The sequence below is a fragment of the Shewanella psychrophila genome (assembly GCF_002005305.1).
GTDB lineage: Bacteria > Pseudomonadota > Gammaproteobacteria > Enterobacterales > Shewanellaceae > Shewanella > Shewanella psychrophila.
Map to the genome: position 1 here is coordinate 1730144 of NZ_CP014782.1, position 115343 is coordinate 1845486.

General features: G+C 44.9%; 93 protein-coding genes (2 of these 93 running past the window's edge). 26 read left to right on the top strand and 67 right to left on the bottom strand.

Translation table 11 applies throughout. The features are described from left to right. Positions 1–685 carry the 3' portion of an ATP-binding protein gene (locus sps_RS07735; protein ID WP_218919639.1) on the top strand. 575 nt of this gene lie to the left of the window's left edge, so 685 of the gene's 1260 nt are visible here — the last part of the coding sequence; the start codon falls outside the window, past its left edge; it ends in the stop codon at positions 683–685. A gap of 179 nt (positions 686–864) precedes the next feature. Here sps_RS07735 and sps_RS07740 read toward each other — a convergent pair whose 3' ends face one another. From sps_RS07740 to htpX, 20 genes are all read right to left on the bottom strand, one after another. Further along, positions 865–1092: a hypothetical protein gene (locus sps_RS07740; protein WP_237158019.1), complete on the bottom strand. Its 228-nt coding sequence runs from the start codon at positions 1090–1092 to the stop codon at positions 865–867. 323 nt (positions 1093–1415) lie between these two features. Next, positions 1416–2264: a CsgG/HfaB family protein gene (locus tag sps_RS07745; RefSeq protein WP_077752012.1), complete on the bottom strand. Its 849-nt coding sequence runs from the start codon at positions 2262–2264 to the stop codon at positions 1416–1418. A 2-nt stretch (positions 2265–2266) separates the two neighbouring features. Further along, on the bottom strand, positions 2267–2677 hold the full coding sequence (locus tag sps_RS07750; protein ID WP_077752013.1) for a curli assembly protein CsgF: 411 nt from the start codon (positions 2675–2677) through the stop codon (positions 2267–2269). A gap of 13 nt (positions 2678–2690) precedes the next feature. Beyond that, positions 2691–3167 carry a curli production assembly/transport protein CsgE gene (locus sps_RS07755; RefSeq protein WP_237158020.1) on the bottom strand — a complete coding sequence of 159 codons (477 nt, stop codon included), beginning with the start codon at positions 3165–3167 and terminating at the stop codon, positions 2691–2693. Beyond that, the gene (locus sps_RS07760) at positions 3164–3796 is read right to left on the bottom strand and encodes a LuxR C-terminal-related transcriptional regulator (RefSeq protein WP_077752014.1); all 633 of its coding nucleotides are present in this window, start codon (positions 3794–3796) and stop codon (positions 3164–3166) included. The genes sps_RS07755 and sps_RS07760 overlap by 4 nt, the downstream gene beginning before the upstream one ends. Before the next feature lie 160 nt (positions 3797–3956). After that, positions 3957–5960: a beta strand repeat-containing protein gene (locus tag sps_RS07765; protein ID WP_077752015.1), complete on the bottom strand. Its 2004-nt coding sequence runs from the start codon at positions 5958–5960 to the stop codon at positions 3957–3959. A gap of 20 nt (positions 5961–5980) precedes the next feature. Continuing rightward, a complete protein-coding gene (locus tag sps_RS07770) occupies positions 5981–6526 on the bottom strand; it encodes a curlin (protein ID WP_237158021.1) in 546 nt (181 codons plus the stop codon). 603 nt (positions 6527–7129) lie between these two features. Continuing rightward, entirely contained in the window at positions 7130–8857 is a 1728-nt protein-coding gene (locus sps_RS07775) for a beta strand repeat-containing protein (RefSeq protein ID WP_077752016.1), read from the bottom strand. Between the two features lie 461 nt (positions 8858–9318). Continuing rightward, positions 9319–10215, bottom strand: coding sequence for a tetratricopeptide repeat protein (locus sps_RS07780; RefSeq protein ID WP_237158022.1), 897 nt, complete (start codon positions 10213–10215; stop codon positions 9319–9321). A 50-nt stretch (positions 10216–10265) separates the two neighbouring features. Next, on the bottom strand, positions 10266–10478 hold the full coding sequence (locus tag sps_RS28770; protein ID WP_237158023.1) for a hypothetical protein: 213 nt from the start codon (positions 10476–10478) through the stop codon (positions 10266–10268). 203 nt (positions 10479–10681) lie between these two features. Then, positions 10682–12619 carry a bifunctional protein-serine/threonine kinase/phosphatase gene (locus sps_RS07785; RefSeq protein WP_237158024.1) on the bottom strand — a complete coding sequence of 646 codons (1938 nt, stop codon included), beginning with the start codon at positions 12617–12619 and terminating at the stop codon, positions 10682–10684. Between the two features lie 13 nt (positions 12620–12632). Continuing rightward, the gene (locus sps_RS07790) at positions 12633–14102 is read right to left on the bottom strand and encodes a NarK family nitrate/nitrite MFS transporter (protein WP_418346722.1); all 1470 of its coding nucleotides are present in this window, start codon (positions 14100–14102) and stop codon (positions 12633–12635) included. A gap of 13 nt (positions 14103–14115) precedes the next feature. Continuing rightward, on the bottom strand, positions 14116–14463 hold the full coding sequence (gene nirD, locus sps_RS07795; RefSeq protein ID WP_077752018.1) for a nitrite reductase small subunit NirD: 348 nt from the start codon (positions 14461–14463) through the stop codon (positions 14116–14118). A gap of 27 nt (positions 14464–14490) precedes the next feature. Continuing rightward, positions 14491–17130, bottom strand: coding sequence for a nitrite reductase large subunit NirB (nirB, locus tag sps_RS07800; protein ID WP_077752019.1), 2640 nt, complete (start codon positions 17128–17130; stop codon positions 14491–14493). A 266-nt stretch (positions 17131–17396) separates the two neighbouring features. Next, on the bottom strand, positions 17397–17936 hold the full coding sequence (locus sps_RS07805; protein ID WP_077752020.1) for an ANTAR domain-containing response regulator: 540 nt from the start codon (positions 17934–17936) through the stop codon (positions 17397–17399). Then, positions 17933–19135 carry a glycosyl transferase gene (locus tag sps_RS07810; RefSeq protein WP_237158025.1) on the bottom strand — a complete coding sequence of 401 codons (1203 nt, stop codon included), beginning with the start codon at positions 19133–19135 and terminating at the stop codon, positions 17933–17935. Before sps_RS07810 ends, sps_RS07805 begins: the two co-directional genes overlap by 4 nt. 27 nt (positions 19136–19162) lie before the next feature. After that, positions 19163–20029, bottom strand: a complete 867-nt coding sequence (gene cobA / locus sps_RS07815; RefSeq protein ID WP_077752021.1) for a uroporphyrinogen-III C-methyltransferase — start codon at positions 20027–20029, stop codon at positions 19163–19165. Positions 20030–20786: 757 nt separating this feature from the next. Beyond that, positions 20787–21659, bottom strand: a complete 873-nt coding sequence (locus tag sps_RS07820; protein WP_077752022.1) for an MYG1 family protein — start codon at positions 21657–21659, stop codon at positions 20787–20789. A 210-nt stretch (positions 21660–21869) separates the two neighbouring features. Continuing rightward, positions 21870–22214 (bottom strand): tetraheme c-type cytochrome CctA, encoded by a 345-nt coding sequence (gene cctA, locus sps_RS07825; RefSeq protein ID WP_077755593.1) that lies wholly within the window; start codon positions 22212–22214, stop codon positions 21870–21872. A gap of 650 nt (positions 22215–22864) precedes the next feature. Continuing rightward, positions 22865–23725, bottom strand: coding sequence for a protease HtpX (htpX, locus tag sps_RS07830; RefSeq protein WP_077752023.1), 861 nt, complete (start codon positions 23723–23725; stop codon positions 22865–22867). 441 nt (positions 23726–24166) lie between these two features. Between htpX and sps_RS07835 the strand changes: the two genes are divergently transcribed. After that, positions 24167–25222: a tripartite tricarboxylate transporter substrate-binding protein gene (locus tag sps_RS07835; RefSeq protein WP_077752024.1), complete on the top strand. Its 1056-nt coding sequence runs from the start codon at positions 24167–24169 to the stop codon at positions 25220–25222. Positions 25223–25658: 436 nt separating this feature from the next. Further along, positions 25659–27797, top strand: a complete 2139-nt coding sequence (locus sps_RS07840; protein ID WP_077752025.1) for a M3 family metallopeptidase — start codon at positions 25659–25661, stop codon at positions 27795–27797. A gap of 120 nt (positions 27798–27917) precedes the next feature. On the opposite strand, the gene bioD is transcribed toward sps_RS07840, so the two are convergent. From bioD to bioB, 4 genes are all read right to left on the bottom strand, one after another. Continuing rightward, the gene (gene bioD / locus sps_RS07845) at positions 27918–28613 is read right to left on the bottom strand and encodes a dethiobiotin synthase (protein WP_077752026.1); all 696 of its coding nucleotides are present in this window, start codon (positions 28611–28613) and stop codon (positions 27918–27920) included. 253 nt (positions 28614–28866) lie between these two features. Continuing rightward, positions 28867–29655, bottom strand: coding sequence for a methyltransferase domain-containing protein (locus sps_RS07850; RefSeq protein ID WP_077752027.1), 789 nt, complete (start codon positions 29653–29655; stop codon positions 28867–28869). A 108-nt stretch (positions 29656–29763) separates the two neighbouring features. Further along, a complete protein-coding gene (locus sps_RS07855; protein ID WP_077752028.1) occupies positions 29764–30930 on the bottom strand; it encodes an aminotransferase class I/II-fold pyridoxal phosphate-dependent enzyme in 1167 nt (388 codons plus the stop codon). A 44-nt stretch (positions 30931–30974) separates the two neighbouring features. Next, positions 30975–32039: a biotin synthase BioB gene (gene bioB, locus sps_RS07860; protein ID WP_077752029.1), complete on the bottom strand. Its 1065-nt coding sequence runs from the start codon at positions 32037–32039 to the stop codon at positions 30975–30977. A gap of 110 nt (positions 32040–32149) precedes the next feature. Here bioB and bioA point away from each other — a divergent pair, with 110 nt between their 5' ends. Continuing rightward, complete coding sequence (gene bioA / locus sps_RS07865; RefSeq protein WP_077752030.1) at positions 32150–33562, top strand: adenosylmethionine--8-amino-7-oxononanoate transaminase; 1413 nt, start codon at positions 32150–32152, stop codon at positions 33560–33562. A 309-nt stretch (positions 33563–33871) separates the two neighbouring features. On the opposite strand, the gene sps_RS07870 is transcribed toward bioA, so the two are convergent. The 6 genes from sps_RS07870 to sps_RS07895 all read right to left on the bottom strand — a co-directional run bounded on the left by sps_RS07870 (position 33872) and on the right by sps_RS07895 (position 43887). Then, on the bottom strand, positions 33872–36199 hold the full coding sequence (locus tag sps_RS07870) for a M4 family metallopeptidase (RefSeq protein WP_077755594.1): 2328 nt from the start codon (positions 36197–36199) through the stop codon (positions 33872–33874). Positions 36200–36707: 508 nt separating this feature from the next. Then, positions 36708–38174: an aerolysin family beta-barrel pore-forming toxin gene (locus tag sps_RS07875; protein WP_077752031.1), complete on the bottom strand. Its 1467-nt coding sequence runs from the start codon at positions 38172–38174 to the stop codon at positions 36708–36710. A gap of 482 nt (positions 38175–38656) precedes the next feature. Continuing rightward, positions 38657–38857, bottom strand: a complete 201-nt coding sequence (locus sps_RS07880; RefSeq protein ID WP_149027239.1) for a hypothetical protein — start codon at positions 38855–38857, stop codon at positions 38657–38659. A gap of 152 nt (positions 38858–39009) precedes the next feature. After that, positions 39010–39486, bottom strand: coding sequence for a hypothetical protein (locus sps_RS07885; protein ID WP_237158026.1), 477 nt, complete (start codon positions 39484–39486; stop codon positions 39010–39012). A gap of 66 nt (positions 39487–39552) precedes the next feature. Then, positions 39553–41625: a DmsC/YnfH family molybdoenzyme membrane anchor subunit gene (locus tag sps_RS07890; protein ID WP_149027240.1), complete on the bottom strand. Its 2073-nt coding sequence runs from the start codon at positions 41623–41625 to the stop codon at positions 39553–39555. Between the two features lie 57 nt (positions 41626–41682). Then, entirely contained in the window at positions 41683–43887 is a 2205-nt protein-coding gene (locus sps_RS07895) for a molybdopterin oxidoreductase family protein (protein WP_077752034.1), read from the bottom strand. 275 nt (positions 43888–44162) lie between these two features. Between sps_RS07895 and eco the strand changes: the two genes are divergently transcribed. From eco to sps_RS07930, 7 genes are all read left to right on the top strand, one after another. Then, positions 44163–44768 carry a serine protease inhibitor ecotin gene (gene eco / locus sps_RS07900; protein ID WP_077752035.1) on the top strand — a complete coding sequence of 202 codons (606 nt, stop codon included), beginning with the start codon at positions 44163–44165 and terminating at the stop codon, positions 44766–44768. Positions 44769–45046: 278 nt separating this feature from the next. Next, on the top strand, positions 45047–46030 hold the full coding sequence (locus sps_RS07905; protein WP_237158027.1) for a DMT family transporter: 984 nt from the start codon (positions 45047–45049) through the stop codon (positions 46028–46030). Between the two features lie 361 nt (positions 46031–46391). Further along, positions 46392–46808, top strand: a complete 417-nt coding sequence (locus tag sps_RS07910; RefSeq protein ID WP_077752036.1) for a hypothetical protein — start codon at positions 46392–46394, stop codon at positions 46806–46808. A gap of 56 nt (positions 46809–46864) precedes the next feature. Continuing rightward, positions 46865–47071 carry a hypothetical protein gene (locus sps_RS07915; RefSeq protein ID WP_077752037.1) on the top strand — a complete coding sequence of 69 codons (207 nt, stop codon included), beginning with the start codon at positions 46865–46867 and terminating at the stop codon, positions 47069–47071. Between the two features lie 9 nt (positions 47072–47080). Continuing rightward, entirely contained in the window at positions 47081–47581 is a 501-nt protein-coding gene (sodN, locus tag sps_RS07920; RefSeq protein WP_077752038.1) for a superoxide dismutase, Ni, read from the top strand. Positions 47582–47611: 30 nt separating this feature from the next. Further along, positions 47612–47905: a S24/S26 family peptidase gene (locus tag sps_RS07925; RefSeq protein WP_077752039.1), complete on the top strand. Its 294-nt coding sequence runs from the start codon at positions 47612–47614 to the stop codon at positions 47903–47905. A 103-nt stretch (positions 47906–48008) separates the two neighbouring features. Continuing rightward, complete coding sequence (locus sps_RS07930; RefSeq protein WP_077752040.1) at positions 48009–48224, top strand: hypothetical protein; 216 nt, start codon at positions 48009–48011, stop codon at positions 48222–48224. A 40-nt stretch (positions 48225–48264) separates the two neighbouring features. Here the strand turns inward: sps_RS07930 and sps_RS07935 are convergent, their stop codons facing one another. Together sps_RS07935 and cobB are read right to left on the bottom strand one after the other, a co-directional pair. Continuing rightward, positions 48265–48690 carry an AAA family ATPase gene (locus sps_RS07935; RefSeq protein WP_237158098.1) on the bottom strand — a complete coding sequence of 142 codons (426 nt, stop codon included), beginning with the start codon at positions 48688–48690 and terminating at the stop codon, positions 48265–48267. A 107-nt stretch (positions 48691–48797) separates the two neighbouring features. Further along, positions 48798–49607, bottom strand: a complete 810-nt coding sequence (gene cobB, locus sps_RS07940) for a Sir2 family NAD+-dependent deacetylase (RefSeq protein WP_077752042.1) — start codon at positions 49605–49607, stop codon at positions 48798–48800. 213 nt (positions 49608–49820) lie between these two features. On the opposite strand from cobB, the gene fur reads away from it, so the two are divergent. Next, the gene (fur, locus tag sps_RS07945) at positions 49821–50252 is read left to right on the top strand and encodes a ferric iron uptake transcriptional regulator (RefSeq protein ID WP_077752043.1); all 432 of its coding nucleotides are present in this window, start codon (positions 49821–49823) and stop codon (positions 50250–50252) included. 55 nt (positions 50253–50307) lie between these two features. Here fur and sps_RS07950 read toward each other — a convergent pair whose 3' ends face one another. Continuing rightward, positions 50308–50808: a GNAT family N-acetyltransferase gene (locus sps_RS07950; RefSeq protein ID WP_077752044.1), complete on the bottom strand. Its 501-nt coding sequence runs from the start codon at positions 50806–50808 to the stop codon at positions 50308–50310. 168 nt (positions 50809–50976) lie between these two features. Between sps_RS07950 and sps_RS07955 the strand changes: the two genes are divergently transcribed. Further along, the gene (locus sps_RS07955) at positions 50977–52620 is read left to right on the top strand and encodes an FMN-binding glutamate synthase family protein (RefSeq protein WP_077752045.1); all 1644 of its coding nucleotides are present in this window, start codon (positions 50977–50979) and stop codon (positions 52618–52620) included. Between the two features lie 31 nt (positions 52621–52651). Here the strand turns inward: sps_RS07955 and sps_RS07960 are convergent, their stop codons facing one another. The 9 genes from sps_RS07960 to sdhC all read right to left on the bottom strand — a co-directional run bounded on the left by sps_RS07960 (position 52652) and on the right by sdhC (position 63316). Continuing rightward, positions 52652–53581, bottom strand: a complete 930-nt coding sequence (locus tag sps_RS07960; protein ID WP_077752046.1) for an AEC family transporter — start codon at positions 53579–53581, stop codon at positions 52652–52654. A gap of 81 nt (positions 53582–53662) precedes the next feature. After that, positions 53663–54535, bottom strand: coding sequence for a succinate--CoA ligase subunit alpha (gene sucD / locus sps_RS07965; RefSeq protein WP_077752047.1), 873 nt, complete (start codon positions 54533–54535; stop codon positions 53663–53665). Beyond that, positions 54535–55701, bottom strand: coding sequence for an ADP-forming succinate--CoA ligase subunit beta (gene sucC / locus sps_RS07970; protein ID WP_077752048.1), 1167 nt, complete (start codon positions 55699–55701; stop codon positions 54535–54537). Before sucC ends, sucD begins: the two co-directional genes overlap by 1 nt. A gap of 110 nt (positions 55702–55811) precedes the next feature. Next, positions 55812–57002 (bottom strand): 2-oxoglutarate dehydrogenase complex dihydrolipoyllysine-residue succinyltransferase, encoded by a 1191-nt coding sequence (odhB, locus tag sps_RS07975; RefSeq protein WP_077752049.1) that lies wholly within the window; start codon positions 57000–57002, stop codon positions 55812–55814. Positions 57003–57034: 32 nt separating this feature from the next. Continuing rightward, the gene (gene sucA / locus sps_RS07980; RefSeq protein WP_077752050.1) at positions 57035–59857 is read right to left on the bottom strand and encodes a 2-oxoglutarate dehydrogenase E1 component; all 2823 of its coding nucleotides are present in this window, start codon (positions 59855–59857) and stop codon (positions 57035–57037) included. Between the two features lie 235 nt (positions 59858–60092). After that, positions 60093–60800 (bottom strand): succinate dehydrogenase iron-sulfur subunit, encoded by a 708-nt coding sequence (locus tag sps_RS07985; RefSeq protein ID WP_077752051.1) that lies wholly within the window; start codon positions 60798–60800, stop codon positions 60093–60095. 12 nt (positions 60801–60812) lie between these two features. Next, a complete protein-coding gene (gene sdhA / locus sps_RS07990) occupies positions 60813–62579 on the bottom strand; it encodes a succinate dehydrogenase flavoprotein subunit (RefSeq protein WP_077752052.1) in 1767 nt (588 codons plus the stop codon). Continuing rightward, positions 62580–62927 (bottom strand): succinate dehydrogenase, hydrophobic membrane anchor protein, encoded by a 348-nt coding sequence (gene sdhD / locus sps_RS07995; protein ID WP_077752053.1) that lies wholly within the window; start codon positions 62925–62927, stop codon positions 62580–62582. It lies immediately after the preceding gene. Beyond that, positions 62921–63316 (bottom strand): succinate dehydrogenase cytochrome b556 subunit, encoded by a 396-nt coding sequence (gene sdhC, locus sps_RS08000; protein ID WP_149027242.1) that lies wholly within the window; start codon positions 63314–63316, stop codon positions 62921–62923. Before sdhC ends, sdhD begins: the two co-directional genes overlap by 7 nt. Positions 63317–63727: 411 nt before the next feature. Here sdhC and sps_RS08005 point away from each other — a divergent pair, with 411 nt between their 5' ends. After that, positions 63728–65020, top strand: a complete 1293-nt coding sequence (locus sps_RS08005) for a citrate synthase (protein WP_077752055.1) — start codon at positions 63728–63730, stop codon at positions 65018–65020. A gap of 142 nt (positions 65021–65162) precedes the next feature. Here the strand turns inward: sps_RS08005 and sps_RS08010 are convergent, their stop codons facing one another. Then, complete coding sequence (locus tag sps_RS08010; RefSeq protein WP_077752056.1) at positions 65163–65639, bottom strand: GNAT family N-acetyltransferase; 477 nt, start codon at positions 65637–65639, stop codon at positions 65163–65165. Between the two features lie 91 nt (positions 65640–65730). Then, entirely contained in the window at positions 65731–66063 is a 333-nt protein-coding gene (locus sps_RS08015; RefSeq protein ID WP_237158029.1) for a hypothetical protein, read from the bottom strand. Between the two features lie 437 nt (positions 66064–66500). Between sps_RS08015 and sps_RS08020 the strand changes: the two genes are divergently transcribed. The 4 genes from sps_RS08020 to sps_RS08035 all read left to right on the top strand — a co-directional run bounded on the left by sps_RS08020 (position 66501) and on the right by sps_RS08035 (position 74967). Next, complete coding sequence (locus tag sps_RS08020) at positions 66501–67628, top strand: efflux RND transporter periplasmic adaptor subunit (RefSeq protein WP_237158030.1); 1128 nt, start codon at positions 66501–66503, stop codon at positions 67626–67628. A gap of 13 nt (positions 67629–67641) precedes the next feature. Continuing rightward, the gene (locus tag sps_RS08025) at positions 67642–70911 is read left to right on the top strand and encodes an efflux RND transporter permease subunit (RefSeq protein WP_077752057.1); all 3270 of its coding nucleotides are present in this window, start codon (positions 67642–67644) and stop codon (positions 70909–70911) included. Beyond that, positions 70908–73964 carry an efflux RND transporter permease subunit gene (locus sps_RS08030; RefSeq protein WP_077752058.1) on the top strand — a complete coding sequence of 1019 codons (3057 nt, stop codon included), beginning with the start codon at positions 70908–70910 and terminating at the stop codon, positions 73962–73964. The genes sps_RS08025 and sps_RS08030 overlap by 4 nt, the downstream gene beginning before the upstream one ends. A 133-nt stretch (positions 73965–74097) precedes the next feature. Further along, positions 74098–74967 (top strand): MBL fold metallo-hydrolase, encoded by an 870-nt coding sequence (locus sps_RS08035; RefSeq protein WP_077752059.1) that lies wholly within the window; start codon positions 74098–74100, stop codon positions 74965–74967. Positions 74968–75044: 77 nt separating this feature from the next. Here sps_RS08035 and sps_RS08040 read toward each other — a convergent pair whose 3' ends face one another. From sps_RS08040 to sps_RS08065, 6 genes are all read right to left on the bottom strand, one after another. After that, positions 75045–76652, bottom strand: coding sequence for a M28 family metallopeptidase (locus tag sps_RS08040; RefSeq protein ID WP_077752060.1), 1608 nt, complete (start codon positions 76650–76652; stop codon positions 75045–75047). A 193-nt stretch (positions 76653–76845) separates the two neighbouring features. Further along, positions 76846–77694, bottom strand: a complete 849-nt coding sequence (locus tag sps_RS08045) for a BUD32 family EKC/KEOPS complex subunit (RefSeq protein WP_335695442.1) — start codon at positions 77692–77694, stop codon at positions 76846–76848. A gap of 51 nt (positions 77695–77745) precedes the next feature. Further along, a complete protein-coding gene (locus tag sps_RS08050; protein WP_077752061.1) occupies positions 77746–77925 on the bottom strand; it encodes a Trm112 family protein in 180 nt (59 codons plus the stop codon). Then, the gene (gene lpxK, locus sps_RS08055) at positions 77915–78937 is read right to left on the bottom strand and encodes a tetraacyldisaccharide 4'-kinase (RefSeq protein ID WP_077752062.1); all 1023 of its coding nucleotides are present in this window, start codon (positions 78935–78937) and stop codon (positions 77915–77917) included. Before lpxK ends, sps_RS08050 begins: the two co-directional genes overlap by 11 nt. A 3-nt stretch (positions 78938–78940) precedes the next feature. Continuing rightward, on the bottom strand, positions 78941–80761 hold the full coding sequence (msbA, locus tag sps_RS08060) for a lipid A export permease/ATP-binding protein MsbA (RefSeq protein ID WP_077752063.1): 1821 nt from the start codon (positions 80759–80761) through the stop codon (positions 78941–78943). A 33-nt stretch (positions 80762–80794) separates the two neighbouring features. Beyond that, positions 80795–83098, bottom strand: a complete 2304-nt coding sequence (locus sps_RS08065) for a DNA internalization-related competence protein ComEC/Rec2 (protein WP_077755600.1) — start codon at positions 83096–83098, stop codon at positions 80795–80797. 31 nt (positions 83099–83129) lie between these two features. Here sps_RS08065 and sps_RS08070 point away from each other — a divergent pair, with 31 nt between their 5' ends. Continuing rightward, the gene (locus sps_RS08070; protein WP_077752064.1) at positions 83130–83636 is read left to right on the top strand and encodes a DUF2062 domain-containing protein; all 507 of its coding nucleotides are present in this window, start codon (positions 83130–83132) and stop codon (positions 83634–83636) included. Between the two features lie 44 nt (positions 83637–83680). Here the strand turns inward: sps_RS08070 and sps_RS08075 are convergent, their stop codons facing one another. From sps_RS08075 to sps_RS08090, 4 genes are all read right to left on the bottom strand, one after another. Then, entirely contained in the window at positions 83681–84193 is a 513-nt protein-coding gene (locus sps_RS08075; protein ID WP_237158031.1) for a YdcF family protein, read from the bottom strand. A 26-nt stretch (positions 84194–84219) separates the two neighbouring features. Further along, entirely contained in the window at positions 84220–85479 is a 1260-nt protein-coding gene (gene lolE / locus sps_RS08080) for a lipoprotein-releasing ABC transporter permease subunit LolE (protein ID WP_077752065.1), read from the bottom strand. A gap of 76 nt (positions 85480–85555) precedes the next feature. Then, a complete protein-coding gene (lolD, locus tag sps_RS08085) occupies positions 85556–86266 on the bottom strand; it encodes a lipoprotein-releasing ABC transporter ATP-binding protein LolD (RefSeq protein WP_077752066.1) in 711 nt (236 codons plus the stop codon). A 99-nt stretch (positions 86267–86365) separates the two neighbouring features. Further along, the gene (locus sps_RS08090) at positions 86366–87598 is read right to left on the bottom strand and encodes a lipoprotein-releasing ABC transporter permease subunit (RefSeq protein WP_077752067.1); all 1233 of its coding nucleotides are present in this window, start codon (positions 87596–87598) and stop codon (positions 86366–86368) included. A gap of 97 nt (positions 87599–87695) precedes the next feature. Here sps_RS08090 and sps_RS08095 point away from each other — a divergent pair, with 97 nt between their 5' ends. The 3 genes from sps_RS08095 (at position 87696) to sps_RS08105 (ending at position 92778) form a co-directional block, all read left to right on the top strand. Then, a complete protein-coding gene (locus sps_RS08095) occupies positions 87696–88289 on the top strand; it encodes a hypothetical protein (protein ID WP_077752068.1) in 594 nt (197 codons plus the stop codon). A 75-nt stretch (positions 88290–88364) separates the two neighbouring features. After that, a complete protein-coding gene (gene mfd, locus sps_RS08100; RefSeq protein ID WP_077752069.1) occupies positions 88365–91838 on the top strand; it encodes a transcription-repair coupling factor in 3474 nt (1157 codons plus the stop codon). 1 nt (position 91839) lies between these two features. Continuing rightward, complete coding sequence (locus tag sps_RS08105) at positions 91840–92778, top strand: peptidoglycan binding protein CsiV (protein WP_169915712.1); 939 nt, start codon at positions 91840–91842, stop codon at positions 92776–92778. Positions 92779–92866: 88 nt separating this feature from the next. Here sps_RS08105 and sps_RS08110 read toward each other — a convergent pair whose 3' ends face one another. The 3 genes from sps_RS08110 to nagZ form a co-directional block, all read right to left on the bottom strand. Beyond that, the gene (locus sps_RS08110; RefSeq protein ID WP_077752071.1) at positions 92867–93142 is read right to left on the bottom strand and encodes an acylphosphatase; all 276 of its coding nucleotides are present in this window, start codon (positions 93140–93142) and stop codon (positions 92867–92869) included. 414 nt (positions 93143–93556) lie between these two features. Next, complete coding sequence (gene ycfP / locus sps_RS08115) at positions 93557–94096, bottom strand: alpha/beta hydrolase YcfP (RefSeq protein ID WP_077752072.1); 540 nt, start codon at positions 94094–94096, stop codon at positions 93557–93559. A 95-nt stretch (positions 94097–94191) separates the two neighbouring features. After that, positions 94192–95202: a beta-N-acetylhexosaminidase gene (gene nagZ / locus sps_RS08120; protein ID WP_077752073.1), complete on the bottom strand. Its 1011-nt coding sequence runs from the start codon at positions 95200–95202 to the stop codon at positions 94192–94194. A 351-nt stretch (positions 95203–95553) separates the two neighbouring features. Here nagZ and sps_RS08125 point away from each other — a divergent pair, with 351 nt between their 5' ends. Beyond that, positions 95554–96930, top strand: a complete 1377-nt coding sequence (locus tag sps_RS08125) for an L-serine ammonia-lyase (protein WP_077752074.1) — start codon at positions 95554–95556, stop codon at positions 96928–96930. Between the two features lie 123 nt (positions 96931–97053). On the opposite strand, the gene cysB is transcribed toward sps_RS08125, so the two are convergent. Continuing rightward, on the bottom strand, positions 97054–98028 hold the full coding sequence (cysB, locus tag sps_RS08130; RefSeq protein WP_077752075.1) for an HTH-type transcriptional regulator CysB: 975 nt from the start codon (positions 98026–98028) through the stop codon (positions 97054–97056). Positions 98029–98255: 227 nt separating this feature from the next. Between cysB and sps_RS08135 the strand changes: the two genes are divergently transcribed. After that, on the top strand, positions 98256–99032 hold the full coding sequence (locus sps_RS08135; RefSeq protein ID WP_077752076.1) for a hypothetical protein: 777 nt from the start codon (positions 98256–98258) through the stop codon (positions 99030–99032). A 295-nt stretch (positions 99033–99327) separates the two neighbouring features. Here sps_RS08135 and topA read toward each other — a convergent pair whose 3' ends face one another. Beyond that, positions 99328–102039 carry a type I DNA topoisomerase gene (topA, locus tag sps_RS08140; RefSeq protein ID WP_149027243.1) on the bottom strand — a complete coding sequence of 904 codons (2712 nt, stop codon included), beginning with the start codon at positions 102037–102039 and terminating at the stop codon, positions 99328–99330. 432 nt (positions 102040–102471) lie between these two features. On the opposite strand from topA, the gene astB reads away from it, so the two are divergent. Then, the gene (gene astB / locus sps_RS08145) at positions 102472–103809 is read left to right on the top strand and encodes an N-succinylarginine dihydrolase (RefSeq protein WP_077752078.1); all 1338 of its coding nucleotides are present in this window, start codon (positions 102472–102474) and stop codon (positions 103807–103809) included. Positions 103810–103904: 95 nt separating this feature from the next. Here astB and sps_RS08150 read toward each other — a convergent pair whose 3' ends face one another. Further along, positions 103905–106325 (bottom strand): Ig-like domain-containing protein, encoded by a 2421-nt coding sequence (locus sps_RS08150; RefSeq protein WP_077752079.1) that lies wholly within the window; start codon positions 106323–106325, stop codon positions 103905–103907. 216 nt (positions 106326–106541) lie between these two features. Here sps_RS08150 and sps_RS08155 point away from each other — a divergent pair, with 216 nt between their 5' ends. Further along, the gene (locus tag sps_RS08155) at positions 106542–107858 is read left to right on the top strand and encodes a dicarboxylate/amino acid:cation symporter (protein ID WP_077752080.1); all 1317 of its coding nucleotides are present in this window, start codon (positions 106542–106544) and stop codon (positions 107856–107858) included. A 175-nt stretch (positions 107859–108033) separates the two neighbouring features. On the opposite strand, the gene sps_RS08160 is transcribed toward sps_RS08155, so the two are convergent. The 7 genes from sps_RS08160 to sps_RS08190 form a co-directional block, all read right to left on the bottom strand. Beyond that, positions 108034–109338, bottom strand: coding sequence for an inosine/guanosine kinase (locus tag sps_RS08160; protein ID WP_077752081.1), 1305 nt, complete (start codon positions 109336–109338; stop codon positions 108034–108036). 223 nt (positions 109339–109561) lie between these two features. After that, complete coding sequence (gene hemH / locus sps_RS08165) at positions 109562–110557, bottom strand: ferrochelatase (protein ID WP_077752082.1); 996 nt, start codon at positions 110555–110557, stop codon at positions 109562–109564. 127 nt (positions 110558–110684) lie between these two features. Beyond that, on the bottom strand, positions 110685–111329 hold the full coding sequence (gene adk, locus sps_RS08170) for an adenylate kinase (protein WP_077752083.1): 645 nt from the start codon (positions 111327–111329) through the stop codon (positions 110685–110687). 195 nt (positions 111330–111524) lie between these two features. Beyond that, positions 111525–112370, bottom strand: a complete 846-nt coding sequence (locus sps_RS08175; RefSeq protein WP_077752084.1) for a co-chaperone YbbN — start codon at positions 112368–112370, stop codon at positions 111525–111527. Between the two features lie 159 nt (positions 112371–112529). Further along, entirely contained in the window at positions 112530–114446 is a 1917-nt protein-coding gene (htpG, locus tag sps_RS08180; RefSeq protein ID WP_077752085.1) for a molecular chaperone HtpG, read from the bottom strand. A gap of 219 nt (positions 114447–114665) precedes the next feature. Then, on the bottom strand, positions 114666–115265 hold the full coding sequence (gene recR / locus sps_RS08185) for a recombination mediator RecR (RefSeq protein ID WP_077752086.1): 600 nt from the start codon (positions 115263–115265) through the stop codon (positions 114666–114668). Between the two features lie 17 nt (positions 115266–115282). Beyond that, positions 115283–115343: the end of a YbaB/EbfC family nucleoid-associated protein gene (locus sps_RS08190; RefSeq protein ID WP_012143188.1), read on the bottom strand. The gene runs 269 nt beyond the window's last position; only the last 61 of its 330 coding nucleotides appear in the window; the start codon falls outside the window, past its right edge; its stop codon occupies positions 115283–115285.

The following is a 115343-nucleotide window of genomic DNA, read 5'->3' on the forward strand; positions in this document are numbered from 1 at the left end:
GGCTCCAGTCGTTTCCGATTTAAATGCCCTTTTGTTTCATTATCAAGAATTACTTCATAGAGCGAGGAATCACGCAGGTAACCTCTCTCATGCTATTAAGACACCACTCTCTATTCTGAGAAATCAAGTATCCTTACTGTCAAATACTGACTATAAAATCCTGATCCAATCCATTAATCAGGTGCAGCGCCAAATAGATCACCATATGAGTAAAACTCGTGTAGCGGGTTCTATTCACATACTCAGCGTTAAAACAAAGCCCTGCGAGAGGGTGGACGCAATTTCTATGGCATTTGATAAAGTATATTCCTCAAGAAACGTGTTACTGATAAACGAGCTAGCACAAGAGTTAGAAGTCTTAATAGAGCAGGCCGACCTAGATGATATGTTGGGCAACTTGATCGAAAATGCCTATAAATGGTCCAACTCCTTAATTCGCGTCCATGCAAAAGCTCATGAGGAACATATAACCATATTTGTCGACGACGATGGGCCCGGAATTGCCAACGAGCAACTCGACAACATAACCAAACGCGGATACCGCCTTGACGAAGAGGTGATGGGTTCGGGCTTAGGCCTTAATATCGCATCTGAAATAGCCCACAGTTACAGGGGATCACTATCGTTTAAAAAAAGTAGCATGGGCGGTTTGAGCGCAGCCCTTACGCTCATCATCACGACTTAATTTATGGGGATGTCAGGCTATAGCTAACAAAGAGATTCCTAGGCTTATTTTAATGTAACTCAAATATAAACCCAACGACCATGATGAACGATGCTTACAACACAATCAGATCGTTCGCAAAACAACCAATGACGTACGAAAAGTCTCTGACCATTATTCCGGAGCCTGTAGCAAAAACCTTAAGTCTTAACTAAATACACAACACCATATTTTTCATAGACATTTTTAACTTCGTTCCCCTCACCTAATACGATAACTTGCTGGCCTTTCTGCGTTACAGCCTTACCTGCAGTATCTAATACAATGGCGATACCCAGTGCAGTCAACATGGGAGAGCTATAAGCATTGTAATGATGGTGATGCCTTGAAACCACCACAATCGGTGCCCTATACCGACTTTCTGACACTTAACCCCACCAGCTCGCTCACAACCTAGAGTTGTAGACTGAGCCGTTGTGGAAGCAAGTACAAGAAAAGTGAATGCGGTAACAGTAGCTAATGTATTAATCTTGAACATAATGACCTCTTAATCGGATATATACTGTTCAAGGTATCCAACATACCAGAACAGCAAACACAAGAGAGTACACATGGTGACTAGTCACCATGTAAAACAACATTGAAGAGTAGTAGTCTTCATTCCCAATCTACTAATAGTTGATGATATCGCGCCAATAAAAAAGCGCCCGTAGGCGCTTTTATGACAAAACAAATAAACACAAAGTAAAGTTTAACCCTGTTTAATACGCTCACTCACTCTGGCTTCTGAGTGGGCTTCTAACCAATACTTTTGTAACACTGTATTCTTCAAGCCTATGTCAGGGCTGCCTAAGTTCCAGGCGCGCTTCCAGATCCCATCGGCTATCATATGCACGACAGCACTCTCAATTGCTTGTGCCACACAGAGACTCACAGGCTCATTTGAGGTATAACCAAGTTCAGACTCAAGCAAGTCTTGAGCGTCGATAAACTTAAATACCCCGGCAGAGATCTCTTTAGAAAGAATAGACTTAGTTGTGGTAACACTGCTAAGTAAACGACCCGTTCTAATGTCTACGGCTCTTAAGTTAACTGTTACCGTATCGACCCTAAACTTAGTATTAACGCCTATACCCAGATACCTTGCCCCTGCACCGCCGGTTTTGATGTTGGTGTCATAGGCGACAATACCGCCTTCCATCAAAATCTGGGCTGAGCTTAATTGGGGAAGTTGACTCGCTTCGCCTTTAAGGCCTGCTCTAACAATTTTTCTCTCTGTCAGAAGGTTCTGCAACCCTTCCCGTTCTACAGGAACAAACCAACTTGAATCATTCAGTGCCTGAGCAAGAAATGCCGTGCCGCTTTGAGGCACGGCCGTCGAAAAGTTACTCGATGGTATGGGCTTATATTGCCCCGTTTGATCACGAAAATCATAAACGGCGGCTACCATACTCCCCTGTGGATGTGGTAAACCGATAAGGTCATAGTAGGTGTCACTCTTTGGCATCAGACTCGTTGATGATTCTATACCTTCAAATTCACCCGTGGTCGAGCATGCAGTCAACAGCAATAAGGCTGCACTGATTATTAACTTCTTCATGCTTAGCCCCCCGTGCCCGTATCAACTAATCCACCGACCTCAATCACAGTTGTTTCACCTGTGACTATGTCAGTAATATGTACAAGCAAGGTGCCGTCTTCATTAACGACATTGATCTCAAAATCCGTTGTTTTTAGGTAGCCTTCGCCACCATTAGCCGCATCGTTAAACAGTTGACTCATCAAGCGAGACTCTAACGAGCTGGCCATTCTTTCTAGTGCCGTAGGAGGCGTATAACCTGAACTAGTCTTATGGTCATTTTGCGCCGAGGCATTAGCTAAGAGGTATGAACCATTTAGGTAACTGCCACCAAAGTTGGGGTTTACAGGCGTATAGATCAATTGGGTTGCGCTGACGGAAAATTCCATCAAGCTGATCACTATGCCACTTCCAAGTAATCTGAATTTATTCATTTGCGGTCCCTGTCTAAAATTCATCTGGAGCAAGGTCTGGGTCTAAAAATTGTGCCCAACTTGCCTGTTTCTTATTTTGCCTCAAAGTTTGATTAACCCTGGAAGCCGCAGCAGCAGCCTGCTCATCGATATTTCGACTCGCTGGTGATACCACAGTGATATATATTGGTTTTCTATTATGTAAAATGGTGACTTTACTGCCGCTACGAGCCGTTGCACGCTCGACAATACTCAAGCCTGAATGCGATGAAATCCCACCTATGTCCCTGTACGCCGAAACAAACTCACGGTAAAAACGGTGGCCAACACGGGTCATTGCCCTGTTTAAGATCAAACCATCGACAAGATCTGTCTCTTGTTTTGGCTTTGCATCACTGATGTTTTGAGATTCGAGAGCTTGTTTCGATTTAACTTCTGCTTTACGTAATTCATCCGCCGAAATGAAAAAGACCATATTGTACAAAATTAAAAAGCAAACGATTTGCTTCACAGATGAACCTCGTGAAGGTGAGTTTGTGCCCATGCTATTGCTTGACCACGGCTCGACACGCCTATTTTTCTAAACGCTCGATAGAGGTGAGTTTTGATGGTGCTTTCACTAACAAACAACTGACTCGCGATGTCTACATTAGTGCTACCACTGAGCAGTGCCTGGAGCACTTCCCGCTCCCGAATAGTCAGGTTATCACTGCCCTCTAGGTTAGATTGTTCATCTCCACTACTATGGATTAATTTAGCAGGGATAACAGACTTGCCACGCAAAATATTGGCTAAGCCCTGCCCTACGTCTTCTAATGAGGCATCACAATAGAAAATACCGGCTGTAACAGTAGGATGAATAAGAAACCGAGCATCTATTTGTCTAGGATAATGTAGGAATACAACCCTCGAGGCGTATTCTTTCTCGACGTGTCGCTGAATTTGATAGGCGTTTTGTACATCAACAGTGGCTAAATCAATAACAACCAGTGAAACCCCACCCTTCTTGATCTCGGGCTCCACTTTCTCTGGCGTCACTTTAACCAGCTTAACCAAGAATTCTTGTGGCCAGCGTGTATCCAAAAGATCGGCAAGTAACTGAGAACGTGAAACAACAATCCAATTTATGACTTTAAACATACAGCTGACTCCATGTCGTAATATTCACTGTGTCAGGGGTTTGACAATAACAATTAAGCTACACTAGTGCGACAGATGTATCTATCGATTTTATCTATCTATTAACTTTTTTATATGTAAGCAAAAAGGATGCTTAACACCCTTTTTGCTTTATATACTCTTACTCAGGCACACTGCCTTGCATAATAGTCACTTGATTGTTAGAGCCAAAACTCATCACATTTGCCGTGTTGTATGCATCATATTGACTCACACTGGCAAGGTTTCCGGCACCGCCTTCAACATAAACATCAGTAACATGATTATTACCATATTGAATCACACCGATATCATTACCAGCCCCAGTGAAAGACTCAACAGTCGCGCTGTTAAACTCACCTGTCTGAGCGATATCAATTTGTGAACCACTATCGGCAGCGTCTGCATACGCTAAGTTTTCAGTACCCGTTTGAGCAATATGGATAATGTTGTCATTACCATAAGTTCCCGCACCTAAGTCATCACCATACCAATTACTCGCAGTATCACTGTTGGTTACGCGGTTACCTGTACCTGACTGTACGATAGTAATTTCACTCCCGTTACCACCTTCAGTTGCTGCACCAGCATAGTTATCATTACCAATTTGCGTCACATTGATAGTGTTACCAAAACTAAAGTCCGCTTGGTCGATAAGAACCGTGTTTGAATTACCTGTTTGTGCCACGACTGCTGTATCATTAGTACCTGCTTGATTGATAGTGGCAGTGTTACCAGACCCTTCAAGGCTTCCCGCTTGAGTCAGGGTTAACAAGTTGCTCGCGCCACTTTGATTAACATTGGCAATATTAGATAAGTCATTCTGCGTCACATTAGCCGTTTGCTCATCACCTGTTTGAGTGATAGTTGCATCGTTAAGTGAACCCGTTTGCAACACAGTTGCTGAGCTTCCAAAGCTATTCTGCTCAACAGATACTAGGTTTTCGGCTCCAGTTTGATCTATATCGGCTGTATTCCCTTCATCAAGCTGATCGACTAGCGCAATGTTACCCTCTGCGGTTTGATCTATATTGGCAATATTCAAATCACCAACTTGGTTAAGCACTGCGCTGTTACCAGCAGCAGACTGAACTACGTAAGCCTGGTTAGCTTCACCATCTGAATAGACAACAGCTTCATTGTCTTTTGCTGATTGTGTCACTTCGGCGATGTTAAGGTCACCTAGCTGGGTCACATCGGCTGAGTTACGCTTTGCTGATTGCGTAACCCTAGCGTCATTACCGTTACCAGTTTGCCCAACCATAGCGGCATTACGCTTAGCCGTCTGAGTAATTGCGCCCTTGTTTGAATTGCCTGTTTGATCCAGTGAAGCTAAGTTTCTCGCTGCAGTTTGGCTCACTCGTGCATCGTTATTGTTGCCAATTTGACTAACACTGGCACTGTTTTTCTGTGCAAATTGCTCTACGTAACCTGTGTTTTCATTACCAGATTGAACCAGGTCTGCACGGGTAGAATCCATTCCGCCATCATGGTCAAAATTACCAGTATTTTGAAGGATATCACCATTGTTACCGGCACCCGTTTGAGTTAATTCGGCTACGGCTGCATCTGAAACATCTTGAGAAATGAATGCATTATTATCGGCACCCGTGTTCTGCACGATTGTGGCATTAGCAAAATCAGACCAACGGTTGTTGATTTCAGCCGTGTCGCCATTACCATTTTGAGTAATTGCAGAAATTGCGCCATCGGCATTATTCTGAGTAACATTAGCGGTATTATCATTGCCATTTTGAGCAACTGAAGCTAATGCTGACTGCTCATTATTAAGCTTCTGCATGATAGTGGCCGTATTCTCATTTCCGATAGAATCGACAGTGGCTAACGCAGAAGACGTCGCATCTTGCTGATCAACTGTTGCCGTGTTGCCATCACCTTTTTGGTTAATGCGGGCTTCTGTTTCAGTTGTTCTCGCTTGAGTTGCGGTTGCTGTATTATTTGAACCTTCCTGGTTAACTAATACTTTGTTGTATGAACTCGCATTAGTTTGAGTCACTGTAGCCGTATTTTGTACACCACCAACTTGAGTGACTTCAGCTAAGTTATGAGTGCTATCCTCGGCATAAACACTAGTAGATGCTAAGAGTGCAGCTGATACAACAAGTGCAATTTTGGTCTGATTCATCGGTATTGTTTTCCCTTTCCCTAGTTAGATGCATGACCCTGAGTGATGACAGCAGTTTGTGAACTGCCCCACTGAGCCACACTGACTACATGCCCGGAACCGTTTTGCTGGATCCAGACTGAGTTTTCATATCCTGTTTGATGTATATAGGCCTGATTACCATAACCATTCTGAGTAACATCTATCTCTAGAGCCGTACCGAGTTGATTGGCTATAACCAGATTGCCATAACCCGTTTGCAGTATGCTCGCTTCGATATCTGAACCAGATTGCAATAGTAGAATTTCATTGCTGACGCCTTGTTGGCTGGCGATAAGTGAAGTGTTGTAACCAGTTTGTGCCAGATATAGCTCATTGCTCATACCTTGCTGGCTTATATCCGCAGAATGACTATCGCCTACCTGACTTACTGAAGCTAGGTTTCCTGCTCCAGAGAGTTCATCGAAGCTACTGATATCTTCATTTGCGTAGGCTAGAGGAGATAAAAGTATACCGATTATCACTAAGAGCCTCCCCCAGTGATTGAACAAGCTCTTTTCCCTTTTATCCATGTTTATAGGCAACATCTTGCATCCTGCTTTAGCCAGTCAAAATATTGACGTTAGTATGTCGTTAACAAGGGGGAACATCATCACCCAAAAGTATGAAGCCAGATGACACAAACATCGTATTTTCATAAGCTAAGTAGTATTTTATTACTACAACTTAAGTCTTAAAAAATACAAATTTTCGAACCTATTTTTATGTAACATCATGCAAAACAAGCCGTTACACATCCGTCACAGAAGTTGCCATACTTGCGGGGGGATTCTACACATTTGCAAACTAAAATCAGTTCGACCTGACAGGCGCAGAGCACTTTAACGAGGGCAATAAAAATTCTAGTATCAGAGAAAGAAATTAAGTGGCTTGCTATAAAATTGCACAAATAAAAAAGGGGCCTAAGCCCTAATGCCGATCACTTAGTCACTATTTTGCATACATAATCACCTTTTATTCACTTTCTGAATTAACGGAATTTGTGTAGCAATCATTGACTAACAGCAGAACGAGTAAGGGCTACAGCCAGATTTAGATTAAATCCCCTGTAGCCCTTATTTTATCAATATTTTTTCTTAACTTACCGGCATTAGGCCTAAGCCCCTTTTTTATTACTTAGCCCAAGGAATTTACATCGTACCTTGAGTTACAATCACCATGTTACTTGAACCAACACTTGTTACTGTAGCAGTATTGTAAGCATCTGTTTGAGTCACATTGACATGGTTATTACTACCACCATCAACATAAACATCAGTGATATGATTATTACCTACTTGAGATACGAATATCTCATTGTCAGTGCCCCACCATGATTCAACTGCAGCATCGTTAAACTCACCATTTTGATCTATATCTACGATTGAGCTGTCATTTGAAGAATCTGCGTAAGCTGTGTTATCTGTGCCATTCTGAGCAATATTTAAAATATTATCTGAACCATAAGTTGCAGAACCAATACCAGTTCCATGGTTGTTACTAGCATTTGGGTTTTCAGTAACACTGTTTCTATCACCTGTTTGAGTAATAGTCGTTACACTATTTCCCCCACCGAAACTTGCCGCACCAACATAGTTTTCTAGACCTGATTGGCTAACTGAAATAGTGTTATCATGGCTACCTGAACCTTGAGCAACCACGACTTGGTTTGAATTCCCTGTCTGAGAGAGGGATGCGATATCATTTGTTCCACTTTGTGAAACACTTGCAGTATTACCAAGACCTAAAGCGCTGCCACTTTGAGTTAAGACTAAAGCGTTATTCAAACCTGACTGAATCACATCAGCTGTGTTTGAAAAATCATTCTGTGTAATTATCGCTGAATGGTCAGCACCTGTTTGAGTTACCGTTGCGCCGTTACTTTCACCAGTTTGAGTGACCTGAGCAAAACTACCTGAACTTGTTTGAGCGATAGTCGCACCGTTGCTTGGACCAGATTGGTCGACATCAACTTCATTACTATCACCAACTTGGTCAACATCAGCATTGTTATCTGTTGCAGTTTGATCAACATTTGCAATGTTTGAGTCACCGTCTTGGAACACATCAGCCCCATTAGATTCAGCACTCTGAGTTACATTAGCAGTGTTTAAATTTCCTTGTTGCAATACTACAGCACTGTTGTGCATAGCAGTTTGGCTAACCACACTGTTATTACCATCACCAGTTTGAGTAAGAAATGCTGCTGTATCATCACTCCCAAGACCGTGACCATAGTTTTGGGTATCTTGGCTTATTGAACCAGTGTTGCTCGCACCAGTTTGAGTCAAACTAGCAGTAGCAGCATCTGAGCTTTCTTGACTAATCGTCGCGCTATTACCTGTTCCCAGATTTTGTTCAATAGTAGCCAACGCATTATCAGACCAGTGGTTATCTATAACAGCCACATCACCGTTACCATTTTGAGTAATTGTGGATTCAGCACCATCAGCGTTATTTTGTGTGACGGTTGCAGTATTATCATCACCTCTTTGAGTCACTGTTGCTGTTGCAGAAAAAGCATTATTCAACTTTTGTGTCACATAAGCTTTGTTATCTGAGCCTATTGTGTCAACGGTCGCTACAGAAGTTTGAGTAGCATCAGATTGCTCAACTATAGCTAAGTTTCTCTCACCGTCCTGGTCAATATCTGCGGTAGTTTCAGAAGTTCGAGCCTGAGTTGCGCTAGCAACGTTACTCGTCCCTTTTTGGTCTATGGTCACATCGTTATTTACACTTTCATCAATCTGAGTGACTGTGGCAGTGTTACTTGTACCATCTTGATCTACTGTAGCTCTATTTTGAGTACTCGCAGCATTTACACCAAATGATGCAAATAGTGCAGCCGAAACTAATAGCGCAATTTTAGAATGTTTCATTTCCCTGTTTTCCCTTTTCTATAGCTAAGTTAAAGGCTGACAAAGCGTTATCACCAATTAGCGAACTCACAAGGTCATACCGAGTTGTGTATTTAGATTAATGAGACTTTTTAAATCCACATATCTCTAAACACGTCCTGCAGAAATCAATCATAAGCTCAATAATGAAATAGGAAGCCTAATTCCCTTAGGCAGTAAAACGGACTGCATTAAATTGTTATCGAGTTTAATTGCTGGGTATTATGCGGAGTAATTAGGAGGACAACATCCATCACGAGTATTAACAATTCGTAACCAAAGGGATCGAATTCTAGGCATTAACCTAGACTTTATAGCTAGACTGAATACGACTTTAGATGTGGATGTGTAAGGTTTCAGCTGCCGAATGAGATGTTATTAGGGGGGCAGTTTTAACGGATTAAACAATACATTATTCCTTTTAAGAAACTGTTTAATATGAATTACATCTGATTTAACCAATTAAGCTTAGCCTTATACTGCCTCTGACTTTTAGGCATTTCAGCATATTCCAAGGCCAATTTAATGGAGTTTTTTGCTGAGTTGTTTCTACCCAAGGCGTATTGCGCCCTAGCGAGATCAAAATATGCTGCATGATAATAGGGGGGATTTTTTAAGAACTTGCTCAGATAAATTTCGGCACTCTTAAAATCACCTTCCAGTATCGCGTCTTGACCTATCAAGTACCAATCATAGGGCGAATTGTCTTCCAGTCCTAAAAGCCGCAGCTTTATCCTGTCAGCCTGCTCATACTTACCTTGTTTTGAAAATAAATAATGATAATTGCTCAGAAGAGTTATTTTAGAGTCTGATACTTCAAGACCATAACGATAAAGAGTTTCCGCGGTACTCTCGTCACCTTTACGCCTATGAACGATTGCCATCATGCTGATCAAGGGAGCGTACTCTTTATCGTATCGGATGCCAGATGTTAACAAGCTATAGGCATAATCAAGATCACCATTGAGCAAAGCGTCCGCAGCCAGATTGCGATACAGCATAGCCACAAACTGATTTTCATCTATTATCTTACTCGTTCGATCATAGCGTCCGGGAAAATAGTCAAGAATCAGATAACTCCTACCCGAAAGGAAAAAACCTTTACTCGGTTGATCATTATCCTCTTCATAAAGAAAAGTTCGCACATGATCTGAAGTAACAGCAAAATTAGCAGTCACCTCTAATAACATAGGTTCTGTATGCATGACTTGAAATACCGCTTTAACACCTAGATGCTTAGCGACTGCGTAGGTTAACAGGGCTAATGACATACAGTTCCCTCCCTGTTTTTCCATGGCTAAACTGGCGGAATAATTTTCTCCCTCATAGTTAAAATTCACCAATTTCTTTGATAAATACTCAGACACTTGCTTATTTTTCGGCAGTTCAGCTATCCCTCACGGCTCACAAACTTCTGGATGTCTTGGTTCTGTGCAGGCCTTAATGAAATCAAACTCTCTAAAGAAGGAACCTGAGCAATTTTGTCCGAAAAAAGTTGTTGGTTTGTTTGTGGGAAATCAGGTTTAACAGGATGATTTGGATCAGAATAACTGGAGCAGGCCGACGTGAGCAATAAGACTACTGCGGATAAAATCCATCTCATGTTACAACTCCTAGAGTGCTGAGGCTCATATCAATCTGAGGCACCTAACTATGGCTAAGTCTCCTGTAAGCCACAACTTCATTACCTGTGATTATTCACCTCAAGTAGGTAAATTAAGCTATAGCAATAAGGTATTTATATCAAGGTTAAACAATTAAACGTGAAGCAAATTCAAAAAAGGAACTTGCTAAAGAAGGAGTTACTTAGCTTAGCAGTAACAGCAAAGTACTCAAGCCAAATAATACCGAGACACCTTGCCAGAATCTCACCGGGTCCCTCTCTAGCAGTGAGCGCCCTACTTCCGGTTTGTCCCAATTCGCCAAAGGTTGATTGAGTTCATATAGTAGCTCACTGGTATCGACCTGACGACTCGCGGGATCAAAACTTAAGGCTTTCTTTAATGGGGGGTCCATCCATAGGGGGATCAGTGGATTGAGCTCATAGCTCGGGATGTAAGCCAGTTTGAGGTAATCCAGTTTGGTGCGACACTGTGCCAACTTGCCTTTAAAGGGTAATTGACCTGTGAGCATCTCGAAGGTGATAACCGCCATGGAAAACAAGTCGGCTTTGTTGGTTACCCGGTAACCTAAGACACTCTCGGGAGCGGAATAGTCAGCGGTACCTAAGATACTATCTCGTTGAAGCGGCGTGGCAATCTCGGCTATTCCCTTAATATGACAGGAGCCAAAATCGATGAGTTTAATCTGGCCCTCATAAGTCAGCAAAATATTATCGGGTTTAAGATCTTGGTGTATAGTCTCCTTGCGGTGAAACGCCCTCACCCCGGATTCGATCTGTTTTAGCAGCGGCAAGACCTCCTGCACCGACGCCTTAGGGTTACGAGTGATCCAGGTACTCAATGACAGTCCGTTAAGGTGCTCAGTGACGTAGTAAAGTGCACTTTTCGCTCGGTCTCGGTCTAATAACCTCACCACATTCGGACTGTTTATCCTGTGTCCAATCCAGCTCTCGAGCATGAAACGTTCGATATAGGCTGCATCATCGAGATAATTAACCGAGGGCGTCTTGATGCAACGTTTATTGCCATCTGCATCCGATGCCAGATATACCTGACTTCGCTGACTCTGGTGTAAAATCTCTTCTATCAGATAGCCGTCTAGCCTCATTCCTTCAGACAGTGGCGGAGGAAAAGGCAACTTAGATAGCCTCTGATAGAGATCGTCGATATTTAATTTAGGTAATGTGTCTATGGATAGCAGCTGACAACTGACGTTATCCAGACTGCCAGCATCAATTGCCTGAGCACATAAGAGGCGACAAAACTCATCATGATCGATTGAGACGTCTGACTCTTGCTTAAAGCTTGGATTAAGTTCTGGTTTAGAATCTGCTTTAGACTCTGGTTTATAACTTGAAGTAGACATAAACTCAGACAATTTAACAGTCAGGTCTTGATCGCTGATAACATCATGGACTCCGTCTGTCGTCAACAGATAGAGATCGCCTCGCTTTAACTCGATCTTGCGATAATCCACATCCAGTTTCACATCTAAACCTAATGCCCTAGCTAGATAGCGCTTGTCTCTGCCAAGTACAGTCACATGATCTCGACTCAGACGCTCAAGCTTACCGGCGCTAAACCGATAGGCTCTGGAGTCACCGACATGAAGCAGGTGAGCACTGCAGGATTTAAAGATGAGGGCAGTGAAGGTGCATACGTAACCCCGCTGGGCCTCTCGATAATCCTGACCCAGACCATAGAGCCAACGATTCAGCGCGGTGAGTACTTGAGAGCTGGATTTCTCCACGCTCCAGGTATCCGGCGTCGAATAGTAATCTGCAATAAAATTGCTGATGCTTATTCCGCTAGCTTTCTCAGCCTCTTCTGCGGCGCTGACGCCATCACAAATGACTGACACGGCGCCCTTAGTTGTCAACATCAGACCATCGGGGATCCGTATACCAATGGCATCTTCATAGGTAGATTTAGCCCCTTGAGCAGAGAACTGGCCCGCCCCAATCTCAAGCTCCCCACTCAAAGGAAGCTCCTCATTTAGAGGCTGTTCTACAGCTAAACCTACACCTAAAGTAAGCTCCTCACCTACAACGATCTCAGGTGTAGATGTTAAATCATCTTTCACCAGACTCTTATTCAATGACGCTGCGCCCGATACTGACATCTTTTTTACCTGGTTAATTAACACTGATTAAGGTCACTTCACCGTCCTCGTTCACCTCGGCAATATGCCCTTTAGGTTCAGTGAGAAATAGCAGACTCACAAGACCTAACACAGCACTGGCAGCGATAACATAGAAGAAAAATTGCGTAGATACCATAGAGTAAACGGTTAGAAAAAATACGGCCCCTACATTTCCATAGGCTCCGGTCATACCGGCAATCTGGCCTGTTAAACGTCGCTTAATCAAGGGAACGGCAGCAAAAACCGCCCCTTCACCACCTTGGACAAAGAAAGAACAAGTCATCACCATAATCACAGCTAAAGGTAATGCCCAATCAGAGGTTATTTGTGCCATACCAAGGTAACCCAGTGCTAAGCCTGTAGTCAAAATCATCAGGGTCGGCTTACGACCGAATCGGTCACTTATCCAGCCACCGCCGGGCCTCGAAACTAGATTCATAAAGGCATAGCTAGACGCCAACATGCCCGCCTGAGCCAATCCTAGCTCGAAGGTTTCTGCAAAATACAGCGGCAACATAGAAACCACGGCGAGCTCGGAACCAAATGTAGAGAAATACAGTACATTTAATACCGCAACCTGCTTAAAGGGATAACGCTCAAACTCGGGCACAGGCCCCGAGAAGATATGCTTGTTCACCTGATAGGTTTGATACAAGTCGACCATTAACACACATACCAAGATGGCATAAATACCATAGACTTCCATTTGCGTGAACATGCTGACACCGGATGGTGATAATTTCCAGCCGAGTAATGCTAAGGTGGCATACATGGGCAACTTCATCAGGATAAGCAAGGCTAAATCTCCTTTGCTTGTCACTTCCAGGGCACCCGCTTTCTTGGGCTTAAAGTAAGTCGATCCCTTAGGCGTATCAGACACATTGAAGTAGTAGATAAAGGCGAACACAAAGCTCATCACCCCCGTTAACCCAATGGCGTATCTCCAGCCATTATCTCCACCAAAAGCGATGGCAATAACTGGTAAAGTAAACGCGGCGGCAGCCGAGCCAAAATTGCCCCAACCACCATAGATGCCTTCAGCCGTACCGAGCTCTTTCGCCGGAAACCATTCGCTCACCATCCGAATACCAATAACAAAGCCTGCGCCGATAAAGCCAAGTAGAAAACGCGCCAGGGCTAACTGCTCGAATGTTTCCCCGAGTGCGAACATAAAACAGGGAAAACTACACAAGATCAGCAATGCCGAATAGGTCAATCTAGGGCCAAATTTATCCGTCACCATGCCTATAATGATCCTCGCTGGAATGGTCAGCGCCACATTGAGGATCAGCAGTGTCTTAATCTGTTCATTGGTCAACCCCAGACTTTGGGCTATCACCCCCATCAGGGGCGCGGCATTAAACCAGACCATAAAGCTGACGAAAAAAGCCATCCAGCTGAGGTGCATGATTTTCATTTTTCCTGAGAAGGAAAAAATATTAAATTTATCAGAACTCATCATTACCGCCTTATTACTATGAATTATTATCAGCACTGTCATAGGCGCTTTTCACGAGTACTTTCCCGTTTTCGCACTTGATCTGGTAAACCTCAACACTTAACGACTCATCTTCGATACAGGAGCCATCGCGCAAACTGTAATGTTGTTTATGCAGAGGCGATGCGACAAAAATACCCCCTTCGAGATCACAGATAAGCCCTCTGGACAGCACACTCACGCCAGTGGCCGGATCGATATTATCCAGAGCAAATAATCCTCCCTCACCTAAGTTAAAAATGGCAATGGCTTTGTTCTCAAACCAAGCGGCGACTCCACCAAAGCCAGGCAGTGCTGTTTCTTCACAAATATTGACCCAATTCATACTTTTCACTCCTTTAAGCCAATGGCCTTACTTATCTAGTTCAACTATTTCTTCAACATCAGATACGTCACTTGTTATTGCCTCTACAGGCAGATTCGTGATGGCAATGTTGCCAATAGCACCCGCGGGGAATTTTTGACCTCGGCTATAACGGTACTGCTCGACATCGACATCAGGCATTTTTTCAGGGTTAACGAACTCGCTGAAACGAGATAGAAATTCCGGACTCTCGAGGCTGGTGCGCCACTCACACTGATAAGTCGAGATCACTTTTTCCATCTGAGACTCCAGTTCATTGGCCACTCCCAGACAATCATCGATGACCACAGATTTAAGGTAATCCAAACCGCCTTCTAAGGACTCGAGCCACACTGAAGTACGCTGTAAACGGGCTGCGGTCTTAGCGTAGAAAATCAAGATTCGATCGATATAAGTCACTAAATCAGTCGTAGATAGGTCGGTTGCAAACAGATCGCCATGACGAGGACGCATGCCGCCGTTGCCACCCACAAACAAGTTCCACCCCTTATCGCTGGCTATCACACCGATATCTTTACTCTGGGCCTCGGCGCATTCTCGAGTACAACCCGAAACAGCAAACTTAATCTTGTGCGGAGCACGAAGTCCCTTATAGCGATTCTCCAAATCTATCGCTAACCCGATTGAATCTTGTACGCCATAGCGGCACCAAGTGCTGCCGACACAGGACTTAACCGTTCTTAAGGACTTACCATAGGCATGGCCTGTCTCGAACCCCTGTTCAATTAACTCTTGCCAGATCATCGGCAGTTCAGAGAGCTGAGCCCCAAAGAGATCGATACGCTGACCACCGGTGATCTTGGTGTAGAGATCATGACGCTTAGCAATCTCGCCCAAGGCGATTAACTTATCCGGGGTAATTTCACCGCCGGCGATACGAGGTACCACAGAGTAAGAGCCATCTTTCTGAAGGTTCCCTAAGTATGCATCGTTGGTATCTTGCAGGTTGGCATGTTGGATATTGAGTACATACTCATTATCCAAGGTGGCAAATATTGAAGCGGCGACAGGTTTACAGATATCACAACCAAGGCCTACCGATGCGGCTTCTCCCTTGCCATGGGTGTTAATCAGGGTAGTAAAATCACCAATTTCTTCAACCTGGCAGAGATGAAACAATTCCTGCCTGTCGTATTCAAAATGACAGCAGATCCCCTTCTGAGTCTCTAATCCTTGCTCTTCCATGGTCTGAGTGATCACACTCTGGACCAAGGCACTACAACCACCACAGCCTGACGCCGCTTTAGTACAGCCTTTAATTTCGGCCAGACTATGGGAGCCGGCCTGAACGCTCGCGACTATGTCAGCTTTAGTCACCTGGTGACAGGAACAGATAATCGCGTCATCTTTCATCTCGAAGCCAGCGCCCTCCTCCTGCTGCAGTAAGTCGATAGCTGGGCCTTCAAGTTCATCACCAGACAGGTATTGATTAAGCAGCAAGCTGTAATCACTGGCATCCCCCACAAGGACGGCACCTTTCAGGTAACGACCTGATTCATCTAACCATAGCTTCTTATAGGTACCGGCTTGATTATCGGTCAGCTCGACAAATTGCGCCTTGTCAAAGCCACGACTCTCACCGATTGAAGCGACGTCCACCCCAAGCAACTTAAGCTTAGTGCTCATATCGGCACCTTCGAACTTAACCAGACTCGAAGATGTGCCAGTTTTGTTAGCACTGGCTTTAAGATGGGAGACCGCCGCCCGCGCCATCTGATAACCCGGCGCGACAAGCCCGAATATTCTCTGCTGCCATAGGGCACACTCACCTATGGCATAAACATCATCAGCCGATGTTAAACAGTGATCATTTATGACAATACCACCACGGTCACCCACTTCTATACCACTTTGTCTGGCTAGGCTATCCTGGGGACGAATACCGGCTGAGAAAACAATCATGTCGGTTTCTAGATAAGTATCATCATTGAAATTCATGCGGTGAAGCGCCGATTCACCCGCGACAATAGCCGAAGTCGCCTTGCTGGTATGCACAGACACGCCTAGTTGTTCAATCTTGTCACAAAGAAGCTCACCCGCCTTATCATTGAGCTGTACGGGCATAAGCTGAGATGCAAACTCAACAACATGAGTCTCTAAGCCTAAGGTTAATAAGGCATTGGCTGCTTCTAATCCCAATAAGCCACCACCTATCACCACCCCGGATGTGGATTTCTCAGCCGCTTGCTGTATCTGCTGCAGATCTTCAATGGTGCGATACACCATACACTGGGGCCTGTCTTTACCCTCAATAGGTGGAACGAAGGGGTAAGACCCCGTGGCCAACATGAGTTTGTCATAAAACCAAAAATCACCATCTTGGGTATGCAGGCATTTGTTCTCGGTATCGAGCCCGGTCACCTCTTTACCTAAGTGCAACGTCACTCCCTGTTTGGCATAGGTATCGATATTTGCCAGCATTAAGCTATCGGCGTTGCCCGTCTCAAAATATTTAGACAGCTGTACTCTGTCATAGGCTGCCAGCTGTTCACTGCCAAATACCTCTATTTGAAAGTGTTCATTGAGCCCTTGATCGCAAAGCTGCTCTATAAAATGATGGCCAACCATGCCGTTACCCACTACGAGTAACCTAGGCTTACGCTCCAAATCTGTTTTTGCACAACCCATAACACACTCCCCATCTCTTTTTGAACCAGCGGATCTAACAAAAAGGCGCCATGCTCTCAAATGAGAACATGGCGCCATTGCCGATAAGATCCGAATTTTCATTTTACTTATTGTCTTATAGCTTATTAGTGCAGTGATTATGCCAATAAACAGCCACATTCAATCTGTTGATTTTTATAGGATTTTTAAAAGTTATTGGTAATAATGGAAATGAATGAGCGCACAACCAAGGCGCTTCTGCACCATTTTGGGCGGAATTGAAATGCTTAACTTACCGGCAATTGATGAACTAACTGCTCAACGGAAATCCCACTGTCCATCGCCTGTTTTTGCAGGAGTTTATGAGCTTGAGACTCACTCAAGCCATTTTGCTGCAGTCTCGACTTCACCTTGGCCAACAACTTTTGCGCCTCTAATGATGACTCTAATTGCACAAGCTTCTGCCGTTGCTCATTAGCCAGGCTGAACCTTAGTCTTGCCAGTTCTATGATCTGATCTAGTCTGCCGGATTCAAACTCACCTGGGACAAATGTCACCCTGCCACATTCGAGTATTCTCGTCAGATCTTGTTTCTGCCAGTACTTGGCATTGACTATTACAGGAATAGGCGCGAATTTCATAATACGTAACAATAACTGAAGATCGACGTCAATTATCTCTGTGCAAACATAAACGAGAAGGTCTTGTTCATCGCAAAGAGCTACTCGTTCTATATCCTGTAACTTAGTTAAGCTAGTAACTTGCCAGTGAGTATCATTGATATGAAACTCATCAGCTTGATCTGTAAAACAGGTATAAATAGTCATCTCATTCTCCAGGCCTGATCGGCTGAATATTCAGCTGCAGATACATTTCCATACTTACCTTGTAGTAGATAAACTGCCGATAATGTACTAATCACACTCGCCTCGGCAACCTGTCTGAGCTTAGCTAATGTTAGGACCGAAGCCGATAACTTTGAATGAATTCCACTTTGATGATCACTCGTCTCGCCTTGGTCCCAAATCTGACTCAGTACCAAGCAAGCTTGCGGCGACGACAGTGCAAGCTCTGATGACAAGGTATTCATGCCAACAAAAGCCTCGAGTCGGGTAGGAAGATGAATCACTTGGCTGTTAGCCCGTGATGTGATGGTTAGCTCGGTGGAGATCCTAGGATTAATTTCAGTCTCTCCCTGAACCCCTTTAAAAATACCGACCTTCCCCATAAGTGCGAAAGCCTGCTCGGCATGATTTACCTCTGTGCTATCGGTCTTAGTATCAAAGCCGCTATCAGGCTTATCATGGGAAGAGCCATGAAAAGAATTATCCAAGTGGCGAGTATCTAAATACGTCTGAGCCATCAACTTGGCAACCTTAATGTGCATCTTATCCAGCCCAGGATGAAAATAACTGCGCAGGCTAACAGGCGCATTTGCAGGATTAGTGCAGCGAATGGCTACCTGAAACAAACTTCGTAAACCTAACTCTTGATGTAATTCACGAAATTGCGCTACTAAGGGCGATAAACTATCGGCATCAACATAACAGATCCCCACGGCATCCAATGCCAACTGAGCCTCTTCAGGGTTGCTCGCTTTGGGAATATTTAGTCCCTCAACATGATCGGCAATGTGGTTTCTATGACTGAGTGATCTCGGATCTCCATGGAGCAATACCCGCTCACCTTGGCTAGCAAGCACCTTGGCGGCCAGTAATAGCCAAGGTAATAATTCTCTTTTTCCTGCATAACAAGGCCAATCTATACTCACATCCAGATTTGACCATTGTTCACTGATTGTTGACTTGAGTCCTAAGGCCGCGCCCGCAACTTCCTCACAGGTTTCTCCCCTGACTCGCATCAACATTAATGCCGCAGCGAGCTGAGTCTTAGTGCCCACACCTTGAGAGAAACCACGAATGAGAAAGTGAGATTCCGTTAAGGTTAAAGAGCGAGACCCCCTCTCTCCACGCCCTAATGCTTTTACTAATGCTTGATATTCTTTGCTCATAGAGTTCGCAGCCATTTATTGTTATACCTATTCAACCCGCTCTTAAGCTGACTCAAATAAAACTTTGTCAGTAAAAATATCATTTTTGTGTGGTTCAAACTGACAGAGCAGCTCTGCTAACTCTTGCCCGACATTGACGACTTCACCGACAATCATCAAGGTAGGCCCCGACACCTCAAGCTGCTTGGCCACTTCGGTCATAGTTCCTAACTCGGCAAAAGTAAGTTTTTGCTCACAGCGAGCCCCGCTGCTGATAAACACCATAGGCAATTCAATATTGGCACCTGCACTTAATAAACTATGAGCAATTTGAGAAGCCTGCTCTTTGCCCATATAAAACACTAACGTAGATTTAATCGATATTAGTGCTTGCCAATGAACACCGTTTTTAGATGCCCCTTCCACCACAGTACCTGTCACCATAGTTACCGACCTAGCTACGCCTCTATGAGTTAAAGGAATACCTGCACTGGCTGCGCAGCCAAGCGCAGCTGTCACTCCGGGAACAAAATGACTGGCAATACCATTTTTTGCGAGAAAAAGTGCCTCTTCACAACCACGGCCAAATACATTGGGGTCACCGCCTTTTAATCGTACGACCTTGAGTCCACGCTTCGCACAAATCACCAACAATTGATTGATATCATCTTGCTTGGCACTTGGCATACCACACCGCTTGCCGGCAAAGTGCATCTCACACTCCTTCGATGCCAGTTCAAGAATGTCTTCACTGACCAAGCTGTCATAAATGATTGCATCAGCAGCAGAGATAAGACGAGCGGCTTTAAGCGTTAGTAGCTCAGCATCACCGCAACCAGACCCAACAATCGCCACTCTGTGCGAGGGTGAGATATCCCCGAGGTTTACATTGTTGCTATGTTTCAATTCAATAATATCGGCACTTTCCATCTCATCTCACCCACTTATGTTCGCGATAAATATAAGATTGCAACCAACACGCCAACATTCAACTTATTGATAATTAATAATAAAAATATTTTCAGGTATTACTTTTTGATAAAATGAGCAAAGAAAGTGCAATCAATAGGTAGAAAGAATAAGAAATTGCACCAATATGGGGCTCACTGATCACACGCAGGGTGAGTAAAGGAAAGGGGGGACTGAAACTGATTGGCACAACTATACCATTCCATATAAATATCTGGTCAGTTCAGAGACTCTCAGTTTTTTCAATTCAAGGCGCATTGACGAGAAAATGGTTACTCCCTTTTAAGTCAATGCAACACAGTAGTAACGCTGAGAGTCTCACGCAGTACGGGTTTCAAAGCCCTTTATGCTACGTTGAATGTTCTCGATATAGAATAACTATTAGCTTCAAACATCCGCCTTGCCTACAGCGCTTTGAACTCCCGCTGAATGATCAGATTCTTACTCGGAATGGTATTAATCCTCAATGGCTTGCTATAGAGTAAAGACAAAAGTAGCCGAGAGTATTGCGTTGTTTATACTGATGATAGAGGTGTGTTGAGAGGCTAAAACACTTTATTTAGTGTCTTATTTAGTGTCTTATTTAGTGTCTTATTTAGTGTCTTATTTAGTGTCTTATTTAGTGTCTTATTTAGTGTCTTAAAGGTTAGCCCCTAGCTTTATAAAGGCTAACCTCAAAATTTTTCTTACTTTAGTAGCTGCAAACAGTCAGGTTTATTTACTGCTCAGCGAGTGCAATGCTTGCCATCTTCATGGTACTTGTAAACGATTCTGCACCGGCAATGAACAAACCGTTATGGCAAAACATTGCATCATCTAGACCAGTTACTTCTTGAAGCGCTGTACCGTTTAATCCTGCCCAAGACTTGGGTAGTGACTTTCTATCTTCAAATGACCCAAGCTCTTCAGGTACGGTTTGAATTCTCCACTGACCAGACTGAGATGGATAAACAACATATAAAGCCGTTTCAGATAAGGCGTGGACAGTTCTTTTCCAAGGTGTATATTTTTCCAATACAATCACTCTTGGATCTTCAGCATCATCAATCGCTTTAGCCACAATCATTTTTGCGCTAATACCACCGTTAGCCGAAGCAATAAAACGTGCTAAAACCCGTGATGCAAAGTCTACCGCTTCGTTAAAACTAGCATCAAAGTCGCCCTCTTCTTGCCAAGTTGGGTTAAACATGGAAATGGTGTGACTCAGGCTAATACCTGTAGCAACACCTGTAACATGGCCACAATCAATAGCATCGATGGTCGATACTAAGCCAGCATCTACTGATGCCGCTAACTCTTGATCACCTAGGCAAATTTCTAAGCCAAATTTTTTCCAGATTAAGCCAAAAGATGAATACGGGATACCATCCTCACGCTCACCTGCTCCACCGCGTTGATGATGATCAAAGCGGCCTGCATCCGGATCATACTCTCCACCAACATCAAGCACGACATCTGCTTTAGCAATAATGTCAGCATTACGTGTTCGTACGAGATTAAAAGCCGGGAAAACACATTTAAGTGCTGCGATACTGAAAACATCATCGGCATGAAAATTACCGTCGTGGGTGACTATCGTTATATCATTCATCAGTTTTATCATTTTAGGAAGAAATTAAGAAGCTGCAGGTAAAAATTTTACCACAGATTATAGAATGGACTCTATATTACCAGTCGATAATAACTGATTATCGTTATCCAGCACGGCACAGTTGGTATAACGAAGTCTTAAGAATTATCCAAACGTAAAAATGGGAGCCTAGGCTCCCATTGCTTCAATGTCTGTCAACGAATAAACCTGTTATAGAACAGACTCTGGTGTGCGTCCGTCATCATGACAGCTATCACATGTTGGCTTGTCACCGACATTCATATCATGGGGAGCATGACAATCGGCACACATTAGATTACCTTCATGTGGTTGGTGTACAGCATCCATCTCATCTAGCGTACCGTGACAGCTTTGGCACTGTTCAAACTCATATGCGCCATCTGCAGAAGGCTCACCATCTGCGTGACACGCTTCACAGCCATCCATCTCTACATGCATTTCTGCAAGTTCTTGTGGCTCAGCTATAGCAATAGGTGATAAAGCTAACGCTGCCAAAGCTGCACCGAATAATGCACTTAGTATTTTTTTGCTCACAATCATATCCTCTTATAATGACAGCATAGTGAAGTTTTATTAGTTAACCCCATCTTGCTCTCAATAGTCTTAGCACGACATTGCATAAAGTAGCTAAGGAACTGCAAATACGCAACTTGTCTTGAAGTGAGAATATCGTCAAACCAAACTTGAAACTGTGCGCTTAATCAAATTATGCTGTTACTTATGTACTGAATTCAGTCATATAGTGAGGCTTATCACATATTTCTTATGTAAAAAGACATATGTCCAGTGATTTTATTAAAGTTAAAATTCAGTAAAAAGACTTAATAACTATGCAGAAAAACCTCATAAAACCACAGTAATGATATTCATTATTATTTAGGCGTTTCTATGCATAAGCGACTTAATGCTTGAAGTGCAGTTCCAATATTCCGATGACATAAGTGTAGTTAACATCTCGGTAAGAGTGAAAGCGACATAGAAAGTAAAAATGACAAGGAATGTAGAGAGCCGCAACATCAAGCACCCATGGCTTTCTTTATAGACCAACGCATAACTCTTTAGTTATCAGAAGTCCTGACACAAAGCCAATTTTTTGCCATCCCTAGAAAATTGGCATAAACGTTCCAGACGTAGAAACGGGAGCCTAGGCTCCCGTTTTGTTCATCATGATGACTAACTCGTGATTAGCTAGCACGTAGTGCTGCGATACGCTTCTCTAGTGGTGGATGGCTCATCATCAGTTCTGACATAGACTTCTTACCGTTAATGCCTAATGCTGACATCTGCGCAGGCATAGCACCTGTCGCGGGTCCCTGGCGTAGGCGCTCAAGGGCGGCAATCATCTTCTCTTTACCTGCTAGTTTAGCTGCACCTTCGTCAGCCTTAAACTCACGAATACGCGAGAAGTAAGCCACGATCATAGAGGCAAGAATACCGAAAAGCATGTCGAGGACGAATACTACGCCCATATAGGCGAACATACCCAAGCCTTCACCCTCTTCATCATTGCTAGCAACGAAGTTATTGATGATACCGGCAACGACACGGGCAGCAAAGATAACAAAGGTGTTAACCACACCTTGAATCAGTGTCAATGTCACCATGTCGCCGTTGGCCACATGACTCACTTCGTGGGCCAATACACCTTCAATTTCATCTTGGCTCATGCCATAAAGCAGACCACTACTCACTGCAACAAGGGCATTATCTTTACTTGGCCCTGTCGCAAAAGCGTTAAGTTCTTCTGACTGATAGATAGCCACTTCCGGCATCTTTATACCAGCTTGCTCAGCTTGGCGAGCCACAGTCTCGACTAACCAACGCTCCGTGTTGTCACGAGGTGTGGTGATGACTTCACAGCCCATGGTCTTTTTAGCCATCCACTTAGAGATGGCTAAACTAAGAAATGCACCGCCAAAACCGAAAATAGCGGCAAAAACGAGTAAGCCGCCCATGGTAGATGTATTAACACCCAGTAGTGACATCACAATTGAGGCTACGAGTAAGATTGCCATATTGGTCGCAATCAATAAAAAAATACGCATAAAATAAGCTCCTGTTGGGTACTTGAGTACCTGATGTTGCGTTCTAAAGACATAATATGTCCGAATGGCGAGAATTCAAGGGGAGAAAAGTAAAAAATTGTACATCTAAGCAGATTCAACTCAATTCGGACTCACTTTAAACTCGCAAAATACTAAGATCTATTGACCTTCCATAGTAAAGAAGATGCAGTCTAGGAGGCTTACATTAAGCAAAGCTTAAAACTCGGCGGCTAGCTTAAATGCGGCTGACAATAAGCATTAAACTTGGTTAATTAGATACACAGACTCCAATGAAGCACTCAAAAATGGTGGCGATAAAGACCGAATAACGAATAGCAAACTACACTTTCTTATAAGCCAATTTTGCCGTATCAACAAATAAGTGGACTCAAATTGCCAACTATTTATCCATTAAGCGACTTACATCTTAGATATCACTCTTTGAAAGTATGCTCACAAGGGCATCCAGGGATAAGCAGCTTTTACATCCTCAATACCTTTATTAGCCAATATTTATTAGTCATCACAGTTATCAGCCTCTTACTGACCGGCTCTCATTTAAGCTATGCCAATACAGATGTTCAATCGGAGGCCAAACAAACCAATATCCAGTACATACATTTTCTCATCCCAGGTAGCCAAGGTGGAGGCTGGGATACGACGGCCAGAGAAACCGGAAAGGCACTGCTGTCTACAGGGCTTGTCGAACGTGTGTACTTCGAAAATTTTATCGGTGCAGGAGGTGGACGCGCATTGATAGACCTTGTCAATCATCCCAAAAAACATGCGAATACCCTGATGGTTCAATCCACTCCGCTGCTATTACGTCATCTAACCGGAGTGATTGATTTGGGTTATAGAGATATTATCCCCATTAGCATACTCATTGCCGAATACCAGGCCTTGGTTGTTCCAATTGATTCTCAATTAAATTCAGTCGATGACCTCATCCGAGCCATCACTATTTCTCCCGTACGTAACCCCATCTTAGGCGGTTCATCACTAGGCAGCTTAGATCACGTAACATTTGCTCTCATTGCGCAAGCCGGAAACTTACCCATAGCTAAACTTCGCTACGTTCCCACAGATGGTGGCGGAGATGCCATGTTGCAATTAAGCCGTGGTGTAGGAGTAGCACTGGTCAGTGGTATTGGAGAGGTTATGGAGGCCTATCGTAACAAAGAAATAAAAATATTGGGTGTTACCAGTGAGCATAGACTCACTAACTTCCCCAATGTACCGACCTTCAAAGAGCAAGGTTTCGACGTCAAATTCGCTAACTGGCGAGGCTTCTTTGCCTCATCAACAATCTCAGCTGATAGAGTATATTACTTCAGAAACTTACTCTATGAACTCAATCAAACGACACTCTGGACGAAAACCCGCGATGACCAAGCTTGGCAGGAGCTGTTCTTACAGGGTGATAAAATGCGTTTATTTCTATTCGAGCAAGAAAAGATGTTGAATCAGGCTCTGACGAATCTGGGAATTGAGTAATACCCAGCTCGTAAATTGCACAGACCAAGATAAGTTACCTTAACTCCCATCGAAGATGAATAAAAATTAACCTCAGCAGAGAAATGCCATAAGCCCCTTAACAGGCGATCATAATCTTTACAACTGAAACAATAACCCAGGCTAAGAGAAAGTGTTAAGGGTCTGATGTATTCAAGTGTTAGCGCGCTCACCAATCACAACCCTCACAAAAAACAACCAAGATAAAACACAATAAAAACAATAAACCTACACAATGTAAACCCAGTCAATCAAGATTTATCAAACATAAATGACAGCAAGTTAAGCCAGGATAAAGTTTAACATTGTGCAGCAGAGTTCAACCTTGTTAGTGTGTTGAAGCAACAAAAGTTAAGACCTGAACTTACCAATCAAATAAAAAAAACTGGTCAACCAACAATATAAGAAGAGATTTCACATGCGCAGAAATTTAATAACAATCGCAATAGGTATGGTATTTGTGTTGGGTGGATGTTCCGCTCAATCTGGCGATACGCCGCAAACTCAAATAAAGGCAGATATGACCACTCAACAAAATGCCGACAACGTGCTACTGCATCCCAGTCCATTGCAGGATCAGGCACCACAATTCGATAAAATAACCACCGCTGATTATCTACCTGCATTTCGTTTGGGAATGGCTCAAGATGATAAAGATATCACTAAGATCATCAATAACCCGGCCCCGGCTAGCTTCGATAATACCGTCGCGGCGATGGAAACTTCCGGCACACTGCTAAACCGCGTATCTCGCATGTTTTTCAACCTTTCAGGCCTAATATCCGATGATGAGATGATACAGATCCAGAACACAGTACTGCCTGAACTAACGGCCCATCAGGATAATATCTATCTCAATCGAGACCTATTTGCCCGTATCGAAATAATTTACCAAGATAAAGACACACTAAAAGGTGAGCAGAAGCGCCTTACCGAACTCTATTACAACAATTTCCTGCGTGCAGGAGCCAAGCTCTCTGTGGGAGATCAAGCTAAGATACGAGACATCAATACATCTCTGGCCAAAACCGGCGCCGACTTCTCGCAAAATGTTTTAAAGTCGTTTAAAAATGATGTGATTCTCGTCACCGATAAGAACCAACTTAGCGGTTTATCCGCCGATGAAATTGCCTCACTCGCCGCAGCCGCTAAATCCACTGGCAGAGAGGGTTATATGATAACCCTGGTTAATACCACCAGACAGCCCATACTTGCCAATTTGAACAACCGCGAGCTTCGCCAGAGGATATGGGAGGCATCCGCAAACCGAGCCATGGATACTAATGGTCCCTTAGCCGTAAAGCTTGCAACGCTGCGGGCTGAGAAAGCTGCACTGCTTGGTTATCCGACATGGGCTGCTTATACCGTTGCCGATCAGATGGCCAAGACCCCCGATGCAGTGTTCGATATTCTCGATGATCTTGTGCCTAAGGCCGTCGCCAAGGCTGAAATTGAAGCTAATGACATACGTAATGAAATGGCCAGAGAGGGGGTCAGTTTTGAGCTGCAACCTTGGGACTGGGCTTTTTATGCCGAAAAGGTCCGTCAGCAGAAGTACAGCCTTGATGAAAGCCAGATTAAGCCTTACTTCGAGTTTAACCGGGTATTGAAAGATGGGCTATTCTACGCCATGAATCGACTCTACGGCATAGACATCAAGCCCCGTACAGACCTTCCCGTGTGGCAGGAAGACGTAATGGCATTCGAAGTGTTTAACAAAGACGGTAGCTCTATCGGCCTCTTCTATCTCGACCCCTATGCGCGTCCAGGTAAGAATGGCGGCGCCTGGATGGATGAATTTGTCACACAATCTGGACTATTAGGTACTCATCCTGTGGTGTACAACGCACTGAATATCCCTAAACCCGCAGCAGGTAAACCAACTCTGATGACCTTCGATGAGGTCACCACCATGTTCCATGAGTTTGGTCACGCTGTTCATGGCCTATTCTCCGAAGTGAAGTACCCCAGTATCGCAGGAACCGCTACGGCTCGAGACTTCGTCGAGTTCCCCTCTCAGTTTAACGAAGACTGGGACATCAACCCTGAGGTGATCGCCCACTATGCCAAGCACTATCAGACCGGTGAGCCCATCCCAGCCAAGCTGTTAAACAAGATCCTTAAGTCCCACAAGTTTAATCAGGGCCATGACACCACAGAATATCTTGCCGCCGCTATCTTAGATATGGAGTGGCACTCAATAGCACCCGGCACGCGTATCGATAATGTTGAAGAATTTGAACATAAAGTATTAGCCAAACACGGTATAGACTACGCGCCAGTGCCCCCCAGATACAAGACCAGCTATTTCAGCCACAGTTTCGGCGGCGGATATTCGGCTGGTTACTATGCCTACCTGTGGACGGAAGTGTTGGCTGCCGACGCCTTCTCCTACATGGATACAACGGGCGGCTTGACTCTAGAAAATGGTAACAAATACCGCGAAGCCATCTTATCCAAGGGAAATAGCCAAGATTTGATGGGAGATTATATGCATTTCAGGGGGAATAAACCGACCACTGACGCCCTACTCAAGCGCAGGGGGTTGAAGGACTAACAGACCAGCCAGTGTGAATTATTAGCCCTGATGAAATTCAGGGCTAATATAAGGGGTATTAGATTAAGACAAAACCTAAGCAGAACTAGCAATCAGGAGCTTCTATGGAACCAAAACCTTCTATGCAAGCAAAGCTGTCAGGCTCAGGTGTTCAGCAGCAGCTTTAGCTGAAACCTCACTAAGATAAGGCACCATGCCTAAACAAGGAGAAGGCATGAGCTGATGCAAACTGGCAAGGTTTTCATCCAGGCAGCTGGTCTGAGGCTCCACGATATTAGCGACCCAACCCGCAACGGTTAGCCCATCGGCTATGATGGCTTCATGTGTCAGTACTGCGTGATTTAAACAGCCTAGCTTCACTCCCACCACTAAAATCACCGGCATATTTATGTCCTGTACAACTTCAGAAAGAAATTGTCCCTCCCCCAGAGGCAGACGCCAGCCTCCCGCACCTTCGATGAGGCAAACATCAGTCTCATTGAGTTCAGCAGCAACTAAGCTTTGCTGTATTTTAGCCTGTATTGTACCGGGACTAATGTCGACTCCAGCCTGTGACGCTGCAATATGCGGCGCAATCGCAGGTAAAAACGAGAGGGGATTAACCAATTCATATTCCAACGCGATACTGGACTGCTCAATAAGCGCCAATGCATCACAATTTCTCAATCCAAGCTCAGTCTGCTCACAACCCGAGGCTACAGGCTTAAGCCCTAAGGTGCGGCCATAAGCTTGGCTTTGTCCCATTTTATACAAGAGCGCCGATGTGACTAAGGTTTTACCGCTATCTGTGTCTGTACCTGTGACGAAATAATTCATGGGTTAACCTTATACCAGTTGCAATAATTATCTGACCATTCAGCGGGAGTTCAAAGCGCTGTAGGCAAGGCTGGGGGTTGAAGCTAATAGTTATTCTATATCTAGAGCCACAAACGCAGCATAAAGTGCTTTGAAGCCCGCACGATGTGAGCGACTCAGGATTTCCACTTCTGCTTTGTATTGATTTAAAAGGGAGTAACCATTTCCTCATCAATGCGTCTTGAATTGAAAGCCCTGTGGCACTCTGAATTGATTACATACTTATTTCAATTGGTATTCGTTTCTTAGCTGAAATAGTAGCAATTTGATAAGTCAGCGGAAGCCCTTGGGGAGTTCGGCTTAGTTCTGCTATTGCCAATAACTTTTTCCAATCGCCTCTGCCGCGGATCCCATGGCTTGGCTTGTTATTAGCATTGGCATGAATAGAGGCTCCAACACCTTTAATGGAATAGAGTAACGACTTCAGATCGGCAAAATAAACGCTAATAGCCGTCGTCTCAAACGACATAATTTGCCACAGTTCCCGATCAAAATGACTCAGGATCTCCTCCATCGACCTGAATGCATTCACCCTAAAACCTAACTCTGAAAGCTCAAGTAAGCTGTCTTGGGTAACAATCGCCAAATGATACTCGCCCCCGGATTTGAGTACCCGAGCCGTCTCGTTTAAGCTACTGGAAAGATCGCCGCACCACTGTAAAGCTAGATTAGAATAGGCACTGTCTATGGTGTTATCAGGCAGAGGAATTAATTCGGCATTGGCGCAGACCGTTTGATAGTTGGGAAAATCTAGCTTCACCTGCTCGAGCATGCCTTGAGCGATATCTAATGCTATCACCTGCTTGACTGATTCAAACTGACTGAAATCAGTCCCAGGGCCTGCACCTATGTCTAACAAGACCCTGCCAGGGTCCATTGACTCGAAAAGCTGTATGCAGGAGAGTTTCTGAACTCTATCGTGTTCGTGGTAATGCTTGGCCGCTGCCGAAAATCGTTGAGCAACAGTTTGATCATTAACGCTTTGTGCTACCCTTTTGTTCACTACTTCGGGCTCCTTCATATTACGACTGATGTTCACTACTTATTTCAATTACAGGTGTTAACTACTGGCATCTGACATCATATTTAATATGAGCATAGATGTTTAATATTAAGCTAACGTTGTGCTCAATCCATCCACTAATCTGTCGATATCATCACGCGTATGCATAGCCGTGATAGTCATTCGCAGTCGCGCAGAGCCTTTAGGCACAGTAGGAGGCCGAATGGCCCCGACCCAAAGCCCTAGCTCCTTGAGCCTATCGGCAACAAGTAGTGTGGTGTCAATATCACCTAGCACTAGAGGCTGAATTGCCGTGGAGGAATCGGATAATTTAATGCCAGCATGCTCACATTGCTGCCTAAAATAACTGATGTTATCGATGAGTCTATGAACCAGAGAAAGATCCGTATCAATTAAATCTACCGCCGCTAAAGCAACACAAGCATTCACCGGTGAGATGGCGGTCGAGTAGATATACTCTCTGGCATTGGAGACCAGAAAATCGACCACCTGTTGACTGGCTAAGATAGCCGCGCCTTGACAGCCTAAAGCCTTACCAAAGGTCACCACCTGTATATCGGCAATCTTAGCATCGACTAATGGCGGCGTTTGTACCCCAAAACCATGGGCATCATCGACAATCATACTGACATTATTCTGCTTACAGAGCCTAGACAATGATAAGAGCGGTGCTATATCACCGTCCATGCTAAAAATACTTTCGGTGATCAAGGCCGTGGGGACTTGTTTGTTCATTATGCGCTGGGCGCTCGCGACATCATTGTGCAAGAATCGCTTCAACTGAACCTGGCAGTCTCTTAAACCATCGATGACAGAAGCATGCATCAGCTTATCTGCCATCACAGTATCGCTTGAGTCGAACAGGGTCTTCATCAATGCCATATTAGCACTGAAACCCGAGCAAAATAACAAGGCCGCCTCGTGCCCAGTGATCTTGCAGAGCCTCTGCTCCAATGCTAAATGAGCCTGGCTGTAACCCGTCACTAAAGGTGAAGATCCACTGCCGACACCGTATTGTTTACTGGCATGACACATGGCATCGATTAGCGCTTTCGAGCGAGATAAACCAAGATAGTCGTTACTGCTAAAATTCAGGTAATGCTTACCCTTTAGCCTGAAGGATAATTGGTCTGGCAGTTCAATATTTGGCTCATCAGGTAAGCTTGCAGAGATAGCATGCCTGCGCCGCAGCAAGCCTTGGCGTTCAAGTTGGGCCTGAGTCTTTTCAATCTTATCAAGCAGAGCAGTGCTCATAGCACTTGCTCACACGACAGTCGATTCAGAGCATTCATCTTAATTTATAACGCTGCTGCATCATAGAAGGCAGAACTCTGTTTGTCTCTGATCGCGTTCGCCTTAGCGGTTGCCTTGGCAAACACGGCTTTATCGTCTTCTACCGTGGCGTACTTGCCTTGCTCTGGATGTAAACCTAGACGCTTAAACAGTGTCATATCTTCATTTTCTTCTGGGTTATTGGTGGTTAATAGCTTGCAACCATAGAAGATAGAGTTAGCCCCTGCGAAGAAACACATAGCCTGCATCTCATCAGACATCTTCTCACGACCCGCCGACAGACGAACTCTTGAATAAGGCATTAAGATCCGCGCCACGGCAATGGTGCGAACAAATACTAAGGGGTCTAAGTCGTCAATATTCTCAAACGGTGTACCGGCAACTTTAACCAGCATATTAATCGGTACGGAATCAGGATGCTGCTCCATGTTCGCTAGCTGTTGCAACAAACCACTACGATCGCTCGCCTGTTCGCCCATGCCGACGATACCGCCGGAACAAACCTTCATCCCAGCAGCGCGGACATTAGACAAGGTATCAAGTCTGTCTTGATAAGTACGGGTAGTAATAATGTCGCCATAATACTCGGGAGAGGTATCCAGATTATGGTTATAATAGTCAAGTCCAGCCTCGGCAAGCTCGCCGGCTTGTTCAGGAGAAAGCATGCCTAAGGTCATACAGGTCTCCATACCCATGCCTTTTACTTCGCTAACCATGTCTTTCAGGTAAGGCATGTCTCTTGGGTGTGGATTACGCCATGCCGCGCCCATACAAAAACGAGAAGCCCCAGCCGCCTTGGCGCTACGAGCCTCGGTCAATACCTTATCAATCTCGATTAAGCGCTCTTTCTCCAGACCCGTATCGTAACGGGCACTCTGGGGGCAATATTTGCAATCTTCTGGACAAGCACCTGTTTTAATCGACAATAATCGGCTGATCTGCACCTCATTTGGATCGTAGACCTGACGATGTAATGAATGCGCCTTAAACAGTAGGTCATTCATAGGCAAAGCAAAAAGAGCTTCAATTTCATCACGTTGCCAATCATAGCGCAGCTGTATATCCGACATTTAACTTACCCTTTTTACTCAATATAATTTGTTTTTATCTTGCCTAGGATACCTGCAGGTCGTAATCTGTCAACGCCAACCAGTCAAACAGGTTTACTAACGGTCAATATATGAACAAAAATAATTCTGATATCAATCCTAGTATCTCAGCAGCTATTCTTCCTACACCTGAGTTTTGTACATCTAAGCATTCGACATCGAACATAGATCTGGAATTTGATAAGCAGCACATCTGGCATCCCTATACTTCGATGAACAACGCCCTCCCCGCTTTCGGTGTAGTATCGGCAAAAGAGTGCGAGCTGACCTTAGATGATGGCCGTCAGCTTATCGATGGCACCAGCTCATGGTGGGCCTGCGTCCATGGTTACAGTCACCCCGTCATCATTGATGCAATGCAGGCACAGCTTAATAAACTGAGCCATGTGATGTTTGGTGGGATCACCCACCAGCCAGCGATAGAGCTGTCAAAAAAGTTAGTCGAGATGACCAGTGATAACCTGACTAAGGTGTTTTTGGCAGACTCGGGCTCTATTGCTGTCGAAGTGGCGCTTAAGATGGCGCTGCAATATTGGCAAGGACGAAATCAGCCACAGAAACAGCGTATTTTGACGGTAAAATGTGGTTATCACGGTGATACCTTTGCCGCCATGAGCATATGTGATCCTGAAGGTGGCATGCATACTATGTTCGGTGACTCTGTCACCCAGCATGAGTTTGTCAGTGCCCCAGAAGCTAGTTTTGGCGCCAGCTTTAATCCCGGCGAGCTCGACGAGATGCGATCAAAACTTGAAGCACAGCACCATGAAATTGCCGCTGTGATTATTGAGCCAATTCTACAGGGAGCCGGTGGTATGCGCTTCTATCACCCGGATTACCTAGCAGGCTTGCGTCAGCTTTGTGATGAATTTAAGGTGCTACTGATCCTTGATGAAATCGCCACAGGCTTTGGCCGCACAGGAAAAATGTTCGCCTATGAACACGCCAGAATAAATGGACAAGCCATCGAGGCCGATATCCTCTGTTTAGGTAAAGCCTTAACCGGCGGTTATATCTCTCTTGCTGTAACTATGTGCAGTGATGAAGTCGCAAAAGGGATCAGTGACTCCCCGGCGGGTGTGTTTATGCATGGCCCCACCTTTATGGGAAATCCATTAGCCTGCTCTGCTGCTTGTGCAAGTTTAGATCTATTAGCAACCAATGAATGGCAAGGTCAAATTAGTCGCATAGAGGCTCAGCTAAAATCTCAACTTGAAGAAGCGAAAAACTACCCGGAAGTGAAAGATGTACGGGTACTCGGTGGCATCGGCGTGATTGAGATGAACGCGACAGTCAATACCGCCGAGCTTCAGCAAAATTTTGTCGATTTAGGCGTCTGGATTAGGCCGTTTTCTAATCTGATTTATATCATGCCGCCCTATGTGATCACACCAGAGCAGCTGACTAAGCTAACCTCGGCGATGAAACAAGTCGCCAGCACAATTTTACCCTACAAGCATGAAGGTTTTATCAGTAATGGCTAACGTTATCTTCTACTCGATGATAATTCAGTAAGCGTTAAGCATTAAAAAAACCACCCTGAATAAGGGTAATGCCGATCACTTAGTCACTATTTTGCATACATAATCACTTTTTATTCACTTTCTGAATTAACGGAATTTGTGTAGCAATCATTGACTAACAGCAGAACGAGTAAGGGCTACAGCCAGATTTAGATTAAATCCCCTGTAGCCCTTATTTTATCAATATTTTTTCTTAACTTACCGGCATTACCCTGAATAAGGGTGGTTTTTTGTTAATACCTATCGGTATCGATGACGTTAGTGGTTAATTTAAAAATTCACGACTTTATCATTTGAACATTCTGTATCAGATAGGCAGACCTTATAAGTAAAGCTGCTACCCGCTTCGCCGTGGAACCTATCGGTATAGTGGGTATTTGTCGATGTACCTACCGCAGTTCCATCACGATAGACGGTGTAACTTTGAGCAAAGTCACCACTCCAATCCAGCGTCACACGAATTGTGCCTCGATTAGATATCTTGGCTCGGGTCACGGTCAAATCGATGGCAGCATCAGACACTTCAACTTCATAGGTCTGAGTCACGATTGTAGAGGCTCCGTCATCGTCGGTGACGGTTAGGCTAACATCGTAGCTCCCCGAATCAGTATAACTGTGAGTCGCATATTCTCCATTGGCCGATGTACCATCGCCGAAGTTCCAGCTCCAATCCGAAATATCACCATCACTGTCGGTACTGGTACTGGTAAATGTGGCATTCCCCCTATCAAAACTTGCCTCGAATGCGGCAACGGGCGCCTCATTGGGCAAATCAACGCCTTGGTAACTGCCTGTCAGGCTTACGCCATCAAATGCTTCCCAAGCATGTAACATCACCCAATATGTCCCTTCTTGGGCTGAATCGATTGAACATGTCTCTTCATTTCCTGACTCATAAGGGCGACAGTCATAATTATCAGATGATGGCACTTCACCAAATTTCACATAGAGATCAGCATCACCTGTTCCACCTGTGATAGCAAAGCTTAAATCTGTCGGCTGTGCACCGACTTCTAAGGTGTAATACGCTTTATTTCCTGTATTTCCTGAGACTTGTACCCCTGTACCGTTAATCAATATTTCCGGAGTGGGTTCTGGCTCAGGATCTGGCTCCACACACGCTTCAACCCCCACAGCAGTAAACGCAGCAAGTACATCGGATTCACTGTAACCAAGATCAACAGCAGCACTCTTCACCCCACATGCCCCATCCCAGAATTTACTGTTAGCGGTCCAGTAAACTTGGTTGGCTCTAACCATCACATCGAATGCCTTTCGAGTGTCCCAACCTGTGGTATTTGCTAAGGTGTAGAAGGCTTTATTAAATACTCCAGAGCTATGGTGCACATCGATACCATCATAATAATCCGCCGCATTACCGATTGAATTACCATCTTGGGTAGGATCGGCCATATATCTTAACGCCCCTTCCCCTTTGAAAATTCCAGCGCCCACTAACCAGTCATTACTTCCAAGCATATAAAATTCTGCGGCTTCACCGGCCATATCTGAAAAGGCTTCATTCATGCCGCCAGAGCGATTAGCATATACAAGTCCAGAGTTTTGCTCGGTGAACCCATGGCTCACTTCATGAGCTGACACATCCAGGCTGACTAAAGGATAAAAGAAGTCTTTACCATCACCAAATGTCATGGCTGAACCATCCCAGAACGCATTCTCGTATTCAGTACCGTAATGCACGCGCATGGTTAATTTGAAGCTCAATGGCGCAGTGTTATACCAGTCGCTAAACATGTTATAGATGACGTTACCGAAAAAATGTGCATCGTTGAGCGGAGAGAAGGCACCGTTAATTTCCTTCACGGTATTGCGAGGACAAAGGTAGCTAAATGGCGTATTACCGCTGCTGCCATGATTAAGGTTAACAGTTGCTACGTTAGCCGAGTCCATGGTGCAGTTATCACCGGATTCAATCACATCTAAGAAGCCAAAATCAGTACCGTATTCGTATTGGCCAACTTTGTCGTTACCGCCGGGTCCGGTACCCAACTGTGTATGATTAAGGCCCTCCCAACGCTCGATAACGGCACCAGTTTTGGCATCCACAATAGTGAAAGGACGGCTGGGATTCGTACCATAAACCACATAGGAGGTGATATAGACCAGCCTCGGCTCACCCGATTTATCATGATAGATCCACATGTCAGATTTAGGGTTGTTCGCATCAGACCTTATGCTTTTATTCGACTTCTGCTTCATCGAAATATCAAGTGCCTGCTCTGACGTTATTGTCGCTTTAACAAAACTTTCTGGTTTAGCTATATTTGCCAGAATCGAACCTTGTACCTGAGAATAAAGCCCCATATTAGATTTTGAGGCACTGACAGAATAACCAAATACTGGTATACCATAAAAATATTGCTGTAAACGTTGTTTAGTTCCTGACTTTCCCAGAGATATTTCCTTAGAGACTCTAAATTCACTGCCTTTCTCTGCAGAGATAACATTCTGAATATTATTACTGGCCGTGGTATTTATCAGGTTAGACACGTCAACTTTATTGGCTGCATATGCTGAACTAGCCATGGACGCCGATACAGCGAGACAAACCAAAGACATTTTATTATTTAGCATTATTTTTTGACCCATTGATTTATTAAAAAGATAGAATTTCTGCAAATACAGATATCCAAGTCATTTTCAACTCGATGATATTCATGTCGGTAAGTTTTTTGATTAAAAACCCATATAAACCTATACAAAACATAGATCTTTATATAATCAAAAACCAGAAACCACATAAAACCAACAAATCGTTAACCATCATGCTATAGAGCTAAAAATACGTGCACAATCGGAAGAAAGAACTATCTTTGAGTAAATTTATGGCGCAAAAAATTGACAAGCGATAGAGAAATTGACGCTATAAGTGAGAATGGTTCATAATTTAAGTAGCTTAGTTAATATGACTCATTTATTTAAGCTATAAAAATAATAAGATTTAATCCATTAATTCATTATAGACTTTTACATAAATCATATTTTAAGAGGGAATAACTCAGATAGACCAATTATTTAATTTACCCCAAACCATAAGGAATGGGGTAATAACTGTTTAATTACCAGCTTAAATTATTTAGCTCTGTTAGGGTTGAACTACAGGATTCACAGTCAATTCAACATTTTCGAAACCGAGTAAATCCATTTCATCTGCACTGAAGTTGATATCTTTAAGCTCTACCCCTTGTCCGCCGCTTCTCGAGCTATCAAGCTGACGAGTTTTAGGGTAACCAATCTCGATATCACCAGCGAATTGGTTTTCAGCATAAAAATCGCCCGTAACTGAAGACTTTATTGGCCTTAGGACTCGCCCCAGCGTATTTTTCATGGTAGATAAACCATATTCATCGATTGTCCATGACCAATCCCACCACTTGATCTCACCTGGGATATAACGCTTATCCCATTGGTAACTGATACTGCTAGCATTATCTTTCCACCGCCCAATGGTGAAAGTATGAGACTTGGTCGGACGATTTTCCGGATGAGTATGCCAAGCATTGCCTCCCCAACGTAAAAAACCATTTAAGGTCAAATCATAACTGATATCGGCATCGAACTGATAAGGGTATGAAATACTTGATTTATAAATGGCTATCCTGATTGGAGTTGTCGAGTTGGCCGGTACCATAGGTCTAGCTTCAACCGACACACCGTTATTCTCAGATCCGCCAGTTTGAGAAGACCAAGACTGATTTGCCGCTATCTCAATTGAGATTTCAGTTTCTCCTACCAAAGGCCACTTAAACTTATTTTTTGTAGTGACTTTTTCACTTAAGCCATAAGTATCTGTTTTCGACCAGTTGCTGGCCGTGTCGTACCTTAATGTCACTACCACCTGTTGAGGCGTATCTTCATGATTCACAGCATTGGCAGTAATCGTTTTAATCAGTTGCTTACCTGATTCGGTAATTTCTCCATGAGAAAAACCAGTATGGTCCAGGGTGTACGCAAAGTTACTGACCCTAATGGATGTCTTTTCTCCACACCTGTAGCCGCTACAAGAACCTTGGTTATTACCTTGAATACGCCAACTATCTCCCTCGCGGACAATATCCATATCTTCACCAACATAGTTGCTATGGTTACCACCGACCCAGGCATAGCCTAGGAAGTGAGCTAAATAACTAGCAGGCTGAACAAAATAATTTTGATCATGAACGAGTCGCCATTGCACATCCACTTCATCACCAGAGGGAATAGCACGCGTAGATAAAACTGGGATCGCATCAATATCACTGTTTTTAGGGTAGCACCATGTATTATTTGCTGTGCCTGGCTTTATCTCACCGTAATATCCGGGCCCCATGATTACCCATTTATCGGCGAGACCGGATATTTGCCATTTTCCCATTTTTGCAACAATTGCAGACTTAGCCGATTGGGCCTCATCACGTGTCACGGTGCGATAACCTTCTCCGCAGATCTCTGACCCAAGGTTAAATAGTTTCAATTGATCCGGATAGATAGGTTCTGGTGTATTAGCAGAAACCAGGAATGGCAAACATGCCATAGACAGAAATAATGTACTAATTGAACTTGATATTTTCATGTCGAACTCCTTTTCTAGATTCAATGCATTAAAAATTTATTTAGGAATGTACAATTATATTTCAATAAATAGATATTAGCTTTCGCTTATCCAAACTGTAAAAAAAACATTCCTCTGTCAAATAAAAACACCAAGGCGATACAAATTGAATCACACATTAATAATAAGATCCGCATTTGTTAAATTGGCAAGAATTAACAATTAAAAAATTATTTAAGAATAATAATGAAAAAGACATGAAAACAATTAACCATTATTTTCAACACCTTGTAAATGTTAACTAATTACAATCTGTAATTTATAGGTTAATTCATTTTAATTTAAACGGGAGTTAATCGATGGGGAGAGTCATGATGAAAGCATATACAAACGAGTTTTGTAACAAACAAGGCATTAATGAATTGGATATTATATTGAATATTTATAGATAGTCATTCACTGAATCCAAGGGCTTAATGACTATAAACGTAGAATAAATCACCCTACCCGTTGACCATCTGCATCGCCAAGCGCTTATCTTGCCTTATAGCTTCTTTACGCTCCGCCCTTCTTTTTGTTGTAAATGCCGTAAGCGGATCCTTATAATACTTAATTTCGAGGCCACTAAAGGTCGGAACCTCAACAGCATAGAGTCCCTGGGAAAAACTCACGCCTTCGGGTAACACTTTCATATTCATTTCCACTAAGTCCCCTCAATGTACAGCTGTCTGAGTTGACCCACACAGGTATTTAGCTGAGAGAATATACTAAATAAATACAAAGATAAACACCTGTCTAGTCATCAGGTCACCCATCCTAGTGGTCAAACACCTATAAATGATATCAATTCAATCGCTTAATTAATACCAACCTTAGGCTGCTCTATCCTTGGTTTCCATTCCCACCACTGCATCTGCTCGGCCTCTTGTTTGTCTATCTGTTTATCCGGTTTTTGCTGAGCAGCTTCCTCTTTGTCAGAGGTTTGCTTATAGGATCGGGTCTGATAAATATCCCAGGTGATCAGATAATTAGGATCGGTCACTGTCACCCCCTCAACACTGGTGTGGAACCTTCCTTTAGGCGCAGTAAACCAACATGACAGATCTGTGGGGATAAGGAACTGCTTACTTCCCGACTCTGAGCCCTCTTTTGCAAATAGCTCGATACCTATGCCTTTTTCTTCATCACTGGAACTGACTTTTCCCGCCAACAGAGACTGCTTGAGCATCTCTCCTTCGGCGTTAAAGTAGGTCAGTCCAATCAAGCAGGTCTTCTCTATGGTCGTTTCCAATGTCAGCATACTCACCTCGTTTATTTTTCTTATTCTTATCATGTTGGTATCTATTATTCTGGCTCTTTTACTGCGCAGCTCCCAACACTTGTTATCTGGCTTAATGGGTCAACGGCACGGCACCACACCACAAGCCGGATTATCCGCTAAACCTATATCTCTGGCATGTTGCTCGAAGCCCTTATTTTTCCAGAAGAAGGCACCGGGCATAGTGGTGGGGATCACTAAGTTATAAAACAGGGCCCGACCGATGACGGCGCTAATGCAGTTAATCAAGGCGATAATTGACCAAGCAAGGAATGCCCACAGGCTAACGCCTACAGACTCTGAAGTCGCTCCTTGAGTATTGAGTAAGCCTGATTCTCCCAAGCCCAGTAAGCTAAGGCCGGCAAAAATATTGAAGGCAAGCAGCAGGTTGCGCAGCTTATAGGTCTTACCAAAAGTGGTGCACTGAATGTAATGTGCCGCTCCGCCCTCATTTTCACTGGCATTGAGATCACGATTGTGACCTATCAGACCCATGGTTTCGAGCGCCACACCAAATAACCATACTCCTCCCAGTAGCTGTAAAGCAGGTAATAGTGGCAGAGACAACACGGCCAGAGTGCTCAAAATCATCACGCCACTCACCATAGATCCCAAGGACAAGCTGTTACCTAGGAAGCTGGTCACCGTTTGCCAATGATTCCAAAATGGTCGTGCCTTAATCTGATAACACTGGTTCATGTAATACAGACCCGCAACACCAGAAATGCTGGCAAAAATGCCCGCCCCCAGAGTCAAGTTAGCCAAAGAAAAGGAACCGATAAACTTGGACAGACTGAGCCCGCCCCCAGAGATCAGTTGCTCATTAAACCAGGTATTCGTGGCTAGCAAGCACACGGCCATCAGACCGAGTCCAGCGCTGAACATGGCCAAGCCTAATCCTTCACGGCTCATGGGTGAATAACGCAGGTTATTAAAGCCGCGATAGAAACGAAAAGGTTTACCTAGGTGAGTCACACTCATAAATAGGCCAAAAGAGGTCATCGAAAGCGATGTGACCACCAGCAGCAACATCATATCTGAGGCCGCAAATAGCTCAAACAGCTCAACCCCACCCAAGGCCGCAAAAAAGGGGACGATGAACGTGCCCAGAGCAGCCTGAGCAAACAAGGTGAACAGCACCAAAGGATTCTCCCGACTGTTAAGCTTAGCCAGATTCCAGTGCTGCTGTTTACCCACTTTCTGATCTATCACAGGCTTATATTGGCCGTCTTCGCCCTTGTGGTATTTTACCGGCATAGAGTCGGTACGTGTCATCTCTTCCGGCATCGTCTTGGTCTGTTGAAAGCGTATGTTGGGCCGAGTAATATCCGGTGACGGAAATCCAGGAATGCTGGTTTTACATTGCTGACGATTCTCCGGGGTATTTTCTATCACACCAAAGTCCAGCGCATTACCCACGCAAGCCGAGACACAAGCGGGTTTTAGCCCCACTTCCAATCGATCGACACACATATTGCACTTAGAAACCCGACCTTTCACCGGATCTAATTGAGGTGCATTATAGGGACAGACCCAAGTGCAGTAACCACAACCAAAACAGGTTTCAGGATCTTGCAGTACAGCGCCATATTCCGCATGTTTAGTATAAGCTCGGGTCGGACAGCCTTTTAGACAGACAGGATCGTCACAGTGGTTACAGGCCATAGAGATATTCATCCGCTTATAATCCGGATATGAGCCGCCCTCCACATAGCCGACCGAGCGAAATGCCAGATGAGCCGGCGTCTCATTTTTCTCGGCGCAGGCCGATTCACAGGCATGACAACCGATACAGTTATCGGCGGTAAAGAAGAAACCATGCTGCTTATTACGATCCGGGTTAGTCCCCACCTCTGGATTGTCATTGATGAACATCGACCGCCCCACAGGTTTATCGGTCAACTCCACTAAGTCGATGCGTTTACCGTAGCGATTTTCAATCTCACTTTCTGTTTTAGGTAGATAAGCGTAGGCCTGCTCTTGGGTGCGCACTTCCCAATGATTTGATCGCCCGAGCTGCTCTTCGCCTCTCTTGGGCAACGCATTCTTTTTTGTCATCTTTATGCCTGAGTCGGTCTCCGGGGTAAATTGTCCCACTGCCGCTTTACCACTCTCGCTGTGCAATTTTGTGCCTTCAGTTATCTGTGATGTCATTATCTCGTCCCCAGCCTTGAGTCTAAGGCTTCAAATTCGCAAAATTATTTCCTAGCGCTAAAATGCACGACGCTCGACATTGATCCGAGCAGCCTCATCTTGATCGATCGGCTCAATCCTCGTGCTGCACTGCTTGAATGCCGGCTGGCGTGAATAGGGATCGAGTAAACCTAAAGTAAGACGGTTGACACAATCGTGGTAATGAAACGGAATAAACACCATGTTACGTGGCACGCGCTGGGTTAACTGCACCATGACAACGGCATCGCCGCGACGACTGGTGAGACGCACATAGGTTTGATGTTCAACCCCAAGCTCTTTGGCCGCATCCGGGTTCATCTCCATATACGCCGTTGGACTGAACTTGTTACAGTTACCTATCTTGCCCGTACGGGTACGGGTGTGAAAATGCTCTACCACCCTGCCACTGTTGAGCCAGAAGGGATACTCGTCACAGGGCTGCTCATTATTGTTATAGAAATTTATAGGCAGCAGGTTTGCTTTACCTGACGGAGTTGGAAACAGGCCATCGCTGTAGAGTCTGGCTGTGCCTTTGAGGCTTTCATCTTTTTCTCTAAATGGCCATTGAATGCCTCTGCCCGCCTCGATTTTTTGATAGCTCATGCCCGAGATATCTAAGTTACGCGGACCACCGTGGGACAGCTTACCCTTGGACAGGTACTTCATCTCCTCAAACGCCCCTTCCGGCGTCTCGGGAAAATGGATCATCTGACCGTTATCGAAACGCCTGGCCAGCTGATTAAAAATCCAAAAATCCGGCTTAGAGTTCTTAAAAGGCGGCAACACATTGCTGATCAGGTTGACCCTGCGCTCTGTGTTGGTATGGGTACCTTCTTTCTCAGCCCATACAGATGCGGGCAGATACACATGGGAATATTGATTTGTTTCCACATCGCTGTAAACATCTTGTATAACCAGAAAGTCTAGTTTTTCCAATGCCTTGCGAATGCGGGCAGTGTTGGGCATTGAGGTCATGGGATTCGTCGCGACGATCCACAAACCTTTAATTTCTCCCGTCTCTATGGCAGGAAAGATATCGGTTTCGGCCAGGCCACGGTTCTTGGGAAAGAACTCCGGGTCTATGCCCCAGAAATCAGCGATCTCGTTTCTGTCGGCCTCATTTTCCAGATAGCGATATCCAGGTAAGCCAGAGCAAGATGACCACTCACGGGTGCCCATGGCATTACACTGACCGGTTATCGATAAACTGGTCCCCCCTGGCTTACCGATATTGCCGGTTATCATATTAAGGTTATTGATATTAGCGACACCATCTGAGCCGTGGGTGGACTGATTGATCCCCATGGTCCAGATACTCATGGCCGCCGGCGCCCTCGCATAAATTCTTGCCACATTACGTATAGTATCTTCGTCTATGCCGCAGATGTGTTGCGCCTGCTTAGGATCATAGTCCTGCACGAGTGCCTTAACCGCCTCGAAGCCTTGGGTGTGCGAGTCGATATAGGCCTGATCTTGCAGCCCTTCATTGATGATCACATGCAGCATGGCGTTAATCAGCACACAATCTGTACCTGGAGTGATAGGCAAATGAATATCGGCAAATTGCGCTAGCATAGTGACTCGAGGATCCACGACAATCAGCGGGAAGTGACGCTTCTCCAGCGCCTCTTTCAGACGCCAGTAGATGATGGGGTGCTGCTCGGGAAGGTTAGAGCCAAAAGCCATCAGGCAATGGGTGTGCTCGAAATCATCGTAACAACCCGGCGGACCGTCGGCGCCGAAGGAGCGCTTATAGCCGCTAACCGCGGACGCCATACATAAGGTAGTGTTGCCATCATAGTTATTGGTGCCAATCACGCCTCGGGCAAGCTTGCCTAAGGTATAAAACTCTTCGGTCAACAGCTGACCGGAGGAAACAATGGCGAAGGAATCTCTGCCATACTTGGCTTGAATGGCCTTTATCTTATCAGCAGTCGTGTCCAGTGCATGATCCCAAGAGGTAGGTTCGAAGGCTTCGAAGTGCTTGTCTCTTATGAGGGGCTCGGTCCCCCTACCCGGACTCTCAAACAGCTCGTGTTCTAAGATCCCCTTGATACAAAGTTTGCCGCGATTAACGTCCGCCCCCGCATGGCCTCGTGTAGTAACAATCTTGTTCTGCTCATTTAAGCCAATCTCGATGGAGCAGCCCGTAGAGCAATAATTACAGGTGGTATATTTCCACTGTGCAACTTTCTTACTCGGGATCACAATTGGCTTTCTGTTTTTACGACCAAACAGCATAAAACACGCCCCCACATTGAATAAATTCTATTTTATTTTTACTTTATCTCAGCAATGATCATAACAATGCAGCCGTCATGCCAAAATATTAAGACAATAAAATCAATGAAATAGTGTTAGGTAAGTATCGATTAATGACCATTTTCGGTGCTTTTGCTTTAAAGTGGTGCACGTCTGGTTTTAAAATAAATTAAAATAGTTAACCCCTTTTCATTTTCCAGTCGTTTATAAGGGTAACTAAAACGGAAACACCCATTTTTTTCTTTGGAGATTTTATGAATTCATCGACACTTAACGCCGCTAAGAAAGCATTGACCATCACATTTTCAGCAGGAAGCATCTTAGCCGTGTCACTATTATCTTTTAATGCATCGGCCACCAGTCCAGCTCATCCAACTGATCTTAACCAGAGTAGCCACAACCAAAATATCATCACCTCTCAGGCCTTCTCTTCAGCGGATTATCAAGTCCAGGACGCCACTAAAATGTTCCCTGCACCAGAAGCTGGCATGGTTCAACACATACTCACTCTGCCTAAGCTCGATGATGAGTCGAACTACATGGTCGAAATACAGATAGGCCAAACTAAGATGGTTGACTGTAATGGCGGAAGCCTGTCAGGTGAATTGCAACAACACTCGGTTCAAGGTTGGGGGTATAACTATTATCAAGTTGATTCAATCACTCAGGGACCAACCACTATGATGGCCTGTTTCAAGAAAGCCGAGAAGAAGGCGTTTGTGCCAATCAGAGCAGATCTGAAAATCAAGTATGATAGCCGTCTAGATAAGGTGTTTTACCTACCCGAAGGCAGCGAATTGAGATACCGAGTCTGGGCTGTTGAGAGTCCATTCAACACCTCAAAGCTATTGAGTGAATAACTAGCGAGCAATATTGGTTACACATTTCACTAGATGCATTAGTGACTAATTCCCCATACATAAATGTCAGCTAGCACAGCTGGCATTTTCCCTTCACTTACTCCTTGCAAACTTTTATCTGGGACAACAGCAATTTTTCTCTAACAGTCCCGGTCTGATGACTTGCTAATGTATTCTCGATTATCTAATTTATACCGAGTGGTATTAGCTAACAACATAGGGCATAAGCCTTATGATTTAGTTAACACTCATTCGAATCTACAAGGATCCAGTTACTCTTGAGCAAACTCAGTATCAGCCTCTACACCACATTAGCCCTGATCGCGTTCGCGGGTAATTCTGTCCTATGCCGTATGGCATTAGGCGATAACACCATAGATGCGGCGAGCTTCACTTCAATCCGGCTGCTGTCCGGAATTCTAGTTTTAGTCATCATCTTAGCGTTCACCCATGCAGACTTAAGATCTCACTTACGTCTCCCTAAGGGAGATACCCCCAACCAAGATGTACAAGATCACCAACTAGGGAGATTTTCAGCCAAGGCTTTGAATCAATCAAAGGCTACAGGCAGCTGGCGAGCCGCTATATTGCTATTCATCTACGCGATAACCTTTTCCTACGCCTATATATCACTATCCACAGGCATTGGTGCCCTCATCTTATTTGCCTCGGTGCAACTCACTATGGTGATAGCCAGTCTACTCAGTGGTAAAAAACTCCACTATACAGAATGGCTCGGGCTGATGATGGCTTTTGGAGGATTCATTTATTTGGTAATGCCGACACTAGCGACACCTTCTCTGTCAGGCTTTATTCTGATGACAATCTCAGGCATAGCATGGGCAGGTTACACCCTCATGGGGCGGGGCTCTGTAAACGCACTTGGGGATACCAGCTATAATTTTCTGCGTACCTTACCTTTCATTATTCTGTTAGTCCTGTTCACCTTCCAAGACGCTCAACTATCAAATACTGGCCTGATATTAGCCATAGTCTCCGGTGGACTCGCCTCAGGAATTGGCTACACCATCTGGTATATTGCCCTTACGGGTCTGAGCTCAATACAGGCGGCAGTTGTACAACTGGTGGTACCTGTTATTGCGGCCATCGGCGGCATCATGTTTGCGGATGAATCAATATCGATGCGCCTTATCCTTGCATCTGCAATGATCTTAGGCGGAATTTTATTCCTGATAGTCGGTAAATATGTTCTTGAAACCTGCAGTTCACACCATACTAAAGATATCGAGAATAATGATTAGATTCGGTGAAATGAATAAAAATATTAGTCAAAAATTCGATACAGATCCCGATGACATAGCTCAAGCATTGCCTCTCACTTTCTCTTAGATACCACTCAATTAATCATCTTCCTCTACTCGGCGCCTGAACTGAGACTAAATTAACGAGGCTAACGTTAACGAGACTAATCAAACATCCCTATAGCCGCTAAGTTCGATATCAAGAAACTGTGCCCTTCCCTCAGGATGACTTCTTCGCTATGCAACAAATGTAAATATTAGCTTTATCTTTGCATCGCCCTTTACAAATACCTTCCCACAAGCATAATGATATTGATTCTTATTTGCATTTGAATCTTGTCGATATAGAAGGAGCGAGGGGATGGATACGTGGCGACAGTTGATTTTCGAGGCAAACCGGGCTTTTCAAGCGGGTGATTGGCAAGATGCCGAACATCAATACTTGGTAGCCGTTGCGAGGATTAATCACCTCTATAGCCACCTCTATAGCCAGTATGCCAACGATGAGCAAATCATGATGGCCTGGTTAGCCAGTTATCACAACCTGTCTGAACTATATGGCAGACAGGGAAAAGCCGACGCTCAACTCACCCATATCATGGTCCCTTATCACCAATTAAGAAATCGACTTATCACTCAAGCAGATAATGAGCCCATCTATGCCGCAATCCTTCATGGATTGCAGCTTAGCTGCAAAGAGCTATACCTATTCCAAAAGGGTCAATTACAGGGATCAAAATGTGTCGATATGAACGCGTTGGCCCCGGTCATTCACTAGTTGTGGCCATACATCAAACCACTAAATATCCTGCTAACATTTAAGGTCAGATATCCATGAAGCAAAGATTATCAGCAGCACTCACATTCGTATCCACTTTACTTATCGCCCCTGCGGCCTTAGCACATCCAGGGCATGATCATGCTCATTGGTCATCATCGATGGTTCATTTGTTATGGATTTTACCTGCCGTGGCAGCTCTGGGACTCGCCATCAGCATGTACCGCCGAAAGAAAACCGCGACTCAATCGAACAACAAATAAGGGGCGAACATGTTTTATAACGTATTGAATAAACTCGACAGTAAAGTCCCTTTTAAACGTGCCTCGGCTCACTGTGATATACCGTGCAAAATTTACGACCCCATCACGGCCCAATTGGCGGTATTGACCATGATCCGTATGGTCGATTTGCTCGAAGAACTCAATATTAAGCCGTCTCTGACGCCCAATGAACAGGCACAATTCGGCCGCTTAGTGGCCGAAAAGGAAGTCCATGGCCATAAGGTAAAAGATGAGATCACTGTGATCTGGGGCGACTACATCAAACAACCTCAGTTGGATCAATTTCCAGAGCTCCATGAATTAAGTCACAGCATCATGTTGGCGGCATCGAAAGCCAAGCAACATATCGATCGTGAAGCGACTCTGCTACTACTGGAAAAGGTCAATCGATTCGCTGAGATCTTCTGGGAAACCAAAGGGATAAAGACTTATCAAGCCACCTGCCCTTATCCACCAGCAGAGACCTTGATTTACCCGCAATTGAAATAGCAAAAACCATACTTAGCTTAAGGAGCACTCATGTTTGGGATAAATTTATACCGCGTAGCCGGAGTCAGTATGCAGCCGCGTATTCCTGCAGGCAGTTTTGTTCTCTGCATGAGCGCTTTTAAACGACCATCATTAAAACTTGGCGGGATATACCTTTTCAAACACCCCAGATTAGGAGAATTAATCAAGACCTTAGTCAAGATTGACAGTGCTGGTAATCTCTGGTTTAAAGGCGAAAATGATACCAGCATATCCAGCCAAGACATGGGGCCTGTTAGGAGTAGTAGAATCATAGGTAAGGTCACACTCATCATATCGGCCTGACTTACTCACTAGCTAACTCCCTAACTATTATCTGTTAGCAATTTCCCAACCTATGATACTTGCATCAATTGTAACCTCCAATGCACTTTGTTAGGGTTAGGTCATGACAGCATTTCATATCACCAGAATACACACATCAAGAGGCATATTCAGGCTCAGCGGCGAGTTGACTGATACACTAGAAATATCTGTCATCGAATTTATGGGAACAGATGGCTGGGTGCCATTAAACTTAAGCGATGTAAACTCCCATCAATTAATAGCCAGTCTGAAGCAGGAGATTTTAACCCATTTGAATTCCCAGCATAAAGGCAAATAGAACTCACATAATCACGAACTGAAAGTAGAGATAAAAACAATTAGAAGGCTTCGAACTGCTTAGCCATCCTTTGTATCTGAGCTAACGGTACGTTATGGCTATTTCGCTCTGCACACAGTGCTTGGTGTGCACTCTCTTTAGGCTCACCAATTAAGACGATTCTCACTTGATAGCCCAAGGCTTTCGCCGCGGTTTCATAAGCCATAAACTCCCAATGAGCAAGGTTTGTATTATCACAGATAACGATTGGCTCAAAGGTCGATAAGGCCTGTATAAATCCCGTTAGATTACGTTGGTGATATTCTGACAGCTTCTTACTGTCGAAACGATATCGCTTCCCGTCATAGAAGAAGCTATCCGTTGAAAAGACCCCTTTATTTCGCGTATTAATCGCAATGTCAATGCCTTTTGTCCTTAAAAATTCATCGATCCAATAGGATTTTCCGCTCCCGGGCAAACCACGCATTATAATCGCTAGTTTATTGCAATCTATCTGCTGTGGCTCTTTTTCTTCTTCTCTTGCCAGAGTATGACTCAGGACTTGTTTCATTTTCTGCTACCTCAATCCATAGCTCAGCCAATATTATCTTTAATAACATTTCCCGATAAGATTTGATCGACTAAACGAGGCACAATGTCGCTCGCTTTACCTTGTAGATGATACTGGAACTGACTATGGCGATCCGCTTCAACCAAATTAACTTCAACGGTTTGAGCCCCGTGATGATTGGCGGTATCGACAAAACCAGCAGCAGGATACACAGTGCCTGATGTGCCTATAGCAATAAACAGATCACAAGTGTCTAAAGCATGTTGAATACGATCTAAGCCAATGGGCATTTCACCGAACCAGACCACATGGGGCCTAAGTCTTTGGGCCGGAATACAGCAAGTACAAGTATGCTCGGGGCCAAAAGGATCTTTGAGTAAGAAGGTTTGGCGAGAACGTGGACAACGCCCTTTCGATAACTCTCCATGCATATGCAATAAACGATGAGATCCCGCTCGCTCGTGCAAATCATCGATATTTTGAGTGACTATCAATAACTCACCATCAAATTCTCTCTCGAGGCGCACTAGGGCATTATGTCCTTGGTTTGGTTCCACATCTCCGCCATGCAGCTGGCTCCAACGGGTATTATAGAAGCGATCGACAAGCTCAGGATCTCGCGCATACCCCTCCGGCGTCGCAACATCTTCAATCTTATGTTCTTCCCATAGGCCATCTTGATCTCTGAATGTTCTTAGGCCTGATTCTGCTGAAATTCCAGCGCCGGTTAAAATCACTATCTGGCGATACATCTTCATTCCTTCCATATTGTTTTTCTTCTTATTAAATATAACCCGACAAGCCTGACGTAAATATCTAGCACAAGATATTATGCATTAGTATAAATGCATTAATAACAATACAAAATGTAAGCTTAAATCGCATGCTTTATCTCTGATTTAAAGAGATTTATTGTATTTGCTTTGATAAAGATAAGATAAAGACCTTCAGAGGTTTAAGTTTTTAATTTTACCTCTATAATAGATATTAATATCCACTATTGAACCGATAGTTAAACTGATGGTTCTGCAATCAAGAGATTAGTAATGACAGATGGAAATCAGGCGCTAAAAAAAGCGGGTTTGAAAGTTACCTTACCACGAGTCAAGATTCTAGAACTGATGCAAGGACCCGAAAACCAACACATCAGTGCTGAGGATCTGTACAAAAGATTACTCGGATTAGGGGAAGAGATCGGTCTTGCAACCGTGTACCGCGTGCTCAACCAATTCGATGATGCAGGTATTGTTACCCGTCATCACTTCGAGAGCGGCAAGGCAGTATTCGAATTGGCAACTAAGCATCACCACGATCACTTAGTTTGCTTATCTTGCAACAAGGTCATTGAATTTTCAGATGACCTGATCGAAACTCGTCAAGATGAAATAGCCATGAAGCACAACATAAAACTCACTAACCACAGTCTATACCTCTACGGTGTCTGTACTAATGATGAGTGTGAGCACAACGACGCTTAATCCCCATAAGAGTCCTCTTAAAATGACCAGCCTCGAGCTGGTTTTTTTGTGCCAATTAAAGGTGTTTATGAAACACATTCACCTTATGCCCCATAAAACTATCTCTATTTCTATGTTCCATACCTAGCTTTTTAGCCAGATTTTCTGAGCCTTTATTGCCTAATAGAATGAGGGCAATCGCTTCATCGACCCCAAAACTGGTAAACAAGTCCAATGCAGACTTTCCCGCTTCAGAACCATATCCTTTCCCCCAATATTCAGGGAGATACCGATAGCCGAGCTCAACTTCGTCAAACTCGGCTATATACTTAGGTCCACAAAACCCAATCACTTTTTTATCGGCTTTATGCTCTACAGCCCAACGGCCATAGCCAAACTCTTCATAGTTGGCAACTATAACGTCTGCAAAGATCTCCTCGGCTTGCTTAATTGAGCTCATCGGCTCTCCAGGAATGTAAGTCAAGATCTCAGGAATGCTGTTAAGCAAGAATATGCTGTGAATATCCCTCGCTTGAAATTGTCGTAAAATCAACCTATCCGTTTCAGCAATGATCATATAATCCCTTAATTAAAGCCCAATGTCCGAAGCTTATGAATAAAACTCAATTTGATTGAGTAAATCCAAATGATTAACCAATTTATATACCTAGGCATTTTTTATCAATATAATCCCACTATAAAGCGTATATTTTGATCTGCTCGGTAAGATTAACAAGGAAGCGATATGACAATTATGCAACTGGTATACTGGCTCATTGCCAGTATAGGTAACCTGTTAGCCCTCTATTTTTTAAGTACAAGCACCAGCGCCCTCTCAGTATTACTATTAGTATTCACAGTCTGCTACACAGCAATAGGCTTCTATGATCTCAAATTTAGTACTCACAATTTAAACCGACTCTATCCTGTGGTAGCCTATATTCGCTATTTTCTCGAATCCTATCGAGTCGAGATTCAACAATATTTCATCGCTAATGACACAGAAGAGCGCCCCTTCAATCGAGAACAGAGGTCCTTGGTTTACCAGAGAGCTAAAAATATCCGTGACACTATCGCCTTCGGTACCCAAAGAGATCTGCTGGAAGAGAATTATCTTAGTCTGTGGCATTCACTCTCCCCCAAGAAAATAAGTGATGATGTTAAACGTATCAGGTTCGGCGGACCAGACTGCACTCAGCCCTATGACGCTTCTTACTTAAACATATCGGCCATGAGTTTTGGTTCACTGAGCTCCAATGCTATCGAAGCCATGAATCTTGGTGCCAAACAAGCTGGTTGCTTTCATAACACAGGAGAAGGTGGCGCAAGCCCCTACCATCTTAAACATGGCGGAGATATCGTTTGGCAGATAGGCTCAGGGCTATTTGGTTGCCGTGATGATGATGGCAATTTTAACCCAGCTTCCTTCGAGACCATGGCTAAGCGACCACAGATAAAGATGATCGAAATAAAGCTCAGCCAAGGTGCAAAACCTGGTCATGGTGGCGTACTGCCAAAGGCTAAGATCACCCGAGAGATTGCCGAAATTCGTCAAATTCCCATGGATAGAGACTGCGTTTCCCCGGCGGTTAATCCAGAATGTACCACCCCAATAGCCTTATTAAACTTCGTGCAAAAATTAAGAACACTCAGTGGCGGTAAACCTGTGGGTTTTAAACTTTGCATCGGTAACCCCGCCGAATTCCTCGGGATCTGTAAGGCCATGCTGGAAACGGGTATCACCCCAGACTTCATCACTGTAGATGGTGCCGAAGGGGGCACGGGGGCCGCACCAGTAGAGTTTACTAACCGACTCGGCATGGTGTGCCTCGAGGCCGTCTATTTTGTACACAATGCCTTAACCGGTGTAGGGTTAAGAGATAAAATTCGCATTATAGGCTCAGGGAAAACCGCATCTAGCTTCGACCTGCTTACTAAAATAGCCCTAGGTGCCGATACGGTTAACGCTGCACGCACCATGATGCTGGCTATTGGATGCATTCAGTCTCGCCACTGTAACACCAACCTCTGTCCTACCGGCATTGCCACCCAAGATCCAGCCAGAGCTAAAGCAATCAAGGTGCAGCAGAAGAGTTTGAGGATTAAAAATTTCCATCACAATACCCTTAAGAGCTTCTATGAGCTCGTCGGTAGCATAGGCTTAGATGATCCCGCTAAACTACTACCCCAGATGATAAAACGCCGTTCACCCTACGGCTTATTGATGTCTATGGGTAGCCTAATTAAACCCATAGCTCCGAATGCACTAATTGAAAACGCTGCACTGGATGATGCCTGGCAGATTTGGTGGGATACCAGCCGAGCTGACCAGTTTTATACCGAGGATCTATTCTTCCTCCAGCCTCCTGAGTTCAGACATCAGGCATAAACACTCATAACCAGAGTCTAGACAATCAAAACTAGGCCTCTAACAAGATCCACAGCCAAAAACCAAAACTAAGTACAGATAGCACAGTCGATAATACGACTGTGCTTGCTAGTATCGACTGCTGTACCTTTAGCTGAGTAGCAATCAAATAAGCATTCACACCCAGCGGCGAGGCGCTAAGTAGCACCACTAAGGACAAACTCTCCCCCACCATGCCTAAGCCATAATGACCGAAACAATAAACCAGAGCCGGTAATAGCAACAATTTAATCCCACACGCTAAGACCGAAAACTTCCACTCCTGACTGATGCTATAAAAGCTCAGGTTGGCTCCAAGTACAAATAAAGCACAGGCCAATGCTGGTTGTCCCAGTAGGCTAAGTCCGGACATCAACACATCGGGCAGCTTGATTCCTGAGGCATTAATCATTATCCCCAGAGAGATGCTCATCACCACAGGATTAAATAAAATTGAGCGAGTAAACCTAGGCCATGAAAAACCTTGCCCAGCCCCTCTGGAGGAGAGTAAGAAGGTCATTGCAAACAAGAGCGCACTATGAAAAGTGATAATGACAAATACATTACCCATCATGGACTCGCCCAGCGCCGCAATGATAATGGGAAGTCCCACCAAAATTGTGTTGGAATAGCTACAGCCTAAAGCGTAGACAGCACTTTCGGCCTGATTTTTACCACCTCGACTAATGAGTCGACTTGCCATAAAACCTAGCCCATACACAGCAAGCACAGGCAGATAAAATGCCATCAATTCGGTAATATTCAGACTCTGCTCTAAGGGGGCTTTATACATATTCAGGAACAAAAAGGTGGGAATACTTATGTTGAAGGCAAACTTACCTATGCCCGCTATATGCTCACGGCTCAAGTATTTTATATGAGTCAGCAAGTAGCCCAGACCCACCATGAAAATTAACGGAAAAATAACGGAAACGATAAACATGATAAACTCGTAGACTCTGGTAACTTAAAAAACAGCAATAAAAAAGGCGCCAGAGGCGCCTTTTAAAACCAGAATGGCTAATTACCAACCAGTTCTAGTACGCAATGCTTTACCGATATCGGCAAGTGAACGAACTGTCGTTACGCCTGCAGCTTCAAGAGCGGCAAACTTATCTTCAGCAGTACCTTTACCACCAGCGATGATAGCACCAGCATGACCCATACGCTTACCTTCAGGTGCAGTAACACCGGCAATGTATGAAACAACTGGTTTAGTCACGTTAGCTTTAATGTAGTCAGCCGCTTCTTCTTCAGCAGTACCACCGATCTCACCAATCATTACAATTGCTTCAGTCTGTGGATCGTTTTGGAACATTTCCAATACGTCGATGAAGTTAGTACCAGGAATTGGATCGCCACCGATACCCACACAAGTAGACTGACCAAAACCTTCATCAGTTGTTTGCTTAACTGCTTCGTACGTCAAGGTACCAGAGCGAGAAACAATACCGACTTTACCCGGCTTGTGGATGTGACCAGGCATGATACCAATCTTACACTCACCAGGAGTGATAACACCTGGACAGTTAGGACCAATCATACGAACGCCAGTCTCTTCAAGCTTAACTTTAACCTGAAGCATATCCAAAGTTGGGATGCCTTCGGTAATACAAACAATAAGCTCAATGCCACCGTCGATAGCTTCAAGGATCGCATCTTTACAGAAAGGTGCTGGCACATAGATAACAGATGCAGTTGCACCCGTTTCAGCCACTGCGTCTTTAACTGTGTTAAAAACAGGAAGACCTAAATGAACCTTGCCGCCTTTCCCTGGAGAAACACCACCAACCATCTGAGTACCGTAATCGATAGCTTGCTCAGAGTGGAATGTGCCTTGACCGCCGGTAAAGCCCTGACAGATAACTTTAGTATCTTTATTGATTAAGACAGACATTATTTGCTCTCCGCAGCTTTAACAACTTGCTCAGCCGCGTCAGTTAGACTTGTAGCAGCGATGATATCGAGATCTGAACCAGCCAGTACTTCACGGCCAAGTTCTGCGTTGGTGCCTTCTAGACGCACAACAACAGGAACCGTAACTCCAACCTCTTTAACTGCACCGATAATACCTTCAGCGATCATGTCACAACGTACGATACCGCCAAAGATGTTAACCAATACTGCTTTAACATTGTCATCTGACAAGATGATCTTAAATGCTTCAGCTACACGCTCTTTAGTTGCTCCGCCGCCAACATCTAGGAAGTTAGCAGGCTTGCCACCGTGCAAGTTAACGATATCCATCGTACCCATTGCAAGACCAGCACCATTAACCATACAGCCGACGTTTCCGTCTAGTGCAACATAGTTAAGCTCGAATTTAGCAGCATGTGCTTCACGAGCATCATCCTGTGATGGATCGTGCATCTCTTTGATCTTTGGCTGGCGATATAGTGCGTTACCATCGATACCAATCTTGCCATCAAGACAATGGATATTACCTTCGTCAGTGATCACAAGTGGGTTGATTTCAAGTAGCGCGAAATCATGATCTTCAAACATTTTCGCTAAGCCCATGAAGACTTTAGTGAACTGCTTCATTTGAGTTGGGTTTAGACCCAACTTGAAGCCAAGATCACGTGCCTGATATGGCTGAGGACCCGCTAGCGGATCGATAATCGCCTTGTGGATCAACTCTGGCGTTTCTTCAGCCACAGTCTCAATTTCAACACCGCCTTCAGTTGACGCCATAAACACAACACGACGAGTCGCACGGTCTACAACAGCACCAAGATAAAGCTCTTCAGCGATATCAGTACATGTTTCAACTAAAATTTTAGCAACTGGCTGACCGTCTTCATCTGTCTGATAAGTGACTAGGTTTTTACCTAACCAGTTTTCAGCAAACGCGCGGATCTCGTCTTTAGAGCTAGTAACTTTAACGCCACCAGCTTTACCACGTCCACCTGCATGTACTTGACACTTAACTACCCAAGTGTCACCGCCAATACTTCCAGCAGCTTCAACGGCTTCTTGTGGTGTATCACAAGCAAAACCTTCTGACACTGGCAAACCATATTCGGCAAATAAAGCTTTCGCCTGATACTCATGCAAATTCATGATGATCTATCCATATACTTCTTATCAAATCCAACTGACTCATCAAGGAGTCAGTAGCGAGGGTATAGACCAACCACTTCAAAAGAAGCGGCTGGTGATGTCACTACTAATTATAAATCAAGCAGTAGACGAGTTGGGTCTTCGAGGAAGTCCTTAATGGCAACCAGGAAGCCAACAGACTCACGACCATCGACTATGCGATGATCATAAGATAATGCTAGGTACATCATGGGCAGGATTTCAACCTGACCATTAACTGCCATAGGACGATCTTTGATGGCATGCATACCTAAGATCGCGCTTTGTGGCAGATTCAAAATGGGGGTAGACATCAATGAGCCAAATACACCACCGTTGGTCACCGTGAAGTTACCACCAGTCATATCTGCAACCGTTAACTTGCCATCACGACCTTTAATAGCTAATTCACGAACATTACGTTCAATGTCAGCAAGGCTCATGGTATCGGTATCACGCAGTATAGGCGTAACCAGACCACGTGGTGTAGAAACCGCAATGCTGATATCGAAATAGTTGTGATAAACGATGTCATCGCCATCGATTGAGGCATTCACTTCTGGGAAACGCTTAAGTGCTTCGGTCACAGCCTTGATATAGAAAGACATGAAGCCCAGACGGACACCATGACGCTTCTCAAAGATATCCTGATACTGCTTACGGATATCCTTGATAGGCTGCATATTAACTTCGTTGAACGTCGTCAGCATGGCTGTAGAATTTTTAGCTTCCAGAAGACGTTTAGCAATCGTCTTACGTAGGCGTGACATAGGCACACGCTTCTCACTACGCTCTGCCAGAGGCGCAACAACAGCTGGCGCACTTGCAGCTTGAGCAGGTGCAGCCTTTGCTTTCTTCACGAAGGCTTCAACATCTTCCTTAGTGATACGTCCACCAACGCCAGTACCCTTAAGCTTGCTAGCATCAAGATTATGCTCTGCAATCAAACGGCGAACCGAGGGGCTAAGGGCGTCATTTGACTCATCTGTCGCTTCAGGAGTCGCAGCTTCGGCTTCGGCCTTAGTCACTTCCTGACCGGCTACCACGCCAGCTATAAACTTGGCGATAACGGCTTCACCAAGAACGGTATCACCCTCTTCGGCCAAAAACTCGGCAATTGAACCATCTTCTGGTGCAACCACTTCGAGTACAACTTTATCAGTCTCGATATCAACGAGATTCTGATCGCGAGTGACTTGTTCGCCAGCTTTCACATGCCAAGTGGCAATGGTCGCATCGGCAACAGATTCTGGCAGTACGGGTACCTTAATTTCGATACTCATTATGAGCTATCCTTTTTATAAATTGTCTGTTACTACAGTTTTAAAGCTGTCTTGATCAAAGTGTCTTGCTGCTGAGCATGCAACGCAGGATAACCACATGCAGGTGCAGCAGATGCTTCACGACCGGCATAAGTTAACTCAGCACTGGCTGGGATTGCACCCCAGAAATGATGCTGACTACAGTACCAGGCGCCCTGGTTTTGTGGCTCTTCCTGACACCAGACAAAATCTTTGACGTGCTGGTATTGGGCTAATATCTCTAACATTTCTTCACGTGGGAACGGATAAATTTGCTCCACACGGATAAGGGCGACATTAGTGATATTCTCTTTACGACGTCTCTCTAACAGTTCGAAATACACCTTACCGCTACAGAAGACCACGCGATCCACCTTGCTGCTATCCAGACTATCCATCTCAGAGATAACATTCTGGAACGTCCCCTGTGCAAGCTCTTCCATGGTAGAAACAGCTAAAGGATGACGCAGCAAAGATTTAGGCGACATCACGATCAGAGGGCGACGCATTGGGCGCACAACCTGACGTCTGAGCATGTGGTAAACCTGGGCGGGTGTCGATGGTACGCAGACCTGCATGTTGTGGTTCGCACATAGCTGCAGGAAACGCTCCAGACGAGCACTCGAATGCTCAGGTCCTTGTCCTTCATAGCCATGGGGCAGCAACATAGTCAGACCACACAAACGGCCCCACTTTTGCTCACCAGACGAGAGGAACTGATCGATAACTACCTGGGCACAGTTGGCGAAATCACCGAACTGAGCTTCCCATAGGGTCAGTCCACCCGGCTCAGCCGTGGCGTAACCGTATTCAAACGCCAGTACTGAAGCTTCTGATAAGACAGAATCAGTCAGGTCAATCGGGCCTTGCTCATCGGCAATGTTGCGTAGCGGCATATAAGCCGATGCATCATTTTGATTGTGCAAAACCGCATGGCGGTGAAAGAAGGTTCCACGACCTGAATCCTGACCTGTGATACGGATACGTTTCTTGTCTTCAAGAATCGACGCATAAGCCAATGTCTCAGCGAAGCCCCAATCGAGTAACTTCTCACCTTTTGCCATCAGGCCACGATCTTTATAAATCTTAGCGACGCGAGATTGCAATTTGTGAGATTCAGGCACATAACTGATCTTATCCGCAAGGTTCTGAATACGCTCCATCGACATCTGAGCCGGATAGTCTTCATCCCACTCTCTGTTGATGTAAGGTGACCAGTCAACAGAATGCAGCGTCATAGGACGCCACTCATCGACAACACAATCACCGTGGTCTAAGGCATCGCGATAGTCATTGATCATCGCAGTGACTTCATCGGCGGCCAAGGTATTCTCGCCAATCAGCTTATCGGCATAGATCTTACGCGGCGTAGGGTGCTTCTTGATCTTGGCATACATCAGCGGCTGAGTCGCACTCGGCTCGTCGGCTTCGTTATGACCATGACGGCGATAACAAACCAGATCGATAACCACATCACGCTTAAATTCGTTACGATAGTCGACGGCCAGCTGAGAGATGAAGGCTACAGCCTCCGGATCATCGGCATTAACGTGGAAAATTGGCGCCTGCACCATCTTAGCGATATCGGTACAATACTCAGTTGAACGAACGTCATCCTGATTCGACGTGGTGAAACCTACCTGGTTATTAACCACAATACGTATACTGCCACCGACCTTGAAGCCGCGAGTCTGAGACATGTTAAATGTCTCTTGGACTATGCCCTGACCCGTGATAGCCGAGTCACCATGAATGGTGATAGGCAAGACTTCGAGGCCATCTTCACAACCGCGACGATCCAGACGTGCACGCACCGAGCCCATAACGACCGGGTTAACGATCTCCAAATGCGATGGGTTAAAGGCGAGGGCTAAGTGAACGTTGCCACCAGGCGTCTTAAAATCGGAAGAAAAACCTTGATGATACTTAACATCACCCGAACCGTTGAGTGCATCGCTATGTTTACCAGCGAATTCGTCAAACAACTCTGCAGGTTTCTTACCTAAGATATTAACCAGTAAGTTCAGACGACCGCGGTGAGCCATGCCCACAACAACCTCTTTGGTGCCGGCTTCGCCCGCACGATAGATGATCTCGCGCATCATAGGAACAAGCGCATCGCCACCTTCGAGTGAGAAACGTTTCGCGCCTGGGAATTTGGCCCCTAAGTATTTTTCCATACCTTCTGCGGCGTTCAAGCCATGAAGAATACGGGTCTTAGCGGTTTTATCGTAATTAGCTCTACCTAAAGAAGGTTCTAACCTTTGCTGGATCCAGCGCTTCTCGTCAGTATCTATCATGTGCATGTATTCGGCACCGATAGAGCCACAATATGTGGCCTTCAATGCATTTACAAGATCAACGAGCTTCATGGTTTCGCCACCATGAGCAAATGAGCCTGTATTGAATTCACGCTGCATGTCTTCGCTTGTTAAGCCATGAAAGGCCGGGTCCAATTCAGAAACCTGATCACGCTTCCACAGTTCCAGAGGGTCAAGATTAGCATTCTGGTGGCCACGGAATCGATGAGCATTGATCATCTGCAGGACTTTAACTTGTTTAGCGTCGACTTCAGGATCTGTCACGCGGGCCGAACCCTTATGACTTCCTTCGAGCGCTAAACTACGAAAATAATCGCGTACTTTAGAGTGGGCTGCTTCGGGGACATCTACTGATGCACCGTTCGCATGAGGGAGGTTATCAAACACCACTTGCCAGTCTTCGGAAACAGACTGAGGGTCTTCTTGATAGGCTTCATACATCTCTTCTACATAGGTCGAATTTGCACCGTTGAGGTGTGATGATTCGAGCCAGGCTTTCATGATGCCTTGGTGCATTTCTATTCCTTTCAAACTTTATACACGTGTTTAGCCGAAGTTTTGTAAATGCACCCTTCGTCGTAAATACAAGCGTAGACTGACGAGAGGTACACAGTTTTTGCCGCCCCTAGATTTCTGGTGCTCCAGATTTCACGGCATATTGTAGTTCCATTACACAAAAGAGCCACTTCTCCACAGAGAAGTGACTCAATTCGAGCTATATAATTATTACTTTCAGCTCATTGTCTTGCATTTACACTGCTCTCTTCAACAACATGGACTTAATGTGTCCAATTGCCTTAGTCGGATTAAGTCCCTTAGGACAAACATCCACACAGTTCATGATGCCATGACAGCGGAATACGCTGTATGCATCATCAAGTTCCGATAAACGCTCTTCGGTTGCTGTGTCACGGCTATCGATTAGGAAGCGATAGGCATGTAACAAGCCACTTGGACCGATGAACTTATCAGGGTTCCACCAGAAAGATGGACAAGCGGTTGAGCAACAGGCACACATGATACACTCATATAAGCCATCTAAATGTTCACGTTCCTCAGGTGATTGCAGATGTTCACGCGCAGGCGTTTTCTCATCATTAATCAGATAAGGTTTGATCTTCTCATACTGAATGTAGAACTGAGACAGATCGACAATAATGTCACGAACAACTGGCATTCCTGGTAAAGGTCTTATCTCGATCTTCTTGCCATTGAAGGTAGATACTGGCGTGATACAAGCCAGACCATTCTTACCATTCATGTTCAGGCCATCTGAGCCACAAACACCTTCACGACATGAACGACGGAACGCCAAGGTTGGATCTTGCTCTTTCAGAAGTATGAGTGCATCCAGGACCATCATATCGGTACCCTCTGCTACTTCTAATGTGTAATCCTTCATGTACGGCTTAGCGTCTACATCGGGATTATAGCGATAAACTGCGATATTCAAATTCATCTCTGTATCTCCTTAGTAAGTACGCTTGATCGGTGGGAAGGCTGCACGAAGCTTAGGCTCCATGTTAACCGCTCGACGATCCATCTGCTCTGTAACCGGGTCAAATAGGCTGTGACACAACCAGTTCTCATCATCACGGTCGAGGAAATCTTCACGTGAGTGAGCACCACGGCTTTCAGTACGGAAATTGGCAGCATAAGCCGTCGCAATCGCTGTCGCCATCAAGTTATCCAGCTCTAAACATTCAATACGCTGTGTATTGAACTCTTTCGAGTTATCAGAAAGCTTAGCATTAGCTAGGCGTTCACGGATCTGTTTCAGCTCCGTCAGACCTTCAGCCATAGAGTCACCACTGCGGAATACAGAAAAGTTCAGCTGCATACAAAGCTGTAGGTCTTTACGTATTTGTACAGGATCTTCACCGTCTGTGTTACTTTCCCAACGATTCAGACGCGCTAGAGACGCATCGATGTCAGTGTCTGTCGCATCTTTAGGTGTCGGAGTATCATCTAGCGCTTTACCCAGATGTTGTCCTGCTGCACGACCAAATACCACAAGATCCAGCAGTGAGTTACCGCCCAAGCGGTTAGCGCCGTGTACTGATACACAGGCAATCTCACCGACAGCAAATAAACCCACGACATCAGTTTCGGTGCCATCTTCATTCTTACGAAGTACCTGACCACTCACTTTAGCAGGAAGACCACCCATCATGTAATGACACGTTGGTAGTACAGGAATAGGTCCATCGGCGGGATCGATATGAGCGAATGTACGAGACAATTCACATACGCCAGGTAAACGCGCTTCCAATGTTTCTTTGCCTAAATGATCCAGCTTGAGTAGCAAGTGCGGACCTAAAGGACCATCTAAACCACGGCCTTCACGAATTTCGGTCATCATAGAGCGTGCAACCACGTCTCGAGAAGCCAAGTCTTTCGCATTAGGTGCATAACGTTCCATGAAACGTTCGCCATCTTTGTTCAGCAGATATCCGCCTTCACCACGACAACCTTCTGTAACCAGAACACCGGCTCCCGCGATTCCCGTAGGATGGAACTGCCACATCTCCATGTCTTGCATCTGTACGCCTGCGCGCATTGCCATACCAACACCATCGCCGGTATTAATATGTGCGTTGGTAGTAGATGCATAGATGCGACCCGCACCACCAGTAGCAAGAACGGTCGCTTTAGCCTTGAAATAGACGATTTCACCGCTTTCAATATCGATAGCAGTACAACCAACAATCACGCCGTCTTCGTTCTTCACTAAATCGAGTGCATACCACTCAGAGAAGACTTCAGTCTTATGCTTAACGTTTTGTTGATAAAGACAATGCAACAGTGCATGACCTGTACGGTCAGCCGCTGCTGCGGTACGAGCCGCTTGCTCGCCACCAAAGTTTCTAGACTGACCACCGAACGGACGCTGGTATATCTTACCGTTCTCGAAACGAGAGAAAGGCAGACCCATGTGCTCCAGCTCAATAACCGCCTCGGGACCTGTTTTACACATGAATTCGATCGCTTCTTGGTCACCGATAAAATCGGAACCTTTAACCGTATCGTACATGTGCTGTTCCCAATGATCTTCATGGGCATTGCCTAAGGCTACTGTGATGCCGCCTTGAGCCGAAACCGTATGAGAACGTGTCGGGAACACTTTAGATAAAAGCGCACAGCTCTTACCTTCTTTTGAAATCTGTAATGCTGCTCGCATGCCTGCGCCACCGGCACCGATCACGACCACATCAAATTCGCGTACTGGAATACTCACTTAAACACCCCACACAATCAAAATGCCTGCTGCCAAATAAGACAAGGCTGCTACGACAACAACGAACTGCAGTAGACCACGAAGCATTAATGGCTTAACGTAATCTGTTAGCACCTGCCAGATACCGATCCAGGCATGAACCAGAATCGCGACCAGGGCGAGCAGTGTGAATACTTTCATCGGCAGAGCGCTGAACAAGCCATGCCATGCGTCGTAAGTTAGTGGAGAGCTAAGGGCAATAAATCCAACCACAAAAATAGTGTATAGGGCTAAAATAATTGCGCTTGCGCGTATTAGAATAAAGTCATGAACACCACTGCGTCCAAGACTCGCTGCATTAGTTACCATACCCAAACCCCTACTATGATTGAAAACGCAATTGACAATGCAAATGCGGCTTTTGCCGAAGCGATGCCAGCGGGTAACTCTTCCCAACGACCGGTATCCATTATCAGGTGGCGTATGCCAACGATAAGGTGATAACCCAGTGCGGTAAGAATTCCCCAAATGACAAACTTAACCAGCAAGTTATCAAAAAGAGATTGTACGCCGGCGAAGCTCTCTGGTGATGCTAATGATTCGTTCAGCAACCAGATAAGAATGCCAACAGCAAATAGCATGATGACACCGGATACACGGTGGAGGATAGACGCGATCGCTGTTGCAGGAAAGCGTATGGTCTGCAGATCTAGATGGACAGGTCTTTGCTTTTTCACGTTCTGCTCACTCTGCTCAATTGAGCTATATTTTTGTTATACGATCCGCTTTTGTTCAAACATCAAACAGTGAATTGACTCACATTAAGATGTCATTACAAAAGAAAAGTTTAAACAGACGTTTAACGCTTTAGATACAGGTTACTAAGTTACTAATAAAGTGAGCTCTAAATGCCAATGTCTGCAGCTCTTCTGAGCCGAAGCAAGTATACGCGCGGCAAATGTCAAATACAAACATCACATTATGCAAATTTTGTTTTTTTGGTAAAAAAATCTGCCAAGTTCCTGTTCTCCTATGGGGTTTGGGCAAAATAAGACCATGGCCTAAGAAATTTAAACGCTTATTTAAATTGAAATGTGATCTAGATTCACTGTAAAGTATTGGCGTTTGATAAGCCGCACTCACATAAGAATGAAGTAAGGAGAACGGGTATGGCTGAAAATATAGCCAAGTTGGAATTGCCAGGAAATGACTCAATCGATCTGCCAATAAAAAAAGGAACGGCAGGCTTCGATGTCATCGACATCAGCAAATTAGGTAGTAAAGGTCACTTTACCTTCGATCCAGGGTTTCTCGCGACAGCCTCCTGCGAATCTGCGATTACCTATATCGACGGCGCACAAGGGATACTGCTTCACCGCGGATACCCTATTGGTGAACTTGCCGTAGATTCAGATTATCTAGATCTGTGTTATTTGCTCCTGTACGGAGAGCTTCCAACCAAAATTCAGTACGAACAGTTCGTTCATACAGTTAAGAACCACACCATGGTTAATGAGCAGCTAGTCGCCTTCTTTAGAGGCTTTAGACGTGATGCTCACCCAATGGCAATGCTATGTGGTGTTACTGGTGCACTTTCTGCATTTTACCAAGATTCACTGGATGTTAACGATGAGCGTCACCGCGAAATCGCCGCCTTCCGTCTAGTGTCTAAGATGCCAACGATTGCCGCCATGTGTTACAAGTACTCTATTGGCCAGCCATTCGTGTATCCACGTAATGACTTGAGCTATGCGGGTAACTTCCTCAGCATGATGTTTGCTGTGCCATGTGAAGAATACAAGGTTAACCCGATTGTTGAACGAGCCATGGATCGCATCTTTATTCTACACGCGGATCATGAGCAAAACGCCTCGACATCTACAGTACGTCTGGCCGGTTCTTCTGGTGCTAACCCATTTGCATGTATTGCAGCGGGTATTGCATCACTTTGGGGACCTGCTCACGGCGGCGCTAACGAAGCGTGTCTGAACATGCTCGAAGAGATTGGAACAGTGGATCGTATCCCTGAGTTCATCGCTCGTGCTAAAGACAAGGAAGATCCTTTCCGTCTGATGGGCTTTGGACATCGCGTCTATAAGAACTTCGATCCTCGCGCTAAAGTCATGCGTGAAACCTGTCATGAAGTCCTTCAAGAACTTAAAGTTAACGACCCACTGCTCGATGTTGCTATGGAACTCGAACGTATTGCCCTTGAAGATGATTATTTCGTCTCTAAGAAGCTATATCCAAACGTCGATTTCTACTCAGGCATCATCATGAAGGCTATCGGTATTCCAACTAGCATGTTCACTGTACTGTTCGCCTTAGCGCGTACAGTTGGTTGGATTGCTCACTGGAAAGAGATGTTGGATCAACCTGGTCATAAGATCAGCCGTCCACGTCAATTGTATACTGGCGCCCCTGAGCGTACATTTGTCTCACAGGACAAGCGTGAATCTTAAAGCTGCTATGACCTAGAACGTAAAACCTAGGAAACAGGAATCACAGAAAGGCACTCATCGAGTGCCTTTTTTATTGCGATTTTTACGATGGAATTCTTCTTAGGAACTAATACCTAAACACTAATACCTAAACACTATGAACTCAAGCCCGCTTCTCCATCACAAAGTTTGTTAGCACTTGTCCCCGAACTTCTACTTCCTGAGAGTTAACCAGAATAAAACCAAAATGCTCGAAGAAAGGTCTTGCAGTGATACTTACGTGGGAATAGCAACGACATATGCCTTTAGATGCAGCCTCATTGAGCAGAGTATTCATCAGAGCTTTTCCTATCCCCTGTCCTTGGTGATCCACATGACAGAAAAAATGGTCGATATAGCCATCAGCTTGAAGATCGGCAAAACCTAGCTGCTTGCCTTCCGATTCGGCAATGAAAGGATTCATGGCTTGGATACGCTTAGGCCAAGTATCAGGCAAAGATCGTGTCGGTGCCCAGGCAGATACCTGGAGCAGGCTATAGTCTCTGATATTGACTCTGCGAATGGTGTCGTATTTTATCTGCCACAGGGCAATTGGATCATCTAATTGTTCAGTTTGCTTAAACCTGCGTATCTGTATCATGCCAATCCTTTGCACTTAGTTATTTAAATCCAGCGTTAAGCCTGATAGCGCTAAATCATAACTGGACTGACTCAGATTAGAAGCATTTATATTAATCAGCTAACCATTTATCGACTGCTTCACGCTTACGTTGCTTAATATCACGGCGCATTTCTTCGGCAATTTCATCGCGGGGATCCAGCTTATCTTTTGCTCTGCGTAGCTTCCTTGAAGTATTGTGCTCCATTTTATCCAATTTTTTGTCGACATAACTGCCATCGGCGATGTCACGGGCATTGTCTGTGGCTCTGCTGACCTTATTCTTAGTCTTGTTGTATTCATGCTTGTACTTATATTTATTGTCTTTAATGTCACGATTCATGCGTACTGCATCTTTCAATATGTTCTGTGCATGGAGATTTGGTGAGAATAAAAATACTGACATTAAGGCCATAGGAACTATATTTTTAATAAGAGTGGATTTCATAAAACTAAGTGTCATAAGAGTGTCTTCCATAAGAGTTATCTCAGAATTATCTCTCTCTATACCCTGTAAATGAACGTGACTTGATGCATTTAGGTTATTAACAAAACGAATAAATCTAATAACAGCATTCAGGTGAGTAATGAAGGGAATACGCAGGCATAACCAAACCCCGATACATCTTGTATCAAATGACGTTTGAATTGTTACAAAATTAATCGTTAAATTCCCCTTAGTCAAAAGCATCAATTTTTAAACCTTTTCGCTACATTATGTTTAACAAGTTTAACCTGTTAGATGTAATAAACATTAAGCCTCTGTATTTAAATGAATTTAAATGTTGGCATGGCTTGTGCTTAGTTAGTGACAATTGGAACAAATAACTTAGGTATTTTTACATGGACTCTTTAAATACACTCGCTAACACCCAAGTAACTCATTCACAAAAAACCGGCATACTGACTCGCCCACTCAATGGTTTCAAATTTGCTCTCCCTCTCCTTCTGGTATCAGTGCTCTCAGCTTGTAGCGGTGAAGAGCCTCCTAAAGAAGAAGAGAAGTATGCTGTACCTGTTGAAACAACCACTGTCATTCAGGGGGATGTCTCCTCTTTCTACAGCACAACTGCCACACTGGAAGCCCCAGAAGAAGCCAATGTGGTCACTCGTATCGCAGGCTTAATTGAGGCCATCGAGGTGGAAGAAGGTGACAGAGTCACTAAGGGTCAATTGCTCGCTGTGATTGATGCTAAGAGACAGAGATACGATCTCGCCCGCTCACAGGCCGAAGTTGAAATAATCGAGCAGGAACTCAACCGTCTGAAGAAGATGGGCAACAGAGAGTTTATCAGTGCAGATTCCATGGCTAAGCTCGAATACAACCTTCAGGCCGCTATCGCTAAGCGAGATCTGGCTGGACTACAGGTCGAAGAGAGCATGGTTCGCTCCCCCATCGACGGGGTTATCGCCACTCGATTTGTTAAAAAAGGCAATATGGCAAAAGAATTTGATGAACTATTTTATATCGTTAATCAAGACGAGCTTCACGGTATCGTCCATCTTCCTGAGCAGCAACTTCAGAGCTTACGTCTGGGCCAAGACGCACAAGTGTTCGCCAATAAGCATTCACAAGATACGGTTCACGCAAAAGTATTACGTATCAGCCCAATCGTCGATGCCCAGAGTGGCACTTTCAAAGTCACCTTATCTGTACCAAATGACAATGCCAAGCTAAAAGCTGGCATGTTTACTCGCGTCGAGCTGAGATATGACACTCACAATAATGTCATCACAGTGCCATATAACGCTGTAGTCAACCAAGATAATCAATTTGCTCTCTATGTCATCGACGGGACTAATGTTAATCGCCGTGAAGTCTCTCTGGGTTATCGTGAGGCCGATACTGTTGAAATTATCGCAGGCATTGAACCTGGTGAACAGATAGTGATCCGTGGCCAGCAAAATCTGAAAGATCAATCACTTGTAGAAGTGATAAGTGCATTAGATCTAGCCTCAGTCGAGAAGTAAAGGAAGCCGAACTATGTCTATAATAACAACATCGGTAAGACGCCCAGTCACAGTATGGATGTTCATGCTAGCGGTGATCCTCTTTGGTATGGTGGGTTTCTCACGCTTAGCAGTCAAACTCCTGCCTGACTTAAGTTACCCTACAATTACTATACGAACTCTGTATATGGGTGCTGCACCAGTCGAAGTCGAGCAGCTAGTCTCTAAACCCATAGAAGAAGCGGCAGGTATAGTAAAAGGCTTAAGAAAAATCAGTTCCATATCACGCTCGGGTATGTCTGATGTAGTGCTGGAGTTCGAATGGGGCACAGACATGGATATGGCCAGCCTGGATGTTCGGGAGAAACTGGACACCATTTTATTGCCTCTCGATGTTAAGAAGCCGCTACTGCTTAGGTTTAATCCAAACCTTGACCCTATCGTCCGCCTCGCCTTATCGGTTCCCGATGCTAGCGATAATGAACTCAAGCAGATGCGCACTTACGCCGAAGAGGAACTAAAACGCCAACTCGAAACCTTGACAGGTGTAGCTGCCGTCCGACTTTCTGGCGGACTGCAGCAAGAAGTGCACATTTTGCTTAATCAAGAGAAGCTGACTCAGCTCAATCTAAACGCAGATAAAATACGTAACCGTATCGCCGAAGAAAATATCAACCTGTCTGCGGGTAAAGTGATCCAGGGAGATAAAGAGTATTTAGTGCGCACCCTTAACCAGTTCAACTCTCTGAAAGAGCTAGGTCAGATCATCGTGTATCGCGAAGATCAGACATTAGTCAGACTATTCGAGGTTGCCGAAATTGTCGATGCTCATAAGGAGCGTAACGATATCACCCGGATTGGCGATCAAGAATCTATTGAACTGGCAATCTACAAGGAAGGAGACGCTAATACCGTAGCGGTAGCCAGAAAAGTTAACGCGGCGCTCAAACAGTTAAATGCCAATCAAGTAAAATCTGAGTTAACGGTAATCTACGATCAGTCGGAATTTATCGAAAGTGCCGTGAGTGAGGTCACATCGTCAGCACTGATAGGTAGCTTGCTCTCCATGTTAATCATCTATCTATTTTTAAAAGATATTATTCCCACTCTGATCATCTCTATCTCGATTCCGTTTTCGGTCATCGCTACATTTAACATGATGTATTTCGCCGATATCAGCTTAAACATCATGTCACTGGGTGGTATAGCACTGGCTGTGGGATTACTGGTCGACAATGCTATTGTGGTCCTTGAAAACATAGATCGCTGTCGCTCGCAGGGCATGAGTAAGCTCGAAGCCGCTGTGACCGGTACTAAAGAGGTATCCGGGGCGATATTTGCTTCGACGCTGACCACTCTAGCGGTGTTTGTCCCCCTCGTCTTCGTCGATGGTGTCGCTGGCGCCTTGTTCTCTGATCAAGCTCTGACAGTCACTTTCGCACTGCTAGCTTCACTTCTGGTGGCCCTGACCACTATTCCTATGTTGGCGTCCCGCGAAGGCATTAAGTCTCTACCTCCCCTACTCGCTAAGGAAAAGAAGTCAAAACCAGAGACTAAGGTAGGAAAATTAAAACATTACAGTGCCACGGTTTTCTCTTTCCCCTTTATCGTCTTATTTAGTTACTTACCCAGTGCTCTGCTGACCTTAGCGCTTATGTTTGGTCGTCTGCTGTCTTGGTTCACTGGACTGTTTATGCGGCCACTGAGTCAAGGCTTCAACTGGTGTTACCATCAACTTGAAGGTATCTATCATCACCTGCTCGCCTTGGCGCTCAAATTTAGAGTCATGACTCTGACGATCGCTATCCTGATCACCTTAGGCGCAGCATCATTAGTGCCAAAGTTGGGTATGGAGCTTATCCCCCCAATGAACCAAGGTGAATTCTATGTCGAAATCCTCCTGCCACCAGGCACCGAAGTATCAGAAACCGACAAGGTATTGCGTCGACTCGCCCTTTCGATAAAAGGCAGAGAAGATGTAAAACATGCCTATAGCCAAGCAGGAAGTGGTGGGTTGATGACATCGGATACTTCCCGTGGCGGTGAAAACTGGGGACGTTTGCAAGTTGTGCTCGCCGATCCTGAGGCCTTCGATGCCGTTGCATCGGTGCTCCGTACCACAGCCATGCGTATTCCTGAGCTAGAGGCTAAAATTCAACATCCGGAGCTCTTTAGTTTTAAGACTCCACTGGAAATAGAGCTCATTGGTTATGATCTGACCCAATTAAAGCAAACTGCTAATAACTTAGTCGACGCATTATCGGACTCAGACCGCTTTGCAGACCTCAACTCAAGCTTGAGAGATGGTCAACCTGAAATAAGTATTCGCTTCGACCATCAACGCCTAGCGGCGCTAGGCATGGACGCGCCTACCGTGGCAAATCGTATCGCGCAGAGAGTTGGAGGTACGGTGGCAAGTCAATACACGGTGAGAGATCGTAAAGTAGATATTCTGGTCAGAAGTGAGATTGATGAACGCGATCAGATCAGCGACATAGATTCGATGATCATCAACCCAGATAGCAGTCATCCTATCGCCCTCGGTGCGGTTGCCGATGTGACACTCAAACTAGGTCCCTCGGCCATTAATCGTATCAGCCAGCAAAGAGTTGCCATTGTCTCGGCGAACTTAGCCTATGGCGATCTTAACGAAGCCGTATTAGAAGCCAGAAGTATCTTAGCTAAGCAGACGCTGCCAACCTCGATTCAAGCTAGGTTTGGTGGTCAGAATGAGGAGATGGAACACTCATTCCAGTCGCTACAGATAGCCTTAGTGTTAGCCGTATTCTTAGTCTATCTGGTCATGGCCAGCCAGTTTGAATCACTGCTACACCCTCTGCTTATTCTGATTGCCGTACCTATGGCAGTCGGCGGCAGTATATTGGGCCTCTTTATCACTGGTACTCACTTGAGTGTGGTGGTCTTTATCGGGCTCATCATGCTGGCCGGTATAGTGGTCAACAATGCCATCGTACTTGTGGATCGCATCAACCAGCTTCGACAGGAAGGCAAAGAAAAGATGCTGGCCATTTCTGAAGCGGCTAAGTCTCGTTTACGCCCCATTATCATGACAACCATGACGACAGCATTAGGCTTGTCTCCCATGGCCTTCGGTCTGGGCGATGGCTCAGAAGTCCGTGCACCTATGGCGATCACGGTAATATTCGGTCTGATTTTATCCACCTTGCTGACCTTAGTGGTGATACCTGTACTGTACGCCCTGTTCGATCGTAAAGAATATGCTTCAGAAGAAACCAAGAATACTCAAGAGCAACATCTTGCGAATGAAGGAGGTCAGGTATGAATCTCACCCGACTAGCCATATCAAGGCCGGTAACCACCAGCATGTTCTTTGTCGCCATTCTCTTGTTTGGTTTGGCTTCGAGTCGCTTGTTGCCTCTGGAGATGTTTCCTGGCATAGATATGCCCCAAGTGAATATAGAGGTCCCCTATAAAGGCTCGACTCCAGCAGAAGTTGAGCGCGATATCACCAGTATTTTGGAGGAATCATTAGCCACCATGGGCGGAATAGAAGAGTTGAGATCCAGCTCTTCACAAAATGGTGCCGAGATTGAACTCAGAATGAAGTGGGGAGAAAACGTCGCCACTAAAAGCTTAGAGGCCAGAGAAAAAATCGATGCCGTGAGACACTTGCTTCCAAAAGATGTTGAACGTGTATTTATCAGGCAGTTCTCTACCGCCGACATGCCAGTACTAAACTTAAGAATATCCAGTGACCGCGAGCTATCCGGAGCATTTGACCTGCTAGATAAGCAGCTTAAACGTCCGTTGGAGCGTGTCGAAGGTGTTTCTCAGGTGACGCTATACGGCGTCGAGCAAAAGCAAATTGAGATCAGGATAAATGCCGATAAGCTATCGGCCAGTGGTGTCTCTATCCCCTATCTCAATCAGCGACTACAACAGGAAAACTTCATCGTCAGCGCAGGGATCTTGAAAACCAACTCGCGCGTCTATCAGGTCTCGCCTAAGGGTGAATTTAGAAATCTGGATGAGATCAACGCCGTGGTGCTTAAACCAGGTATCACTCTTGGGGATATCGCCACTGTCAGCTTCTCTCTTCCCGAGCGTTTAGACGGCCGACACTTAGATAAAAACTACGCGGTGGGCTTGGACGTATTTAAAGAGTCGGGTGCCAACCTGGTTGATGTCTCGACGAGAGTGATGAAGGTCATCGAAGCCGCTAAGCAAGATGAGCAGTTTGATGGCATCAAGCTATTCGTCATGGAAGATCAAGCCTATGGGGTCACTTCTTCACTGAACGATCTCTTGACCGCTGGCCTAATAGGTGGCCTACTCTCTTTTGCCGTCTTGTATCTGTTTCTAAGAAACCTGAAGATGACTTTAGTGGTGGTAACTTCGGTACCCATCTCTATCTGTATGACACTGGCCGCTATGTACTTGTTAGGTTATAGCCTCAACATACTTTCCATGATGGGCTTATTACTCGCCGTCGGCATGTTGATCGATAATGCTGTGGTGGTCACCGAGAGTGTGCTGCAAGAAAAACAAGCCAGTGGCTCAAACACCAGTCAAGCATCTGACTCAGCAGTACTTAGCGGTGTAAACAAGGTCTCACTGGCGGTTCTCGCCGGTACACTCACCACTGCCATCGTATTTTTGCCCAACATTTTCGGAGTAAAAGTCGAATTAACCATTTTCCTAGAGCATGTGGCTATCGCTATCTGCATCTCTCTAGCAGCATCACTACTTGTGGCTAAAACATTATTGCCGCTGATGCTCAGTAAAATGAATATCGAAGTCGAAACTAAGGAAGAAGAGAGCAAACTACAGACCTTTTATCACAAGAGCCTAAACAGGATTCTAGCCAGACCACGTACCTCGGGAATGACATCACTCATCATTTTAGCATCGACGGCTCTGCCATTAAGTATGGTAAATCAAGATCAATCTGATGGTGAGGGAAACAATAAACTCTATATTAATTATCAAGTTGAAGGACGCCATAATCTCGATGTCACCGAGGCGATGATCACTAAAATGGAAACCTATCTCTATGCCAATAAAGATGAATTCCATATCGACTCTGTCTACAGCTACTACGCTCCCGACCGCGGCCAATCCACTTTGATCCTTAAAAAAAATACTGAAGTCGACATGAAGGCGCTAAAGAAGAAAATACGTGAAGGCTTTCCTAAGTTTTCCATCGCCAAGCCTCAATTTGGCTGGGGGGGCGGTAACAATGGCTTAAGAGTCACCCTAACCGGGCGATCCACTACTGATCTAATCGAGATAAGTAACAGAGTGATCCCGCTTCTGTCTAAGATTGAAGGTTTAACGGATGTAAGATCTGAACTCAGCGGAGCCCAACAAGAAGTGGTGATCCAAATTGACAGACAAATGGCCGCCAGATTGGATCTTAAGCTCAACGAAATCGCTTCCAGTATCTCTATGGCCTTAAGAGGCAGTCAACTCCGCTCTTTTCGTCATGATCCCAATGGCGAATTACGCATCGAAATGTCCTTCGAGCAAGAATGGCGCTTGTCACTGGAGAGATTAAAGCAGCTGCCAGTGATCAGAATCGATAACCGTGTGTATACCTTAGATAGCTTAGCGAGTATCACCATCTCGCCGAGATTCGATACCATTCGTCACTACGACAGACAGACGGCCTTGTCTATCGGCGCAAACCTAGATGATCTCACCACAGAGGAAGCACAGGAAAAGATCACTCAAGTGATGGAGACTGTGAGTTTTCCTGCGGGATATGGTTATTCACTCAGAGGAGGTTTCGAGAAACAAGATGAAGATCAGGCGGTGATGGCGACTAACATGTTGCTGGCCTTAGCCATGATCTACATAGTGATGGCGGCTCTATTCGAATCTTTACTGCTACCGACTGCCATCATCACCTCCATCCTATTTTCTATCACAGGTGTCTTTTGGGGCTTGCTATTTACCGGCACCCCCATGGGAGTCATGGTCATGATAGGCATATTGATCTTAATGGGCATCGTGGTGAACAACGGCATCGTCCTTGTCGATCAGATAAACCAAAAAGAGCCCGCACTGGACAAGTTATCGGGAGCAATAAGTCAGGTGTGTATTTCTCGTCTTCGCCCTGTGCTTATGACTGTCGGCACCACAGTACTCGGTCTATTGCCTTTGGCACTGGGTGATACTCAGCTCGGTGGAGGGGGGCCATCATACTCACCCATGGCCATTGCTATCATTGGTGGCTTAACATTTTCTACCGTGACGAGTCTTTATCTGGTACCACTTTGTTACCAGGCTCTATATAGAATGCGTTATAACGCCGCGGTACGTCTAGGTCGCGCCAATAACCTATCAAGAAGGCTGATACCTTGGGCATATTGACCGAACCAGTTAGAAAATGAGTTTGCGAGTTAATAGAATGAGTGGCTGCAATTGCAGCCCCTCTCTTTTACAGGTATGTTATCAGTAGCAACAAAGACTTAACTTACAAGAAGAATAATAACAGGGGTAACAGATGATGCGATCAAGCAATCTACTCAAGGGCTGTGTACTCATATTGGGTCTCTTGCTGTCTCAATTATCCTTCGCTGATAGATTCAGTGATGTGGAAATTAACAAGCTTAAGTTATCTGAAACCAGCTATATGTTAACTGGCTCTGGTGGCAACATTGGGGTTTCTGCCGGTAAAGACGGGATATTAATCATAGATAATCAATTTGCTCCCTTGTCCGGTAAAATTATAGCCACCCTGTCAGGCATTCAACCTGGCCAGCCTAAATACGTGGTTAATACTCACTATCATGGCGATCACACTGGTGGCAACAATCTGTTCGGCATGAACAGCGTTATCTTCGCCCATCACAACGTGTTGAAACGCCTTGCTGGAGACACCAGCTACAAGGCAGCAGGGTTGCCTTCAGTCACCTATCATAAGGGCACCAGTATCCACTTTAATGGTGACACACTACATTTGCTCCATATGGGACCCGGCCACACAGATGGGGATAGCGTGGTTTTATGGGAAGATAAGAGCGTCATCCATATGGGGGATCTCTTCTTCAAAAACAGATTCCCATACATAGATCTAAAAGCCGGGGGCTCAGTGAAAGGCTATCGTGACAATGTGGCCGCGATGATCCGCAAGATTAACAAGGACACTAAGGTCATTCCGGGCCACGGCGAACTGGCCAGCAGAAACGATTTAATTCGTTTCAAACATATGCTAGATAAATCGATTAATTGGATGGAGAGCAAACTCTCATCGGGGATGAGTCTGGAACAAATAAAGCTTGAAGGCATACCAAAAGGAAAAATTGACTGGAGCTGGTCTTTCATTACCGAAGAAAAGTGGATCAACACCTTATACCAAGGGCTGAAACAATAATTGAGCTGTTAAGTTACCCCATCAAGAAACACCAACTTCGGTGTTTCTTGATGGGGTAAAACCTCAGGCTAACGGCCTTAATGACCATCCTCTGAACGTCTGGCTTTAAAATCAGAATCTTCGAGCCACCTTGGCCAATCTTCATTATTCGCGAGACGCGATAAAATATCACCAATTAGCTGTAAATCTTGTCTTACGCCCCCAAGAGACCAGGTACTATCGTAGTCATCTTGGCCTTTATGGTATTTGTGAGCGATATAATCAGGATCTGTATCGCCTAAGCTCATAAACAACAAGCCAGGAACACCTTGCTGAGCTAAGGCAAAGTGATCAGAGCGGTACATCAAGCCATTTTGCGGGCGAGGATCGGCTTTAACATGGCGCTTCAACCCAGTACTGGCATCTTTAAGGTAGCTTTCTAATTCAGATACACCTTGGCCATAACCTAAGATGTAATCCACGCCATCGTTGACGTTCATGCCATCGATATTGAGAAAAGCAACGATATCTTTAGTGGGTACGGGTGGATTAAGGGCGAAGTGTTGGGCACCGATAAGTCCGGTTTCTTCGGCGGTAAAGCTGGTAAATAATATATCTCGTTTAAAGGGAGCTTTGTCTGCTTTCGCTTTAAAGGCCTTAGCTAAGGCAAGTACTCCTGCAACGCCGGAAGCATTATCGACTGCGCCATTAAATATCTGTTTCTTTCCTGCTGCATCGAGTTTAGTCCCCAGATGATCCCAGTGGGCATGCATAACAAGCGTCTCATCACTCTTATTACTCTTATTACTGCCGGACAGTTTAGCGACGACATTGTAAGACTCTGCCTTTACTATGCTATTTTTCAATACCAAATTTGCCTTCATCTTTAGATCGATGGCCTTGAAATCAGACTTACTGGCCGCGAGTTTCAAATCTTCATAATTAAGATCTGCCTTAGCAAAAATGTCTTTGGCAACATCATGCTGTACCCAGCCCATGACCCCGACTTGCCCTAGGTTATTGTTATCGTCAATCAAGGTAAATTTACTGCCGGTATTCGAGTTCTGTACCACTCCCCAGCCATAACCTGCTGGATCCGTTTCGTGAACGATGAACACGCTAGCGGCGCCTTGTCTGGCAGCCTCTTCATACTTATATGTCCAGCGGCCGTAATAGGTCATAGCATTGCCTTTAAACAGGTCAACATTCTGAGTCGCAAAACCTGGGTCATTGACTAAGACGATGACTGTTTTCCCCTTCACATCTACGCCCTGATAATCATTCCAACCAAACTCTGGCGCATTAATTCCATAGCCAACAAACACCAATTCGCTGTCCTTGAGTTCAACTTGGTCAATGATCCTCTGGGTTCTGGCAGTAAACTGATCGCCATTGCTAAAGCTCATGCCATCGATGGTAAGTTTCATACTCTGATCTGCGCTTATTTCTGCCAGCGGAACAGCTTGTAAATAGCTGCCTTTATAGCCCGGATCGAGTCCTATTTTTTTAAAAGAGTTAACCAGATAATCTAAGGTTAAGGCCTCTCCTTCAGACAAGGGCGCCCTTCCACCAAATTTATCGCTGGCTAACACCCGAACATCTTCTCGATACTGTTCGGCATCGAACGAAAATTCATCTTGCTGTGATATGGCCGGAAACGCTAACAAAGACGAACAACATATAACCCCTAGTATGTATTTTTTCACCGCTAATCCCTTTATATTTTTATTTATCGGAAAGCGAGTTTAGAATATCGCCCCAGCAAGGACAATGGCTCAGAGGACAAATGATTAATTTAAGGAAGGTTATTGATGCCGCGATCGGGGAATTCGACATAATGAGTGGAGTGAGATGGGGTTAATGATGACATCTCCCCCCTAAATTTAATCTATGAAGATTTTATGCCTGCCTGAAGTGCCATAACAACCAAAAAATGGGCCGCAGATCTTTGCCGCCAATATTTTTAAATAGACTCAACCCCGGATAAATCCATTGCCAGGGAGTGAGCCACTGTTTTGCATTTAGCCAGATAGCTTCGCCCCCAGCATCACGGTAGGCTTGGATAGCCGGGGTTATCATCTCATGATCCGGCCCCATATACCGATACAGACTATGAATATACACGAGTAAATCACGTCTCTGCTGATAGGCAATATCTTTACTGTTCTGACTGGCTTCAAAATCAATAAAATGTACCAGACCTTCACTCCAGCTGATATCTCTCAAGGCTGGTCGACCGTGAGCGAGTCCTAACTTATGTAGGTTAGCCAAAGCTGTCGCGCTATCATTTAAGATCTGCTGTTTTTCATCCTGACTCAATGTCTTATCGCTTAGCCAAGAACTGATAGTTGGCCCGACATCGGCAATAACAAAATAATCTGCTGAGGAACACATAAGCTGAGGAACTTGTGCACCTTTACCGGCGAGCATGGCTAACGTTTCAACTTCAACCTGTAATGCCTTAGCCGGACTCTGTTTGAGAAATCGCATCGCACCAGTCAGCTTCTCCGCTTGTTTTAGCCAGTAAAACTGACCTTGATGCTCAAACTTGAGAACTCTAGTCCCTTGGTTATCATCCAATAATTCCCCAACGACAGCTTCAAAAGTTTGTTTAGGCACGCGGTAGCTCCATAAAAGTGACAGATGATTATGGAGATAAGGCTTAATTAAAGCAATCTGAATTAGTGAAATGGCGTGTGACAGCTCAAGCAAACAACACATCAATAGCAGGGGGATAGGGGACGCCATAAAAAACGCTCCATATAAGAGCGTTAATACTAAATAGACGATGACTTAAGCTTAAGCCTCATCCTGCCAAGGCTCAGCCTTGTTTTCAAGCAGTACAGGGATGCCATCGTTAATGGCATAGGCCAGACGGTCAGCCTTACAGATCAACTGTTGCTTGGTTTTATCGTAATCCAACTTTCCTTTACAGACCGGACAAGCAACAATCTCTAATAATTTTCTATCAAACGCCATCTGATTTTCCTTGTTTCTTTTTCATGGAACCATGGATCTTGTCCATAATATCCGATTCAAATCTTGTGGGTAGCTTGGCATCAACCGCAAGATACCACCAGTTATCTTTTGCAAAATCGCGACACTTAACTGCATCTTTTTCTGTCATCAATATAGGGTGTTCGCCCGCCACTTGGATCAGTGCATCTAAGGTAAACTTCTGATGATCATCAAATCCATGTGTCTTGAGGACAGTATGCCCTTGCTCAGCTAAGGTTTTGAAGAAACGTTGAGGGTTGCCAATTCCAGCAATGGCCACAACGGGAGTCTTCTCAAATATATGCTTGGAAGATGGCGATACTGGAAATATGCCTTGAGGCTGGAGCTCCATCTTAAACTCATTCCTCAGCGCCTGACCGTTAACTAAAATAAAATCAACAGACTGAGCCCGCCAGCTCCCCTCTCTTAGAGGGCCCGAAGGTAATAGCATGCCGTTACCTAATCTGCGTTCACCATCGAGAATAAGTAATTCTATGTCACGCCTGAGTCGATAGTGTTGCAGACCATCATCGCTGATGATCACATTGACATCCGTATCGGCAAGTAACTTTTCAGCCGCCTTCACTCTATCAGTCCCTATCACCATAGGTACGCTAGTTCTGGCGACTATCATGGCAGGTTCATCCCCCACCTCCGATGCAAGCATCTGCGGTTCGACTCTCTTTACACCTTCAAATTTAACCCCGTAGCCACGACTGATCACGCCAGGTTTAAATCCATTTTTTCTAAGTAGGTCTATGAGGTAAATAACTGTAGGCGTTTTTCCGCTCCCTCCCACGGTGATATTACCGACTATGATCACAGGCACAGGAAGGTCATGACTCTGTTTCAGACCCATCTTAAACAGCCATCGCCTGATACTACTCATCAGTAAAAAGAGTAAGGCCAATGGCAATAAAAGATACTTAAGCAGCCTAAAGACCGGATGGGCATCCTTGCTCGGATACCAAAGTTTATTGACGAACGCTTGCATGGCTTAACTGCTAAACTGCATTTTATACAAGTTAGCGTATACGCCATCCTGAGCGAGCAAAGATTGATGATCGCCACGCTCAACTACCTCACCGTGATCTATCACCAAAATGTGATCCGCAGATTCAATAGTCGACAGTCTATGAGCAATGACTATCGAAGTTCGGTTATGACGCAAGTTATCCAGTCCAAGTTGAATGGCTTTCTCTGACTCGGTATCTAGCGCCGAGGTTGCCTCATCGAGTATGAGTACAGGTGAATTACGCAAGATAGCCCGAGCAATGGCGATTCTTTGTCTCTGACCACCAGAGAGTAAGACACCATTCTCCCCCACTTGCGTATCGAGCCCTTCAGGCAGTAACTCGATAAACTCCATGGCATGTGCCAGCGTTGCCGCCTCTATAATCTGCTCTTGAGTCACTTCCCCCGGGTAGGCGTAAGCGATGTTATTACCTATGGTATCGTTAAACAGTGTGACTTGCTGCGAAACCAGTGCAACTTGACTGCGAAGATTCTTGAGAGCAAATTCATCTATGTTGACCCCATCGAGCTTAATACTTCCCTCTTCGAGACCAGTATAGAAACGGGTCACTAGACTCGCTATCGTCGACTTACCCGAACCAGACCGTCCGACTAAGGCTATGGTCTGGCCCTGTTTGACTGAAAAGTCGACTTTACTCAGCGCAAGCTTCTCTTGATTTGGGTAGCGAAAGCTCACCTGATTAAAACTAAGCTCACCTTTTACGCGATCGACTTTATAGGTGCCAGCATCGACTTCGGGTTTAGTATCTAAGAGTTCAAACACTGTTGTACAAGCGGCAATACCTCGCTGAAATTCAGCATTGACACGAGTCAGACTCTTAATTGGCTGTAGCATGGCGAGCATGGCACCGAGAATCGTGGCGAATGTTCCCGCCGTTAGCTCCTCTTGCATCCCCTCGAAACTCGCAGCATACAGAACGAAAGCGAGAGCGAAAGAACCTATCACCATAACCAGAGGTTGGCTAATGGATTGCGTCAGAGCCAGTTTCATATTTTGGTATCGATTTTGCTCATTAACCAAAGCGAAACGCTCAGATTCGGCTTCCTGTCCGCCAAATGCCAACACATTTTTATGGCCTTTAATCATTTGCTCAGTCGCCGCGGTCACCCCCCCCATCGCGGCTTGTATTCGTTTAGAGACCTTGCGAAAACGTTTACTAACGATAGAGATGATTAAACCTATGATAGGGCCGATGACCAAAATACAAAGGGATAGCTTCCATGAATAGAAGAACATGATAGCAAGCATGCCAACCACAGTAATGCTGTCTCTGACTATGGTGATCAGCGCGCTACCTGTAGCACGCGCTATCTGCTCGGTATCATAGGTGACTCGGGAAATGAGATTACCTGAGTTCTCTCTGTCTATATAACTCACTGGAAGGGTGAGGTAATGCTCGAACACTTCTTGACGCATGTCCAAAATAAGGCGTGCACTCATGAAAGAGATACAGTAAGTAGACAGGAAATTAGCCAATCCACGCAGGCTAAAAAGAACAACAACCACAATGGGAGCCATCAGCAATACATCACTGGATGCGCCAAAACCTTCACTTGTGCCAAGATCAATACTGGCGACACCCGGTGATGAAGTGGCTTGACTTACCTGACCGCCGAAGCCGCCATCGATAAAGGGTTTAATCACGGCGATGAAGGTGGCATCGACTGCGGCATACATGAATAAGCCAAGGACTGCGAAGCCAAACACGACTTTCAATGGTTTTATATAACCCATTAGGCGCTTAAATACAGTCCAGACTTCTTGATTTGAAGAGTGTGTCATTAACGAGTCTATTCATAATTCAAAAAAGGCATTCTACTCTGTATTGTTATTCTCACCAAACCTAAACAAGCTGTTGTACCAAAAAGGCGCCAGATCGCCGCGGTAAGTACTGACACGTCGTTCATCATGGCGAAAAAGCACACTGATCTGGCCTTCACTCCCAGTCACCAACACCTGTGCCCCCTTCGACAAGTAGCGCTCGACAACCTCTTTCTTAGGAAAACCATAACGATTATTGAATCCAGCAGGGATCAGGACCAGCTTTGGAGAGACACTATTAATAAAAGCAGAAGTGGAAGAGGTCCGGCTACCATGATGAGGAACCACTAACACTTCACTAGACAAGGTTTTCTGGCTGTCCAAAAGTAAAACCTCTCCCTCTTTCTCAACATCACCGGATAACATCAACTGATGTTTAACATCACTCACCCTCAACACACAAGAGCCATTATTTCCATCTTTGGGGATCTCTGGTGCCAATATTTCTAGCTTAAGTCCCTGCCAGAGAATAGATTTAGGTCTGCAATCAAGCTGCGAATACTCAGAGATATCAGTGATCACTCGAGCATCGGGAAAGCTATTCACTAAAAGCTTAGCGCCGCCCGCATGATCGTTGTCACTGTGACTTATCACCAGATAATCGACAGTATCTAGGCCTCTGTATCTTAGAAATGGGAGAATAACCCTCTCGGCATAACTGAAGTTAATACCATAGGCAGCACCTGTGTCATATATTAAAACCTTACCAGACTTCTCTATCACAGCGCTGAGCCCCTGCCCCACATCCAATAGATGTAATCGCCACTCGCTTCGGGCTGGAGTGTCTAGCCCAAACAAGACGCTCAGCAGCAGTGGCATGCATAAGATTATTGAGATAAATCGCCATCTATTCTGTGAAACCCGAAATAATAGGAACAGCCCCAATATAAAAAAAATGAGGCAAGCTATGGTCTGACCCGAAATGCTCACCCATGCACCTGGTAAAGACTCAATCATGCTAAACCCCTGGCTCATGGGCACTAAACTCAGGTCTACTAAAGTAAAAACCTGAGTCAATTCCACGGAAAAAATGTGTCCACCAGCCCATATTAAGAAGCATAAGAATGAAAGTGGAATAACCACCAGACTAAACCAAGGGACCATAATAAGGTTAAAGATCAGTCCATAAGCTGAAATCCCCCCAAAGAGTAATGCCTGTATCAGGCCTAATCCCAGGCTTAAACGCCACTGTACAGACCAGAACATGGCGAGCTTATTTTTCATATTCAGTCGAAATCCGTTTTCGGCTTCATGGCTCGATGACTCCCTTGTCCATTTAGATAGCGTAAAGAAAATGATCCCAAGAGCTGAAAACGACAGCCAAAATCCGGCACTCATGCAACTCAAAGGGTCCAGAAGCAGAATAAGAAAAAGAGCATAAAGCAGACGTTCCCAAGGAGAGGAGAAACGTTTCATCAGCCCCATAGTAAGCAAGAGGAGCAACATGATGAGGGCACGTTGTGTCGGCAGGGAAAATCCTGCAAGGTAAGCGTAAGAAATAGCGGCGACTGCTGATAACAGCCCCGCTATCAAAATGTTTTTCCGACTTTGGCTAGGCTTAAAACGTGTCAGTGAGAATAGCGTTAGAAAAAATACCCAAGTGGTGACCACTGAAAGGTGTAAGCCAGAGATGGCAATCAGATGCCCTGAGCCTGAGACTCTTAATGATCGCCACCTTTCACTATCAATCAAGCTCTTATCCCCGAGCAAGAGCGCTAACATGAGATCACCATGAGTAAAAAGTGATAATTCAGGTTTTAACCTATTAATAATCCTGCTTCGAAGGGACACCGCCCCTTCTAACTTAGTGCCTGACTTCACGTTCCCTTTCATCACTATATGCCGACTCAGGAAACTTCGTTGCTGATTGTAACCCCCTTGGTTTAGTACACTGGTGATGGGCTTTGGCTTTACCACCCACTCCCATTGCTCTCCAATCGCCAATTTTGGGGCTTGCTTCCAACTCAGTCTTAGCACTTTTGATAAAAAAAACTCACTTTTTAAATTCGATTGGCGAATATCCATACTAAGCCAGTCGCCGTTTGAACCAACTAGTGATATGATTTCGCCCCTCACGATGATGTTTTGTACTGTGTTCGGTGGTTCATCAACCAATAAGAGTTGAACAAAAAGTGAAATCCACCCGACGGCGAGTAGTACTCCGGCAATGACAGGAGTTCGTTTCAGCAGCATGATACCGGCGACGACTGAGCCTATGTATACTGGAGTTGACGGTAACACCGGCCACAAGAGACTGGATAAAATGCTAATGCTAAAGCCAAACATAAATCGATTCATACTGAATAAGTTAAGACAGTAATTGCAATCTATGCCAAAAAAATTCATCGAAAAGTTTATGCCTAAACCCGAGACTCTGCGGAATCACAAACACTTGCAGATGTTCGGAAAGCTGTTACATAAAGAGAATCTGTGGGCACTCAATCGTCGCTCGGCCCCGGCAGCCTTTGCCATCGGTCTCTTTGTTGCCTGGATCCCCATGCCATTTCAAATGGTACTGGCTGCGGCTCTCGCCATTGTTTTCAATTGTAACTTACCCATAGCTGTCGCACTGGTGTGGATAACCAATCCGGTTACTATGCCCTTCATGTTCTATGCAGCCTACATGTTAGGAGCCAAGATACTCAGTCATCCGCCCCAAGAATTTGCATTTGAAGCAACCTGGCGATGGGTAGAAGCCTCTGTATTTACCATAGGCCCGCCCTTCATATTAGGTTGCTTGGTATTAGGAACCGTGTTTGCCTTAATTGGCTATTTCCTGATCAAGACACTATGGAGATATTCCATCTTGCTCAAGTGGAAGAGCAGAAACAGTTAAGCAGTTTGAAGTGAAGATTAAAATGGTGAGAGACGGCCCAGTCATCAAGCCTTTAGATCTAGAGTAGAATTCATCCAAGCGTTCAAATTGACAATTTCTCTGCCCATAACACTCGCTTCATGGGCAGCTAACTTCACCATTTCAGCTTCACTGCACCAAGTTTTGGCTCCTACATATTGAAAATACACAGATTTTATCACACCATCGAAGATAAACTTGGATCTGTTCAAGTGAAAATCTGAGGTCACCAGAACTGCCGACGATATCTTATATTTATCCAATATAGCCTTTGACAGGCTCGCATCTTCGAAAGTGAAACGGCTCTCCACCAGGGCTAAGAATCGGTCATCAGGCACGCCTAAACTCATCAAGTAACGTTTACAATAGAGGGCATGTGGATGCTCAGTGCGATTGAAGTGATCACCATAGCCTCCGGTACAGATAAAATTCAATGACCTGTCATCATTGAACCGAGTAAAAGCGGCATCGCATCGGGAAAGAGCGAAATGAGAAAGGTTTCCCTCATCATCATTGGGTGCGCCCAAAATGATAATCACAGTGGGCGGCTTATTAACCAACAAACTCAACGACCTGCTAGCGCCATTGCTGGCTGAGTTTTACTGGCCTTCCAGGCTGGATAGATTGTCGCTAAGAGCGACATAGTAAAGGCGAGTACTAGCACAGTAAACACATCTGATAAGTTCAGCTGCGAAGGCAGGAAATCGATAAAATAGACATCAGCCGACAGTAATTTTATTCCTAGAATATTTTCTATGCCTTTGGCTATACGACTTAAATTTTCTGCCATGATAATCCCAAACACACCGCCCAATATGCAACCTAAGACGCCGTTAAGGGCCCCCTGAACGATAAAAATCATCATGATAGAGGCCCGCTTCATGCCCATGGTCAATAATATTGCTATTTCGGACTGCTTGTCGCGTACCGCCATCACCAGAGTCGACACTATGTTGAAACAGGCCACCGCAATAACCAGGGCAAGTACCAAATACATAACGACTCTGACTAACTGAATATCCTGATAGAGGTTACCTTGTGTCCGTGTCCAATCACTGAGGTAGAGGTATTGGTCTTGGCTATAGCCAAGCTCTCTGATCAACCTGGGCGCTTCAAATACCTGATCAACCTTAATTCTGACCCCAGATACCCCTTGCCCCATGCCCAGGATAGAAGACGCATATTTCATAGGAATATAGGCAGTAGTCAGATCCAGCTCACCTCCGAGTTCAAACACCCCCGCCACCACGAAGCGATGGCTCTTAGCCGAAGTAATCCTTTTACTATCTCGACTCTGATGGGAGACATCTGGCATATAGAGACTCAGAGAGTCTCCGACACTCAGATCTAGGCTATCGGCCAGCCCCTTGCCAAGCACGATATTATTTTCATCGCCTCTGGCTAATTTCGACCAGGTCTTCTTAGACATAAAGTCAGAAATAACAGATACCTTCTGCTCTTGTTCTGTGTCTATGCCTAAGACACTCAAACCTTGGAATCCACCAGGTTTCTGCACCAAGCCCTGCAGTCGTATGAAAGGCGCCGAAGCCAATATGCCCGGGATCTTCTCGGCGTCATCGGCAATTTTCTGCCAATGACGAATGGGTTCGTTCACCCCAGTAAGCTCGCCATGGGCCACCACGCCGAGTAATCGGTTCTCTAATTCTCGCTCAAAACCATTCATTGCCGACAACACCACGATTAGCACGGCGACACCTAAGGCTATCCCCGCGGTGGACGCAAAGGAGATAAAGCTGATGAAACTATTGGATTGACGAGCGAGATAGAAACGCCATCCCACCCAAATTGACAATAAACGACTCATGAAGCCTCACTTGTGAAGTGATCAGATTGACGAGCTAGATAGAAGCCCCTTCCCACACACAACGACAATAAACAACTCATGAAGCCTCACTTCCGAGGTTATCTATGTCTAAAGCGCCCAAGTAACCATCTTTCATGTGTAACTGTCTGTCCATTCTGGATGCTAACTTACTATCATGGGTCACGACGACAAATGCCGTACCTAACTGAGTTGCCAATTCCTGGATCAACTCATAAACCGCCTCGCCGCTGGCGGCATCCAGATTACCCGTAGGCTCGTCGGCTAACACAAGTTTAGGCTTATTGATCAATGCTCTGGCAATGGCAGTACGCTGACGTTCACCACCAGACATCTCCGATGGAGTGTGGTCTAGCCTATGAGCTAAGCCCACTCGCTCGAGGAGCACCTTAGCATCTTGGTGCGCCTGTTCTCGTTTTACCCCATGAATGAGTGCTGGCATGGCAACGTTCTCCAATGCGGTAAATTCCGGTAACAGGTGGTGAAACTGATAAATGAAACCTAGATCTTGATTGCGTATATCCGATTGACGCCGACTCGATAATGCATAAAGGTCTTCTCCTAACATAGTTACGCTACCGCTTGTAGGACAGTCTAAGGTCCCCATTATGTGCAGTAATGTACTTTTACCCGAACCAGACGTACCTACAATAGCCAACTGCTCGCCTTTAAATACCTGTAGATCTACCTCGTTAAGCACTTGAGTATCGACGCTGCCCTCTTGGTAGCGCTTAGTCACACCTTTTACTTCCAGTAATAACTCTTGCATCTTTTTAGCTCTTCAATTCATTAATTCTTCAATTCATTCAAGCCACGTCATTGACCACGTAGCATCTAAGATGCCTTAAATCTAACATCCATAATGTATCTATTCATACCTCAGAGCATTGGCCGGCTGTACCCCTGCAGCTCTCATGGCAGGGTAGACGGTAGCAAAAAATGAGATGAGTAAAGTGCCTAAGACTATCAGACTCATCTGACTCCATTCCAGTTGCACTGGCAGAGACTGACCCGCCCCCAGCACAGAAATACCAAAGGTATTTAAAATGATATTGAGGTTCAATGTGATTGCTATGCCAACGAACAGGCCGCAAACGAGTCCTATGATGGCATTGAGTGATCCTTGGATCATAAATATACCCATCACATCAGATGTCATCAGGCCCTGAGTTTTTAGCACGGCGACATCGGCTGTCTTATCAACCACCATCATCACCAGAGCCGACACGATATTAAATGAAGCGACGGCAATAATGAGACTCAACATAAGAGACATCATATTCTTTTCCATCTTAACCGCACCAAAAAGATGACCATAGGAATCACGCCAGTCCGAGGTTGTGACCTTTAAATTGTCTTTGCTAAATTCAGCTATCACATCTGTGCTCAAATTAGCGGCGTTGAAGGGATCATCGAGGTAGAATCTCAGATGCTTCACCTCACCAGGCTTTTGCCGCATCAGTCTCTGGGCATCTTCATAATGAACATAAGCCAGATTCGCGTCCACTTGAGAGCCCATCTCAAACACACCGGCGACCACAAAATTTCTCTGACTCGGCACCGGACCTAAAGGAGAATAGATGACACCCTCGCCGCTCAATAGCCTCACCTTGTCACCCGTTGACACATCCAGGCGCCTCGCAAGCAATGAACCTAAGACGATGCGGTATTTACCCGCTTCGAGCTGCTCGAAACTGCCATTAAAACTGCGCTGCATAGTGGCTAAGAGATCATGTTCAAAGTCAGGGTATATACCATAAACCTGAATTGCACTTATGTTACTACTGGACTGGATCATGGCTTGATTAGAGATACTGGGCGTAACACCAATAACACCGGGGATCTCGCTTAATTCTGCAATCTTATTCTGCCAATGCTCGATAGGCGCTTGGGAATGCACAGTCAATTGAGGCACGGCGCCCAATATTCGCTGTTTCAATTGACCTTCGAGTCCGTTCATCACTGAACTGACAATAATCAGTGCCGCCACGCCGAGTAAAATGCCTGAAACCGCAAAGAAAGTGATGAAAGAGGCGAAGCCATTAGCCTTTCTTGCACGCCAATAACGAAAACCTATATGTGAAGATAACGCGAGATTCATAGTGTCCTACAGGCCCAATAAATAATCAGCCTTGCTAAATCATTAAGATGCGCACGATAATAGGGGTAATAGCTATATAAAAACAAGAGGAAATCCCTTGTTCACAGACTCAACTCCCTATTTTAGTGTGAAGCATGACTTTACTGCCTATCTTTCTCCTTGGCCCAAAGAACAGGCTCTGCCCACTGAATATGAATTAAGAGCCATGCTACCTATGGGGTTGCTGCTCATCAACGATGTAAAAAGCCTGGAATCAGACTGTTTACTGCAACTTAGGCACTTAGACGATGATGCTAAGACTGTGGTGGATTATCTTAAGCTACAATCTCGTAAGATAGACCTAATTCTACAATACGTGTTAGAGCGTGAGCAGCATGATGGGGAGCAATACCAAGGCGCCTTTTTTGGCGGCAGTGGCATTCGGATCATTAGCGAGACACCTCTGAATGAGAATGAGCAGTATAAGATAACTCTACACATTCGAGAGGAGTTGGTCGCCCTATTATGCTTCGTAAAAGTCACAAGCTCAGAGCCCCTAGATACAGATACCAGTCAAGCTAGCTCCCGATACATCAGCAGTCTTGAGTTTACTCAAATACTGGAGACTGATGTGGAGCAATTGGTCAAAGCCAGCCTAAGTGTGCAACAAAAGCAGCTTAAATTGCGTAAACAGGCGAAAGCCAGCTCATAAGTTTTCTCTAGCACTAGAGGCGGTAAGCCTCTACAATATCAGGCATCTTTGACGCTACTCTTTTGCCACATCTGAATGAAAGCTTTCTCAATATTGACGCCTCCCGCAGTCAAAAGTGCATCAAAAGCGCAAACACTATACACATTAGGCGGTGCCTCTCAAGCCATCGCCTTAGCGAACCTGGTTCAAAACCATGCCGGTATCACAGTTGCTGTGACTCACGACACACCCACAGCCCTGTTACTGGAATCCGAACTGGATTATCTGCTCAAAGGAACCACTTTTCCGGTGTGGCTTTTCCCGGACAGAGAAACCTTGCCCTATGACAGTTTCTCCCCCCACCAAGATCTGGTATCCCAAAGGTTAGAGACCTTATCACGGTTACCCAATGCCAAGCAGGGACTGGTTATCGTTCCCTTGAGCACCTTGATGGTGCGCTTACCTCCTAAGTCATTCTTAGCTGGCAATGTGCTTATACTGAAAAAAGGCGATAACTATTGTCTTCAGGATGTAAAACAACAACTGGTAAACACAGGCTATCATCTGGTCGAGCAAGTATATGAACATGGCGAGTTTGCTGTCAGAGGCTCGATAATCGATCTATTCCCAATGGGCTCAGAGCAACCTTTCCGTATCGAGTTATTTGATGATGAAGTCGAGTCCATCAGACACTTCGACCCAGAGAGCCAGAGATCAAGTGGGGAAATTGACTCCATACGCTTACTACCAGCGAAAGAGTTCCCAACCGATGATCAGGCAATTGAAGGCTTTAGGCAGAGATATCGTCGACGCTTCGAACGTTTGGTTAAAGAACCAGAATCTGTCTATCAGATGGTCAGTCGAAAAATATTCCCTGCTGGGATCGAAAGCTATTTACCGTTATTTTTCGACGAAACAGCCAGCCTGTTTGATTATCTGCCGGAACATGCTCAACTGGTCAATATAGGTGATCTCGAAGCCGCATCTAAGGCCCATTTAGGCGAAGTTGAGCTGAGATATGAAGATAGACGGGTTGATCCTTTACGCCCATTATTGGAACCTAAAGAGCTCTATCTACTCACTGAACAGGTTTTCGCGAATTTTAAGGCTCTACCAAGGAGTCAGCTTAAGATCGGCAAGGCCTCAGATAAGGAGCAACAAGCTAAGCTAGAAAAACTGCCTGATCTGACAGCCAATCATAAACTAAAACAGCCACTGAGCCAGCTTCAAGAATATGCAACCAAAGAGACCAGCATACTCTTCAGTGCTGAGTCAGAAGGGCGCCGTGAAGCCTTACTGGAACTACTCAGTAAGATAGATATCAAGCCAAAACGATTCGGCAGCATAGAGGAGTTTACCGCCTCAAAGACTAAGCTTGGACTCATCGTCTCCCCCCTCTCTAACGGCTGTATCATAGAAAAGAGCCGAGGTGGAAAATTTAGCCTCGTCTGTGAAACTGAACTATTCGGTCATCGCATATCTCAAAAGCGTCGCCGAGACAGACAGAAACAAATAAGTAGCGATGCCTTAGTCAAAAACTTAGCCGAGCTAAAAGTCGGCCAACCCATAGTCCACTTAGATCATGGAGTCGCAAAGTATCAGGGACTGGAAACCTTAGATACCGGTGGCCTTGTCGCCGAATACCTCAAGTTAGAATATGCTGGCGGTGACAAGCTTTATGTCCCAGTGTCATCGCTTCACCTCATTAGCCGTTACAGTGTGGGGCCCGATGAAGAAGCTAACTTAAACAAACTAGGCAATGAAACATGGGCCAAGGCTAAGAAGAAAGCGGTAGAAAAAATCCGCGATGTCGCCGTCGAACTACTCGATGTCTACGCACGAAGACAGGCTAGACCAGGCACGGCATGTAAAGTCGATGAGCAAGAGTATGCACAATTCGCCAATAGTTTTCCCTTCGAAGAGACCATAGATCAAGAGACCTCTATCAATGCCGTAATGACGGATATGTGCTCTCCCATCTCCATGGATAGACTTGTGTGTGGCGATGTCGGCTTCGGTAAGACTGAAGTAGCAATGAGGGCTGCCTTCGTTGCGGTCAACGACGGCAAGCAAGTCGCTATCTTAGTACCCACCACCTTACTGGCCCAGCAACACTTCGAGAATTTCAAAGACAGATTTGCCGATTGGCCGGTTAAGATTGAGGTTATTTCTCGCTTCAAGACAGCAAAAGAACAGAAGCTGATCATGGATGAGCTAAGTAAAGGTAAAGTCGATATCATTATAGGCACCCATAAGCTACTGCATTCAGAGGGTGATTTTGAGAACCTAGGCTTGTTGGTCATAGATGAGGAACATAGGTTCGGGGTTAGGCAGAAAGAAAAAATTAAGGCTCTGCGGGCTAACGTAGATATCTTGACCTTAACGGCGACACCGATCCCCAGAACCTTAAATATGGCCATGTCGGGCATGCGTGATCTGTCGATCATCGCCACTCCACCGGCCAAGCGGCTCGCGGTAAAGACCTTCATCAGAGAATACGATCTCAGCACCATACGTGAAGCCTTGCTGCGTGAAATCCTCCGTGGCGGGCAAGTTTATTTTCTACATAATACAGTAGACACCATAGAGAAGCGCGCCAACGAAATACGTGAGCTTCTACCAGAAGCTCGGGTGGTGACAGCTCACGGCCAGATGCGGGAACGCGATTTAGAAAGAGTGATGTCTGACTTTTATCATCAAAAGTTCAACGTACTCGTCTGTACCACCATTATCGAGACGGGCATCGATGTGCCCTCGGCTAACACCATAGTCATAGAAAGAGCCGATAACTTTGGCTTAGCCCAACTGCACCAACTTAGAGGGCGAGTCGGTCGCTCCCATCATCAGGCTTATGCCTACATGATGACCCCGCACCCAAAAAGCATTACCTCCGATGCCCGAAAACGTCTTGAAGCCATCGGGGCCTTAGAAGATTTAGGTGCTGGCTTTATGCTGGCGACCCAAGATCTTGAGATCCGCGGTGCCGGCGAGCTATTAGGCGATGAACAATCGGGCCATATCTCCAAGATAGGATTTACCCTCTATATGGAGATGCTGGAAGATGCAGTTAAATCACTTAAAGAAGGTAAAGAACCCTCTCTCAGTCAGATGCTCAGGCGTCAATGTGAGATAGAATTGCGAATTCCAGCCTTACTTCCCGATGATTTTGTCCATGACGTCAATATCCGTTTATCTCTCTATAAACGCATTGCCAACTGTGATTCAGAAAATGCCATCGATGAGCTAAAAGTTGAACTCATCGATCGATTTGGCATGCTGCCTGACGCCACTAAGAATCTGATGCAACTGACATTGTACAAGCATCTAGCCACCAGTCTCGGCATTAAAAAACTTGAAATGCACACTAAGGGGGGCAGTCTGGAATTTAATGACGATCACTGTATCGATCCTGGCTTTATTATCGGTTTACTGCAAAGTCAGCCACAAAACTATCGAATGGATGGCCCGAGTAAGTTAAAATTCCTCATTCCAGCCGAGTCACACAAGGATAGACTGGCACTGGTAAAATTGCTATTAGAGCAATTATCACAACATCGTCTTGGAGAATAATGTGTTCAAACAAACTGTTTTAATCATTGCAGGCCTACTCTCTCTATCTCAGCAGGCCTACGCCCAGAATGAGCGTTGGTTTGAAGTTGAGGTCTATCTCTTCGAAAGAAATAATGGACAACCTCAAGAGCAAGCCCAAGGGCAGGTTTCTTTTCAAAATCCAAAGAAGATGGTCGATCTGATTTCGCCACTGTTTAGCACCAATATTACGGGTGCCAGCCTTGGCCTGGATGGCTGTTCTGCCCATGATTGGGCCACCAAAGCCGATGAGTGTAATCAACAAGTTAGTTCAGCCCAGGTGAACCACCCTTCTCAGATCCCTTGGAGCATCGCGGCGTCATCGAATCAATATGGCGTACCGGGTGGCTCTCCTGTACTGTTATCCGCAGCTCAGAATCAATTCAAAAGCATCATCAGCAAACTGTCCAGAGAAAGAGGCAATAAGAGCCTTCTGCATATGACCTGGCAGCAAGCGATGCAACCCAGACGCAGAGCCACCCCCATGAAAATCTTCTCAGGGAAAGACTACTCTTCACGTTTTGAGCTTAATGGTCAATCGACTCTCAGCCAAGCGAGTAAATCAAATGTTCCTCAGTTTGACTTTCTAGGAGGCAGTTTTGGCGTCGTTGAACATAAGCCTGTCTGGAAGCTCGATGGTACAATTAACATCTATCTGGATCATTACCTCTATGTTGAAACTGCATTAAATTTAAGAGAGGAAGGCACTAAAACTTTTGACGTGATGCGGGATAGTGCTCAATTCAATCCCAGTGCAGCCAATCTGTCTTCACCTTTCTTGTATGCCTACCCAATGAAGCAAAACAGACGAGTTCGAAGTGATGAGATCCATTACTTCGATCATCCACGAATGGGAATGATTCTTCAGATAAGAAAGATGCAGCAACCCATAGACAGACTTAATGGCAACACATCAGAATAATACTTATTGATATAAGATTTTGAAAAATATAAATATTAAAGAGATCCTAAGCCCTTTGGCTTCGGGTCTTTTTATGATAACTTTCTAATTAAGACTGAACAATCGAGAAATCTAAATAGATCTCATCAGCTTCATCTTCTTCGACAAATACTTCAGAAACATGGGATTGAGGCGAGCCGATTTGGCACCAATCGATCAGATTATCCACCGCAGGAAAGGCTCCCTGAGCTAAGATAGTAACGCTACCATCATCGTCATTTGAGACGTAGCCGGTTAAGCCTAAGGCTTTGGCTTTCGATAAAGCATAACGCCTATAACAAACACCTTGTACCTTTCCTTGAACGCTTATCTTGACTCTTTTCATGGTGAAATCCCCAAGTTCCCTCTTTTGAAGATAACGTAAACCCGTCGACTAGGCAAAATACAGACAAAAAAAACAGCTAACTAAAGTTGGCTAGCTGCATCGGGCGACATACGCAAATTGGTGAGTCTGAAACAGACAAATTCTGTAGCGGTATCAAATTGTATCAATTGTTACCACGTCCGACACTTTACACTGACGCAGATAACATTTAAACAAAAACCAGATTTTTCATCTAACTTTCACATTACATGTGATCGAGATCACCTGTATTAAAGAATAAAGCAGTATCTTATACTGATGTACCAGTTAGCTAATGTCAGTGTGAAACCAATATCTTTAATAGCTGACTCGATGCCAATCATAAAAAAGCCGCTCGAAAGCGGCTGATAGCGTTAAAACAAAGCGGAATAACAACTAATCTAGCTTGAAGTCAGCAATTTCTGATAAATGGCTCGCCAGTACCGGGAATTTATGAGGCTGGTCTTCATCCCAAATGACTTGATAATAATCACTCAGAGCATCAAAAGCCTGAGCATTATTATTCACATCATCTGAACGAGACAAAATGACCAAAGCTTTAGCTTCATTTTTAGATCTGAAACTAGCAACACATTTACTGGCTATATCGGCATATTCTTCAGGTCTATCTATCTTGCCAACCATGTTGCTCTCGGGTGACAGATTAGGGTTAATTAGCACTGATTTCAGTCCATTTAAAAATCCGATACGCTCGGCCCAAAATGCACCTAACCCCACTCCCAAAATTAAGGGTGCAGGATCATCTGACTCTTGTAATTGACGACTCACTTCGTTTAGCAGCTGCTGAAGATCGTGTTTGGGATACTGAGTGCTATAGCTCACTAGGCGCACATCCTTATCGATAAATTGCAATTGACGCATCTTTTCATGATTACCGGGACTCGTCGCATCAAAGCCATGTAAGTAGAGAATCATTTTGCTACCTTTAATAATATCGAATATTCACCTTAGCTAACTTAACAAGTCAATAAGTTGAGCTATATCAAATTCCCCGGTAAATATGAGCAGCTTTACTGATTAAATGTTCCAGCCAAGGCCTTAGCCTTTTTCCAGCGCTCTTCTTGCTGTAATCCTTGGGCAACTAAGCCAACATCAGGTTTTAAAAGCGTAGCCGCTCTATGTGGCTCACCGCTAGGCCAATCGAATTCATTGAGCACTTCTGTTGCCCCGGCAGCATCGTTACACACCAAGATCATATTACAACCGGCATCTAATGCCGCTTTTGCTCTCTGCTTATAGCCTCCCACAACACCCGCCCCTTTCATGCCAAGATCATCAGAGAAGATAACCCCTTGGAAATTCAGTTCGCTTCGCAGTACTTGCTTAAGCCAGTAAGAAGAAAAACCCGCAGGATTGGGATCGACTTTCGAGTAGATAACATGGGCTGGCATAACGCCTTGAAGCTTCTGCTGCTCGATAAGCGTCTTAAAAGGGATCATATCCAGATTACGGATTTCGGCTTCCGTGCGTTCATCGACCGCTTGGGCTAAGTGTGAATCCGTTTCTACACTGCCATGTCCAGGAAAATGCTTACCCACCGCGGCCATGCCCGCTTGATTCATACCTGAAATAAAACTCTGAGCTAAACTAATCACAATTTCAGGCTCCGAGCCAAATGCTCGCTTTCCAATGACTTTACTGACTCTGTCTAAATCCAGTACAGGAGCGAAACTAAGATCAATATCGCAAGCCAATAACTCAATGGCCATCAGAAAACCTAATTCAACAGACCAAGCTTGTGCCTTTACCATATCGCCACCGGCATGAGACAATAAGTCGCCCATAGCGGGAATCAGAGTAAAACCGTCCCGAAATCTTTGTACTCGACCCCCTTCTTGATCAACGGCAATGATAAGATCGGATCTCACCTCTCTTATAGATTTGATTAACGCGATCAATTGCTCTCTATCGACAAAGTTTCGTGTAAAGAGAATTAACCCTCCTACCATGGGATGCTTGAGCTGTTCTAGCTCGGCTTCACTAGCTTGGGTCGATAAAAGATCTAACATTAAATAGCTCACGCTTACTCCTCAAGGTACTTATCTAACAAGAATTTCTTATCACTATCTATAAGAAATAATCCTAATAGACACAGTATAAAATGTTGGTTTCGCTCTTTCTAGGACAGAATTATTGCCTTAGCTAAGCTAATCTGAAACTTGCTATTAAAAAAACTCATGATAAGTCATTTAAGAAAGTATGGGATACTTTCAGATCATAGTTTTAAACACGCAGAATCGTTTAAACAAGCAAAGAGTAGAATAACATACCAGAGCTTTAATCCATTGAAACTTGATGAGTCAAATGGATTTTAGACTAATATTAATAGTAGCAACTATTATAAAACAACAATAACAAACAGGGTGTTAAGCATGATAAGTGTATTTGATATGTTCAAAATAGGCATTGGACCATCAAGCTCACATACAGTGGGTCCAATGAAAGCGGGTAACATCTTTATCAATGATCTTGATAAAGCTGGCCTGCTTGAACGTACAGATGAACTACGCTCAGAATTATTTGGCTCCCTGGGTCAAACAGGCAAAGGCCACGGCACAGGTAAAGCCGTTATTTTAGGATTAATGGGGGAAGCCCCAGATACAGTCAACACTGATAGCATCGATAATATATTAAAGGACGTGAGTCAAAATCAGCAACTGCAGATGGCGAATGGAAAACACGTTATTTTCAGTCGCGAATCCGGCGTTATTTACCACAGACGTAAAAGTTTGCCTGCTCATGCTAACGCCATGACCTTGTATGCTTACTCGGCTGGTGAATGTATCTTTGAGAGAACTTATTACTCTGTGGGTGGTGGTTTTATCTTAGATCAAGATGAAATTAAAGCCCAAGATGCATCCCCGGCAGCGCCAATTAAATCTGCACCTTATGATTTTGACAGCGCGGCTCAATTGCTCGAATCTTGTAACAGCAATGGCTTTAGTATTTCAGCTTTGATGATGGAAAATGAGCTGAGTATCGCCGAAGAGGCTGATGTCAGAGAGCAACTTTGGCATATCTGGGAAACAATGAAGAATTGTGTCGAACGTGGTTACCAGAAAGAGGGGTTATTACCCGGCGGACTAAAACTGAGACGTCGAGCTCCGGCCATGCACCGCAGACTAAAGGCCGAAGGTAAAAACAGTGTCGATCCCCTAACCGCTTTGGATTGGGTCGATCTATTTGCCTTGTCTGTGAATGAGCAAAATGCAGCTGGTGATAGAGTCGTCACAGCCCCCACTAATGGCGCGGCAGGAATTATTCCGGCCGTCTTATGTTATTACGACAAGTTTGTACAAGAAGTGGATAACGATATCTGTTGCCGCTACCTGTTAACTGCTGCAGCCATAGGTATTCTCTATAAAAAGAATGCTTCTATCTCAGGTGCTGAAGTCGGCTGTCAGGGAGAAGTCGGTGTAGCCTGCTCAATGGCCGCAGCCGCGTTAACCGAGATAATGGGCGGCACAGTCGAACATGTTGAAAATGCAGCCGAAATAGGCATGGAACATAATCTGGGATTAACTTGCGATCCTGTAGGCGGCCTAGTTCAGGTTCCTTGTATCGAAAGAAATGCCATGGGCGCAGTAAAAGCCATTAACGCTTCTCGTATGGCCCTACGCGGAGACGGTAATCACAAGGTATCCCTGGATAAAGTGATCAAGACCATGATGGATACAGGTAAAGATATGCGCAGTAAGTATAAGGAAACCGCAAAGGGTGGTTTGGCTGTGAATATCGTTGAGTGCTGATCACTGCATAAGCTAAAACTATACTGAATGGCACTTCACTGTCATCAGACATAAAAAAACTCGCTTTAGCGAGTTTTTTTATGTCTTTAACCTATTTATGCTGGCTCAGATATGAACTAGACGTTACCTTACAGGCAACTCAATATCGGCAAACATATTCTCTATCAATTGAGGGTCCCTTAGCGCGACGGCTTTTTCGACTACCTCTTTGGTTAGATGTGGAGCGAAATGCTCGATGAACTCATACATATAAGTTCTTAAGAAGTTTCCCTTCCTAAAGCCTATCTTAGTGGTGCTATGCCCAAATAGATGACTAGCATCGATAGCCACTAAGTCTCTGTCCATATTAGGATCTATTGCCATTGATGCAATGACACCAACACCCAAACCTAATCTCACGTAGGTCTTCAACACATCCGCACTGGTTGCGCTAAATACAACTCTTGGCTCCAGTCCCGCACGATTAAATGATTTTTCAATCTCTGATTCGCGATCGAAACCAAAAACATAGGTCACTAAAGGAAAACGACCCAGATCTTCAATGGTGATATTACTGCGAGTCGCTAACGGATGATCTCGATTCACTACAATCGAGCGATTCCAATGGTAACAAGGCAACATAATCAGATCGGAATAAAGATGCATACCTTCAGTTGCAATGGCAAAATCAGCATCTCCCCTCGCCGCTAACTCACTGATTTGAGAAGGCGTCCCCTGATGCATATGCAAATTAACTTTAGGGTAACGGTCGATAAAACCACGAATGATATTAGGCAATGCATATCTCGCCTGAGTATCCGTGGTTGCAATATTCAGTTCACCTTGATCAGGTTTAGTATACTCTTCAGCAACCTTCTTAATACTCTCGACTTTACCCAAAATATTATTTGCTATACTTATGACTTGCTCACCAGCAGGTGTCACATGAGTTAAATGCTTGCCGCTACGGCCGAAGATTTGTATACCGAGTTCATCTTCCAGCATACGGACTTGTTTACTGATCCCTGGCTGAGATGTATAGAGGTTTTCAGCGGTAGCCGAAACGTTGAGGTTATGATTCACCACCTCTGCAATGTATCTGAGTTGCTGCAGCTTCATCTTTTATCCTTCAATTCGACCTCTATTTAATGCTTCTTAATGGGTCTGGAATGGGAGATTAAGTATAAGAAATAGTTATAGTACAACGTGAAAATTAAATCAATATGGAATATAACATAGAGTTCACACCATTCACACGACATTAGTGAAAACCTAGACTAAGATAACTATGCTAGAGTGTTGATTTATAGTAGCATTAATAGAATTGCATAATTAACGGTAGACCTATGATATTTACTTTGGTTCTGATCAGTATCGGCGCACTCTTATTACTCGTAATCGGAATTAACGTCATACAGCAGCAAAAAGAGCGTGCTGAAGCAGAACGCAGAACTGAACTGGCTAGGCAAAGAGCCATTATCGATGAAACCGAAGAAGTACTTTCTCACACAGGTATGTTCCCCTGCTCCTCTCAATTAGTACTAGTATTGTACAAGCGTGTCGAAGATGCTCTTGGTTTAGCCGTTACCTATGCCGCCAATCAAGCCGGTGACTACCAAAGAAGACAAGCCGACATCGCTGCTCAAGTCCAAAGTTTAGCTGCCAGCCCTAAGCAAGCACCTTCAATAGAAAGTTTCCGCCTGCCCGATAACGATAAACAAATATTGGTTCTGGTACAGGTTCTCAAGAAACTCAAAGCCATACTTCGCTCAGAACACAACAAAGGCAAAGTCGCCCCCGCTATCTTTAGTGAAGAGGAAGGCAGAATAGATAGCCTTCAACTGAGAATCAATGTTGACTCCATGCTATCCCGAGCAAGAGCTGCATGCTTTATGAAACAATATGGTTCCTCAAAGCAGATGGTGACTAAGGCCCTTTCGACCTTACATGCCATCAAGGCTCAAACCCCTAATGACCCATTTATTTCTAAGAAAGTCGATGAAGCAAAAGCCATGTTAGATGAAATAATGGGCGCACAGAAGCTGGCATCTCCACCGGTACAGCAAGAAAAGAAAGAAGAAGAAGATATTGATGTGCTATTCCAGCCAAAGAAAAAGTGGTAATAGAAGCTAGATAGGATTATTGATCAAACAAGGCTCCTTCATAACATGTTGGGGCTTTTTTATTGCCATTATTCAAATATTCAAGCTAGAGCCTGAAACAATTTAAGGATGACAGTAAACACTAACGACTCGATTCTAACTTATCACTTATCACTTATCACTAACCCTTACGATTCTTAGGTTCTAACTCAACCCTCCTGTCTCGTAAGCAGCAGACATTAAAAAGCCCCGAATCATCGAGGCTTTTTATGGACTAGCTATAGCTATGGACTAACATTGACTGAAGCACACAGCTCTATACTTTAGTCTTTGCTGCCGCTTTTGGCTTAGCTTTGGCCTTAGCTTTAGTGGCCGTTGCCGCTTTCGCTTTTGGCTTGGCTTTCTTCTTCGCCTCTGTCACCCACTTTCCGTCGATAAACTTCGAGGTCCAGCCAGTTGCCTTACCATCGACATCGGTAGCAACGTATTGCTCCTTCGTCTTGCGGCTGAAACGAACCGATGCATTATTACCGTCATCGTCTTTCACTGGTGCATCGGCTAGATAGGCATACTTAGGCCACAATAGCTCACGATACTTCACCAACTCTTCTACTAAGGGTGCGCGAGTCTCACGTGATTTAGGGAAAGTACTGGCTGCCATAAATATTCCGGCGGCACCATCTCTAAGCACGAAGTAGCCATCAGACTTAGTACACTTAAGCTCAGGCAAGTGAATTGGGTCTTCCTTTGGAGGCGCAGCTTCACCACTCTTTAACAGCTTGCGGGTGTTCTTACACTCGCTGTTAGTACAACCGAAGTACTTTCCGAAACGGCCATTCTTAAGCTCCATGTCATTGCCACAACGATCACACTCGATAATCGGGCCTTCATAACCCTTAATCTTGAACTGACCGAGTTCAACTTCATGACCGTCACATATCGGGTTATTACCACAAACATGCAGCTTACGAGTCTCATCGATAAGGTAACTGTCCATGGCTGTACCACAGATGCCACAACGATGCTTAGCGCGTAACGCATCTGTTTCAGCATCTTCACTATTCTCACTCACAGCTTCTTCACCGGGAGTCAGGTTCATGGTGGTTTTACAGCGTTCCTTAGGCGGTAAGGCATAGCCTGAACAACCGAGGAATACGCCTGTAGTACCAGTACGAATACCCATAGGACGCTCACAAGTCGGACACTTGATGTTGTCGGTAAGCACCATCTCGTTCGGGCGCATTCCGCCGTCTTCCGGTGGAAGTTCAGCCTGATCTATCTGCTTAGTAAGGTCTTTGTAAAAGCCATCGAGCACTTTCTTCCACTCGAGTTCACCTTTGGCTACATCATCGAGTGTCTGTTCCATGCCCGCAGTAAAGTCATAGCTCATTAGCTCCTTAAAGCTGCCGACCAGACTTTCACTGACTATCTCACCCATCTTTTCTGCGTAGAAACGACGGTTTTCGACGCGCACATAACCACGGTCTTGAATAGTCGAAATAATCGTCGCATAGGTTGATGGACGACCGATACCACGTTTCTCAAGCTCTTTAACCAAAGACGCTTCACTGTATCTAGCTGACGGCTTGGTAAAGTGTTGCTTGGGATCCAGTTCTTTAAGATCCAGCTTATCGCCCTGATCAACATGAGGCAGTGTACTGTCTTCCTCATTTTTCTTCTTGATACTCGTTTGAACTCGAGTCCAACCGTCGAAACGTAGCGTACGACCAGTGGCTTTGAGCTCGTACTCACCGGACTTAACCGTTAAGCGAGTCGCATCATATTTTGCTGGTGTCATCTGACAAGAAACAAACTGACGCCAGATAAGCTCATACAAGCGCTGTGCGTCTCTCTCCATGTCACTCATCAAAGCCGCATGCACTTTGACATCTGATGGACGAATTGCTTCGTGAGCCTCTTGTGCGCCATCTTTACTGCCATAACGAATAGGCGCATCTGGCAAATACTTATCGCCAAACTCTTTACCTATCATCTCGCGCACATTATCCAAGGCTTCCTGACTCAAATTCGTCGAATCGGTACGCATATAGGTAATATGACCCGCTTCGTACAGACGTTGAGCCATCATCATGGTCTTCTTGACGCCAAAGCCTAAACGGGTACTCGCCGCTTGTTGCAAGGTCGATGTGATATAAGGTGCCGAAGGCTTGCTCTGAGTCGCTCTGTCATCACGAGCAGCAACCACAAAGCTTGACTGCGACAGAGCAGCAACCGCTTCCAATGTTTGCTTTTCATTAACAGGATTAAATGCCTTACCCTGAAACTTAACCACCTGCATTTTCAGCAGGTCATTAGCCTGGGTATTAAGATCAGCATGAATATCCCAAAACTCTTCGGGAACGAAAGCCTTAATCTCGCCTTCTCTTTCAACCACTAAACGCGTTGCCACAGACTGAACTCGACCAGCGGATAATCCACGGGCGACTTTCTTCCATAACAGAGGCGATACCATAAACCCAACAACCCGATCGAGGAATCTACGAGCCTGCTGGGCATTAACCATATTGGTATCTAAATGCGCAGGTTTACTAAATGCGTCTTGAATGGCGGTCTTGGTGATCTCGTTGAAGACAACGCGCTGATAGCGTGACTCATCTCCACCTATGATCTCCTGCAAGTGCCATGCAATGGCCTCTCCCTCTCTATCCAAATCGGTTGCGAGATAGATTTTGTCGGCTTTCTCAGCTAGAGCTTGTAGCTCTTTTACGACTTTCTCTTTGCCTGGGAGTATCTGATACTTGGCTTTCCAGTCTTTTTCAGGGTCCACTCCCATACGAGCAACAAGCGCTTGTTTCGCTTTTTTGCTCTTATATATGGCTTTCTCTTCAGGAGGCATCTTCCGAACTTCAGCGGGCGTTTTAGTCGCCACTTTCGCATCAGGACTGGATGATGTTGGTAAGTCTCTTACGTGACCTACGCTCGATTTAACAATGTAATCTTTGCCGAGATATTTATTAATAGTCTTGGCTTTGGCCGGTGATTCGACAATAACTAGCGATTTACCCATAGAATGATCTGCGCCAAAAAGTCTCAAAATGCTGTAATTTGGCTCCATATATAGAGGGTTGTCTCAATTTTTTCAAGCTAATCCCTCTTTTATTTGTACTGGTGAGCCATTTTTTAACCATTTTGGAACTATTTCTAAAAAAGTGTGAAAGAAATAAATGCTTAATTAAAAACTAATATTCCATTATTAGTCATCTAGCAAGGAATTCATGTGCATTTCGATGCAAATATCACAAACTTAGCCAATTTCGCCTCTCTTGTGAACAATTGAAGCTTAAGTATACTGACCTCATTTCAACCTCACATCACATCTTAGCTTAACTCTAGTGGTTCTGGAGTAACTGGCAACCTAAGAAGCCAAATTCCATGTGAAGCGAAAAGAATCAAGCAAGTTAATAATAAAAAGGTATCGCTACCCTGATAAGGAAAACTAATGAAGCATTTTGAAGCAAATTTCGATGGTCTTGTTGGACCAACCCACAATTATGCGGGCCTCTCCTTTGGCAATGTGGCATCACTGAGTAACGCAGCTGCCGTTTCAAATCCAAGAGCCGCAGCCAAACAGGGATTGAAAAAAGCCAAGGCACTCGCCGACATGGGTATGGTTCAGGGCATGTTAGCCCCTCAAGAGCGCCCAGACCTTCATACACTGCGCAGAATTGGTTTTACGGGCTCTGACGCCGAAGTATTAAATAAAGCCGCTAAACAGGCTCCTGCTTTGTTACGTGCCTGTTGTAGTGCATCAAGCATGTGGACCGCTAATGCGGCAACCGTTTCACCTAGTGCCGATTGTCGTGATGGGAAGCTTCATTTCACCCCGGCTAACTTGGTCGACAAGTTACACCGCAGCATAGAACCGATCACCACAGGTAACATCCTGGCGGCGACATTCAATAACGACAAGCATTTCAGCCATCATCAACATCTGCCTGAGCACGCCAGTTTTGGCGATGAAGGCGCGGCTAATCATACCCGCCTTTGCAGTGAATACGGCGAAACGGGTATAGAGTTATTTGTCTATGGCCAAGAAGCAACAAATCCAGCGGCACCTAAACCAAAAAAGTATCCAGCAAGACAGACATTAGAAGCGTCACAAGCCATTGCACGCCTGCATCAGCTCGATGATAACAACACGGTTTATATCTCACAGAACCCTGATGTGATCGATCAAGGCGTGTTTCATAACGATGTGATCGCCGTAGGTAACCAAAATGTGCTCTTCTATCACGAGCAGGCATTTCTGGATACACAGAACAAGTTAAATGAAATAAAACAGAAGTTTGGTGACTCATCACTTCATTTCATCGAAGTTCCCACAAATAAAGTCGGTATTCAAGATGCAGTGAAGAGTTACCTGTTTAATACTCAGATAATTACTCTTCCATCAGGTGAAATGGCCATTATCGCGCCTACAAACTGCCAGGAAAATGAAGCGGTACACGCTTACCTCAATGAAGTCGTCACTCTGGGCACACCAATCAAGCAAGTGCATTATTTTGATGTTAAGCAAAGCATGCAAAATGGTGGCGGTCCAGCTTGTTTGAGACTACGTGTCGCCATGAATGACACCGAAGTGGCAGCAGTTAATCAGCATACTTTGATGAATGATGTTCTATTCAGTGAGCTCAATAACTGGGTAGACAAGCACTACCGCGATCGCCTCAGTGTCGAAGACCTGGCCGATCCACAGGTATTGATTGAATCACGTACCGCGCTGGATGAGCTAACCCAGTTGATGAATTTGGGCAGTGTTTATCAGTTCCAGAAGTAGCTAGCTATACAAAGGTAGTATACCTTGAACATAAAAAACCACCTTTCACAGGTGGTTTTTTATGAAAATGACTTTAAGTCACTATAAAATATTTTTTACATATTTATATCAATTACCGCAACGGTTGAAATGACTCCGCCGGGAGTTGTTACACTAATAGTCAACACCCCATCCTCTGGTTCATCGGGCCCTTTGACTGAGATTGTTTCACAACGAGCACCATTGATGTTGGTATTAGGCCAAATAATAGGATTAGTCGTCGCCACACTGCCAACCGAAGTCACCGAATTAATTTCACTACCTGATGGCATTTGTTGATTATGCAAATCTGAAATACATATATAAACAGAACCGATCGATTTAGGTGCTAGATCTAACACGTGTATCCCAGTGTCTGCTGCACTATCTATCACTATAGGCTGTGATGCTATAGCAGTGCTTCCTGACATAACTAAAACAAGATTTTGTCTTACATATGTGCTGGTACTTTTAGCCGTAAAGGATGCACAGCCAGCGTGAGCAGGTTCACTACACAAGACTCCATTATATAAAGCATCCTGAGTATCAAAATTACCATCAAAATTAAAATCGATTAGCTCTTCTAAACTTCCGCCGCCAGCACCAATACCTTCTACAGGATTAAACAAACCATCTTCATTGTAATCTTCAAACGGCTCATTCAGATCAAAATCCTCACCCGCTGTATTCATCCCTAAAAAGGCTGTTAGCTCAGCAGCATCGAAACGCCCGTTACCATTAGTATCGGCGAAAGATTCCTCCCCTATAGCTGTAGCGGTAACTGTAGTTCTTCCCCCCATAGGTTGGCCAAGATAATAGTTCTGGCGGACATCCCAATATTGACGTCCTTGCCCATCTAAAGGTAATGGCTGTACTGTCGCACCGAATGGGCGCGGATCTTTACTCTGCCAATCTACTGTGCAACCGCCATCAGTGGTGATACATGAATCAACAATATCACCGCCTTCTGTTCTGAACGTCACTGAAGTACCGTCTGGAACCCTATTATTGAATGCATCGGAAAGTTTTGCGGTGATCTGCACTAATGTACCTTCACTACTCCAACCTTCAGGATTAAAATTTGAGGCTGATAATGAAAAACTATCTTGATCTGGAATACCTGTAGTAACAACCAGCTCTGTAGATTGACTGGAAATGACTGGGTCAGAACCATTAATTGTACCCGTTACGCGAATCACTGTAGCGACAGTACCTGAACGAACAACGGTTTGTACTAAGCCTTGATCATTGGTTGTAGCATTTGAAGGATCGAAGGTAATGCCACCGACAACAGTGTTTAGATTGAAATCAACCAGTTGATTACTCACTGGCAGTGCATTGGTATCCAAGACTTTAAATATGACAGTAGAAGACTCCGGCAGGCCAGTTCCTAAAAGGCCAATTTTAGAAGGCGATACAGACTCAAAAACAATACTACCAATACTAGCAGGTAAAATATTGATACTGGTGCTTGCAGATAGGCTCAAACCACCAGCATTTGCCGTCACGTTAATTTGATCGTCACCACTACAGCCTTGCGCTAAATATGTACTCGATGCCGCACCGTTAACTGCCGTAACAGGAGTACTTAAAATAGCTTGAGGAGTAGAGAAAGATGCACAAGTTGACGTGAAATTAACTTCAACAGGTTGTGTAAATGGATTTCCTTCACCATCTTGAAGCAATACAGAGACCGTTGCCGTACCACCAGCTGACAGCTGAGCCGTTGAGATTGACGCAGCTCCTGCAACAAATGGAACGCCGCTGCCCATAAAGACATTCGTTGCACCCACAACGACAATAGCCCCCCCCTCTTCACCAGTTTCCAGTGAAGCTACCGCTTTGCCGGCACCTAAATCTGTTCCGGCATAGATATCGACAATAGCAACACCATCAATAGTTACTGCTGCATCTATTGGTATTTCACCTTTGGCTGATGTAAACGTCACAATCACAGGTTTACTGATACCTGTCACTGTAGCAACAAGCTTTCCAGGCTTAGTCGTTGAAATAGAATCTGTAGCAACTCCAGCGGCATCAGTCAGAGTAAGTACCACTAAAGCGCCACCACCGGCTTCACCACCGTCTCCGGCCATGTTAAAACCTATGGTTGCAGACCCATCCGTTGCGCCCTCTATACTTGCTTCCACATTACCCGCACCTGCGACATTCGATGTTGCCAGTGCAATGGTAGCGACACCATCAGAGTTAGTTAGGGCTGTGCCTGTTCCAGGAGTAAATGAACCAAGAGTGGCATCAGAAAGCGTAAAAGTGACTAATACCCCCGACATCAAGCCAGTTGTAGAGCTCGTCACTGTGGCAGATACAGACGCTGGTGTCAGCGCGTTTATGTCAGAATTAGAAATTGACAATGAAATTACAACGGTACCTTCATCTGGAGCTGGATCTAATGGATCCGATATATCCCCCCCTCCACTACAGGCGACCATGAAAAACGACCATAAAAATACGATAAAAGACTTGTAAACTGACTTCATGCCAGACTCCCTGTTACTCAATATGTAATTTTAAGCGAGGCGCTTATTACTTATAGGTCAACATTACATAATTTTCCTGCTACTTTTCCATAACTATCTTGATTTATTTTACCAAAACCACGAAAAAGATTAACTTTTATACCGTTTCATCAATCTTCGTTTCTTGCTACGCTTACACCGCAAATTGAAAAGCATAATAATTATACAGGAAGCACTATGGCTTTAACTCAAGCAAAAAAACTCGGACTCACGAGTAAAATTCTTATTGGTATGGGTGGAGGTATCCTATTTGGATTGCTACTCAGAAACCTTTTCCCCGAAAGCACCTTTATAAACGAATATATTACCGAAGGTTTTTTACACGTTATCGGTACCATATTTGTTTCCGGACTGAAAATGTTGGTCGTACCTTTGGTGTTTATTTCATTGGTATGTGGAACATGTTCACTGAGTGACCCGTCAAAATTGGGCAGGCTCGGTGGTAAGACCATCGCCTTTTATCTATTCACCACGGCCATTGCCCTATCTGCGTCAATCTTAGTCGCCATCATGGTCCATCCAGGTAACGCTTCCTTGGTCAGTGAAGGCCTCACCTTCAATGCAAAAGAAGCCCCAAGCCTAGCAGAAGTGATCATCAACATAGTCCCAACCAACCCACTGCATGCGATGAGTGAAGGCAATATGCTTCAAATCATCCTATTTGCGGTTATTTTTGGTTTTGCCATCTCGCATATAGGCGAGCGCGGTAAACGCGTTGCAGCGCTGTTTAACGACCTTAATGAAGTGATTATGCGTGTAGTTACACTAATAATGCAGCTTGCGCCATATGGTGTGTTTGCCTTGATGGCAAAATTGGCACTCACTTTGGGTCTCGAAACCTTCGGCAGCGTAGTAAAATATTTCTTCGTCGTCCTAGGTGTTCTTCTGCTTCATGGATTCGTTGTCTATCCCACATTGCTTAAAGTGTTCTCAGGATTAAACCCGATAACCTTCATCCGCAAGATGCGCGATGTTCAGCTGTTTGCTTTTAGCACCGCCAGTTCAAATGCGACTCTGCCAGTCACCATAGAAACTGCTGAGCACAGACTAGGTGTCGATAATAAAGTCGCCTCTTTTACTTTACCACTTGGCGCCACTATCAACATGGATGGTACGGCCATCATGCAAGGTGTTGCCACGGTATTTATCGCTCAGGTTTATGGCGTTGACTTAACCATCACAGATTACGCCATGGTCGTTGTGACTGCGACGCTTGCATCTATCGGTACCGCAGGCGTGCCAGGTGTGGGTCTTATCATGTTAGCCATGGTACTTAACCAGGTGGGCCTTCCTGTTGAAGGTATCGCACTGATCATCGGCGTAGACAGACTACTCGACATGGTCCGCACCGCAGTCAATGTCACCGGCGACACGGTTGCCACTGTGGTCATCGCTAAATCTGAGGGTGAGTTCAACGAAGAGATCTTTAACGATACTCAAGCTGGCAAGACAGCGGGCAGCTTCAGAGAGCAAGTAAAGGGGCAAGAAGCTTAAGTACAGAGTTCTCTAGGATGTGCGCTCCATAAGGGGCGCATTATATATTCCAGACACAAAGTAAGTTTTTTGCCGTCCTTGGCAAACTTACATAAGTGTTCCAGACACAGAAAGGCGTCCAATTGGACGCCTTTCTTTTGTTTGATTTTTAAGAGGTTTATCTCGTACTAGAGACTTATCTCTCCCAGTACGATTCTTCTAAGCTATCTTCACGCTCTGGTAAGCCACGTGAAAGGCGCGGGCTGTGCTGTGCAAGCACTTCATAGGCCACGCGATTAGCATACTTACAGATCTGTGAAAATGAGGAGTAACATAATCCATCACGCTTGTGTTTGCTCGAACCTGGCACATTAGCCTTATGGAAGGTATTCGATGCGAGGTCGTGTAGCAGTGCTGACAAGGCACCATCACCAGCGCCATTGGTGTTACGGATCTTCTCCGGACCGCCCATGTAAGGTGAAATGTGTGCGTAGACTTTAATCGGCTCATCACAGGCAGATTTCAGCTTAGGGCGTGAAAACTCATACCGGTTAAACTCTGGAATAGAGCCAGGTAAAAGAGTATTACTGGTTTCACGTTTCTCTGCATTTTCGGTATAACCAGCGGTATAGAGCCCGATTGGGCCGGCAGTGGTTAATACCATATCACACAGTTCAAGGGCGGCTTCACTGGCCTGAAGCGGATCTTTAAAGCCGGTTAGGGCTTCACCTTCATCCTCGTTCATCGCCAATATTGTCACGTTTTCCTTAATAAAAGCTTTCCACCACTCAGGGTCTTCTTCGATCAAGAAACGGGTACCTAAGGTCAACACCACAGCTACCCCGACCTCTTTGGCATACTCTATCGCAGTTAATGCAGCCTGTGTCATCTGATCGTCACCACTGGCTCTCATCAAGTAAGCCGTTAACACCAACGCCGAAGCCCCTTGTACCAAATCTTTATCGATATATTCTGGAGTTAACTTATCCATCGAGCCCTTGCTAATAGCAAAAGTACGCTCACCACACTCAGATATCAGAGTGAAACAGCGACCTATGGCACCGTCGACGGGCTGAAGATAATTTAAATCAACCTTAGAAGATGTGTTACACAGATAACGATAGGCGTAGCTTCCAACTTCGATATTATTACTCATTACGCCGAACAAAACAGATCTGTCATCGGCAAGAATAGAATAGTTATGAACCGTATTGCCTATGGTGCCACCGGCGAATTCATCACTGATTAAACCACTTGTCTTAAGTTCAGAGTACAGAGCATGGGCACTGACATCATCAATCAGAGTCGAGTTGCCTTTAGGAAGTTGATAACGTTCGAGTAACTCATCGCCGACCTTAGCTTCGATGTCCACCAAGGTCTGATCGATCCCGGTAATATAAGTAGGAAATCGAAGCGGTTGCTGAGTGAGCTGAGCCAATAGCGGGTCACGGTTTTGGACGGGAAAATAGTGCTTGGACTTTCGTTGACCTGGAAACTTCATTTTGTGCTCTCAACTGTGGCAACATACTGGAGGCCGATTAAATTTAATCAGCCATACTGGGAATATAGTTCAAAACAATTGGCCCTATCAAATTAGGGCCAATAGAAACGGCGGCAGATCCTACCACATGAGCCGATATACGCCAGTATCCAGTAGCGTATTTTGCCCTTTTTAAGGACGGATGTTGAGTGTATTAAGCAGTTTGCTCACTTCTAACACAAATTTAGTACCAACCTTGGCTCTGCTCTTTCACCAACTCTACTAAAAGCGCTATATGAGCAGGGTCAGTATTGAGACAAGGAATAAACGCATATCTCTCTCCCCCAGCTTCAATGAACATCTCTTTTCCACCGATAGAAAGCTCTTCGAGTGTTTCCAGACAATCTGCCGCAAAAGCCGGGCTGATAATATCCACCGACTTCACGCCTTGAGCTGGTAAAGAGGTCAAGGTCTTGTCGGTCTGAGGTGTAAGCCACTCCTCTTTGCCAAATATTGACTGATAACAGAGCTGCCACTGGTCATCATTTAACCCCAACTCTTTAGCCAAGAGCTCAGAGGTTTTCTCGCAATGTTGCTGATAGGGGTCGCCTTCAGTCACATATCTAACTGGGATCCCATGAAACGACATAAGCAATTTTTCGGCTTGTCCATGCTGTTGCCAATGGGCTTTAACCGAACTGGCCAAGGCAGAAATATAGCCTGGATGCTGATAGTATTCTTTATTTAAACGAGTTTCAGGGATTTCTCTCCACCCCTTATACTCAGTGGCAATGGCATCAGACACTGCCGCCACGGTTGAGCATGAGTATTGCGGGTAAAGAGGCAGTACGATAATTTTTTCAACCCCTTGAGACTTGAGCTTATCTAGCCCTAAAGCCAGTGAAGGGTTACCGTAAGTCATACCCAACTCGACCGGTATGCTCTGTCCAAATTCTTGGGCTAATCTGCCAGCAAGTTGCTCTCTCTGGCGCAGGCTCACGACCATCAAGGGCGAACCTTCATCCCACCATATAGATTGATAGAGTTTTGCCACCTTAGATGGGCGAAAGTTAAGTATGACGCCGTTAAGAACAGGCTTCCAAATAAGGGGGTTGAGGTCGACGACTCTTGGATCGCTCAAGAACTGCTTTAGAAATGAACGTACATCTTTTGTTGTGGGTGTATCAGGCGTCCCTAAGTTAACCAGAAGCACACCGAATGCCGGGGTAGTTTTGCTCAAAATCACTCTCTTATAATGTCAATACGCTTTGTTAGGCTAACATTCAAAATCACATAAAAAAAGCCCACCTAAGTGAGCTTTTTAAAATATGAGAACTAGCTCATATACTGATAAAGAGCCAATAGCTTTAGCTTAACGCAGCTACGATCTCTTTACTGACTGCGGCCACAGCCTGTGTGCCGTCAAACTTGCTGTATGTCGCCTGACCAGATGCTGCGACTTTTCCGTAATACTCTACTAATGGCTTAGTCTGCTCATGGTAGATTTCCAGGCGCTTGCGTACAGTAGACTCTTCATCATCTGGACGGATAGCCAGGTCTTCACCGGTAACATCATCCTTACCTTCAACCTTTGGCTGGTTGAAAACAATATGATAAACACGGCCAGAACCAGGATGAACACGACGACCCGCCATACGCTTAACGATCTCTTCGTCTGGCACATCAATTTCTACCACGTGGTCAATATTAATGCCACTGGCAGCCATAGCATCGGCCTGTGGGATAGTACGAGGGAAACCATCGAGCAAGAAGCCTTTGGTACAATCATCTTGAGCTACACGCTCTTTTACTAAACCAATAATGAGCTCATCTGAGACCAACTGACCAGCATCCATCACTTTCTTGGCTTCTAAACCAAGAGACGTTCCAGCTTTAACTGCTGCACGTAGCATATCGCCCGTAGAAATTTGTGGAATACCGTACTTTTCCATGATGAACTGGGCCTGGGTACCTTTGCCGGCACCTGGGGCACCTAATAACATGATGCGCATCTCGAGAGTCCTCTTATTTCACATAGTTTTATCATTGGCGGCGATTTTCGCATAATTAACCGCTATTTTGAAGGGGAAGAAACAGTTTTAAGCCAGTTAGTCATTAGACATTGGCCTGATAGACATTCATTTTTAACCAGGCCAAGTGGATTCTGTCCATTCTGTTTAATTTCAGCGCTGCTTTTTCACTCAATATCAATACAATAAACTGTATAACTTACGACGATACTGATTAGCCAGCTGATTTCCCTGACCCAATGCAGTCAATATTTCCAGAAAGAGTTTCTTAGCATCACCATTCTCAAGCGAAATATCTTTAGATAGAGGAGCAAACAGCAGTGCTAGCGCTTCTTCATCTCTTTTCGCCTGATGAAGCGCCTTAACTAGCTCTAGCAATAGAGAGACATTATCGGGCTCACTATCACAAGCTTGCTGTAAATTACGGATCTCCGGGGTATCGGCAGCATCCAAAGCCAGTGCGATTTTAGCTTTAAGGGTTTGATAATAGCTGGTCTGATCGGCAAGGCCCACACTGTCTAACAACTCACCCGCTAAGGAAAAGTCACCCGCCATCAGTTCAGCATCGGCGTACACTAAGGCGATTTCAGCATTTGGCGATTCGCTATAGGCTTCCCTTAACAAGTGGAGTGCCGACTGAAAGTCTTCATCCACGAGTAATGCCTTGGCTTGGTTGAGCTTAAGCTGCCACTGTGCCGGAAGATGCTTATCTAACATCTCGGTGATTTGTCTTTCTTCTTGCAGACCCGCAAAACCATCTATTGGCTTGCCTTCACTAAGCACTAGGGTCGTGGGGAGATTCTGAATTTGAAAATAATTAGCGATCTCCATCTCGCTGTCACAATCAACTTTTGCTAACACAAAACGGCCAGCTTGTTTCTGGGCCATGGAGACTAATGTCTGGCTTAAAGTGATACTTTCCGGGCTTTGATTAGACCAGAAACAGAGCACGACAACTTGCTCTGTCGATGCATCAACAACTTGCTGAATATTCTCTTTGGTTAGATCTAAAACTGTTTCCATAACAATCCTGTTATCTTTTATATGGCATTCTACCCCGTTCTCGTCTCTATAAGGCCTAAGCTTTTGGGGCGAATGATAGATGCAGCAGATATAAAAAAGGCAGAACACTAATACTACCTATGGTACTAGCTGCTCTGCCTTCTCAATGACAATGGCTTATTACTTAAGTTTAGCCAACAACATCTGGTTCATCAGCTTAATGAAAGCTGAAGGATCTGCTAGGCTACCTTTCTCTGATAATTGGGCCTGTTGTAGCAATAACTCGGTCCACTGAGTAAATACTGCTTCATCTTGCTCGTCATCAAGACGCGCAACCAAAGGATGCTCAGGGTTAATCTCAAATGTAGGCTTACTTTCCGGTACAGCTTGTCCGGCAGCTTCCATCAACTTAATCATCTGAGTCGACATTTCACCTTCACCCGCCACAACACAAGCTGGGGTATCGGTAAGACGAGTGGTCACTTTCACTGCAGACACCTTGTCACCCAGTGAATCCTTAACGCGTTTAACCAAGCCTTCAGACTCAGTTTCCATCTTCTCTTGGGCTTCTTTCTCACCTGCATCTTCAAGATCACCAAGCTCAAGATCACCACGAGTTACCGAGTGAAGCTGCTTACCATCGAAATCTGTAAGGTGGTTGATCAACCACTCATCGATGCGCTCAGACATCAAGAGGACTTCGATACCTTTCTTACGGAGTAACTCAAGATGCGGGCTATTGGCAGCCGCTTCGTGGCTATCGGCAACGATATAGTAAATCTTGTTTTGGCCTTCCTGCATACGACCGATGTAATCGGCTAGCGAAACTGTCGGTGCAGCACCTTCTGTATGAGTCGATGCAAAGCGTAGCAAGCCAGCAATACGCTCCTTATTCGCCATATCTTCGGCAGGGCCTTCTTTTAGAACCTGACCGAATTCAGCCCAGAATGTCTGATATTTCTCAGCATCGTTTTTAGCCAGTTTTTCTAGCATGCTGAGAACGCGCTTAGTCACTGCGGTTCTAAGTGCTGTGGTCACTTTATTGTCTTGTAATATTTCACGAGACACGTTCAATGGCAGATCGTTTGAGTCGATGAGTCCTTGAACAAAACGCAGGTAGCTAGGCATAAACTGCTCTGCATCGTCCATGACGAACACACGCTGAACAAATAATTTCAAACCATGCTTACGGTCACGGTTCCACATGTCCCAAGGTGCTTTGGCTGGGATATAAAGCAAGCTAGTGTATTCTTGCTTACCTTCAACACGGTTGTGGCTCCACAACAATGGGTCGGTAAAATCGTGGGAAATATGCTTATAAAACTCTTCATACTCCTCTTTAGAGATATCACTCTTGTTACGGGTCCAAAGCGCAGTCGCCTTGTTCATAGGCTTCCATGAACCTTCGACTGCCGCCACGGCTTCTTGATCATCAGAAGCTTCAATCGCCGGCGTACCCTCTTCGAACATTTCAACAGGGACAGAGATATGATCTGAGTATTTAGTGATAATAGAACGCAGACGATAGTCATCGGCAAACTCTTGCTCTTCTTTACGAAGATGCAAGACAATTTCGGTTCCACGAGTCTCTTTAGTGATATTGTCTACAGTAAAATCACCTTCTCCCGCCGACTCCCATAACACGCCTTCATCTGCGCTGTGGCCAGCGGCACGAGTACGCACAGTGACTTTATCGGCAACGATGAATGAAGAATAGAAGCCCACACCAAACTGACCAATAAGTTGTGAATCCTTAGTGTCATCACCGGATAGGTTATTGAAAAACTCTGCCGTACCCGACTTAGCAATAGTGCCTAAATGCTCAATCACACCGTCGCGTGTCATGCCAATGCCATTATCACTGATGGTAATAGTGCCTTTGTCTTTATCGGCACTAATACGCACGCTCAGCTCGCCATCACCTTCATAGAGAGCATCATTAGTCAGTGCTTCATAACGTAGCTTATCTGCAGCATCGGCAGCGTTGGAAACCAATTCACGCAAGAAAATCTCTTTGTTGGAGTATAAAGAGTGAATCATCAAATTTAGTAGTTGCTTGACTTCAGTTTGAAAGCCATGAGTTTCTTGTTGTGACATGGTTTGTTCCTTTATTGTATTTCACAAAGCCTAATTCTTTATGGACTTAAGCTTTTTACTAAGCAAAGTTCATTATGCAATTAGAGATGGGGCTGGAATTCGGCATTTCAAGGGGAAAGAGATAACAGAGGTTTAAATGGCTAAAAAAAATCCAGTATTGCCGAAACAAACACTGGATTTTCTTGTTCTGAAAAACAGAACCGTAAAATAACTTAAAACTTACAGAGGAAGACGGCCATTGAAAGAAAGCGCTAACGTCGTGCTATCAACATACTCAAGTTCACCGCCAACAGGAACACCATGAGCGATACGGCTCACTATGACTTGGTGGCTCTTGGCCATATCCGCGATAAAATGCGCCGTTGCATCCCCTTCCACAGTTGGATTAGTGGCTAAGATCAATTCGGACACCTCACCAGAGGCAAGGTGCTCTTCTAGTAAAGCTAATCCAAGTTCATCAGGCCCAATACCATCTAGTGGTGACAAGTGCCCAAGCAGAACAAAGTAACGCCCGGAAAAGTGACCACCAGCCTCGATGGCAAGTACATCGGCCGGAGTTTCAACCACACAAATCACCTGAGATTGTCCACGTTTATGGCTAGCACAAATGGGACAATGAACCTCTTCGGTAAAGGTGCGACAGGATTGACAGTGACCCACATCGCTCATGGCTTTTGACAGCGCATGACCTAGGGATTGACCAGCTTTACGATCCCGTTCCAGTAGCTGAAACGCCATACGCTGAGCGGATTTTGGACCGACTCCGGGCAAACATTTCAGTGCTTGGATCAACTCATCGACGAGAGGACTAAATTTCATCTGCTATCGATACTCGTCTAAAACGGCATCTTCATGCCAGGTGGTAGCTGCATGCCACCCGTAACTTCAGCCATTCTC

What these genes read in the sequence shown, in the direction of transcription:
- sps_RS07745 (WP_077752012.1), bottom strand. Translation starts at nt 2,264, where the DNA reads ATGAAGAAGTTAATAATCAGTGCAGCCTTATTGCTGTTGACTGCATGC.
- sps_RS07750 (WP_077752013.1), bottom strand. Translation starts at nt 2,677, where the DNA reads ATGAATAAATTCAGATTACTTGGAAGTGGCATAGTGATCAGCTTGATG.
- sps_RS07760 (WP_077752014.1), bottom strand. Translation starts at nt 3,796, where the DNA reads ATGTTTAAAGTCATAAATTGGATTGTTGTTTCACGTTCTCAGTTACTT.
- sps_RS07765 (WP_077752015.1), bottom strand. Translation starts at nt 5,960, where the DNA reads ATGAATCAGACCAAAATTGCACTTGTTGTATCAGCTGCACTCTTAGCA.
- sps_RS07770 (WP_237158021.1), bottom strand. Translation starts at nt 6,526, where the DNA reads ATGTTGCCTATAAACATGGATAAAAGGGAAAAGAGCTTGTTCAATCAC.
- sps_RS07775 (WP_077752016.1), bottom strand. Translation starts at nt 8,857, where the DNA reads ATGAAACATTCTAAAATTGCGCTATTAGTTTCGGCTGCACTATTTGCA.
- sps_RS28770 (WP_237158023.1), bottom strand. Translation starts at nt 10,478, where the DNA reads ATGAGATGGATTTTATCCGCAGTAGTCTTATTGCTCACGTCGGCCTGC.
- sps_RS07785 (WP_237158024.1), bottom strand. Translation starts at nt 12,619, where the DNA reads ATGTCAGTATCGGGCGCAGCGTCATTGAATAAGAGTCTGGTGAAAGAT.
- sps_RS07790 (WP_418346722.1), bottom strand. Translation starts at nt 14,102, where the DNA reads ATGATGAGTTCTGATAAATTTAATATTTTTTCCTTCTCAGGAAAAATG.
- nirD (WP_077752018.1), bottom strand. Translation starts at nt 14,463, where the DNA reads ATGAATTGGGTCAATATTTGTGAAGAAACAGCACTGCCTGGCTTTGGT.
- nirB (WP_077752019.1), bottom strand. Translation starts at nt 17,130, where the DNA reads ATGGGTTGTGCAAAAACAGATTTGGAGCGTAAGCCTAGGTTACTCGTA.
- sps_RS07805 (WP_077752020.1), bottom strand. Translation starts at nt 17,936, where the DNA reads ATGACTATTTATACCTGTTTTACAGATCAAGCTGATGAGTTTCATATC.
- sps_RS07810 (WP_237158025.1), bottom strand. Translation starts at nt 19,135, where the DNA reads ATGGCTGCGAACTCTATGAGCAAAGAATATCAAGCATTAGTAAAAGCA.
- cobA (WP_077752021.1), bottom strand. Translation starts at nt 20,029, where the DNA reads ATGGAAAGTGCCGATATTATTGAATTGAAACATAGCAACAATGTAAAC.
- sps_RS07820 (WP_077752022.1), bottom strand. Translation starts at nt 21,659, where the DNA reads ATGAATGATATAACGATAGTCACCCACGACGGTAATTTTCATGCCGAT.
- htpX (WP_077752023.1), bottom strand. Translation starts at nt 23,725, where the DNA reads ATGCGTATTTTTTTATTGATTGCGACCAATATGGCAATCTTACTCGTA.
- sps_RS07840 (WP_077752025.1), top strand. Translation starts at nt 25,659, where the DNA reads ATGCGCAGAAATTTAATAACAATCGCAATAGGTATGGTATTTGTGTTG.
- bioD (WP_077752026.1), bottom strand. Translation starts at nt 28,613, where the DNA reads ATGAATTATTTCGTCACAGGTACAGACACAGATAGCGGTAAAACCTTA.
- sps_RS07855 (WP_077752028.1), bottom strand. Translation starts at nt 30,930, where the DNA reads ATGAGCACTGCTCTGCTTGATAAGATTGAAAAGACTCAGGCCCAACTT.
- bioB (WP_077752029.1), bottom strand. Translation starts at nt 32,039, where the DNA reads ATGTCGGATATACAGCTGCGCTATGATTGGCAACGTGATGAAATTGAA.
- bioA (WP_077752030.1), top strand. Translation starts at nt 32,150, where the DNA reads ATGAACAAAAATAATTCTGATATCAATCCTAGTATCTCAGCAGCTATT.
- sps_RS07875 (WP_077752031.1), bottom strand. Translation starts at nt 38,174, where the DNA reads ATGAAAATATCAAGTTCAATTAGTACATTATTTCTGTCTATGGCATGT.
- sps_RS07885 (WP_237158026.1), bottom strand. Translation starts at nt 39,486, where the DNA reads ATGATAAGAATAAGAAAAATAAACGAGGTGAGTATGCTGACATTGGAA.
- sps_RS07890 (WP_149027240.1), bottom strand. Translation starts at nt 41,625, where the DNA reads ATGACATCACAGATAACTGAAGGCACAAAATTGCACAGCGAGAGTGGT.
- sps_RS07895 (WP_077752034.1), bottom strand. Translation starts at nt 43,887, where the DNA reads ATGCTGTTTGGTCGTAAAAACAGAAAGCCAATTGTGATCCCGAGTAAG.
- eco (WP_077752035.1), top strand. Translation starts at nt 44,163, where the DNA reads ATGAATTCATCGACACTTAACGCCGCTAAGAAAGCATTGACCATCACA.
- sps_RS07910 (WP_077752036.1), top strand. Translation starts at nt 46,392, where the DNA reads ATGGATACGTGGCGACAGTTGATTTTCGAGGCAAACCGGGCTTTTCAA.
- sps_RS07915 (WP_077752037.1), top strand. Translation starts at nt 46,865, where the DNA reads ATGAAGCAAAGATTATCAGCAGCACTCACATTCGTATCCACTTTACTT.
- sodN (WP_077752038.1), top strand. Translation starts at nt 47,081, where the DNA reads ATGTTTTATAACGTATTGAATAAACTCGACAGTAAAGTCCCTTTTAAA.
- sps_RS07925 (WP_077752039.1), top strand. Translation starts at nt 47,612, where the DNA reads ATGTTTGGGATAAATTTATACCGCGTAGCCGGAGTCAGTATGCAGCCG.
- sps_RS07930 (WP_077752040.1), top strand. Translation starts at nt 48,009, where the DNA reads ATGACAGCATTTCATATCACCAGAATACACACATCAAGAGGCATATTC.
- sps_RS07935 (WP_237158098.1), bottom strand. Translation starts at nt 48,690, where the DNA reads ATGCGTGGTTTGCCCGGGAGCGGAAAATCCTATTGGATCGATGAATTT.
- fur (WP_077752043.1), top strand. Translation starts at nt 49,821, where the DNA reads ATGACAGATGGAAATCAGGCGCTAAAAAAAGCGGGTTTGAAAGTTACC.
- sps_RS07950 (WP_077752044.1), bottom strand. Translation starts at nt 50,808, where the DNA reads ATGATCATTGCTGAAACGGATAGGTTGATTTTACGACAATTTCAAGCG.
- sps_RS07955 (WP_077752045.1), top strand. Translation starts at nt 50,977, where the DNA reads ATGACAATTATGCAACTGGTATACTGGCTCATTGCCAGTATAGGTAAC.
- sps_RS07960 (WP_077752046.1), bottom strand. Translation starts at nt 53,581, where the DNA reads ATGTTTATCGTTTCCGTTATTTTTCCGTTAATTTTCATGGTGGGTCTG.
- sucD (WP_077752047.1), bottom strand. Translation starts at nt 54,535, where the DNA reads ATGTCTGTCTTAATCAATAAAGATACTAAAGTTATCTGTCAGGGCTTT.
- sucC (WP_077752048.1), bottom strand. Translation starts at nt 55,701, where the DNA reads ATGAATTTGCATGAGTATCAGGCGAAAGCTTTATTTGCCGAATATGGT.
- odhB (WP_077752049.1), bottom strand. Translation starts at nt 57,002, where the DNA reads ATGAGTATCGAAATTAAGGTACCCGTACTGCCAGAATCTGTTGCCGAT.
- sucA (WP_077752050.1), bottom strand. Translation starts at nt 59,857, where the DNA reads ATGCACCAAGGCATCATGAAAGCCTGGCTCGAATCATCACACCTCAAC.
- sps_RS07985 (WP_077752051.1), bottom strand. Translation starts at nt 60,800, where the DNA reads ATGAATTTGAATATCGCAGTTTATCGCTATAATCCCGATGTAGACGCT.
- sdhD (WP_077752053.1), bottom strand. Translation starts at nt 62,927, where the DNA reads ATGGTAACTAATGCAGCGAGTCTTGGACGCAGTGGTGTTCATGACTTT.
- sps_RS08005 (WP_077752055.1), top strand. Translation starts at nt 63,728, where the DNA reads ATGGCTGAAAATATAGCCAAGTTGGAATTGCCAGGAAATGACTCAATC.
- sps_RS08010 (WP_077752056.1), bottom strand. Translation starts at nt 65,639, where the DNA reads ATGATACAGATACGCAGGTTTAAGCAAACTGAACAATTAGATGATCCA.
- sps_RS08015 (WP_237158029.1), bottom strand. Translation starts at nt 66,063, where the DNA reads ATGTCAGTATTTTTATTCTCACCAAATCTCCATGCACAGAACATATTG.
- sps_RS08020 (WP_237158030.1), top strand. Translation starts at nt 66,501, where the DNA reads ATGGACTCTTTAAATACACTCGCTAACACCCAAGTAACTCATTCACAA.
- sps_RS08025 (WP_077752057.1), top strand. Translation starts at nt 67,642, where the DNA reads ATGTCTATAATAACAACATCGGTAAGACGCCCAGTCACAGTATGGATG.
- sps_RS08030 (WP_077752058.1), top strand. Translation starts at nt 70,908, where the DNA reads ATGAATCTCACCCGACTAGCCATATCAAGGCCGGTAACCACCAGCATG.
- sps_RS08035 (WP_077752059.1), top strand. Translation starts at nt 74,098, where the DNA reads ATGATGCGATCAAGCAATCTACTCAAGGGCTGTGTACTCATATTGGGT.
- sps_RS08045 (WP_335695442.1), bottom strand. Translation starts at nt 77,694, where the DNA reads ATGGCGTCCCCTATCCCCCTGCTATTGATGTGTTGTTTGCTTGAGCTG.
- sps_RS08050 (WP_077752061.1), bottom strand. Translation starts at nt 77,925, where the DNA reads ATGGCGTTTGATAGAAAATTATTAGAGATTGTTGCTTGTCCGGTCTGT.
- lpxK (WP_077752062.1), bottom strand. Translation starts at nt 78,937, where the DNA reads ATGCAAGCGTTCGTCAATAAACTTTGGTATCCGAGCAAGGATGCCCAT.
- msbA (WP_077752063.1), bottom strand. Translation starts at nt 80,761, where the DNA reads ATGACACACTCTTCAAATCAAGAAGTCTGGACTGTATTTAAGCGCCTA.
- sps_RS08065 (WP_077755600.1), bottom strand. Translation starts at nt 83,098, where the DNA reads ATGAATCGATTTATGTTTGGCTTTAGCATTAGCATTTTATCCAGTCTC.
- sps_RS08070 (WP_077752064.1), top strand. Translation starts at nt 83,130, where the DNA reads ATGCCAAAAAAATTCATCGAAAAGTTTATGCCTAAACCCGAGACTCTG.
- lolE (WP_077752065.1), bottom strand. Translation starts at nt 85,479, where the DNA reads ATGAGTCGTTTATTGTCAATTTGGGTGGGATGGCGTTTCTATCTCGCT.
- lolD (WP_077752066.1), bottom strand. Translation starts at nt 86,266, where the DNA reads ATGCAAGAGTTATTACTGGAAGTAAAAGGTGTGACTAAGCGCTACCAA.
- sps_RS08090 (WP_077752067.1), bottom strand. Translation starts at nt 87,598, where the DNA reads ATGAATCTCGCGTTATCTTCACATATAGGTTTTCGTTATTGGCGTGCA.
- mfd (WP_077752069.1), top strand. Translation starts at nt 88,365, where the DNA reads ATGAAAGCTTTCTCAATATTGACGCCTCCCGCAGTCAAAAGTGCATCA.
- sps_RS08110 (WP_077752071.1), bottom strand. Translation starts at nt 93,142, where the DNA reads ATGAAAAGAGTCAAGATAAGCGTTCAAGGAAAGGTACAAGGTGTTTGT.
- ycfP (WP_077752072.1), bottom strand. Translation starts at nt 94,096, where the DNA reads ATGATTCTCTACTTACATGGCTTTGATGCGACGAGTCCCGGTAATCAT.
- sps_RS08125 (WP_077752074.1), top strand. Translation starts at nt 95,554, where the DNA reads ATGATAAGTGTATTTGATATGTTCAAAATAGGCATTGGACCATCAAGC.
- cysB (WP_077752075.1), bottom strand. Translation starts at nt 98,028, where the DNA reads ATGAAGCTGCAGCAACTCAGATACATTGCAGAGGTGGTGAATCATAAC.
- sps_RS08135 (WP_077752076.1), top strand. Translation starts at nt 98,256, where the DNA reads ATGATATTTACTTTGGTTCTGATCAGTATCGGCGCACTCTTATTACTC.
- topA (WP_149027243.1), bottom strand. Translation starts at nt 102,039, where the DNA reads ATGGGTAAATCGCTAGTTATTGTCGAATCACCGGCCAAAGCCAAGACT.
- astB (WP_077752078.1), top strand. Translation starts at nt 102,472, where the DNA reads ATGAAGCATTTTGAAGCAAATTTCGATGGTCTTGTTGGACCAACCCAC.
- sps_RS08150 (WP_077752079.1), bottom strand. Translation starts at nt 106,325, where the DNA reads ATGAAGTCAGTTTACAAGTCTTTTATCGTATTTTTATGGTCGTTTTTC.
- sps_RS08155 (WP_077752080.1), top strand. Translation starts at nt 106,542, where the DNA reads ATGGCTTTAACTCAAGCAAAAAAACTCGGACTCACGAGTAAAATTCTT.
- sps_RS08160 (WP_077752081.1), bottom strand. Translation starts at nt 109,338, where the DNA reads ATGAAGTTTCCAGGTCAACGAAAGTCCAAGCACTATTTTCCCGTCCAA.
- adk (WP_077752083.1), bottom strand. Translation starts at nt 111,329, where the DNA reads ATGCGCATCATGTTATTAGGTGCCCCAGGTGCCGGCAAAGGTACCCAG.
- sps_RS08175 (WP_077752084.1), bottom strand. Translation starts at nt 112,370, where the DNA reads ATGGAAACAGTTTTAGATCTAACCAAAGAGAATATTCAGCAAGTTGTT.
- htpG (WP_077752085.1), bottom strand. Translation starts at nt 114,446, where the DNA reads ATGTCACAACAAGAAACTCATGGCTTTCAAACTGAAGTCAAGCAACTA.
- recR (WP_077752086.1), bottom strand. Translation starts at nt 115,265, where the DNA reads ATGAAATTTAGTCCTCTCGTCGATGAGTTGATCCAAGCACTGAAATGT.